Source organism: Verrucomicrobiia bacterium, assembly GCA_035946615.1.
Classification (GTDB): Bacteria; Verrucomicrobiota; Verrucomicrobiia; order Limisphaerales; family UBA8199; genus DASYZB01.
Window position 1 is genome coordinate 1 of sequence record DASYZB010000046.1, and the last position, 91,093, is coordinate 91,093.

General features: G+C 57.5%; 67 protein-coding genes. 54 read left to right on the plus strand and 13 right to left on the minus strand.

The window, feature by feature from the left end; all coding sequences use genetic code 11:
- Window positions 1-353: 353 nt before the first annotated feature.
- On the minus strand, window positions 354-647 hold the full coding sequence (locus tag VG146_07025; GenBank protein HEV2392100.1) for a hypothetical protein: 294 nt from the start codon (window positions 645-647) through the stop codon (window positions 354-356).
- 147 nt (window positions 648-794) lie between these two features.
- Between VG146_07025 and VG146_07030 the strand changes: the two genes are divergently transcribed.
- The 10 genes from VG146_07030 (at window position 795) to VG146_07075 (ending at window position 14,766) form a co-directional block, all read left to right on the plus strand.
- A complete protein-coding gene (locus VG146_07030) occupies window positions 795-3,872 on the plus strand; it encodes a hypothetical protein (GenBank protein HEV2392101.1) in 3,078 nt (1,025 codons plus the stop codon).
- 626 nt (window positions 3,873-4,498) lie between these two features.
- Entirely contained in the window at window positions 4,499-5,164 is a 666-nt protein-coding gene (locus VG146_07035; GenBank protein ID HEV2392102.1) for a PEP-CTERM sorting domain-containing protein, read from the plus strand.
- A 277-nt stretch (window positions 5,165-5,441) separates the two neighbouring features.
- Window positions 5,442-5,876, plus strand: coding sequence for a response regulator (locus VG146_07040; GenBank protein ID HEV2392103.1), 435 nt, complete (start codon window positions 5,442-5,444; stop codon window positions 5,874-5,876).
- A 197-nt stretch (window positions 5,877-6,073) separates the two neighbouring features.
- Window positions 6,074-6,562 (plus strand): prepilin-type N-terminal cleavage/methylation domain-containing protein, encoded by a 489-nt coding sequence (locus VG146_07045; GenBank protein ID HEV2392104.1) that lies wholly within the window; start codon window positions 6,074-6,076, stop codon window positions 6,560-6,562.
- Window positions 6,559-7,149 (plus strand): prepilin-type N-terminal cleavage/methylation domain-containing protein, encoded by a 591-nt coding sequence (locus VG146_07050; GenBank protein ID HEV2392105.1) that lies wholly within the window; start codon window positions 6,559-6,561, stop codon window positions 7,147-7,149. Before VG146_07045 ends, VG146_07050 begins: the two co-directional genes overlap by 4 nt.
- Before the next feature lie 24 nt (window positions 7,150-7,173).
- The gene (locus tag VG146_07055) at window positions 7,174-8,559 is read left to right on the plus strand and encodes a hypothetical protein (protein HEV2392106.1); all 1,386 of its coding nucleotides are present in this window, start codon (window positions 7,174-7,176) and stop codon (window positions 8,557-8,559) included.
- Between the two features lie 711 nt (window positions 8,560-9,270).
- Window positions 9,271-9,726, plus strand: coding sequence for a type II secretion system protein (locus tag VG146_07060; GenBank protein ID HEV2392107.1), 456 nt, complete (start codon window positions 9,271-9,273; stop codon window positions 9,724-9,726).
- The gene (locus VG146_07065) at window positions 9,716-10,309 is read left to right on the plus strand and encodes a hypothetical protein (GenBank protein ID HEV2392108.1); all 594 of its coding nucleotides are present in this window, start codon (window positions 9,716-9,718) and stop codon (window positions 10,307-10,309) included. Before VG146_07060 ends, VG146_07065 begins: the two co-directional genes overlap by 11 nt.
- Before the next feature lie 3 nt (window positions 10,310-10,312).
- Window positions 10,313-11,914, plus strand: a complete 1,602-nt coding sequence (locus VG146_07070) for a hypothetical protein (protein HEV2392109.1) — start codon at window positions 10,313-10,315, stop codon at window positions 11,912-11,914.
- 590 nt (window positions 11,915-12,504) lie between these two features.
- Window positions 12,505-14,766 (plus strand): hypothetical protein, encoded by a 2,262-nt coding sequence (locus VG146_07075; protein ID HEV2392110.1) that lies wholly within the window; start codon window positions 12,505-12,507, stop codon window positions 14,764-14,766.
- A gap of 324 nt (window positions 14,767-15,090) precedes the next feature.
- Here the strand turns inward: VG146_07075 and tnpA are convergent, their stop codons facing one another.
- A complete protein-coding gene (gene tnpA / locus VG146_07080; GenBank protein HEV2392111.1) occupies window positions 15,091-15,543 on the minus strand; it encodes an IS200/IS605 family transposase in 453 nt (150 codons plus the stop codon).
- Window positions 15,544-15,897: 354 nt separating this feature from the next.
- On the opposite strand from tnpA, the gene VG146_07085 reads away from it, so the two are divergent.
- From VG146_07085 to VG146_07140, 12 genes are all read left to right on the plus strand, one after another.
- Window positions 15,898-18,225, plus strand: a complete 2,328-nt coding sequence (locus VG146_07085) for a hypothetical protein (GenBank protein ID HEV2392112.1) — start codon at window positions 15,898-15,900, stop codon at window positions 18,223-18,225.
- 329 nt (window positions 18,226-18,554) lie between these two features.
- Window positions 18,555-18,830, plus strand: a complete 276-nt coding sequence (locus VG146_07090) for a hypothetical protein (protein HEV2392113.1) — start codon at window positions 18,555-18,557, stop codon at window positions 18,828-18,830.
- A 322-nt stretch (window positions 18,831-19,152) separates the two neighbouring features.
- Window positions 19,153-20,130, plus strand: coding sequence for a hypothetical protein (locus tag VG146_07095; protein HEV2392114.1), 978 nt, complete (start codon window positions 19,153-19,155; stop codon window positions 20,128-20,130).
- Window positions 20,131-20,210: 80 nt separating this feature from the next.
- Window positions 20,211-21,170 carry a hypothetical protein gene (locus VG146_07100; GenBank protein ID HEV2392115.1) on the plus strand — a complete coding sequence of 320 codons (960 nt, stop codon included), beginning with the start codon at window positions 20,211-20,213 and terminating at the stop codon, window positions 21,168-21,170.
- A gap of 119 nt (window positions 21,171-21,289) precedes the next feature.
- A complete protein-coding gene (locus VG146_07105) occupies window positions 21,290-22,267 on the plus strand; it encodes a substrate-binding domain-containing protein (protein HEV2392116.1) in 978 nt (325 codons plus the stop codon).
- A gap of 8 nt (window positions 22,268-22,275) precedes the next feature.
- On the plus strand, window positions 22,276-24,339 hold the full coding sequence (locus VG146_07110; GenBank protein HEV2392117.1) for a DUF2961 domain-containing protein: 2,064 nt from the start codon (window positions 22,276-22,278) through the stop codon (window positions 24,337-24,339).
- 410 nt (window positions 24,340-24,749) lie between these two features.
- A complete protein-coding gene (locus VG146_07115) occupies window positions 24,750-25,853 on the plus strand; it encodes a hypothetical protein (protein HEV2392118.1) in 1,104 nt (367 codons plus the stop codon).
- Between the two features lies 1 nt (window position 25,854).
- Entirely contained in the window at window positions 25,855-27,264 is a 1,410-nt protein-coding gene (locus tag VG146_07120; GenBank protein HEV2392119.1) for a cytochrome c biogenesis protein ResB, read from the plus strand.
- Between the two features lie 8 nt (window positions 27,265-27,272).
- Window positions 27,273-29,348 carry a cytochrome c biogenesis protein CcsA gene (ccsA, locus tag VG146_07125; protein HEV2392120.1) on the plus strand — a complete coding sequence of 692 codons (2,076 nt, stop codon included), beginning with the start codon at window positions 27,273-27,275 and terminating at the stop codon, window positions 29,346-29,348.
- Window positions 29,349-29,557: 209 nt separating this feature from the next.
- Window positions 29,558-31,369 (plus strand): hypothetical protein, encoded by a 1,812-nt coding sequence (locus VG146_07130; protein HEV2392121.1) that lies wholly within the window; start codon window positions 29,558-29,560, stop codon window positions 31,367-31,369.
- Window positions 31,370-31,436: 67 nt separating this feature from the next.
- On the plus strand, window positions 31,437-31,661 hold the full coding sequence (locus VG146_07135) for a hypothetical protein (GenBank protein HEV2392122.1): 225 nt from the start codon (window positions 31,437-31,439) through the stop codon (window positions 31,659-31,661).
- 289 nt (window positions 31,662-31,950) lie between these two features.
- Window positions 31,951-33,120 carry a pyridoxal phosphate-dependent aminotransferase family protein gene (locus VG146_07140; GenBank protein HEV2392123.1) on the plus strand — a complete coding sequence of 390 codons (1,170 nt, stop codon included), beginning with the start codon at window positions 31,951-31,953 and terminating at the stop codon, window positions 33,118-33,120.
- Here the strand turns inward: VG146_07140 and VG146_07145 are convergent.
- Window positions 33,101-34,126 (minus strand): hypothetical protein, encoded by a 1,026-nt coding sequence (locus VG146_07145; protein HEV2392124.1) that lies wholly within the window; start codon window positions 34,124-34,126, stop codon window positions 33,101-33,103. The genes VG146_07140 and VG146_07145 overlap by 20 nt on opposite strands.
- Window positions 34,127-34,475: 349 nt before the next feature.
- Between VG146_07145 and sppA the strand changes: the two genes are divergently transcribed.
- The 5 genes from sppA to VG146_07170 all read left to right on the plus strand — a co-directional run bounded on the left by sppA (window position 34,476) and on the right by VG146_07170 (window position 39,398).
- Window positions 34,476-35,624, plus strand: a complete 1,149-nt coding sequence (gene sppA / locus VG146_07150; protein HEV2392125.1) for a signal peptide peptidase SppA — start codon at window positions 34,476-34,478, stop codon at window positions 35,622-35,624.
- A gap of 180 nt (window positions 35,625-35,804) precedes the next feature.
- The gene (gene kaiC, locus VG146_07155; protein ID HEV2392126.1) at window positions 35,805-37,370 is read left to right on the plus strand and encodes a circadian clock protein KaiC; all 1,566 of its coding nucleotides are present in this window, start codon (window positions 35,805-35,807) and stop codon (window positions 37,368-37,370) included.
- Window positions 37,367-37,690, plus strand: a complete 324-nt coding sequence (locus tag VG146_07160) for a circadian clock KaiB family protein (GenBank protein ID HEV2392127.1) — start codon at window positions 37,367-37,369, stop codon at window positions 37,688-37,690. Before kaiC ends, VG146_07160 begins: the two co-directional genes overlap by 4 nt.
- A gap of 83 nt (window positions 37,691-37,773) precedes the next feature.
- Window positions 37,774-38,118, plus strand: coding sequence for a circadian clock KaiB family protein (locus VG146_07165; protein HEV2392128.1), 345 nt, complete (start codon window positions 37,774-37,776; stop codon window positions 38,116-38,118).
- On the plus strand, window positions 38,115-39,398 hold the full coding sequence (locus VG146_07170) for an ATP-binding protein (GenBank protein ID HEV2392129.1): 1,284 nt from the start codon (window positions 38,115-38,117) through the stop codon (window positions 39,396-39,398). The genes VG146_07165 and VG146_07170 overlap by 4 nt, the downstream gene beginning before the upstream one ends.
- A gap of 33 nt (window positions 39,399-39,431) precedes the next feature.
- On the opposite strand, the gene VG146_07175 is transcribed toward VG146_07170, so the two are convergent.
- Window positions 39,432-42,347 carry a glycosyl hydrolase family 28-related protein gene (locus VG146_07175; protein HEV2392130.1) on the minus strand — a complete coding sequence of 972 codons (2,916 nt, stop codon included), beginning with the start codon at window positions 42,345-42,347 and terminating at the stop codon, window positions 39,432-39,434.
- 287 nt (window positions 42,348-42,634) lie between these two features.
- Here VG146_07175 and VG146_07180 point away from each other — a divergent pair, with 287 nt between their 5' ends.
- From VG146_07180 to VG146_07200, 5 genes are all read left to right on the plus strand, one after another.
- The gene (locus VG146_07180) at window positions 42,635-43,495 is read left to right on the plus strand and encodes a CbiX/SirB N-terminal domain-containing protein (protein HEV2392131.1); all 861 of its coding nucleotides are present in this window, start codon (window positions 42,635-42,637) and stop codon (window positions 43,493-43,495) included.
- A gap of 10 nt (window positions 43,496-43,505) precedes the next feature.
- Complete coding sequence (locus tag VG146_07185) at window positions 43,506-44,411, plus strand: prephenate dehydrogenase/arogenate dehydrogenase family protein (protein HEV2392132.1); 906 nt, start codon at window positions 43,506-43,508, stop codon at window positions 44,409-44,411.
- Between the two features lie 175 nt (window positions 44,412-44,586).
- Window positions 44,587-46,056 carry a 3-phosphoshikimate 1-carboxyvinyltransferase gene (locus VG146_07190; GenBank protein ID HEV2392133.1) on the plus strand — a complete coding sequence of 490 codons (1,470 nt, stop codon included), beginning with the start codon at window positions 44,587-44,589 and terminating at the stop codon, window positions 46,054-46,056.
- On the plus strand, window positions 46,053-46,715 hold the full coding sequence (gene cmk, locus VG146_07195) for a (d)CMP kinase (protein ID HEV2392134.1): 663 nt from the start codon (window positions 46,053-46,055) through the stop codon (window positions 46,713-46,715). The genes VG146_07190 and cmk overlap by 4 nt, the downstream gene beginning before the upstream one ends.
- Before the next feature lie 7 nt (window positions 46,716-46,722).
- Window positions 46,723-47,376 carry a lysophospholipid acyltransferase family protein gene (locus VG146_07200; GenBank protein HEV2392135.1) on the plus strand — a complete coding sequence of 218 codons (654 nt, stop codon included), beginning with the start codon at window positions 46,723-46,725 and terminating at the stop codon, window positions 47,374-47,376.
- A 73-nt stretch (window positions 47,377-47,449) separates the two neighbouring features.
- Here the strand turns inward: VG146_07200 and VG146_07205 are convergent, their stop codons facing one another.
- Complete coding sequence (locus VG146_07205; protein HEV2392136.1) at window positions 47,450-48,409, minus strand: hypothetical protein; 960 nt, start codon at window positions 48,407-48,409, stop codon at window positions 47,450-47,452.
- A 245-nt stretch (window positions 48,410-48,654) separates the two neighbouring features.
- Between VG146_07205 and VG146_07210 the strand changes: the two genes are divergently transcribed.
- Window positions 48,655-49,836, plus strand: a complete 1,182-nt coding sequence (locus VG146_07210) for an ATP-binding protein (protein ID HEV2392137.1) — start codon at window positions 48,655-48,657, stop codon at window positions 49,834-49,836.
- Here VG146_07210 and VG146_07215 read toward each other — a convergent pair.
- Both VG146_07215 and VG146_07220 read right to left on the minus strand, forming a co-directional pair.
- Window positions 49,793-51,094: an O-acetylhomoserine aminocarboxypropyltransferase/cysteine synthase gene (locus VG146_07215; protein ID HEV2392138.1), complete on the minus strand. Its 1,302-nt coding sequence runs from the start codon at window positions 51,092-51,094 to the stop codon at window positions 49,793-49,795. The genes VG146_07210 and VG146_07215 overlap by 44 nt on opposite strands.
- Window positions 51,091-53,148: a family 16 glycoside hydrolase gene (locus VG146_07220; protein ID HEV2392139.1), complete on the minus strand. Its 2,058-nt coding sequence runs from the start codon at window positions 53,146-53,148 to the stop codon at window positions 51,091-51,093. The genes VG146_07215 and VG146_07220 overlap by 4 nt, the downstream gene beginning before the upstream one ends.
- Before the next feature lie 128 nt (window positions 53,149-53,276).
- On the opposite strand from VG146_07220, the gene rplM reads away from it, so the two are divergent.
- The 3 genes from rplM to argC are packed head-to-tail and all read left to right on the plus strand — an operon-like array spanning window position 53,277 to window position 55,270.
- Window positions 53,277-53,711: a 50S ribosomal protein L13 gene (gene rplM, locus VG146_07225; GenBank protein ID HEV2392140.1), complete on the plus strand. Its 435-nt coding sequence runs from the start codon at window positions 53,277-53,279 to the stop codon at window positions 53,709-53,711.
- A 30-nt stretch (window positions 53,712-53,741) separates the two neighbouring features.
- Window positions 53,742-54,158, plus strand: a complete 417-nt coding sequence (gene rpsI / locus VG146_07230) for a 30S ribosomal protein S9 (protein ID HEV2392141.1) — start codon at window positions 53,742-53,744, stop codon at window positions 54,156-54,158.
- A 53-nt stretch (window positions 54,159-54,211) separates the two neighbouring features.
- On the plus strand, window positions 54,212-55,270 hold the full coding sequence (gene argC, locus VG146_07235) for an N-acetyl-gamma-glutamyl-phosphate reductase (protein ID HEV2392142.1): 1,059 nt from the start codon (window positions 54,212-54,214) through the stop codon (window positions 55,268-55,270).
- Window positions 55,271-55,341: 71 nt separating this feature from the next.
- Here argC and VG146_07240 read toward each other — a convergent pair whose 3' ends face one another.
- A complete protein-coding gene (locus VG146_07240; GenBank protein HEV2392143.1) occupies window positions 55,342-55,845 on the minus strand; it encodes a hypothetical protein in 504 nt (167 codons plus the stop codon).
- Between the two features lie 992 nt (window positions 55,846-56,837).
- On the opposite strand from VG146_07240, the gene VG146_07245 reads away from it, so the two are divergent.
- The 12 genes from VG146_07245 (at window position 56,838) to VG146_07300 (ending at window position 76,336) form a co-directional block, all read left to right on the plus strand.
- Window positions 56,838-62,003: a right-handed parallel beta-helix repeat-containing protein gene (locus VG146_07245; protein ID HEV2392144.1), complete on the plus strand. Its 5,166-nt coding sequence runs from the start codon at window positions 56,838-56,840 to the stop codon at window positions 62,001-62,003.
- Between the two features lie 784 nt (window positions 62,004-62,787).
- Window positions 62,788-63,984, plus strand: coding sequence for a serpin family protein (locus tag VG146_07250; GenBank protein HEV2392145.1), 1,197 nt, complete (start codon window positions 62,788-62,790; stop codon window positions 63,982-63,984).
- Window positions 63,985-64,071: 87 nt separating this feature from the next.
- Window positions 64,072-65,784 (plus strand): glycosyltransferase family 39 protein, encoded by a 1,713-nt coding sequence (locus VG146_07255; GenBank protein HEV2392146.1) that lies wholly within the window; start codon window positions 64,072-64,074, stop codon window positions 65,782-65,784.
- 12 nt (window positions 65,785-65,796) lie between these two features.
- The gene (locus VG146_07260; GenBank protein ID HEV2392147.1) at window positions 65,797-67,080 is read left to right on the plus strand and encodes a hypothetical protein; all 1,284 of its coding nucleotides are present in this window, start codon (window positions 65,797-65,799) and stop codon (window positions 67,078-67,080) included.
- A 10-nt stretch (window positions 67,081-67,090) separates the two neighbouring features.
- Window positions 67,091-69,061 (plus strand): sulfatase-like hydrolase/transferase, encoded by a 1,971-nt coding sequence (locus VG146_07265; GenBank protein HEV2392148.1) that lies wholly within the window; start codon window positions 67,091-67,093, stop codon window positions 69,059-69,061.
- Between the two features lie 19 nt (window positions 69,062-69,080).
- On the plus strand, window positions 69,081-69,944 hold the full coding sequence (locus VG146_07270; protein HEV2392149.1) for a DUF1559 domain-containing protein: 864 nt from the start codon (window positions 69,081-69,083) through the stop codon (window positions 69,942-69,944).
- 36 nt (window positions 69,945-69,980) lie between these two features.
- Window positions 69,981-70,445 (plus strand): GtrA family protein, encoded by a 465-nt coding sequence (locus VG146_07275; GenBank protein HEV2392150.1) that lies wholly within the window; start codon window positions 69,981-69,983, stop codon window positions 70,443-70,445.
- Window positions 70,446-70,671: 226 nt separating this feature from the next.
- Window positions 70,672-72,618: a glycoside hydrolase family 127 protein gene (locus VG146_07280; protein ID HEV2392151.1), complete on the plus strand. Its 1,947-nt coding sequence runs from the start codon at window positions 70,672-70,674 to the stop codon at window positions 72,616-72,618.
- 461 nt (window positions 72,619-73,079) lie between these two features.
- Window positions 73,080-73,391, plus strand: a complete 312-nt coding sequence (locus VG146_07285) for a glycoside hydrolase family 13 (GenBank protein HEV2392152.1) — start codon at window positions 73,080-73,082, stop codon at window positions 73,389-73,391.
- 128 nt (window positions 73,392-73,519) lie between these two features.
- Window positions 73,520-74,323, plus strand: a complete 804-nt coding sequence (locus tag VG146_07290; protein ID HEV2392153.1) for a DedA family protein — start codon at window positions 73,520-73,522, stop codon at window positions 74,321-74,323.
- Between the two features lie 9 nt (window positions 74,324-74,332).
- On the plus strand, window positions 74,333-75,250 hold the full coding sequence (locus tag VG146_07295; GenBank protein HEV2392154.1) for a VOC family protein: 918 nt from the start codon (window positions 74,333-74,335) through the stop codon (window positions 75,248-75,250).
- Between the two features lie 15 nt (window positions 75,251-75,265).
- Window positions 75,266-76,336, plus strand: a complete 1,071-nt coding sequence (locus VG146_07300) for a trypsin-like peptidase domain-containing protein (protein HEV2392155.1) — start codon at window positions 75,266-75,268, stop codon at window positions 76,334-76,336.
- Between the two features lie 7 nt (window positions 76,337-76,343).
- On the opposite strand, the gene VG146_07305 is transcribed toward VG146_07300, so the two are convergent.
- The 4 genes from VG146_07305 to VG146_07320 all read right to left on the minus strand — a co-directional run bounded on the left by VG146_07305 (window position 76,344) and on the right by VG146_07320 (window position 82,076).
- The gene (locus VG146_07305; protein ID HEV2392156.1) at window positions 76,344-77,195 is read right to left on the minus strand and encodes a prepilin-type N-terminal cleavage/methylation domain-containing protein; all 852 of its coding nucleotides are present in this window, start codon (window positions 77,193-77,195) and stop codon (window positions 76,344-76,346) included.
- A 44-nt stretch (window positions 77,196-77,239) separates the two neighbouring features.
- Window positions 77,240-79,351 carry a response regulator gene (locus VG146_07310; protein HEV2392157.1) on the minus strand — a complete coding sequence of 704 codons (2,112 nt, stop codon included), beginning with the start codon at window positions 79,349-79,351 and terminating at the stop codon, window positions 77,240-77,242.
- Window positions 79,348-81,333 carry an ATP-binding protein gene (locus VG146_07315; GenBank protein HEV2392158.1) on the minus strand — a complete coding sequence of 662 codons (1,986 nt, stop codon included), beginning with the start codon at window positions 81,331-81,333 and terminating at the stop codon, window positions 79,348-79,350. Before VG146_07315 ends, VG146_07310 begins: the two co-directional genes overlap by 4 nt.
- A 194-nt stretch (window positions 81,334-81,527) precedes the next feature.
- Window positions 81,528-82,076 carry a YfiR family protein gene (locus VG146_07320; GenBank protein ID HEV2392159.1) on the minus strand — a complete coding sequence of 183 codons (549 nt, stop codon included), beginning with the start codon at window positions 82,074-82,076 and terminating at the stop codon, window positions 81,528-81,530.
- A 294-nt stretch (window positions 82,077-82,370) separates the two neighbouring features.
- Here VG146_07320 and VG146_07325 point away from each other — a divergent pair, with 294 nt between their 5' ends.
- Both VG146_07325 and VG146_07330 read left to right on the plus strand, forming a co-directional pair.
- The gene (locus VG146_07325) at window positions 82,371-84,365 is read left to right on the plus strand and encodes a TonB-dependent receptor (protein HEV2392160.1); all 1,995 of its coding nucleotides are present in this window, start codon (window positions 82,371-82,373) and stop codon (window positions 84,363-84,365) included.
- Window positions 84,366-84,514: 149 nt separating this feature from the next.
- Complete coding sequence (locus VG146_07330) at window positions 84,515-85,501, plus strand: immunoglobulin domain-containing protein (protein ID HEV2392161.1); 987 nt, start codon at window positions 84,515-84,517, stop codon at window positions 85,499-85,501.
- Between the two features lie 4 nt (window positions 85,502-85,505).
- Here the strand turns inward: VG146_07330 and lpxD are convergent, their stop codons facing one another.
- On the minus strand, window positions 85,506-86,543 hold the full coding sequence (gene lpxD / locus VG146_07335; protein HEV2392162.1) for a UDP-3-O-(3-hydroxymyristoyl)glucosamine N-acyltransferase: 1,038 nt from the start codon (window positions 86,541-86,543) through the stop codon (window positions 85,506-85,508).
- 113 nt (window positions 86,544-86,656) lie between these two features.
- Here lpxD and VG146_07340 point away from each other — a divergent pair, with 113 nt between their 5' ends.
- From VG146_07340 to lon, 4 genes are read left to right on the plus strand one after another with little or no spacing between them, the layout of a single operon-like run.
- Window positions 86,657-87,844: a Gfo/Idh/MocA family oxidoreductase gene (locus VG146_07340; protein HEV2392163.1), complete on the plus strand. Its 1,188-nt coding sequence runs from the start codon at window positions 86,657-86,659 to the stop codon at window positions 87,842-87,844.
- The gene (locus VG146_07345; GenBank protein HEV2392164.1) at window positions 87,820-88,107 is read left to right on the plus strand and encodes a hypothetical protein; all 288 of its coding nucleotides are present in this window, start codon (window positions 87,820-87,822) and stop codon (window positions 88,105-88,107) included. Before VG146_07340 ends, VG146_07345 begins: the two co-directional genes overlap by 25 nt.
- A gap of 47 nt (window positions 88,108-88,154) precedes the next feature.
- Window positions 88,155-88,580, plus strand: coding sequence for an Hsp20/alpha crystallin family protein (locus VG146_07350; protein HEV2392165.1), 426 nt, complete (start codon window positions 88,155-88,157; stop codon window positions 88,578-88,580).
- 44 nt (window positions 88,581-88,624) lie between these two features.
- Complete coding sequence (gene lon / locus VG146_07355) at window positions 88,625-91,021, plus strand: endopeptidase La (GenBank protein HEV2392166.1); 2,397 nt, start codon at window positions 88,625-88,627, stop codon at window positions 91,019-91,021.
- The last annotated feature ends 72 nt before the right edge of the window (window positions 91,022-91,093 follow it).

Sequence of the window (91,093 nt, forward strand, 5' to 3'; positions counted from 1 at the left end):
CGAAGGTATTTTAAAGTCACCCAGAGGACCGCTCCTGTGAGTTGGAAAGCTCTTGAAAGCAGCAAAACCGCGCAACACTGCGGAAAACTAAGGTCTGAACCTCCAATAACCTCCCATAAATTAGCGCCAAAATGTCAGTTAGGTATATAGTACAAAAGCAGTCTCTGTGCCGCAGCGGAGACCCGGGGCAGTTTACGGAGTGCGCCCGTCCCGGGCGCAGCAAGCCCCAAAGCACGTCGCGCCCAAGGCCGTTCCCACCCGCTCATCTGCCAACATTGCTGCGCCCGAGGACGGCGCGCACTCCGCTCCCTTAACCAGAATCTGACCGGATTTCTACGGACCACGGTCTGTAATTAAAACGTAGCTCGACGGAGCCAGTCCTGCACTTCTTCGAGACAGTTTTGTCTAATTTGTGGAATCGAAGTAATCCGCAATATTAATCCATAGTCTGGCGGGTCAACGACGCCCCGCGACGGCGCCTCTACCTTCATCGTTGCGAAGAATTCCTGGCCTGTTTCTGTTATTCCTTGATTCTCAAAGGCTTTGAGATGGGCTGGCACCATCACCGGAGCACCCCAGCGGCTCGCAAAAATATCATGCACTGATAGACCAGCAATGCGGTCAGGCTGGATTCCTTCATCCTTCATCCCTCGTCCTTCATCCTTTCCCCTGGGATTTTCCCCGGGACCCAACTCAGATTCCCCCCGGGACCACAACCATGGGTTGCCCCGATTGTTCATAGCCAAAATGAACCTAGCGTGTTCGCAGTAGCAAAACAGTTAGGCAATGACTTTATGAAAAAGCAACTATTGACGGTTCTAGCAAGCGCTGGGCTGCTGTTGGCTTTAAGTAGCGAAGCCACGGGCAGAACAACGATCAAAACCAAGAGCACGGCTCACAAGACCATCCCTTCAAGGGCGGCCAGGACACTTCAGAAACCCGCACCGACCATGTCGCTTCAGAATGTCACCAGTTCTTCCGGCCCTTTCAGCCGGGCGATAACGGCGCGAGGAGGCATCTCTTTGAGCGGCGGAGGCCAGTTGGTCATCGACGCCTACAACTCCACTGTGGGGTCTTATGACCCGGTGACCAATCGCCTCGCCGGCGGCAACATTGCGACCACCTCGACAGCCGCTAAAGCCATCAGCCTCAATAATGGCAGCATCTGCGGCACGGCTGCTACCGGCCCTGGCGGCACGATTTTCGTTAAGAACGGCGCTATCGGTGACCTGAACTGGTGCGCAACCAGAAGCGGCATCGAGCCGGGCTGGACCAATGCCAATGTGAATATAGCCTGGACGACTAACTCGCCACCCTCGGGAGTTCCAACTATTCCCACTACTCCCACTTCGATGTCAGGCTCAAATATCACCTTCCTGACCGTTGATAGCTCAGTAGCGACTTACAAGGCCTCGAGCTTCACCAGCGGCGGCAGTGCCCAGCCGCTCGTTGTCCTCGGACACTCAACATTCTATGTAACCGGCGATTTCAGCATTCAGGGGTCCGGTTACGTTTATATCGCGCCGGGCGCGAGCCTGACACTCTACGTTGGGGGCCAAACGACCATTTCCGGCGGGGGTGTGATCAATGACCAGGGCACACCCGCGAGTTTCAATTACATCGGGCTTGCAGGCAACCAGAGCCTCACTTACAGCGGTGGCGCGGCCTTTTACGGAACCATCAACGCCCCCCAGGCCGACGTCACCCTGAGCGGCTCCTCCGGGACTTGCGGGGCCGTCATTTGCAATACCTACACAGGCTCCGGCAGTTCGAGCTTGCATTACGACATCACTCTGGCGCTGCCAACCATCACTGCCCCGCCTAATCTGGTGCTGCAATGCCCCGCCGATACCAGCACCAATGCGACCGGCATCGCTACCGCCCAGGGTGGCTGCAGCCTTCTGACAATCACCTCCACTGACGCGACCAACAACACCTGCGGAGGAGCCAAAGTGATTACCCGCACCTGGACCGTTACCGATGCCTGTGGCGACAGTGCCAGCGCCGTTCAAACTATCACCGTGCAGGACACAACCCCCCCGGTTGTCTCAGCCCCGCCCAATCTGGTGCTGCCATTCACGGCGGACACCAGCACCAACAATACCGGCGTTGCCACCGCCCATGATGGCTGCAGCTCCGTTACCCTCGGCTACTCGGACGCTTTTGCCCCTCAACTCAATGGCTCGGAAATCATCACCCGGACCTGGACCGCCACTGACGCCTGCGGCAACAGCGCCAGCGCCGCTCAGACTATCACCCTAACCCCCTTATTGGCCTTGGTTCTGCCAACCCAGAATAACCTGGCTGCCGTCGATCTCCGGCCCTTGATCGTAACCAATACCGCCGCCAATCCAAACGGGAACACCGGAACGCTCACCTATCAGCTCCTCAATGCCCCCGGCGGCTCCGCCATTGATGCCAATGGCCTGATTACCTGGACACCCACCGTGGCGCAGAGTCCCAGTACGAACGTCTTTACCACCGTCGTCGCCACCATAATCCAAACCGCCTTTGGCAGCACCACCTTGAGCGCCACCAACAGCTTTGTCGTGGTGGTCAGCGGGCCTTACGACGGCCTCAACATGCTGGTCGATTCCGATGGCGACGGGCTGACCAACCTCATCGAGTATGCCGTCGGCAGCGACCCGCTTAATTCCGCCGACGCCAATCAAGACCTGGTCGTTTTCATCACCCAGTCGGGCGGCAACCATTACCTGGCAATGCAGTATAAAAGCCGGGGCAACGCGGCGCAGTTGCAGTTACAGTACTTGCCTGAAGTTTCGGCGGATAAAACCTCCTGGTTCTCGGATGCTGCCCACGCGTTTGGGGTCAGCGTGACCCCGGCTGACAGTGAGTTTAATTGGGTAACCGTGCGGGATACGACACCCATCACGGCGGCCGCCGCCCGGTTCATCCGACTGCACGTGCTCTCAGGCGCTATCGAGAGCTTCTCCCCGGTTTGGGTCGGGAGCGACGCGCTGCTGCGCGCCAATAACCTCACTCTCTTTTCCCAACGCATGGTCCGGCCAATCCTCTCAGCCGGCACCGTGGCGAACGTGACCTTGAATACCCTGACAGTGACCAACTCATTAACGAACAATCAGTTCGGAACAAACGGCCTGCCCGCTTATGTCGAGTTCGACCAGGGAACGATGATCGACATCGCCAACACATCGAGCAAAACCGTCGCCCTCGCTGCCAACGCCGCTGGGCTCTGCTCGACGGGCACTCCCTACCGCATCCGGGGCCATTTCACCATCGCGAGCCTCTTTGGGACCAACAACGAGACCGGCTTGGTAGCCAGCCCCAATCCGTCCAAAGCCGACAATATCATGCTGATGCTCCCCGAGACCCAAAGCACACTGACGGTGTTCTGGTATTCAAATCCCTCCTTTACGACTTGGCAGGGATGGGTCCGGGCGGACACCTTCCAACCGGCAGCCGACCTCGTGGTCTTTCCTGAAGAAGGCGTCATGGTGGGCCGGATAGCGCCGACCGACGCCAACCTGTATCTGTGCGGACCGGTCAAGACCGGTGTGGCCCTGGCCCCCATCCAGCCCGGATACAACCTCCTCGGCACCCTCAAGAGCTTGTCCAGCGTCACGCTCTCGGCCCTCAATCTCTACACCGGCGACCCGGCCACTGGCTTTGCCCCCGGACTCAACCCCAGCCAGGGCGACAACCTCCTGGTAGTCAACCCGGACGGCTCCGTGACCACTTACTTTTATTATTTCCAACAGGGGGTTTATTCGGGGTGGGTGAATGCCAATGGCTTCACTCTGGCCAACGATGTCTTGATCCCTCCCGGTAGCGCTTTCTTCATCAACCGCCAAGCCCCGGGTGCGTTTAACTGGACCATCCCGGCTGAATAGAGCAGCGCCCATGCCCCTCAGCGCAGGCCTCTTTACCGGGGCCTGCCTTTTTTCTCTTTCACGGCCATTGACCTCCAATGGGTGCGCACGACGAAATCGGAAAACCGTCAGGGCTGTGGACCATATGCGTGCGTCCCAGCCCGCGGTTCGTCAGGAGCGGTGGAAAACTCGGAACGGGTTTTAAGGGCAGTGAGACAGAGTTCTTTGCGGGTCTCATTAACACTCCCATTCATGGCTTGTCATTACCCACATTTTTCCATGTCCGCATTAAAGTGGACTTGCGGCGCCTTGTCCCAAAACCCCCGCCAGGGGGTGGCCTGTTTATAGCAACGCCCCTGACCTGAAGAATACCAAACCCCGTAGGGGTGACCTGCCGAAAGCTGTCGCGTCTCTGATGCTTGGATACCGAGCAGCCCCCAAGCTGCGACCCGTTGCCAAACGCTTTGAGCTTGCCCAATCCCCGGAGAGGCGGCCCATAATCACGGACCTATGGCCTGCTGGGAGGCGGATGGCGCCGCTCAACTGTTTCAATTTTCAACGGTTTCTCCCACCCGGTTTTAATTTAATTTTGTAATTTAAAATAACGGCTTGACACTAACGCCGCAGTGAGGGAAAACTCTCCCCACATGATCAGGCGTGTCATTGCCTTGGCCGCAGTCGCGGGGTTCGTGCAGACAATCTGTCTCGCGCAGAGCTCGGTGAATATCAATTACAGCGGAGGCTCGGGCTCGCCAAATATGGTCGGTCTCAATCAGCAGCCGCTTGCCAGCGGGAACGACGTCGAAATCGGCTATTTCGATTCGAGCTTTAATATCTCGCTAAATGCCGGCAACCCTTCCGCTTTGCAGAGCGCCCGGCTTTCGGGCGGCGCATGGCACGTGTTCGGCTCGACGAACATCTCCAGCAACTTCCTATTGCCGCCGGGCTCATTTTCCTCGACCGCAACCCAGCCCGGGGCCACAGCGGCAAACTTTGCCACCCAACCCATCGACCTCTGGGTCTTCCAAACCACCGATAACGCAGCCCCGGCTTCCAATTTCAGCAATGTCGAATCCTACGGCATTTACTCCAGCTCCTCGGCTAAATGGATATTTCCAACACCGGGAGCAACTCCGATTACCGAGAATATCACCACATCAGACGTGAACGATTTCTACGCTGGCAGCCTCATTCCAGGCAGCCCCGGCAGTTTAGAACTGCAGGCCGTTCCCGAACCCGGCGCTCTGGCGCTGGCTGGATTGGGTCTCGCCGCGGTTCTGTCTCGGATCACCCGCCGCTACCCGCTCGCCTAGCGCTGCCGAGCGCTACCGCACCCTCCCACGGCCATTGCCGGACGGCTCCAGTCCGCGCGAAGCGTTGTGGACTGCGCCAGTCCTCTGGCGCTTTAGGGACTAACCCTGGGCTCAAGTGGGCTCAAGGTTCTACTCCCGTTTCAACTGGCATTTGCCCTTGGCTATCGCCTTTCAGTGCCCTAATCTTAGACACCCTTTCCCCGCAAGGTTCCGCCCGAAGCTTCGATTTGTCACGAAACCTGCTTGCTTTCCAAGGAAGACGCGAAGAGCGATCGCAATGAACCGCAAGCGCATCCTCATTGTTGACGACGACCCCGTAGTACTTAAGGCGCTGTCAATGAGGCTCTCTGGCGCGGGCTATGACGTCCTCCTGGCCGACGATGGGGCAGCGGCCGTGAGTGTTGTGCGTCAAAACAGGCCGGACTTGATTCTCCTGGATATCAGCTTCCCGCCCGATGTCTTCGCGGGGAGCGTTGCATGGGACGGCTTTCTGATCCTGGAATGGTTGCGCCGCATCGATGAGGCGAAAAACACGCCTGTCATTATGATCAGTCACATTATTTCGGCTGAAATTGTTGAGATTGCCGAAAGGGCGCGCGCGGCAGGGGCAATCGAATTCTTTGCCAAACCTGTCGATACCAACCGGCTCATCGAGCTGGTGGGAAGATTGTTGGACCCTGCGACCGTCCCGGAGGCCTCTGGGATTACCTGAGAGCCTTGCCCTGCGGTTCAAGATGCCCTGCCTTAAGTCGAGACACCCCTCTCCGCACACATACGGAGCCTTAAAATCAGCCCTTTGTCACGAAAACTGCTTTATGAACGCCAAGTATTGGTTGCTGAAGAAAACGAAGTGAAAGTACGGATTGGCCTTTTGGCCCGGAATTGACGCGACCTCGAGACAGGCGAACGATGAGAATTGAATGGCGAGATGAAAGCAAACACCCCTGCGCGGCGGCCTACACCCTGGCGGAAGTGATGGTGGCGGTGCTCGTTCTGGCAGTGATTAGTACTGCCTTTTACGGAGGCCTCTCTTTTGGATTCAGCGTTGTAGAGTCCAGCCGCGAAGAACTCCGGGCCACACAGATTCTGATGCAAAAAGTCGAGGGGTTGCGCCTCATTTCCTGGGATAATTTGCAGAACATTACCTTCCAGGAAGTTTATGATCCTCTCGGCCTCTCCAACAACAGCGGCGGGCTTGTTTATACCGGAACCATTGTAACCAACGCAGACAGCTCGATCCCCAATTCTTCCTCATACCTGCCCAACATGCGGCTGGTGACGGTCACGGTGAACTGGACCAATTACAACGGCAGCAAACGCATCGTCCAGACTCGCCAGATGCAGACCCAGGTGGCCCGCTACGGCCTGCAGAACTACGTCTATGGCGTCAAACCATGAACCTGCGAACCCCTCAATCCCGCCGCCGGCTCTTTCGCGCGTTCACCCTGGTTGAAATCCTGGTTGCCACCACCCTCGGCATGCTGGTTCTGGCTGTCGTCGCCATGCTCAGCCTTTATGGCGCGCGCAGCTTGGCCGCCTTGGTCAACTACACCGACCTCGACACAAAGAGCCGCTACGCCCTGGATGTCATTAGCCGCGAAATACGCCAGGCCAAGGCCGTCATTGCCGTTCAAACCAATCTCCCCGTCATGTCCCTCACCCTGACCAATACCGACCAATCCGCCATCGTGAAGCTCACCTATGATTCCAATGCCCGCACCCTGGTCTTGAGCAAAACAGGCCAGCCCGACCTGACAGCCCTCACCGAGTGCGACAATTGGAACTTTAGCTTGTACCAGGAAGCCCCCACCGTGACGGCCACAAACATCATTTTTTATCCTGCCACCAACAACGCCGGAAACCTCGACCCCACTCTCTGCAAGCTCATCAATATGTCATGGAAATGTTCACGCCAAATCCTGGCCCAAAAGGTCAATACCGAAAGCGTGCAAACCGCCCAAATCGTTTTGCGCAACCAACATTAGGTCTGTTACTGAGGAGTCCCTAACATGAACTACATCTTCAATCTGCCGATGCTCTCCCTCTCCCCTTCCGAAGGGGAGAGGGGTCCCTCCATTAATCTATGCCACCGCCTCACGTATATGAGTAACCCAAGGCAAAAGTGGTCCAGCCAATCCGGCAGCGTCCTCGTGATGACGCTCTTTATCGCATTCATTTTCGGCTTTTTTCTGTTCTATTATTTGAATCTGGCCAGTACCCAGCGGAACCTTATGGCCCGCTCTCAGGCCTGGAATTCCTCCCTCACGCTAGCTGAGGCGGGCGCCGAAGAGGCCCTCGCCCAACTCAATCCGGCCGTCCCCCTGCCGGTTGTGGACCGCACAGCCAATGGCTGGGGCGCCCCTTCCGCGGGCATCTACGGGCCCATGAACCGCACGATGGGCGCCGGCACTTACGGCGTTATTTATAATACAAATAAATACCCAATTATCTATTCCACGGGGTATGTGGCGGTGGCTTCCTCCTCCGCTATCCTGTCGCGTACCATCCGGGTCGCCACCACCAATATCCCTTTATTCACCTTTGCCATGGCCGCGGAAAACAACCTGAACTTCAACGGCAATAACGTCACCACCGATAGTTTTAATTCAGCTCCCGGCTCCCCCTTCAACACGAACGGCTATTACAACGCCAGCCATGCCAGCACTAACGGGGATATCGGCAGCGTTTCAGGTGTGGTCAACGTCGGCAACGCCAACGTCAATGGCAGCGTCTTTTTAAGTCCAACCGGCACCGACAGCATCAAGAACAACGGCACCGTCACCGGCAACACTTACTATAACTTCAATCCCACCTTCCCGAATGTGACGCTGCCGGCTGGCTATACCACGTGGGTGAGTCCACCATTGTGGGTAGGTCCATTGTTCACCCCAACCAACATTCTTGGCACAACATATAATTTTGCCTTCTACGGCACTAACGATTACAAGATCTCAGGCCTGGGCGGTAGCGTTTACGTCGGCCCTAATGCTTCAATCCGATTGTACTTGATTAATAACGCGAGTCCGAGCGTTATTCGCGTTTCGGGTACCAGCACCAATGCGGGCCATCTGACAATCTACATGGACGGCCCAAGCTTCACACTGAGCGGTAACGATACCATTGATGGCGGAAACGCAGCGAATCTGGCCTATTTCGGTACAACTAACAACACGTCGATCACGTTCAGCGGCAACGCCGCGTTCACCGGAACGATCTATGCACCGGAGGCTGCCTTCACCTTGGGCGGTGGCGGCCCCAACACCTATGATTTCGTCGGCTCCAGCGTTACAAGCAGCGTGACCATCAACGGCCACTTTAATTTCCACTACGACGAAAACCTAATCAACGCCGGCCCTCTTCGCGGATACGCCGCCAATTCCTGGCGCGAGCTCTAGCGCGGCGAACCGGGCTCTTGTCGCATCGAAGCCTCTGCAAATCCTCAATAGTCCTGGTCCGTAGCAGCCGACACCAGGAGGCTCTGATCTCTGAGGAGCATCTCTAATGTGCCAATGCTTCTCCCTCTCTCCTTCCGACTCGTCGCGCTGTCGCGCAGTCGCAGCGGGAGGGGAGAGGGCCGGAGGAGAGGGGGTCCCTCCCTATGAGCGCTAACTTAACTTCATGCGCCCCGCTGGTCGCCGCGGACCTTCGGAGGCGGAGGGGTCGCCCGAGAATCCCGAAGGGATTCCGCCCTCCAGCCCAGGGTCGCGAGCCTGCGAGCTACCCTGGGATAATTGTCGCAGAGCCGAGCCAACCTCAAAGAGGTTGTGCCCCTTCGACGCTTCCATTAATCCCACGCGTACCGCTCGTCCCACTGCATGTCGTGCTTGCGAAACAACGCACGAGTTATGCCATGGCCCCACAACCCAAATTTGCCTTGTATGGATCCTGGACACCTGTGTCCCGATCTCCACCATCGGCATACCTTCGTACATCTACGGATGCCGCCCAGGGGCTTCCCGGGACGTTGGCAAGCCACATGCTACCTGGTGCTCGAACAGAAAGCAGTTGTTTGGATCGATGTTGTAAAAAGTTGTGCGTTAGTGACTGAGATGAAACCCGGGTTAAGAGTTGTGTCAGGTTAGGGAGGAGGACCAAGGACCCATTTTATGCAAATTCGTCTAGCCCAAAAGCCCCAGAAAGCGAACACGCTCATTGAGGTGGTGCTGGCGACGGCTATCCTTGCTATCATGGGCGCCGGGGTGGTGGGCTCGATCAATTACGGCCTGTTTATCGTGCGCGTGGCCCGCGAAAACCAGCGCGCCACTCAGATTCTCCTCGAACGCCTCGAAAGCATCCGCCTCTATAACTGGACCCAGGTCACCACAAGCGGCTTTATCCCAACCAGTTTCACCGAATCTTACGACCCCCAATCGCCGACCACGCCGGGCATCACCTATTACGGCTCCCTGGGCATCAGCAACGTCAACCTCGGCAGTTCTTATAGCACCAATTTGCGGCAGTTTACCGTCTCCTTGCTGTGGACCAATATGGGCGGCGTTTCCCATCAACGCAGCGTCAGCACCTATGTCGCCCGCGATGGGATGCAGAATTATGTCTATTAAAGCCCCATCCCATCTGCGCTCCGCCTGGACCCTCGTCGAAATGATGATCGCGGTGGGCATTTTTTCCATCAGCGGCCTCGCCCTGGCCACCATGTTTCTGTTCTGCGCCCGCAGTTTCGTCACCATGAGCAATTACGCCGTTCTGGACCAGAAAAACCGGCAGGCAATGGACCTGGTCACCCGCGAAATCCGCCAGGCGACATCCTTTGTCAATTATACCAGCAACAGCACTTCCCGCACTTTGACGCTGGTCAATGGCGATACCCCGCCGAGCACGGTTGTCTATAGCTTCGACGCCAACAAGCAGGAGATGATTCGCAGCAACGCCACCGCCGGCACCGCCCAGGTCCTCCTGACCAACTGCAACCTGCTCAATTTCAGCCTTTACCTGCGCCCCCCGGCCAGCAACTCGTTCGATTATTATTACCCGGTGGACACCACGATGCCCAATTGGACCCAAGAGGTCAAAATCGTCCAGTTGACCTGGAAGACCTCGATGCAGATTTGCCCGACCCCAAACGTTAACAGCGAGGATGTTCAGACGGCTCGAATCATTATCCGTAAACAACAAGTCTTGAATTAATTTATGAAAACTAAAGTCTCACGGAAAGCGAAACAACTGGCCAGCGCGCTTCTGACCACCCTGGTCATCTGCTCGATCTTCAGCCTGTTCGTCATGTATTACCTCTCGCTCATCGAGCAGCAGAATTTCCTGAGCTACCGCTCGCAGGCCTGGAACATGGCCATCGCTGTCACCGAGGCCGGCATCGAGGATGGCCTCGAACAGCTAAACTTGAACTCGACCAATCTCGTCGCCGACGGCTGGACCGCCCAGGGTATCGGGACGTACATGCGCAGCAACACACTGCCTGACGGCAATAGTTATACCGTCACTATCATCGCCACCAATATCTTCCAGCCTTACGTCATCTCCCGGTCCTATGTGCAGACCTCGACTATGGTGCCCCAAGGCGTGGCCACAATCCTCTTCGCCACCGTCAATGGCTCGCCAGGATCGAGTCCCTCCGTCACCACCCGCGCCGTCCAAGTCACCTGCGGCAAGGACAACATGTTCAATGGGGCCTTGATCGCCAAGCATTCCATTAACTTGAACGGCAACGGCATCATGACCGACAGCTTTGATTCATCCGACCCGACCAAGAGCACCAATGGGCAGTACGACCCGGCCAAGTACAAAGGTGACAAAGGTGACATCGCCAGCAACGGCGGACTGGTGGATACCCTGAACGTCGGCAACGCCAATATTTACGGCCATGCCCACACAGGCAGCACGAACTCCGATACGATCTATGTCGGCCCGAATGGCGCAGTCGGCTCCCACACCTGGCAATCCTCCAATAAAGGCATCGAAGCAGGTTGGTGGCTGCCGGACGCTAATTTCACATTCCCGGACACGACTTATCCGAGCACCGCAGGGTACCTGACCCCAACTGGTGGCGTGTGGGTCAGTACCTCTACGAGTAACTACACCACCACTGCAGTCTCCCTTACGTGGCCCGGGCCGAGCACGACGAAAACGAATTATAATACGATGTCGAGCACTACCCCTCCTCTACCCGGTACCTACCTTTGGGTGACAAAAAGTGGGACCACTTATACTTGGGCGGTTGGCATTGTCAGTTATGACTATCCTGTAAGCAATACCGCGACCGTCTATTCAACCAATTCCTACGACCACATCCTCGTTGGCGCTGACGGCCCTTATACCAATTACTATACCGCCAGTGACCTCTCTGGAACAACCTATGTGACCGGTTCCAATGTCGTCCTGGCGCTGCCGAATGGCCTCAATATGAGTGGCGGCGACACCTTTACAGTCGGTCAGGGCGGCAATATCGTCGTTTACTCGGGGGGAACCAGTTGCACGATCGGCGGCAACGGGGTCCTCAATGAAGCCGGTCAGGCCGCTGATTTCTCTCTCTACGCCGCGCCTTCCGTCACCTCGTTCAGCCTCGGCGGTAACAGTGGCTTTACCGGTGTGCTGGTAGCTCCTAACGCCAACCTTTCGTTAAATGGTGGTGGCAGCACCCTCACTGATTTTTACGGATCCCTCATGGTGAACTCGGTGACGATGAACGGTCATTTGAATTTCCATTATGACGAGGCCCTCTCCAAGGGCCCCGCCAATGGCCGCTATCTCATCACCGCGTGGAACGAGGTGCCCTAAGTTTTTGGATGGGGCTTGCTGGTCCTCCGTGAGGGCGCTCCGTGTTGGAGCGCCCTTTTTTTGTAGCAGCCGACACCAGGAGGCCCCATCCCGCAATGCCCATGTCACCCATACCAGTCAAGATTAGCCGGGGACAAGACCTGTCAACTAAAGTCAAAGCTAGTCAAGCCTGGTCAAGGTGAATCAAGGTAAAAAATCCCCCGCGACCGTAAACATTAGCCTTTCACTTGTCTTTAATGTCCTATAACTTGGATAGCCGTGGCGACGCCCTTGTCCCGGAGGGACAACATGAGAATAGCTCAACGCTTTAGCGTTGGGTTCCAAATCCGACAACTCCAAAGTCCCGCAGGGACGGCTGAAAACCTACCGCCCAGGATTACCATTTAGCCGCCGGCGCAAGGAGGCTCTCATCAATCCGAAACCGCCTTTTGAGCCTCCTCACGTCGGCTCCTACAATGTGAAAACCGTACACTTCTGCCCTCTTATGTCCACAAATCGCCCTTTCTCATTTCTGAGTTGGCCCGCCCCATGCTCTCCCCCACTGGACACGCGATCGAGAAATGCAAATCAGAACAATGAAGAAAGGGCGTATGAGAAAAAACCTGGGTATCACCGGTGCGTGCGGTTTAATCTTACTCTCAATGGTGCTCGATTGCTTCGCTTGTGGCAACGACTCCGTTTCCATAACCAATTTGCCGCCCATGGCGGGAGCGGGTGTGCAGGTCAACGCCCTCAATCCCGCGGGCTTGATCACCGGCTTGTTCTACTTCCCTGACGGCAGCACCCATGGCTATCTTTATACTGCCGGGGCGGTCGTCGATTTAGGGACCTTTGGCGGCGCGTCAAGCGTCGGCAGCGCCATCAATAGCTCGGGACAGGTCGCCGGCCAGGCTGACCTGACCAACGGCCAAACTCATGCCTTCATTTATTCCGGGGGGGCCCTGACGGACCTCGGCACCCTGGGCGGCTCCTCGAGCGGCTCCTCGGCCATCAACAACGCCGGCCTGGTCGCTGGAAGCTCGTTGACCGCTGGAGATGCCTCAACGATTGGTTTTCTGTATTCCAATGGCGTCATGATCGCTCTAGGCGACCTCGGCGGCGGCTACAGCTCTGCCTTTGCTATTAATAATAGTAACGTCCTGGCGGGAGAATCTTCCCTGGCCAGCGGTGACATTCATGCTGTCTCGTATTCCGGTGGAGCGCCAACCGACCTGGGAACGCTCGGAGGCAATTTTAGCACGGCCGTTACGCTCAATGATGCCGGAACGGTTGTAGGCCAATCCCTGAACGCCAACGGCGAGTACCATGGCTTCGTCTATTCCGGTGGAGCAATGACGGATATCGGCACTCTGGGCGGCTCTTATTCGGTTGCCTTCGCTATCAATCGCGCCGGCCAGGCACTCGGTTTGTCCAGCACAACCGGCGACCAGGAATATCACGGGTTCCTCTACGACGCCGGAACCATGACGGACCTAACGGGCCTGGGCGGGAATTTTACATATCCTAGCGCGCTCAATAATCTTGGGCAGGTCGTCGGCACCTCAGGGACTTCCAATGGAGTTGCACACGCGTTTCTCTGGCAGAGCGGAACGATGACGGACCTCAATAGCCTCGTGGATACCAATTCAGGCTGGGAGCTGGATGGCGCCGTTGCGGTCAATGACGCCGGTCGCATTGTGGGCTACGGCACATTGAACGGTAACTCGGAATGGTTCGTGATGGATGTCACCTCCGGCGGCTCGGCCCCGGTCGCCGTTGCCGGCCCGGACCAAACTGTCGATTGCCAATCGCAGGCCACCTTGGATGGCTCGCAATCGCAAGGCTCGAATCTCTCATTCCAATGGAGCGTTGGTGGCAATGTCCTCGGCACCACAGCCACCCTCTCGGTCTCGCTTCCGATGGGGAACAATTTGGTCACCCTCAAGGTGACCGATTCCTGCGGCGCTTCCGCAGAAACCAATGTAAACGTAATCGTTCAAGATACCGCTCCCCCAATCGGCACCTGCCCCGGACCGATCACCGCTTCCACCGACGCCCATTGCCAGGCCGCTGTTCCCAATGTCGTGGCCCTGGTCGTTGCCACTGATAATTGTACCCCAACCGGCTCTCTGGTCATCACCCAGGACCCCGCCGCCGGCACGCTCGTGGGCTCTGGCCAGTATCCCATCACTGTTACGGTTAAAGATTCCTCCGGCAATGCCTCCACCTGCAGCGTCTTGTTCACAGTCGTCGATACCACACCCCCAGTCATCGTCAGCACTCCCGCCCCCATCACGCTCTCAGCCGACGCCAACTGCCAGGCCGTCGTCCCAAATGTGCTGCCCAATGTCCTCGCTACTGATAATTGCACGCCGGCCAACCAGCTAAAGATCACCCAGAATCCCGCCGCTGGCACCGTTCTCTCGGATGGACAGTACACCATCACCGTCACGGTGACTGACGCCGCAGGCAACAGCACGACCGCCAACGTTCCCCTCACCATCGCGGACACCACCCCCCCGGTCTTTCAATCCTTGAGTGTCAATCCGAGCGTGCTCTCGCCACCCAACCACCAAATCGTGCCCGTAACCGTTTCGGCCGCTGTCTCTGATAATTGCGACGCCACCCCCGTGGCGCAGATCACCTCCATCACCTGCAGTGAGGCCACCGCCCCGGGCGACATTCAGATTACCGGCCCTCTGACCGCCAACCTCGCGGCCAGCAAGGGAGCATCTGGTAATGCGAGAACTTATACGATCAACGTCCAATCGACCGATGCCTCCGGCAACAGTTCAATAAGCTCGGTAATTGTGACTGTCCCCAAGAGCAACAGCAGCACGGGAACTATTGGGGCGAATAAGAAAGTACTTTAAGGCGGGTTGTTCTGCTCCTTCATAGTGAACCGCCTCTGGGGCGTTCCTCCGCTGGAACGCCCCGCTTGTTTTACTGGGCGTCCGTAACATAAAGTATCTACATCTCTAATCTGGGCAACGCTTCTCCCCCTCATCTTCCGACTCGCCGCGCTGTCCCGCCGTCGCAGCGGGAGGGGAGAGGCCCCACCGCGTAGCCCTGCCCGCACCGCGCAGCCCTGCCCCCACCGCGTAGCGGTGCCGTGCCGGTAGCCGTGGGCCTCGGCCCACGGAATCGAGACCATCACGCGCCGCGTCGCGTAGCGACGCTTGCAAGCCGTCATACGTTCAATCCAACAAATACCGTTCGTCGTATGAAATCCCATGACGATTCAACAATTGGCGATATTCCTCCTGGAAGGTTTGCTTTCGGTGATGTTCCCGCTGGTTTTGAATATAGCGCTTGATATGCGGCTCTTGCGACTTGCTCACAGTGAATGCCCCGTAACCATCCTGCCACCCAAACCCGCGGCAGTACGGGATATTCTGCTTTAACCATCGAGAAGAGCCACCTTTGAGCCGTTGGAGCGCCTCACTCAGGGCAATGGTCGGCGGGATTTCGACCAGCATGTGGACATGGTCTTCCACTCCCCCAACGATCAGAGGCTTCAAATCGTTTTCGCGCGCAATTCCTCCCAGATAATCCCAAACGCGCTCTTGCGCATCTTGGCGAATCCAGGTCTCCCGATTCTTAGTGCTGAATACGATGTGGTAATGGAGTGAGGTGAAGGTGTTGGCCATCAGGCTTTAGGTGTTTCTGATTCCCGTTGCGTGGGCAGGCTTATCAAGCGTCGCTACGCGACGCAACCTCGATTTATCGCCTCTTCCGTGGGCCTAGGCCCACGGCTACCGGCACAGCACCGCTACGCGGTGCGCCCGTCGCGTAGCGACGCTTGCAAGCCCCGCCTGGCTCCCCCTTCGTTTCCTTCGTTATCTTTTGTTTAAAACCCTTCTGTAAATCTTCGCTCCCCCCTGGGAACTCCCCCGGGTGATCAACGGGCACTTTCACCGAGCTTACAACGCTGTGCTGCCCCGATTGTAAAGAATTCACGAAATCCTACCCTGATCACTGTGAGCACAACAATCCGATCAGCAATGAAAACGCAACTTTTATCAATTCTCGCAGGCGCCGCCCTGCTGTTTGCGCCCAACAGCCATGCCACAGCCGGCACGGTGGCCAAATCCAAAACCCCGGCCCACAAAAGCACGCCATCCATCCTGGCTAAATCTATCGCCAAACGCTCGCAAGCCGTCTCAGTTCACAAAGCCACCGCGACTCTTCCCTCGGCGCTGTTTAGCCGGGCCATAACCGCCCGCGCTTCGATCACATTAAACGGCGCCTTTGTTGTGGACGCCTACAATTCCGTTCTCGGTCCCTACGACCCGGTCACAAATCGCACCGCAGCCGGAGACGTTGCAACCAGCTCAAGCGGGAAAGGGGCCATCACCGTCAATGCAGCAACTGTCTGCGGAACGGCTGCCACCGCGCCCGGCGGAACCATTGTTATCCACAGCGGCGCGATTGGGGACCTCGCCTGGTGCGCGACCCAAACCGGCATCGAGCCGGGCTGGTCCAATGACAATGTGAATATCACCTGGACCACCAATCTCCCCCCGTCAGGTGTCCCCACCATTCCTGCCACCGTTACTTCGGTTTCGGGGTCCAATATCACCTGGCTGACCGCCGATAGTTCGGTCGCGATTTATAAAGTTTCCAGTTTCACCACAAGGAACAGCGCCGAACCCCTGGTCGTCAATGGCCATTGCACCCTGTATGTGACCGGCGACTTTACCATCGAGGGGAGCGGCTATGTTGAAATTCTGCCCGGCGCGAGTTTGACGTTGTACGTTGGGGGCCGGACAGCCATTTCGGGCAGCGGCGTTGTCAATGACGGTGGCAACCCATCAGATTTCACCTACATTGGACTCGAGAGCAACCAAACAGTCGCTTACAGCGGCCACACCGCTTTTTACGGCACAATTAACGCCCCTCAGGCCGACGTCAAGATGACCGGCTCAGACGGGACCTACGGCGCAATCATTTGCAATACCTACACCGGCTCGGGGGCCGCGAACCTCCACTACGACACCTCGCTGGCGACGCCAGACAACGGCCCTTTTGAAGGGTTGGACATGTTGGTGGACTCCGACGGCGACGGGCTGACCAACCTCGTCGAATATGCGGTCGGCTCCAACCCGTTCAATTCGTCGGACGGCAATGATGGCCTGATCATTTTTATTACCCAGGACGGCGCCAATCATTACCTGGCGATGCAATATAAACGCCGTACCGACGCGGCGGACCTCGCGTTGCAATATCTGCCTGAGGTCTCGGCGGATAAGCTCACCTGGTATTCGGATAATGCCCACGTGCTCGCGCTCAGCGTGACCCCGCTGAACAACAGCTTTGATTGGGTGACCGTGCGGGACACAACGCCCATTACGGCGGCGGCAGCCCGGTTCATCCGGCTCCACGTGCTCCTCGGCCCTATCGAGAGCTTCTCACCGGTCTGGATTGGCAGCGACACCGTGATTCACGCCAACAACCTCACCCTGTTTTCGCAGCGCATGGTGCGTCCTATCTTATCAGCCGGCGTCGTTGCCACCTTGAGCGCCAACAGCCTGACGGTGACCAATTCATTAACCAACAATGAGTTTGGCACAAACGGCCTGCCGGCCTATGTCGAGTTTGATAACGGTGCCATGATCGACATCGCCAATACCTCTGCCAAAACCGTTGCGCTGGCTGGCAATGCCGCCGGATTCTCTTCCGTGGGCAGTCCTTACCGCATTCGCAGTCATTTCACCGTGGCCACCCTCTTTGGGACCAACAACGAGGCCGGCCTGGTGGCTGGACCGAATCCAGCCAAGGCAGACAATATTATGCTCATGATTCCGGAAACCCAAAACACACTGACAATTTTCTGGTATTCAAATCCCTCATTCACGACCTGGCAGGGGTGGGTCCGGGCGGACACCTTCACGCCCGCTGCCGACGAGGTCGTTTATCCCGAGGAAGGTGTTATGGTGGGCCGCATCGCCCCTACCGACGCCAACCTTTATCTTTGCGGCCCGGTTAAGACCGGTGTGGCCCTGGCCCCCATCCTGCCGGGCTACAATCTCCTGGGAACCTTGAAGAGTTTGTCCGGTGTCACCCTCTCCGCCCTCAACCTCTACACAGGCGACCCGGCTACCGGCGTCGCTTCCGGGCTCAATCCCAGCCAAGGTGACAATCTGCTGGTGGTCAACCCGGACGGCTCGGTGACCACTTACTTCTATTATTTCAAAGCCAACCTCTATTCGGGCTGGGTCGATGCCAATGGCTTCACACTGGCCGGCAACACCCTCATCCCACCCGGCAGCGCCTTCTTCCTCAACCGCCAGGCCCCTGGCGCGTTCAACTGGACAATTCCAGCGGAATGAAGTCCCACTGCGGCTTTGCCAGATTCGAAACCGCGCCAGTTGTTGTCCCGGAGGGACACCCGCCAATAGCCCAACGCTTCAGCGTTGGGAACCGGGGCCAGCCATCATCTTAGTCCCGAAGGGACGACTGAACGGCCCCGCGGTTTCACCCGGTCTTTCGACTGATGTTGCGGTGAAGTGCTCTCTCAGCCACTTTGAGGGAATCGTGAGGCAACTCGGTCACAATGAGACCTCAGGCGTTTTGCTCAGGCGGACCGACAGTCGGCCCGTTGCTACTTGAGATGGGCGTCTGTAGCCCTTAAAATGGCCGCCAGGTACAACTCGTGAGCTTGGCAAGGCTGCTTACCTACTACAATCTTTTGCTGGCAACCTTGGTCGTCATTGGACTTGTATCCCTGCCGCCCGGCACCAACGTGCCCGGTTTTGTGTTCCTCGCGTTGTGCGTAGGCATATTTGCGAGCTTTTTTGCGCTTTCAGTGGCGGCCAAAACAAAGCTCCGCGAAGCTCTTTTACGGGCGCTGGTTTGGGCGTTTGTGACTATCATGATTGGGGGATGGAGTGCAATGGCCATCCATGGCATTGGACCGTGCGGGTTTACTCTTTAAGACCCAACTTCAAAACAACGAGGGCGGCTGCTCGACGAGCCGTTTCGCCGATTCCACTTCGTAGGTCGCCCCACGCCTCAAATCTCCAGCCTCCGCCCTCCATGCGCTGCAATTTCGCGAAGTTTTCTTGTGCGTGCGCAACATCCACTTTTCCGCATTCAGCCTTTCCGTTTCTGCTTGCTGCGTTCCCTCTCCGCAATATCACAATCCTTAAACAAAATGGCACCAGAAATTCTACTCCTTAATCCGGCCATGCATACGGCCTGTAACGCCAAACCAGAACCCGCGCCTCTTCGCGACCGGGTTCCCCAACCTAATCCCTATGAACCTGCCATATCTCCCAACCATCAACTCCAGCGAGCAAGCCTTCGCCCTTGCCCGGAAACACCGCGACATCTTCTACCTCGCTGCCTTTAGACTCCAACTCTGGATAGGTGACCTCCTCACCGAGGCCATGAACCAATACACCAGGTATCCAAACCCCGCCGACCGCTCCATGCAAACCGGTCAGGCCTGGCGCGCCTTCCAATCCCTGTTCGACCGTATCCAGGATCAGGACTTTCATGATCTCCTCTATTTCCTCCTCCGCCTCTCCGAGTGCGATAATCCGGTTTCCACCCCACTCCTGGCCGCCTGGGTACCCGTTTACCGCGAACATGAACTTTCCGGGAACTATTTTAGTCGCAGCCCTCTCGATCCCTACGATGAAATCAGTCTGGATCTCCCCCTCATGCGCCGCTCCGTTCAGCGCATGTGCGATTGGCTCGATGCCATTGTTCACGTCGATACCCATATCCTCTGGGTTCTTGAACCCGCTTGCTTTGATCCCGACCCCGAAATACGCCGCCTCGCTACCCTCGCAACTACTCAGCCCTGCGTCGCCCAGTTGGACGACCCCCAACTCGTCGCTCCCTATGTCCACAAGCCAGCGGCAGCTCGGCCCCAGCACCCATCCCCTTCGCCCTCTCCGTCCGCTGCCGTGGCCACTCCTGGCCCTCACCGGCCCTTCGAGCCACTCGATGAGTCCATCATGACCATCTGGCCTCTGGTCAAATTCCATAACTGGTCCTATGCCGACCTTTGGAATGTCCTCGCCCAGTCCGCCGTCCGCTTCAACCTCGCCCCCTGCTCCAACCACCGCGACCTCGCCCGCTACTGCTCCCGCACTCTGGGCCTCCGTAAATCCGGTTGCGGCCAAACCACCCGCGATTCACTTCCCCCAGGCCACCCCATCGCTCACCGCCTCTTGGGCCATTTTACCCGCCGTTCCCGCCGACTGGGCCGCGGACCATGGTCCTGACCCACCGATATGCCGCGCTGTTCATAACGCTAAATAACGGTAAATAACGGCAAATAACGCCTATTTTTTTTAAAACTCACATGAACTCTCAAAATCAAAACCCCACCCCACCCGAACCGCAACTCCAGCCTCCGGCTCACCACCCTGAATTCCCGCAATTCGCCGCTCCACAACCCGCGCCCAACCCGGGTCAGCCCGGTCAAAATACCTCCACTCACGACACTTCCCTCTCCACTTGGCGTCATAACGGCAAAATTGCCCGGCTACCCAAAGCCCTCCGCCATAAAATTAATACCATGATCCAGGACGGCCTCAGCTACCCCCACATCATCGAAAGCCTGGGCGAGGAGGGCGAAGGGCTCAATGTCATGAACCTCTCCCGTTGGAAAGACGGCGGCTACAAGGATTGGGTCCTGGAACAAGCCTGGCTCGACCACACCCGCGCCCGGCAGGAGCCGGCGTCCGCTCTCTCCGCCGATTTCGACGCCACCGAGCTCAACCACGCTGCACTCCAGCTCGGCGCCCTTCACATCTTCGAAGCCCTCCGCGATCTCCACCCCGCTCCCGAAACCAACGGCACTGCACTCTCGCCCGCGGCTGATAAAGCCCAGCAGCCGGACGTCATCTCCGCAATCGAAAATCGAAAATCAAAATTCAAAAATCCCCGAGGTCAGCTCGACCTCAGGCTCGGCGGCGATTCCTTCGCCTTCGTCCGCCTCATCAACGCCCTCGCCCGCGCTAGCCGCGAAACCATGCTCGTCCAAAAATATCGCGATGTCTGCGCCCGCGCTCACGCCGCCATGCAGCCACTCAAAGACCCTAACCGCAAGCTCTCTGAAAAGGAAACCCTCGCCGTTGTCCGCAGGCTGGATGAAATCCTCGGCTTTTGCTCCCCGGAAGACAGAGACGATTCTACTCCCAAACCCAAGGCGCCCCCCAAATGTGGCGACAGCTTCGTCAGCTCTGCCGACGATCCCATCGGTGCCCAACCCAGAGCCCAAGGGGACCTGGTCCCAGTGCGTCACTCCAGCGGGCTTTGAAAAATCGCCGCCCCCTCTCCTCCTTTGGAGGAGAGGGCCGGGGAGAGGAGGCCTTTACCTGCCTGCCCTACAGGTTTCTCTTTCTTTTAAGCCCCTCACCCGCTAATGATTCCTTCCGTATGCGCCGTGCTAATTCCCTTCTCCTGCTCCCTTTCACCCTGTCTTTTGCTGTTCTCCTGTGGACCAGTTGCAGCAAATCCGGGTCAAGCGCCCAGTCCACCCCCGGCGCCGCCAAACCCGCAAAGTCCTCCTACACCATCGGCATGAGCCAATGCAACCTGGGCGAGCCCTGGCGTGTCGAGATGAACGCCCAAATCAAAGCCGCCGCCGATAAACATCCCAACCTCTCGGTTGTCTTCAAAGACGCCGGAAACGATACGCTCGTGCAACGGTCCCATGTCGAGGAATTCGTCAGCATGGGGGTCGATTTAATCATCATCAGCCCCAAAGAAGCCCAGCCCCTGACCGAGCCGGTGGCACGGGCAATGGCAGCGGGCATCCCTGTCATTGTCCTCGATCGCAGCCTTATCGGAACCAACTTTTCCTGCTTCATCGGCGCCGATAACAAAAAAATCGGCCACGCCGCCGGCGAGTGGATTGTCAAAAAGCTCGGCGGCAAAGGCAAGCTGGTCGAACTCAAGGGCCTCATGACCTCCACCCCCGGCCAGGACCGCGACAGCGGCTTTCGCGATGCCATCGCCGGCACTGGTATTGATGTCATCTTCGAGGCCGACATGAAATGGCTCGAACCCGAGGCGCGCCAGGAAATGGAATCGGCCTTGTCGCGTTTCCCCAAAATCGATTGCGTGTATGCTCATAATGACCCCGGGGCGCATGGGGCTTACAGGGCTGCTAAAGCCGCTGGGCGTGAAAAGGAAATGCTTTTCGTCGGCATCGACGCCTTGCCCCAGGAAGGAGTGCAGTATGTGAAGCAGGGCATCCTGGACGCCACATTCCAATATCCGACCGGCGGCGCCGAGGCAATCGAGACCGCTTTGAAAATCCTCGCAGGCCAAACCGTGCCCAAGCATATCACCCTGGGGTCGCGCCTGTTTGATAAAGAAAACATTGCCCAAGGCGGCCAGGAGTTGAAATGAGAACAATTATGAAAACCCCATCGCTGTTTTCCGCAACAATCCTCGGTTGCCTGCTGCTCTGTTCACCCGGTCCCGGGCAAGCCCGCGCAGCCCAACCCGCGCTGACCTATGTCGATCTGGTTGACCATCTCACAGACCTCCAGCGCCTCGCCACTCTCCCGCCCGAGGGGGACCTTTGCAGCCAATGGTCCAGTTACGATCGCAAAAGCCGCTATGATGCTGTCACCGATAAATACGTGAACTGGGACGCCAACGGCGACGGCAACGGATTCATCCGCAAGGAAGACGGCAAATTCGTCCTGGCAGAGATGCAAGGGCCGGGCTGCATCTGGCGGATATGGTCTGCCACACCCGCCCAAGGCCACGTGCGCATTTACCTCGACGGCGCTGCCGAGCCCGCCGTCGATCTGCCTTTCAAAGGCTATTTCGATGGCAACAACGCGCCCTTTACCCGCTCCGCCATCGTCCACACCGTCTCACGCGGCTGGAATAATTACACACCTATCCCATACCAAACCTCGTGCAAAATCGTCGCCGACCCCGGCTGGGGCCAGTATTACCATTTTACCTACGAAACCTTTCCCCCGCACACTCAGGTCCCGACGTTCAAGCGTGATTTGGCGCCCGACGAATCGGCAGCCCTGGACCGGGCAAACGACATCCTGACTCAATGCGGGTCCGCCGCCTCGGCGCCCGCCCCCGGCCAAAAAACTATCGAGAAATCGTTGCGCCTGTCCCCAGGCGGCACCGCCACCCTGGCCCGTCTCAAAGGCCCCGAGGCAATCACCCGCCTCCGCATGAAATTGGATTTGCCCCCAGCCCCTGCAGACCGCGACATCCTCCGCAGCCTCGTCCTGCAAATCCGGTGGGACGGCGAAAAGGAACCGAGCGTCTGGGCGCCCTTGGGCGATTTCTTTGGGACTGCGCCAGGCGCCAACCCGTACCGGTCGCTGCCCCTCGGGTTGACCACCGATGGCTGGTGGTACTGCAACTGGTACATGCCATTCGCCAAAAACGCTGTCATCCAATTGGTCAACGAGGGCGCAAAACCGCAGCGCATCGCTTTTCAACTCCAGCATGCCCCGCTCTCACTCCCCGTCCGCCAACTGGCCCGTTTTCATGCCAAGTGGCACCGCGATGCCTTTCTTCCAACAGAAAAAGAACGGGCCATCGATTGGCCGCTTCTGAAAACCACAGGCCAGGGCCGCTTTGTGGGCGTCATGCTCCACATCTGGAACCCGCGCGGAGGGTGGTGGGGGGAAGGCGATGAGAAGTTTTTTGTCGATGGCGAGAAATTCCCCTCGACCTTCGGCACCGGCTCGGAGGATTACTTCGGCTATGCCTGGAGCAACCCCAGCCCTTTCCAGCACGCTTATCACAATCAAACCCACAACGACGGCAACAGCAAAGGCCACATCTCCGTCAATCGCTGGGAGATACCCGAAAGTGTGCCTTTCCAGAAATCGTTCGAGGGTTGCATCGAGAAATACTACTCCAATCAACGCCCCACGCTCTATGCTACCATGGCTTATTGGTACCTGGCGCCTGGTGGGAGCGACCCCTATCGCCCCGTGCCCCTCAATCAACGCATCGGGTATGACATCCCCATCCAGACCCAGGCCTCCAAAATCCCCGGCGCACTCGAAGGCGAAACCCTCAAGGTCCTGTCCAAAACCGGCGGCGACCCCCAACCTCAGGATATGACTGGCTTTGGCGGCCAATGGAGTAATGACTCTCACCTGTGGTGGATTCACGCAAAACCAGGCGACCACCTCGAATTGGCTTTGCCCGTCAGCAAGCCCGGCAAGTACAACCTCGCCATGCAGTTCACCAAAGCCCCCGACTACGCTGTCGTCCAGCTTTACCTCGACGACCAAAAGCTCGGCGACCCCATCGATCTCTATAACCCAGGCGTTGTCCCAAGCGGAGTGCTCCCAATGGGAACGCGCGAGCTGAGCGCCGGACAGCATCGGCTCAAGGTCGAGATCCTCGGCGCCAATGAAAAAGCCATTAAGAATTTTATGTTCGGCCTTGATTACGTGAAACTTGAGAAGCTTTCAAACCCTTACTGAGGAGTCCCTGGCATGAGCTACATCTTTAATCTGCCGATGCTTCTCCCTCTTCCCTTCCCGTAGGGGAGAGGGTTGGGGAAAGGGGTCCCTCTGTGTGTAGTTTATCCCACGGTTCCCCCAGTAACCCTGAGGCGGCGCACTCCGGGCACCAGCCCGCAATTTTTGGCGAACACTAACCATTCCTTGTCATTGCCGGAACAACACTTGCTTCCCCTACCTAAACAAAGTAGAAAATGACTGTGAATTCTTTGTTCGGGAGCCAAGTGCAAATACCGGAATTTGACGCCAAAGACAGCAGACATTCAGTGGAGTCTGCCACATGCGCTACAACCGTAAGCTGGGGATTCTCCCGCTCCCCTTCCGAAGGGGAGAGGGCCGGGGAGAGGGGTCCGTGTCTGTTTTCCTCATCTTTGCGTTCTTTGCGTTCTTTTGCGGCAAGTTTCCTTTTAGCGGCTGTAGTCGCCGGCTGCGGTCGCAACGACATCCAGGTCTATCGCGTCTCGAAGGACTCGCAGAAGCCCGATGATCAGGCCGCCCAACAGGCCGCCATGCCCGCTGCTTCGCAGGCTGCGCCTCGGTTGCAGTGGAAAACACCCTCCGGCTGGCAGGAAATGCCCCCCGGCGAGATGCGCGTGGCCTCCTTCCGCGTCACGGGCGAAAGCGGCAAACAGGCCGAGGTGAGTGTGATTCCCTTGCCGGGATTCGCCGGGAGCGACGTGGATAATGTCAACCGCTGGCGCGGTCAGGTGGGCCAGCCACCCGTTTCGCAGGAAGAAGTCGCCAAGCTGGCGCAGTCGGTTCAAATCGGCGACCAGACCGGTAAGCTATACGACCAGGCCGGGGACACCCCGGGTTCGGGGGACAAGGCGCGAATTCTCGCCGCGATGCTCCCGCGGGATGGCATCGAGTGGTTTTTCAAAATGATCGGTGACGACAAACTGGTCGAGCAACAAAAGCCGGCCTTTCTCGAGTTTCTTAAATCCGTGGCCTTTCCGGCGGCCACGGCCCAGGAGAGCCTGCCCGCCTCTCATCCGCCTATCGACGCGGGTCTGCTCTCGGGCCAGGCGAGCCCTTCTCCCGATTCAACCCAGGCCAAACCGGCGTGGCAAGTTCCTGCCGGTTGGCACGAGGCGCCGGCCAGCCAGTTCCTCGTGGCGAAGTTTACTATAGCAGGCGACAACAACGCGGCCGCCGCAGTGAACGTAAGCGAATCTGCCGGCGAAGGCGGGGGCCTGTTGCTCAATGTCAACCGATGGCGTGGCCAGCTCGGCCTGGCCCCTCTCGGTGAATCCGAAATCAACCAACTCGCAACTCCCGTTGACACTACCGGCGGCAAAGCCATCTTAATTGATATGACCGGCACCGATGCCAGAACAGGTCAAAAGGCGCGCCTGGTTGCGGCTATCGTTCCGCAAGGCGGTCAGACCTGGTTCTACAAGCTCATGGGCGATGAGCAGCTCGTTCAGCAGCAAAAGGACGCCTTCACCAAGTTGGTCCAAACCGCCAAATACTGATATGGCTGCGCGCGATAGGTCATCCTCGCCTGCGATTGTTGCCTCCTCAACAGGCGCCGTTCCCGCTCGCAACCGAAAGAATGGAGCGCCAAACCGGGTTGCCCGCTCCCAAGCGCTGGCCGTCGATGTGCCCCCACCCAGCAAGGACCACGAATCGACCGGGGCCGCCTGGCTGAAGGTTTTGGACCCATTTTTAAATCCGCTCATCACCTTCTTCACGTCGCTGCGTCTCACGGTGGTCTGCCTGGCCTTGGGCATGATCCTGATTTTCCTGGGCACCATGGCCCAGGACCCGCTGGGCCTGTACCTTGTTCAGGATAGGTTTTTCCGCTCCTTTTTCGTCACGGGCCCCGCCATGGCGGCGGCTATCAAAAAGACCCTCGAAATGGGCCACATCTTTTTGACCCCTTCGACCCCCACCGATATTTATTACGGCTCGCAGTGGCCGGTCTTCCCCGGCGGCTACCTGGTAGGCGGCGTGTTGCTCATTAACTTGGTCGCCTCGCATTTCAAACGCTTCACCCTGCGCCGCGACAAAGCCGGGATTTGGATGGTCCATTTCGGGATCATCCTTCTCTTACTCGGCCAGCTTGGGACCGACATCCTTTCCCGCGAAAGCATGTTGCATCTGCGCGAAGGCCAGGCAAAAAACTATTCTGAATCCACCCGCTTCGTGGAACTGGCCGTCATCGATACTACCGACCCGGACACCGATAAAGTCGTGGCCATCCCGCAACCCCTCCTTGCGAAGAAGAAGACCATCCGCGACCCGGAACTGCCTTTTGTCATTCGCACGCGGGATTTCTTCGCTAATTCAACCATCGAACGCCGCAATCCGGGCGATACAACTCCGCCTCTGGCCACCCAGGGCGTCGCTTCTGAGGTCGTTGTGAAGGAGTTGCCCCACGTAACCGAAATGGACCGCCGCGACGTGCGCAGCGCGGTCGTCGAGGTCCTCACCCCGCAAGGCGCTTCCCTGGGCTCCTGGGTTGTCTCTGAGTTTCTTGAGAACCCGCAAACCTTTACCTATAACAATCGCACCTACGAACTGCTGCTGCGCTTGCAGCGCTTTTACAGGCCCTTCACTCTGAAGTTGTTGAAGTTCCGTCATGATATTTATCCCGGCACCGATATCCCGAAGAATTTCTCCAGCCTGCTCCTGTTGCAACGACCCGATACCGGCGAGAGCCGCGAGGTGCTCATTAAAATGAACAGCCCCCTGCGCTACGACGGCGAGACTTATTACCAGGCCGATTGGGACCACGAGGATAACAAGGGCACCAAACTGCAGGTGGTGCATAACCCGAGCTGGCTCACACCCTATCTGGCTTGCGTCCTGGTCGGGATGGGACTCGTCATTCAGTTTATGACTCACCTGTTGGGCTTCACTTTCAAACGCAAGACTGCGTGAGTTCGATTATGAAATTCCCTTTCAAAATCATTCCCTGGTGCTTCGTCGCGCTCTTTGCCTGTGAGATCGTCGCCGTCGTGCTCCCTAAAAAAGACGGCGAGTTCCATGTCCGCGAGTTTGGCCGGCTGCCTGTCCTGCTCAATGGCCGCGTGCAACCGTTGGATTCCGTGGCGCGCAATTCCCTTCTCCAAATCCGCAGCACGGGTGACGTGCCCCTCGAAGAAGTGCCCTCCTGGAAATTCTGGCATCACCCAAAGAAGCTTAAGGCCTCTGCCTGGCTCCTCGAAGTCATTGCCCGTCCCGAAACCGCCGATACGCGCTCCATCTTCCTCATTCACAACCCCGATTTGCTCGGCGACCTCAAGCTCCAGGACAAAGGCCTCGAAAAATCCGGCCTGCGCTATTACACCTTCAACGATTTAAAACCGCTTCTGAGTGAAATCGAGGACCAAAGCGCTAAAGCCGCCGAGGTCAAAAATGACGAGCAACGGACGCCGTTCCAAAAGCAGGTCCTAAAGCTGGCCAATGCCATCACTCTTTACCAAAGACTCAAGGTCACCATCGAGCCCGAAGGGGTGGACGATTTTTCCAAGGAACTCGCCCAGTTCAGCCAGGACCTTCCACAGGCCCAGGCGGCGGTTCGGGCCAGCGAGACCAACACCAATTTCGATAAAGACATCCTGCTGCGGGTGGCTCAGCCCTTGCAGGATTTCCGCTTGATGGCACGCTTTGGCTACCCGCTCATCGTGCCGCCTCTCCAGCGGACCACCGCCCCCGATAATTGGCAGAATGCCGGCACTGCCCTCTTGGGCTCCGTCACCAATAACGGCGTGCATCCGGCCATGACCTACTACGCGGCCATGGCAACCGCATACGGACAGAATGATGCCCCGGCGTTCAACAGCGCGGTGGACGGTTACAAAGATTGGCTCCAGAAAAAGGGATTTGCGCATGAGCTGACAAAAGGCAGGGCAGAGTTCTATTTTAATGATGTCCAGGCATTCCTTCATGCGATCATTATTTACATCTGCGCCTTCCTCCTGGCTTTGGCCTCCATCCTCTCGATGAGCGTCGCTCCAAATCTATCAGAGTCTTTTCGCCGTTCGGCATTTTACCTGGTTATTCTCGCTGGAATCGTTCACACGTTTGGTTTGGTGTTCCGGATGGTCCTCGAAGGGCGCCCGCCGGTCACCAATCTCTATTCCTCGGCCATTTTCATCGGCTGGGCCACCTTGGTTCTGGGAATCATTATCGAGCGCATCTACAGGGTCGGCATCGGCAGCCTGGTGGCTTCTTTGGCCGGGTTCGTTACTTTGTTAATCGCCCAGAACCTCGCCCTTGGGGGGGATACGATGGAGATGCTCCGGGCTGTGCTCGATACCAATTTCTGGCTGGCAACGCATGTGGTCGTCATCACCCTGGGCTATGCCTCCACTTTCTTCGCTGGTTTGCTGGCAGTCCTCTATATTTTGCTCGGCGTATTTACCCCCGCCTTGCGCAATAAAATCGCGCCCAAAAACTCCGGGGCTTTAGCGGTTGCGCAGAATCGACCCGGCAACGCCCGGGCTGCCGCATCAGCAGGCGCAGTCGCCCTTTCAGCGGCCAAACGGCCCAAGGAGATGGAACTAGGCAAGGCCCTCAGTAAAATGGTCTATGGCGTTGTCTGCTTCGCCACGCTTTTTAGCTTTGTGGGCACGGTCCTGGGCGGCATCTGGGCCGACCAATCCTGGGGCCGGTTCTGGGGCTGGGACCCGAAAGAAAACGGAGCGCTTCTCATTGTCCTCTGGAACGCCATCATCCTCCATGCACGCTGGGGCGGCCTCGTGCGCGACCGCGGCATTATGAACCTGGCCATTTTTGGCAACATCGTCACGAGCTTCTCCTGGTTTGGCGTCAATATGCTCGGCGTGGGGCTGCACTCGTATGGATTTATGGACGCCGCCTTCAAATGGCTGATGATTTTCATGGGCACCCAATTGGCCCTCATCGCCCTCGGCTCTTTACCGCTTCACCTCTGGCGCAGCTTTCGCTCCAAACCCACCCCCACTCCAACCATCGGCTCCCGCGCCCCTCAAGCAGCGTAACATTTAGCAACAGCCAGGTTCCAGGCAATGCCCTGGTTCCTGATGGGTCCCTAACATGAACTACATCCTTAATTAGCTGATGCGTTCCCTCCCTCTCCCCTTCCGAAGGGGAGAGGGCACGGGGAGAGGGGCCCCTCACTTAGTCTGTGCCACGGCTCCATGTATATGAGTTTCGAAAATGACTGCGCCGAGGCTTCACCGAGTCTCCCATGAGTTGCCTTCCAATTGCCGGCAGGGAACTGCGGGTCGCGGCGCGCAAGCGCAGCACCTTCTGGCTGCGTGTTATGGCAGCCGTGACGGGCTTGGTCATCAGTGGCGGCTGTCTTATCCTGGGCAACGTGGCGCGTGCCGGCACTGCTCAAATGGGCCGCATCCTATTCGCAATTCTCAGTTGGCTTGGCTTGTTTGCCGGGCTCTCAGCGGGCCTCTTTCTCACCTCCGATGCCCTCAGTGAGGAAAAGCGCGACGGAACACTGGGATTGTTGTTTCTAACGGACCTGCGTGGTTATGATGTGGCGGCCGGCAAGTTGATGGCGACCTCTTTGCGGGCATTCTATGCCCTTTTGGCCGTGCTGCCGATTCTCGCCCTGACGTTGCTCATGGGTGGAATTACGGGCGCTCAGTATTGGAAAAGTTCACTGGCCCTGGTTAATGCCCTGTTCATCTCGCTCGCTGCAGGAATGCTCATCTCGGCCCTCAGCCGGGATTCGCAGAAAGCCATGGCAGCCACCTTGTTGGTGCTGCTGGTGCTCTCGATTGCAGGCCCGATGGCGGACGGAATTGCCGCCGGGGTCCGAAAGCAGACGTTTGCGCCGCTCTGGAGCCTGTCCAGCCCGTGCTATCTTTTGCAGATTGCGGGCGCCTGGGGACGCTCGGCTTATTGGGACACGCTGCTCATCAGCCAGCTTCTGGCCTGGGGCATGTTTGCCGCAACTTGCATTGTGGTCCCATACACCTGGCAGGAGCGAAAGCGGGCCGGTGCGGGCATTGCCGGCGGATTGGCTTACGCCTGGAAGTACGGGGGCAGAAAACGCCGCGAGAAACGCTCCCGGACTATAATGGAATCTGATCCGATGGCCTGGCTCGCTGGCCGGGAACGCTGGCAATCGCTCGGTTTATGGGGCATCGCGCTGTTGGTTGTCGGCAGTCTTGCTTTCATCCTTTTCAAGCATCCGAAGATGGAATCCTGGATTCTATGGAACTATACAGGCGGGTTCTTCACGCTGCTGCTGTATCTATGCGCGGCCTCGCTGGCCTGCCGCTTCCTGGTGGAAGCGCGGCGAAGCGGGTTGCTCGAGTTACTGCTGGTCTCGCCTCTCGACGAACGACAGATCGTGCGTGGACAATGGCGCGCGCTGCTTCGGATGTTTGGTTTGCCCGTCCTGCTCCTGGTTGGAGTGTATGTAACCGGCGCCACGTTGGCCCAGCTTTCCATGCTGCGGCTCACCACCCAAGCCGGCTCCGCCATAAGCACTGCGACAACGAACCAAGCCCGCGTGTCCACGAACCAGACCGGCAGGGTTACCACGACGTTTACCTTTAGTGTTGGGGCGCCAACCAACGCCATTTCGTCAACTTTTCCTCGAATGAAAACGGGTGCGCAGAAAATAGCCCTCGTGGTGGCCCCCGCAGCAGCCGCGCTGCGGACCGCAGCCAATGTGTGGGCGCTGGTCTGGTGCGGCTTGTGGATGGGCCTGACTTCAAAGAGCGCCAATCTGGCCACATTAAAAACGATACTTTTTGTTCAGGTCATCCCGTGGTTTATCATCGCCTTTGCGACTTCGATGTTAATCGGGATTCTGTTGACCTCCTTATTCAGGGGATTCTCCGGTCCGCCAGGCTGGTGGTTTGCCTGGTGGCCCCTCATTAGCGCGGTCGCAGGCACTGTCTTGGCCACAGCCAAAGATGTGGGCTTCGTCTTATGGTCCCGAAAAAGGCTCCATACTTCGTTTCGCGAACAAGCCTCCAGAAACCCAGGCCAAGCCCCGCCGGTTTTGATGCCTGCTTGTTCGTCGGATTAATTCCATCGCGGCCGATTTGTGCGCGCCATTTCACAGGGAAGCAAAAGCACTGGAAAGCGAGTTGTTGATGATGCACAAAATGACCGTCCGGAGAGAAGAGAATCTCGAACGCGTGGCCGCGCGTTGGGGATATATGGTGGGGCTTTGCGACCAAGCCCTTTCCCGGCTGGAAACATTAGCCGAAGAACACCCCGCCTGCGGGGCAGTGATTTATTACGACCGCGTATTTCAGCTCAAGGGCAAATGCCAGAGACTTCAAGAGATGCACACAAAGCGTTATCCATCGGTTTAATTCCCTCTTGTCTGCATACCCTGGTAAAACCCCGCTCCCGGCTGTCACCAGAACTGGTGACTGGCGGGAAACGGAGAGGTGGCTAAAGTAGGGGTGTGTTGACGGTGGTCCTTGGCGGGGCTGCTGAAAAGAATTTAAGTTCTCTTTGTAGAGTGTGTCGGAAAGGCCGGAGCTAACCCTCCGGCCTTTCTGTTTGCGCTGGGGTTCAAGGGGTGGCGAAATCCAGTCGTAAAATGCTGGCAGGCTCCGGCACTCGTGCATCCGCGTCCAAAGCGGGCGTCGCGCTCGCTTGCCACCGCACTCCAAATCCCGCGACCGGCTCAAGAAATTTCTTCGTGCGATCCTGTCGCGGGCGCTTTATAACCTCGCCGTGTTCGAGCCTGAACCGCTGCAGCAGGTCCAGCGTACGTGGGCGCGCGTGGGCCGCCGCACGCTTTCTTATTTTGCCGGTTGCGATTATTTCAGGCTGGCAAGCCATCCCAGGATAGCCGCCGCCTTGCTGACCGGCCTCAAGAGGTACGGGTTAAACGTTGCCGCGTCGCGCCTGACCACAGGCAACCATCGGCTCTACGGGCAGCTCGAAAACCGGCTAGCTCAATTCTTTCATGTCGAAACCGCCCTGCTGGCATCAAGCGGTTACCTGACGAATCTGGTGGTGGCGCAGGCCCTGGCGCGCCATTTTTCCCACGCCCTCATTGATCGCGCGGCGCACCCTTCCCTTCAGGACGCTGCCCGGTCTCTGGATTGTCCCGTGGTCCAGTTCCAGCATCGGGACCCGGCTGACTTGGCGGCTTGCCTCCGCCGCTGCGGGCCGCAGTCCAGGGTGATCGTGCTGACCGACGGGATGTTTGCGCGAGACGGCTCGGTGGCGCCCTTGCGGCAGTATTTGGAAGGTCTCCCGCAGGACGCAACCGTGCTGCTGGACGATGCGCACGGGGCCGGAGTTTTAGGCGCGTGTGGAAGGGGCACACCGGAACATGAGGGCGCGCGGGATAAACGGATTATTCAAACCATCACCTTGAGCAAGGCTTTTGGGGTTTACGGCGGTGCAATCCTGGGAACATCAAAGCTGCGTCGGCAATGCGTGACTGGGAGCCATCTGTTTGCCGGGAGCACGCCCCTGCCGTTGCCGTTGGTTTATGCGGCCCTCGAGGCGGTCCGCATCCTGGGCAGCGACAAGCGGATTAGGCATCGGCTTAAAGAAAACGCTTCTTATGTGAGAGGGGCATTGCGCGCCGCGGGGCTCGATGTGCCGGAAACCCCAGGACCCATTTTCGCCCTGTATCCACGAACCGCTAAGGCAGTGGCAAAATTGAAGCAGGAGCTTTTAGCGCAGGGAATTTTCCCGCCGTTCATTCGCTATCCAGGAGGTCCGGCCAGTGGTTATTTCCGGTTCGTAATTTCGAGTGAACACAGCAAGGAGCAGCTTGACCGGCTGATTAAGGCTTTGACAATGTAGGGAAACCTAAATCTTCGCCTTGATGGAAAACCAGGCCAATTTGTTCGGCGCCGCCATGGCGGCCATTGTACCAGAGGAGCCATTTTTGGCCGTCAAAGATGGCGTACGGCTTGTAGCAAGCATCGGCGTCCCATTGGCCGGGTCCGGGGCGAATGATGGGATTGGCCGGATGTCGTTGCCAATGGGTGATGCCATCTTTGGAACGAGCCAGGCCGATTTGGGCGTGGTCCACATCACGAAACCCGATGTAGAACATCAAGAACCAGCCGCCCTCCTTCACGACTTGAACGGCGGTTACTTTGTGTTGCTCCCAGGGGTAAAGCGGGTCGGGGGTGAAGATGGGATGATCGCCAAGCCTGCTCCAAGTTAAGCCATCGGTGCTGGTGGCGTAACCGATCGCGTCGGGCTCATATTGATCGCCCGCTGAATACCACATCCGGTATTTGCTAATCTGGGCATCCCAAAGGACATCCGGGCACATGACGGCGACTTTCTCCCACGGCTGCTGCGGTGAAAGGACCGGCTTTGGGCTGGTGCGCCGCCAAGTAATCCCATCAGGGCTGGTAGCATAGCCGATGGCCGAGTGGCCCCTGGCCTGGCCGGTGTACCATAGATGGTAGCCGTCCGCCCGTTTGAGGACCACGGGCCGATTAATGTCGTCCTCCCAGCCGGTTTGCTCATTTGGGCTGAGCACAATTTGAGGAGGCTGGCTCCAGTGAATGCCGTCCGGGCTTTCCACAAGCGCGATGCTGTGCTTTGGGCGCCATGAAAACCACATGCGGTATCCGGCGCCATCTTTGAGAACGGCGATATCGAAACAGGTCCCATTTGTCCCGCCCAGGACCGGATTGGCTTGGTACTTCAGCCAGCCCGCTGCGGTGTCGATGGTGGGTGTGGCAATTGATTCAGCTTGCAAGGCCGCCGCCCAGACGTATGGCGCGAAAAATACGAGCAAAGAAGGAACAACCCTGTAAATCCGAAAACGGATGCGGCTGGGCGAGGGCATCAGCGTGAATCTAAACACACCAGGCTGATTACCGAGTTGCGGGCCACAAGACAAGGCCGGAAAATCCTTGCCCCATCGAAGATTCTGTCATGCACCACGGCTGTCAGGGCCAATGATAAGGTCAGTTCCAAACCTTTGTAGGAGACGACGTAAGGAGTTTCTGATCGAGATTGTCGGCTGACCGCCTTTCGTTCACTCGGAAGTTGCTGATCAGAGACTCCTTACGTCGTCTCCTACGCTCAGGAATGGCGGCTCGTTGCTTCGACTCTGTCATTAGCCCCGCCTGGTTGTCGCCGCCCAATTCTAATCCACTTGCCGGTGGGCTTGGGGTAGGCTAATTTCCGCCAATATGGAAGCCAACGCGCCACCACCGGCCGGTCCGCCCCCGCCACCCATTGCGCCCCCGCCAGTCGTGTTTCCGCCCGCCACGCAACCGCCCCGACGCGGGCGCGGCTGGATGATTACCGCTTTGGTCCTGCTGGTGCTGCTCGTGTCGAGCGTTTTATTCAACGTCGTGAGTTTTGCCAGCAACCTGCTGGGAGGCAAATCCGCCCGTTACGGCGCCCGCACTGCCGGGCCACGCCTGGACGAGGTTGTGATGGAAGACAACGATGCCTTGAACAAAATAGCGGTTATCCATGTCGAGGGCATCATTACCGGCCAGGTCATCGATCAGGGCGGCCATAGCATGGTCGAGCTGATTCGTGCCCAGTTAAAGAACGCCCAAGAGGATGACCAGGTAAAAGCAGTCATTCTGAAGGTCGATTCGCCCGGAGGCGAGGTGCTCGCCTCGGATGAGATTTACCGGGCCATCTCGGAATTTGAGTCCAAACCTTCACACAAACCGGTGGTGGCCTCGATGGGCAGCCTGGCGGCGTCTGGCGGCTATTATGTATCGGCCCCGTGCCGTTGGATTGTGGCAAATGACATGACGATTACCGGAAGCATTGGAGTCATCATGAGTTCATGGAATTACCGGGGACTGATGGATAAAATCGGGCTCCTGCCCCAAACCTATAAAAGCGGCAAATACAAGGATATGCTCAGCGGCTCGCGCGAGCCGGACTCCGTCACTCCCGAGGAAAAGGCAATGCTTCAGGGCTTGATCGACGAGACGTTTGGCAAATTCAAGAGCGTGGTGCAGGAAGGCAGGGATGCGGCTTACGAAAAAAACAAAGATGCAAATGATAAAGGACGCCCCTTAAGCGATCATTGGCAGGATTACGCCGATGGGCGCGTGCTCTCCGGCACAGAGGCCTTTAAGCTTGGGTTTGTGGATGAATTGGGCGGTTTTAAGGATGCCGTAGCCCGGGCCAAAAAGCTCGCCGGCATTGGGAATGCGAACCTAATCGAGTACCAGCAACGCTACGATATTTCGGACCTGTTCCGGCTGTTCGGCAAGAGCGAAGCGCGGGTAATCAAAGTCGATGTCGGCCTGGATACGCCCAAGTTGCAGGCCGGGCAGATGTATTTCCTCTCACCGACATTCGTTCATTGATCGGTGGAGGGAGGCATTGGGAGCGTTTTTGCGCGCTCTCATTTACAAAAACCCTTAAGGGATGAGGGGATGAGGTCTTGGTGTTGCAATACAACCGGACTCGGTGTACACAGATGAGGCAGGAGCAGAATCCGATCACGCGTACTTTAGATATGTAATAATAAGTAGGAAATTGTTGTCATGTCTCCCCGAGCCTCGAATCCCAAAGCCTCTGGCCATGGAATCGCAAAAGCCCCCACGGGAGTAACCGGCCTTGACGAAATCACCGGCGGCGGATTGCCCAAAGGCCGGCCAACCCTGGTATGCGGCGGCGCCGGTTGCGGCAAAACCCTCCTGGCAATAGAGTTTCTTGTGCGCGGCGCCACGCGATTCCATGAGCCCGGGGTTTTTGTTGCCTTTGAAGAGACTGAGGAAGAATTGACGAAGAATGTGGCGTCTCTGGGATTCGATTTGGCGGGCCTGGTTCGGCAGAGAAAAATCGCCCTGGACCACGTGTACATCGAACGCAGCGAGATTGAAGAGACGGGGCAATTCGATCTCGAGGGTTTGTTCGTTCGCCTTGGGCATGCCATCGCTTCGATTGGGGCCAAGCGCGTGGTGCTCGATACCATCGAGGCGCTCTTTGCCAGTCTGCCCAACGAAGCTATCTTGAGGGCGGAACTGCGGCGACTCTTCCGCTGGTTGAAGGAAAAAGGGGTGACGGCCATGATCACGGGAGAACGCGGAGAGGGAACACTCACCCGTTATGGGTTGGAAGAATACGTGGCCGACTGTGTCATCGTCCTTGACCACCGTATCGCCGATCAAATTTCAACCCGCCGGTTGCGGATCATAAAGTACCGAGGTTCTTTCCACGGGACAAACGAGTATCCATTCCTGATTGAGGCCAATGGCATTTCTGTCCTGCCGATCACTTCCATTGGCCTGGAGCACCCGGCGCCTACCGAGCGAGTTGCCACCGGGGTGGCGGACCTGGATGCAATGCTCGGGGCCAAAGGTTACTTCCGCGGGAGTAACGTGCTGGTTTCCGGCGCGGCGGGGACCGGCAAATCGAGCCTGGCGGCGGCATTCGTGGAGGCGGCCTGCAAGCGGGGAGAACGCGCTGTTTATTTCGCGTTTGAAGAATCGCCTGAACAAATCCTGCGCAACATGCGGTCAATTGGCATCCATCTCGCCCCGTGGGTCAGTCGTGGGCTGCTCCGGTTCCACGCCGTGCGTCCGAGCCTCTACGGCTTAGAAATGCATCTCCTCTCGATGCACCAGGTTATCGCCGAGACCAAGCCAAACGTAGTAGTCCTCGACCCCATATCCAACCTCATTTCCATAGGGGAACGGCCAGATGTGCGCTCAATGTTGACTCGGCTGATTGATTTCCTCAAAACCGAGCGGATTACAAGCCTCTTCACAAGCCTCACCGAAAGCGATGCGCCTGGTACTTCCCAAGCGGCGGTTTCTTCACTAATGGATACCTGGGTGTTGGTCGGCAATGTCGAACAGAACGGCGAGAGGCGCCGCGCCCTCTACCTGTTGAAATCGCGCGGCATGGCCCATTCCAACCGGGTCCGTGAATTCTGTTTGTCGAGCAAAGGGATGAAACTAACAGATAGCCGCTCTGATGAAGGCTCTGTCATGGCAACGGAGGCGCAGGAGCCGCCAGAAGCCGCCGCCGCCGGGAACGCCGCGGCTGACAACGGGCAGCGGGGCGGGACAAGGAATCGCGCGGTCAAAAGAGCAAGACCTCAATGAAAACCAAAAGCAAGCGCCAATCACCTGGAAAAACCAAGCCCAATGGCAAATTCTGGGACTTGCGGCTATATGTTGCGGGCCAGACCCCCAAATCGATCACAGCCTTTTCAAATCTCAAGAAGCTGTGCGAGGAACATCTGTCGGGCAAATACCGCATCGAGATCGTTGATTTAATTCAAGACCCAACCCTCGCGCGCGGCGACCAGATTCTGGCCCTCCCCACGCTGGTGCGCAAACTCCCGCAACCGGTCCGAAAGATCATCGGGGATTTGTCCAACACGGAGCGCGTGCTGGTCGGCTTGGACCTGAGACCAGGATGAGCGTGATGTGAACCAACTCGCAGAACGGCCGCGGCGGGCCGGAATCCGGTATGGCGAAAACAGGCAGGATTGGAGGAGAATTGATGAAGCGGGAGACCAAAGGCAACGAGAGCGCGGCGCGTCGCTCGAACAAAGAGAAGACACCCCCCGGGAAATACGTCCTGAGACTCTATGTCACGGGAGCAACGCCGCGCTCGACGCGGGCGATTCTGAACATCAAGAATATTTGTGAGGAACACTTGGCTGGCCGTTACAATCTCGAGGTTATCGATATTTACCAGCAACCTGTTTTGGCCAAAGGAGACCAGATCGTCGCGGCCCCAACCCTCATCCGGCTTTTACCCCTGCCGCTGCGGCGCTTTATCGGGGACATGTCGCGCACGAAGAAAATCCTCGTCGGCCTCAATGTGCGGATTCTATCCACATGAGCACACGAACTCTCCGAGCGCCTCACAGAGACCTGGCAGCCGAGCTTGAAGAAACCAGAGCCCGGCTGGCGCAAGCGGAAGAAACGCTCGAAGCCATCCGAAACGGCGAAGTGGATGCCCTGGTGGTCTCCGCGTCCGGTGGCGAGCAAATCTTCTCCCTGCAAGGGGCAGAAACTCCATACCGGTGCTTGATCGAGCGGATGCACGAAGGAGCCCTGCTTTTGAATCCGCAGGCAACCATCCTCTACGCTAATGCGCATTTCGCCCAACTCGCGCGCAGACCGCTCGAGCAATTAATCGGCTCAAGCTGGAGCGTTCTGCTGGCGCCGGGCCAATACGAGCGACTTGAAGGTCTATTGCGCGGCGCCAAAGGCGGCGGTATTCGGGGGGAATTCCAATTGCGACTGCCGGAAGGGGGGTATCTGCCAGTCGAGGTCTCCTTGTCCTCGATTCCCATCGAGCCGGCCGGAGCGCTGGCGGCGATTGTAACCGATCTCTCCGAACGCAAGGCCGCCGAAACGCGGCTGGTGGCGGCAAACAAGGAGCTGAAGGAAATGGTCGGCGAACTCCAGCATGTCTCCTACGCCGTCGTTCATGACATCCGCGCCCCGCTCCGCGCAATGGAGGGCTTTGCCGCTTTGCTCGAGGGCGACCTGGGACTTACGCCCGCGGAACGGAAAGATTATTGTCGCCGGATTGCCGCTGCCGCGAGCCGTTTGGATAAGTTTATCCAGGACATACTGACCTATAACAAAGCCGTCCTTGAGCTGCCCCCGCTAGCCCGCGTCGCTCTATCGAGAGTTGTTCAGGGCGTGCTGGAAAGCTATCCTCATCTCTCGAGAGAAAATGCCGACATTGAGGTTGCGGAACAACTGCCCGTGGTGCTTGGCAACGAAACCCTCTTGATTCAATGCTTCTCAAACCTCCTGGGTAATGCCGTCAAATTCGTCCGCCGCAACACCCGGCCACGGGTGCGCATTTGGGCGGAACCCTCGGGGCGCATGGCTCCGGAGGATAAAAGCGAATCTTCCGAGGTGCATCTTGTAAGGCCAGCCCGCCCGGTCCGCATCTGGATCGAGGACAATGGCATCGGCATTTCCAAATCCGCTCGCCACCGCCTCTTCGGCATGTTCCAACGCCTCCATCCCGGCTATGAAGGCACCGGCATTGGCCTGGCCATCGTGCGGAAGGTGGTCAACCGCATGGGTGGGAGAGTTGGAGTTAAATCCGTGGAAGGCGAAGGAAGCCGTTTTTGGGTTGAGTTGCAAGAGGCCTCTTGAAGCAGGCTCCGTTACGATCTCCCCACCCTCTGGCTAATGTGTGCGTATTGCATAGAGGGAGGTCCGGGCAGGAATAAAAAGGGTATGACGATCACCCCCGCCGAAGACGAGTTGCAGAGGACGCTCCGGCACTTCAATTGTATCGATAAGGCTGCCTTTGGGGTCATAAACATAGACCTGACCGGCGGCGATAAAAACGGTGCCCCTCAAGTCTGCCGCCACACCTTCACCCCCCTGCTCGGCGAACAGGCGCAAGCCAGAGAGACTGCCGTCGGGTTTTACGACGCCAGACCAGGTCGTCAGCTCGGCTTCATCGGTAACATAAAAGGGTTTCCCCGCCTCGGCTGGCGCGAGGCCAAAGGAGCGGATTTGAGGGCTCGATTTAACACCCCAACTGGTGGCTCCGCTCAGAAAGTCCGCGCCAACGGGCAGAATTGTGGCGCCGTCTGGTGAGATAAAGTGCGCCACAGGATGCGAGAGCGATTCGCGATTCAATCGCCAGTCGCTGACCGGGAGGAAGAAGGTCTTTGCCACCCGGGCGGCGACGGGTTCAGGCGCCAAGGGCTCGATGTCCCCTTGCGCGTTGAGCCTGTAAACGTTGCCTTTGCCCGCGTAGGACACCACCAGCAGGTTACCGTCGTTGCCGATCGCCAGGTTCACCGGTTCGAGCGGGAAGTCGCTGATGGTGGAGAGTTGGCGCGACTCCGGGTCCCAGCGATAAATGCGCTGCCAGTGCGCGTCCACGAAGTAGAAATCGCCCAAGGGTCCGCAGACCCCGCCCGAAATATTAAAAAAGCCACCAGCGAGCTTTTCCACGGTAGCGCCCGGCGCGAGAACAGGCGAATGGCCGGCCCGTTTGGGTTGGGGCGGCCTGCCGGAGAGGTCAAGCCAGGCGAACTCGCGGTGGCGGACCTCGACGTTGTGGGTCTGGTCGAAAAGGGCGCAATCATAGCTGACTTTGCTATTGCTGAAGCAGTGCACGTTGCGGAAGTGGATGTCTCTGGAGTGGGACACCTTGACGGCCCAAGGAAACGGTTGGAATGAGCTGATGACTCTGTACATGTGCAAGTTGGCGATGCTGATGTCGTCTGAAGAATCGATTTCCAGCGGCAGGTCAAACCCGCTTTCGCCGCGCTCGGCTTCGGTCTGCAGGGCGTAGAACCGCCAGTGGGCGGCCTTATGAACCTGGACCTCGTAGCGGACATGATGCTCGCTGGACATCTGGTAAACGCGGCCTTCGGTTTCTGTATCCGAGACAAGCATCCCTGCAGTAGCAAAAGTCGAGGGGGTCCAAATATCGAGGAAAGTGCCACCGCCTCCATCAGTGACCCAAAGGCTTGGGTATTGGCTGTCCCAGCGGCGATTGGGGTCGGGATCCGACGTATGGTTGTTGTTGTAAGGATTCTCGCGTGAGCCGTCGGCCTGAGGGGTGCCGTGACCGCCCAAAAAACGGACATCGTTCATCATGGAACGGGCGCCGGCCTTCCAGAGAGCGGCGACGACGCGCGGATTTGCCCCGCTGGTATATAGGCCCAGGCCGACGACGATGTTACTTCCCCCTTTCGGGGTCTCGAGCAATGCCTTAGGCGGTCCTACCCCTTGATAACCCGGCGTGCTGTCGCGCAGAATTATCTGTGTGGCGCCAGGGTGGAGACCAATCAGAACGGTGTCCGAGCGGAGCCTCAGGGTATCGCGCACCACGTAAAAACCGGAAGGAAAGTAGATAGCGGGATGCGTGTCGATCGCCTTTTGTATGGCCTGGGTGTCATCGGTGACGCCGTCGCCCTTGGCGCCTAGGTCACTGAGGTTCACCCAGACGTCAGGCGCTGGCAGATCGGGCAGGTCTGAGGCTACGGGCGGCAGCAGGGTAGCCACTGGAAGGGCATCGAACAATGTTCTGATTTGGGGTACCGCCCCAATTTCCGAATAGTGCAGGCCGTGGGAGAAGATTTGGACCTTGTAGATATTTGCGGGTGCGACGAAGCGCTTGCCACTATCAAGCAGCCTGGCAAAGACCGGCACTGCGCGGCAGGTGATCCCTTCCATGTTGATTTCGTTTCGAGGATTGTTCTCGACACCGAAAACAAAAGCCGGGCCGGTCACGTCTTCCAGGCGAGCGTCCTTAATCCAAAGCTCGTCGGCCTTGCCGGGCTCGATCGCGACAACGGTTGGCACGCGTAGAAAATGAGGGCGAATGAGAGTGAGCCCCGCTTCACGTTCGAGGATGGCGGATTCGAGCTGGCCTTCGAAGGAACAGTCAATCACCGTGAACTGCCATCCAGGCGAGGGTTTCGAGGTCCAGATGGCGTACCGTCCACCCGAGAAGCGGACATCCTGGACGACATTTCCCCCTTCGTGAATGCCCGCCAGCGCCGAGCCCAGAAACATCTCGATGTGGGCGAGAAAGCAGTGCTGGGCGTAGCGCGCGCGGATGGCCACCGCCCCGGGATTCCCATCCTCAATCTCGATATTAACATTCGAGAGCGCGGAATAAAAGGTTCCGGGACTGGCATCGGGCACACGTTCAGGAGTCGAACCCGTATTGCGTGGACGCATGCGGCCAAAACCAGGACGCCCTCCCGCGAAGAAAAACAGCACCTTTTCTTGCGCGGGTTCTTGAAAACCCCGAGTGTTTTTTGGCAGGACGATGACCGGGCGGACGGCGCCATATCCGATCACGCGAATGCCGGGCCAAATAAAAAGAGTATCGCTCAGAAGGTAGCGTCCTGGACCGAGCAGGACGATGCCCTGGCCGGTTTCCTGGACCCGATTGATGGCTTGCTGAAGCGCCTTGGTGTCGTCACCACCAGACGGGCCGGCGGCATAGACCGCCCTGGAATCCTCGAGTCGCTGTTTGTAATAGGAACCTGCGCCGACAGGCAGGGCCGCAGTGAGGGAGAGCAGGACCAACCCGAGATGCCTCAGAAGATGTTGTGAAAATCGTTTCATTATAGGCGCCGACGTGAGGAGGCTCAAATCTCAACTGCTTCTTCCTATTTATCAGAGCCTCCTCACGTCAGCTCCTACATTTTCAGAACATCGCTTGAGAGCCCGTTTTAAAGAATGCACCCGCGGCCATCGTCTTCAGCAGACTGCTTTGCCCGGGATCAAAGTCAATTCTTAAAACTCCATTTTGCATTGAAAACCAGGGGCCCCCGCCGTCTCCGCCCCGTCGCGCTTGGCGAATGGTGAACCAATACCTTGCACCTGGGTTTTTAGTGGGCTAAGGGTTGTCCGTGAGTCAGCCAGAATTTCCGGACGCGGCGCTGGTGCTGGTCGGACACGGGACCACGCTCAACGAGGATTCCGCTACGCCGGTTTATCAGCATGCCGCCGAGTTGCGCCGCCGCAACTGCTTCGCCGAGGTCCGCGAAGGATTCTGGAAACAACAGCCTCTTGTGAGCGAACTTTTTCCGGCCCTCGACACGCCCAGGGTTTTTATTGCTCCTCTGTTCATCAGCGAGGGATACTTTTGCGAACAAGTCATTCCCCGAGCATTGGGTTTCGAGCGCGAAGGGCACGGGGGCATCAGGCGGGTGCAGCGGCGCAGTGCGCAAATCCTGAAGTATTGCAGGCCGGTCGGCACGCATCCCAGCATGACCTCCGCTCTGCTGGCGCGCGCCCGGGGGGTGGTGCAACAATATCCATTCCCTCGCGCTCCCTTGCCCAACGAGACCACGCTCATCGTAGCGGGCCATGGCACGGAGCAAAACGAAAATTCACGGGTAGTGGTCGAGCGCCAGGCTGAGGTCATCAGCAGCCAGAGGAGTTATGCGGCGGTCCACGCCGTTTTTCTCGAGGAACAACCCCTTATCCCCACCTGCTACTCTTTGGCTCAGACAAAAAATATGGTGGTAGTTCCCTTTTTCATCAGCGACGGTTTGCATGTGCGGGAGGATATTCCCATTTTGTTGGGTGAATCCGAGCGTATCGTGAAGCAGCGGCTTCAGCAGGGACAAGCCACCTGGCGCAACCCGACTGAAAAACAAGGCAAGCTGGTATGGTATGCCGGCAGCGTCGGCACGGAGCCCTCTTTGGCTGATGTGATCCTCGAACGGGTGCGCGAAGCCGATAGCTGGGGTTCTTTTTCAGGTTGAAAGCCATTCGGTGAAGCCCGAAACTTGCCCGGTGCGATGGAAGAAAGTCACTGTAGTAGGCGTAGGCTTGTTGGGCGGTTCGCTGGGATTGGCGCTCAGGCAACGCCGGCTGGCCGATTGCGTGGCCGGTTACGTCCGGCGCGCCTCGAGCGTTCGAGAGTGCGAGCATCTCGGCGCGGTGGATTTTGCCACGCGCGACCTGGGGCGTGCTGTTTCAGGCGCTGACTTGGTAGTGCTCTGCACGCCGATCGCTCAAATGCGCCCGCTGGCCTTGGAGATGGCCGGCCACCTAACGCGCGGGGCGATTGTTACCGATGTCGGCAGTGTGAAGGAGACCCTCGTTCGAGACCTGGAAGGCCTGCTGGCGCCGGTTGGGGCCTTTGTTGTGGGCAGTCATCCGATGGCCGGCGCAGAAAAAATGGGTGTCGCTGCGGCGCGGGCGGATTTGTTCGCCAACGCCATTTGCGTCGTTACCCCAACACGCAATTCCGACCCGCGCGGAGTGAGGCAAGTGGAACACTTGTGGAAATCTGTGGGCGCGCGCGTGGTCCGGCTAAGCCCGACAACCCATGACCGGCTGGTCAGCCGCTCGAGTCATCTGCCGCATGTCGTAGCGGCGCAATTGGCCAATTTCGTTCTTACTTCCAAAGGACCAAAGGAACCATCCTTGCTTTGCGCTAACGGCTTCCGCGATACCACGCGCATCGCCTCCGGCTCGCCCGAGATGTGGCGTGATATTGCCCTGGCCAATCGCGAAAATATCCTGCGCGCTGTCGAGGCATTTGGCGCTGAACTCGACAATTTTCAGCGGGCGCTTAAACGCAGTGACGGGCGGCGCCTCTTAAAATTATTTCAACAGGCCAAAGCCCGACGGGACGCGTGGTCGCACCGGGCCGGCTCGCCATCACCGGAATGAACAAGCGAGTTCATGGGTTTTTCGGCCTTCGCCGTCGAGGGTTTGGGGTGCGCTCTATCACGGCCTTTTCGCCAGGCTGCCGGCGCGTGTCCCCAAAGGGCGCCGGGAAGCGGCGCACTCCAAGCGCTTCGCGAGGCGCTGGGAACGCGGGCGGGTCGTAATGTTGGCAAATCCTATGCCTTTGCCAGACCTCATCGAAATCATTCCGCTCTCAGGACCGGTTCGCGCGCAAATCAGCGTGCCGGGTTCCAAGAGCATCACCAATCGCGCCTTGATCCTGGCGGGATTGGCTGAAGGCGAAACTTCTCTCGAAGGCGCGCTATGGAGCGAAGACACGCAAGTTTTGGTCGAATGCCTGCAGGAACTCGGGTTCATGATCAATGTGCGTCCCGACCCCAACGAGGCCTGCAACCGCACCATTACAATTTATGGCAAGGGCGGAGCGGTTCCGCGGGGCGGCACGATGGAACAGCCGCTGGAGTTGTTCGTAGGAAATGCGGGCACAACCGCCCGCTTTCTGGCAGCTTTTCTTTGTTTGGGCAACGGCTTTTATCGCTTGCACGGCGTGGAACGGATGCACGAGCGCCCGCAAAGAGCCTTGTTCTGCGCCCTCCGCGAATTGGGCTATGCCATCCATTCAGAAAACGACCGGTTGCCAGTCATTATCGAAGGTTCGGGACCTCGCGCCAGCAAGTGCACGGTCAGCATTGAAGACAGTTCGCAATTTGCTTCGGCCCTTCTTTTATGTTCGGGTCGCGGGTGTTGGGAAATCCAGGTCGTTGGTGAGAACGCCGAGGAATCGCCGTATGTGGCGATGACATCCAAGTTGATCGAGGCCTTCCCCAGCCGGGGTGGAGTTTTTCAAATCGAACCGGATGCCTCCAGCGGCAGCTATTTCGTCGCAGCCGGTTTTCTGGAAAGCGAGTGGGGCGATTGGCAGAAGCAGGAATTCCCAAGCGCGGGCACCCACGGTTTCGCCTTGAGTACGCGCCTCCGCCCGGTTGTTGAAGTGCGAAACTGGCCCCGCTCCGGCTGGCAGATTGACAGCCGGTTTCCCAATTTTTGCGGTTTGCTGGCATTGACGAGGATTCCAGCCCCTCCTGACCCGGCTTTGCCTGTGGTTGTGAAATCGCCTGACCCAGCCTGGCTCAAACAAGCGGAGGCGCTTCAGCAAATGCGGCAATCTTCATTGGGAGAGTCTCGAGTGAGAATCTCCCGCAGGCATGATTTAGGCGACAGCATTATGACGCTCATCGTTCTAACCCCGCTGTTGTATTTCCCTATTCAATTTACCGACCTGGGGCGGCTGCGCAGCCAGGAATGCGAACGGGTGCTTGCTTTGAAAACTGAACTCACCCGGTGCGGCGTCAAGGCCCTCGAGAGCGATGATACGCTCGAAGTGTTTCCCTCCAAACCGCACGGTGCGGAAATCGAAACGTACAATGATCATCGCATAGCCATGTGTTTTGCGATTCTGGGTTTGAAAATCCCGGGAATAAAAATTAAGAATCCGGGCTGCGTGAAAAAGACGTTTCCCAACTTTTTCCAAAAACTCGCCGCGCAGCCCCCCAACGGCCTTGGAGCGACCCTTCGAGATGGCCGCAGCGGGCGGGCCCTGGAGATGGAGAGGTTATTTGCCGAATGACAGCGACTCCCCTCAAGAGCACTCGGCCGATTGTCGTTGCCATCGACGGGACCAGCGCCAGCGGCAAGAGCACCAATGCCAGGTTGGTGGCCAAGGCGCTGGATTTGATTTATGTCGATACCGGCGCCATGTACCGCGCGCTGGCCTGGTATTGTTTGAGACAGAAGTCCGATGTCCACAATGAACGAGCCGTTGCCGCCGCCTGCCGGAAATGGAAGACCTCCCTGGAATGCGTGGCAGGCCAGGTGCATTTGAAAGTGGATGGCTATTATCCAGCCGCTGAAATCCGCACGGCGGAGGTCAGCGCCGCGGTGTCGCATGTGGCGGCGGTGCCTAAGGTGCGCGAGTGGATGAAAAAAAAGCAGCGGGAATGCCTCAAATTCGGCAGCCTCGTGATGGAAGGGCGCGATATCGGCACAAACGTGTTTCCCGAGAGCGAGTTCAAGTATTACCTGGATGCTCACCTCGAAGAGCGTTCGCGCCGGCGGGCCTCCGAAGGTGTGCAGGAGAATCTGGCGGCGCGGGATTTGCGTGACAGCCAGCGGGCGGCGGCGCCGCTGATGATCGCGCTGGGGGCCAAGGTCATCAACAACTCCCAAATGACGGCCGAACAAACCAGCGCCTTGATTATTGAAGATGTGAAGCGGCGTCTCTCCTAAAGAGTTCATGAACCCGGTTTACTTCGCGGGCTGGATTGCCTTTCGCGCCATTTTCAGAATTTATTTTCGGTATCGGGTTTATAACCCCGAGCGGGTACCCCTGCGCGGGCCTGTCATTCTCGCCTCAAACCACGCGAGTTTTATCGACCCGCCTTTGGTCGGTTCCGGCGTCAAACGCGCTATTCATTACCTGGCCCGAGAGAGCCTGTTTCGATTTCCGGTGATGGGCTGGGTTTTGAAACAGTGGCAGGTCGTCCCGGTGGACCGCGAAGGCGGCGGCGCCAAAGGGCTCAAAGCCATTCTGGACCGGCTGCTGGCCGGAGGGGCGATCATTCTTTTCCCGGAAGGAACACGAACGCGCGACGGCAGACTGCAACCGGCTCGTTCGGGCATTGGCCTGACGGTCATTAAATCGGCCGCGCCGGTCATACCGGTCCGCGTATTTGGAACCTTCGAAGCTTACGGGCGTCACATGCCCCTTCCGCGTCCGCGGCAGGTTGCAGTGAAGTATGGGCGGCCAATGTTTTTCGAGCAACTCAGGGCTGAGGCGCGCTTCTGTTCGAAGCAGCGGTTGAAGGAGCTTTACCAGCAGGTGGCTGAGGAGATCATGGCCACCATCGCAAAGCTGGAATCTTACGAAGATAAGGATCAATTTCCATGACGCGACACGTGCAGGAATGGCGGCCCGTTGCTTCGACACTGTCATTACCCCGCAGGCTGCGCGCCTTTTACATTCAATTCTTTGTTCGCGGCAAGTATTGACGGGTGAACAGTGCCGGCTTGCGCGCTTCGAGGTCCAACTCGGCGGTCAGATAGCCGCCATCCTTCAACAACTCGATGCCCGCCAGTGAGGGGCAGAGCCGAACCCGAAAGGGCCGCCATTGGCGCGCCTGGCGCAAGGCGCTGCTCAAGCGCGTTGCCGTGTGTCCCAGGAACGTCAACCTCGGCATCCCCGCCAGCAGCCGGCTCTTCCACAAAATCAGATTGGAATGCAGATGGCCGATAATCGTCTCTTCTATCTGTGGCAACCTCGCCGCCACCTCCGGCTCGCCCGCCAGAAAGGGCAATGCGCTCGGGTCATGGCAAAAGAGCAAGACTCGGCCTCGGGCAGGGATGGCCGCAAAGGCCTTTCGGATGAGGTTCATGTGCTCGGCGCGGAGCCGTTCCCATTCGCTGCGCTCCGAGGCCAAGGTGTCGGGTTCAAAGACGGGCAAAGCCACCAGCGAAGAGGTCACCCCAATCAGGACATAGGCGCCCACCGTCCTCTGCCAAAAAGGAGAGAGGTTCAGCTCCTCGCGCGCTCGCCGCCAGCTCTCCAGCCGCATCCCGCCTCGCCCTCCAAATAAACTCACTTTCCCCAACTCGTGATCGCCAAAATTGACTTCCAACCGGTTGCCGAATCTTTGGCGCAGTTTTCCCAGGCACTCGCGCGCGCTTTGGCAGGTGGCGTCGTCGCTCAGGCCAAGGGAGGCCGAGTCGCACGAGTAATCTCCGTTCGCAACAATGAGATCGAAAGACTCAGGTCGGTTGAGGAAAGCCTCCAGGAGATGGTTTTGGCACAAAGGCTCGCGCAGCCAGAAGTAGTGCCGATACAGCCGGACCACCAGGCGCAGCAAGGGATTGTGAATGCCGGCCAGCTCATAATCGCTCCCACGCGCCTGCTCCGCCGCGCTGGCATAATGGATGTCGCTCACAATTCCCAACCTGCATAAGCCCATGAATAGCCATGTTGGGGGCCAGCGCCCCAATCGTCAACCAGCCGAAATTAAAACTCGTCCGGGCACAGCGAAAAACATTGCTGCATTTTCTCAACGGCGTTACCGTGAAGCATTCCTTGGCGTTGGCTTGCATTGGGGTTGCGTGGAAGAATTGGCCGCATGGGCAACGGCTTGAGGGGTCTCTCCTCGCAACCGGCGACGCCATTTCCGTGGCCGCTGTTATGCCAATCGAAAACTCAGCCAAATCGGGCCCAAAACCGCAGGATGGGTTGTGTTTTCACGATTCATTGCGGGACTCTTTCGTAAGCGGGCTGGTCGTCCTCCAAGGCGCAGAGCAGGCCGCCACCCTCACCCCAAGGGCCGAACAAATCCTTGGATTACCCCCCAGCCAAGGCGCTGCGATGCAAATCGCCCAATTACCAAAGCAGTTGGTCGCTCTGGCCCGCGAGGTGAGCGCTTCCGGGCAGCCCGTCCTGTCTCGCGCTCTCGAACTGGAACCCTCTTCACCCGGAGCGGCCGTTGCCGTCGGGGTCAGCGCCCTGCCGGTGCAGTCTGGAGGCAAACACTGCGCCGTGGCGGTCATTCTCAGCGACCTGAGCCCTGGGCGTGAATTCGAGCACCATCTCGAAATGCTGGATCGTCTGGCTAATGTCGGCACGCTGGCGGCCAGCATGGCGCATGAGATCAAGAACGCCCTCGTGGCCGGCAGAACCTTTATCGATCTGTTGCTGGAAAAGCACCAGGACACCGAACTGGTGGAGGTCGTAAGGCGGGAGATAGGCCGGATTGACTCCATCGTTAGCCGGATGCTCAAGTGCTCGGCCAGCACGGGCGCCCCGTTCGGCCCCGTGCCTCTGCATGTCGTGCTCGAGCACGCCTTGCGCCTTGTCCAGCCGCAGCTTGATAGCAAGGGCATCTATCTGAACCGGACATTTCAAACAACCGACGATACCGTTCATGGGGACGAATACCAGTTGCAACAGGCGATTTTGAACCTGCTCCTTAACGCCCTCGAAGCCATGGACCATGGCGGAACACTTTCCTTGAGCAGTGAATTGGTTGCCGGCAAGCCGGAGCTTGGGCGGTTGCGGGACTCGGCGGACCCTCTCGTTGTGCGCATTACAATCAAGGATACCGGGGTGGGGATTGCGCAGGAAAACATTGGGCGGCTTTTCGAGCCGTTCTTCACTACCAAGCCAACCGGCACAGGTTTGGGCTTGGCTGTGACGCGGCGCATCCTGCAACAACATCAAGGCGAGATAACCGTCGAGAGCCAGCCCGGCGCAGGGGCGGCGTTCTGTATTACGCTGCCGCTCTGGAACAAGGACCTGTCCAACAAACCGCTGCCACCCCTGGTTCCTACTTGTGGGATGCCTTCAATGCCTGATCAATGTCGGCCTTGATGTCCGCCATCTCTTCCAACCCAATCGACAGCCGCACATAATCGGGCGTGACCCCGGTCGCCGCCTGCTCTTGCTCGGTGAGCTGCTGGTGGGTGGTTGATGCTGGATGAATCACCAGGCTTTTCGCGTCTCCAATATTTGCCAGGTGCGACAGCAGTTTCGCCGAATTGATGAATTTCTTGCCTGCCTCGAGGCCGCCTTTGATGCCAAAACCGACAATGCCGCCAAACCCCTTTTTGAGGTACTTGGCCGCCAGTGAATGATTCGGATCATCCGGCAAGCCCGGATAGGTCACCCAAGCGACCAGCGGGTGTTGTTTGAGGAAGCGGGCGATTTCGAGCGCGCTTTCAGAGTGGCGGCCCTGGCGCAGAGGCAGCGTCTCGAGCCCTTGCAGAAAGAGAAACGAATTGAACGGGCTGAGCGCGGCGCCCATATCCCGCAGCAACTGCACTCGGGCCTTGATGATGAATGCCACGTTGCCCAGCCCGGGGAAATTCCCAAACACATCCCAATACTTGAGCCCGTGATAGCTCGGGTCCGGCTCTGTGAACTCAGGAAACTTCCCATTGTTCCATTGAAATTTTCCCCCGTCCACGATAACGCCCCCAATCGAGGTGCCGTGTCCGCCAATGTACTTTGTGGCCGAGGCCACAATCACATCCACCCCGTGCTCGATGGGACGGACCAGGCCGACCCCGATGGTATTATCCACGATGAGCGGCACGCCCGCTTCGCGTGCGATGGATGAAAGGGCCGCAAAATCCGGCACATCGAGCTTGGGATTGCCGATGGTTTCGGCAAACAAGGCGCGCGTTTTCGGGGTGATCGCCCGGCGGAACGCCTCCGGACTGCCTGAATCCACGAACCTCACGATGCGGCCCAGCTTGGGCATGGTGTAATGGAAGAGCTGGTAAGTGCCGCCGTAGAGGTTGTTAGCCGATACGACCTCATCTCCTACCTGCGTGATGTTCAGCAGGGCAAACGTAGTCGCTGCTTGCCCGGACGAAACCGCCAATGCCCCGGACCCACCCTCGATGGCAGCGATGCGCTGCTCAAATACATCAGTGGTGGGATTCATGATCCGGGTGTAAATGTTCCCAAATTCCTTCAAAGCAAACAGGTTCGCCGCGTGTTCGGTATCCTTGAACACGAACGAAGTGGTCTGGAAAATGGGAACCGCCCGGGCGCCGGTGCCCGGGTCAGGGACCTGGCCGGCGTGCAACGCCAGTGTGCTGAGACGCTCTGCTGAAGCGCTCATTGGGCTTGAATAGTGCGGATTTTAATGTTGCGGAACGACACGCGCCCGTGGTCGCCTTGCAGTCCAATATAGCCGGTAGTGGATTTGGCAAAGTGGGGCATGCTGGCGAACTTGCTCTTGGCGACACGCTGATTGAAATCTTCGCTACCCAGCACATAGTCAAAATACTTCACGCCGTTGATGTCGTGCTCGCACTTTTGGGGGGTAACCAGCAGACGCACATGGTTCCATTGTCCGACCGGCTTGGTCGCATCCAGCGGTTTGCCGGTATTAGGGTCATCGGGCGGCTGGTAGAGGGCATAGAGCCAGCCGCAGCGCACCGGGTCGGCGGCTTTAACATTATCTTCGAGCTGGAATTCCGGGCCGGTTGCCCAGATCGCGTTGCCCTGGTCGGTGACATGATACATGATGCCGCTATTGCCGGCCTCGGAGATGTTGTAGTCCAATTGCAGTTCGAACCAGTCGAACTGACCGGTCGTCACGATGTCGCCGGCATTGTGCGGGTCGGCGCAAACCAGGGCGCCATCCTCGACGGTCCAACCGGGTCGGACCCCTTCGTGTTTAAAATTGTGCCAGCCAGTAAAGTCGTGTCCATTGAACAGGAGCTGCCAGTCTGCGGCCTTCTCCGCATCCGTCAGGGTATTAATGTCGGATGGCGGGTCGGCACTGGCCTGCTGAACTGCGCCAAGCTGGGCCTGCACATCCTTCTTCCATTCTGCACCCAGGTCCTCGACGCTATGACCGGTTTGCGCGTTCCAGAGTTCTTGATTGTACTTGCCGGTCCTTAAGGCGGTATTGAGTTGCTGGACGATTTGCTTGTCATATTTCTCCGTCACCCAATTCAGGAAATTGGCGCTGATGCGGTAACTGGCCTTATAGCTTAACGAGAGGTTCCGCCGGGTCTTCATCCAGGTGATATCCGCCCCATGGCTCTGCGGCTCATAAATAAACCAGCGCATGTAATCGGGAATGCCCTCGACCAGCCAGCCTGGGGGCCGTGGCGCATCCGGGTTCTCCCGGCGTGCCCGGCCATATTGTTGGACCACATGCACCAATTCGTGAATGACGGCCCCTTTGGCCTCGCCTTCGAGGTTTTTCCGGAACCACTGGGCATTGCAACTGACCCTGCTGCCGCCCGTAGCCGCCGGGGCGCGCATGCTCTCCCGAAAGGTGATGCTGACCCGGGTAGGGGCTTCAAAGCCCTCGCTGGGGAGTGCCTGGACCAGCTTGGGATACCATTCCAGCACAACTGGCATGAGCCGGTTGTGTGCCCATTCTTTAAGGTCGGGCGCGGCAGTCGTATCAATGGTTATCTCATCAGCGCCCTCAGCGGTTTTGCCCGTTTCCTTGGACGCCTCCGCCACTTGGCTCCCAGAGGCGCCGCTTGAGTCAGGCCCGACAACGTCGATCTCGCTGTAGAACGTGTTGCCGAACGTGTCGGCTTCTTCGGTGGGGACCATATCGAACAGCAGATACCGATACTGACCCAGCGGCCCGCTCGGGTCGGAGACGCTCACCCCGTACTGGCCGCCGCCCTCGCCTGATTTGGGCCGGCTATCCACCTTCGCAACCAGTTTCCAACCGCATTGTTCGGGGTCTGTGCCGCGTTTGGGTTTTGCATTGAACCCGTCGGCCTTTCCGTCGCTGGCATAGAGGGAATAGACCTGCGGCCCGCGCGTGCCGGGGTGCCATGAATAGGAGTTGACCTGTCGCACCTCAACTGCCTCGCCCAGGTCGAACTCGACGCGCCCACCCTGGCCCCCTGCGTTGAAAAAGAAATTCTCAGCCGGCTGGTCCTCCTCAGTGGGGAGTTTCCCATCATTGAGTTTTCCGATCTCGCCTCCGTTCTCATCGCGTTCGCCGTCAACAATCGTGATGGCGGCCTTGCTTCCAATGTCTTTGCTCGATGGGGCTGGGACGCGTTTGAACTTAAAGGACGCTGTAGCATCCTGGCTTTCGTTGTGGTCGATGGTGCTCGTGACTTGGCCCGGGCTTGCTATCGTGGATAGCCACAGAGCCGAAGCGGTCATCATCAGGAATGAGAGAGGTTTCATGGTATGAAATCAGTTTTCTGCGAACCGGCCCAAATCCTACGATGCGGGCTGGGGTTGGAAAGTCAAAAACGCTGTTGACTTGGGCGGTTTGTTTGTTAGCTTCACCCTTCCTTTGAATGGGATTCGAGATGAAAACACATTTGCCGAAAGTGAATTTGGATGACCGGAAGTGGCACGTAATCGATGCCAATGGCGCCATCCTGGGCCGGTTGGCGGCGCAAGTGGCCGATATTTTGCGCGGGAAAAACAAGCCGGTTTTTACACCGCACCTGGATGCCGGCGATTTTGTGATCGTCATCAACGCCGAAAAGGTGGTTGTGACCGGCAAAAAAGAGACCGGCAAGAAGTTCATGACCTATTCGGGGTGGAAAGGTGGCGAAAGGTACCGTTCGGTGGCGCAAATCCGGGAGCGGCACCCGGAGAAACTGATCACGCACGCGGTTCGCGGCATGGTGCCCAAGAACCGGCTGGGCCGGGTGCTTATGACAAAACTCAAAGTCTATAAAGGCGACCAGCACCCGCACGCGGCCCAAAGGCCTCAAGCGCTCTCTCCGTCCAAATAATGGCGCAGGCCATTAGCGACAAATTACATTATGTCCGAAATTAAAATGCCTGAAACCAAAGCGGCGCAGCACTTGGGCACAGGCCGGCGCAAAACCGCCGTAGCGCGGGTCCGCCTGGCCACCGGGACCGGCAAGATTCTGATTAATGGCCGGCCAATCGAGAATTATTTTCCAGTCGAAGCCCAGCGAGCGATGGCATCGCAGCCGCTGGCGGTGACCGGGACAGCGAACAAATTTGACGCGCAGATTAGCGTGAGCGGTGGCGGCCCCAACGGACAGGCCGGAGCGGTTCGCCACGGGATAGCCCGCGCGTTGCTGACGGTCGATGCCAACCTGCGGCCCATTTTAAAGTCGGAGGGTTTTCTGACACGCGACCCGCGCATGCGCGAGCGCAAGAAGTATGGCCAGCCGGGGGCGCGCAAACGTTTCCAATACAGCAAACGTTAATCGCTCTGGAAATTTCCAAGCCCCGCTGGTTGAATCCGGCGGGGCTTTTTTATATGAACACCAAACAAGTGGCGGTGGTAGGCGCTTCGGGGTACTCGGGCGAAGAACTGGTGCGGCTGCTCCTGGGACATCCCCGGGCAGAATTGGCAGCGGTAACCTCGCGCCAATATGCCGGGCAAACCATAGCGCAGGTTTTTCCCAGATTCGGCCATCACGCGCGGGCGCGGGAGCTGCGCTTCAGCGAGCCGAAAGCGGAGTCGCTGGCCAAAAGCGCGCGTGTCGTCTTTTTAGCGCTGCCGCATGGCGTGGCGGCGGAGTTTGCCGCGCCTTTGCTCCAAGCCGGCTGCCAGGTCATTGACCTGAGCGCTGATTTTCGCCTTAGAAGCCCGGAGGTTTACAAGGAATTCTACGCGCACGACCATCCGGCGCCCGGTTTGCTGTCACAGGCCCTTTATGGTTTGCCCGAGCTTTATCGCGAACAAATCCGAAATGCGCGTTTGGTTGCCGCGCCGGGGTGCTATCCCACAAGTGTTCTGGTACCGGTGATACCGTTGTTGAAAGCGGGTCTGATTCGGCCTGAGTCGATCATTGCCGACTCGCTGAGTGGTGTCAGCGGGGCTGGACGGAAAGCCGAACCGGACTACCTGTTTGTCGAGTGCAACGAAAGCCTCCGGGCCTATGGTTTGCCCAAACACCGGCATCTCTCGGAAATCGAGCAGGAGTTGGCGTTGGCTGCCGGGGAGCCGGTAATCATTCAGTTCACACCCCACCTGGTGCCGGTCAACCGGGGGATTTTGACGACGCTGTACCTGGCCCCGCAACAGCGGTTCGCCGACGCCAAGTCGACGGAGGGGGCGGCTCGGCAAATCGAGGCCTGCTATCAAGAGTCTTATGGTCACGAACCCTTCGTGCGGCTGCTCGAAGGCAAGTCCTTGCCCGACACCAAGAATGTGGTGGGGACCAACGTCATCGAAATCGCCTGGCGTCTGGACCCGCGTACAGGCCGGCTCATCGTCTTGAGCGCCGAAGACAACCTGGTCAAAGGGGCCAGTGGCCAGGCGGTGCAGTGCCTGAATTTGATGTGCGGGTGGCCCGAGACGGAGGGACTGTGAGGAAAGGATGAGGGATGAAGGATAAAAAATTCCTTGGAGTTTGAATGTTGAGGCTTGGATTTTTTTATCTCTTATCCTTTCCCAGGTGGCGCGGTTTTAAGAGCAACGGTGCCGGTAATGTCGGTTAAGAGAATCTGTGCGATATTTGTTGGCAACAGGCCCTGGGGCAGTCCGAGCCGGCTGACACTATCGAGAATACTCGATTGGTGAGTTGAACTGTCTTGTTTGAAATTTTCATAGGTATCTCGATCGGGTTGTGTTGTTGGATTGCCAATAGCTATCGTGCCTAAGAAAACGGGTAATCCATTCGTTTTGTTGATGGCGCTAACCTGGTAAAGGCCAGAGGTCAAGCGCCGGATTCGGAGAACCAACACCGGCGGGGTTCCATTCTCGAATTGGGCGGTGCCGCTGGCATCGACCGGGGCGGCGGGTGTAGGCGCCAAAAGGATGCCGCAGCGATGCGCCGTTGATGGAAGCGCCGGGTCGTTGGTTCCATTCCCTGGCGCCCCTCGGGCCTGAAACCCCGTTTGCAGAGCCACCCCCAAAACCGTCAGTATCATCATCCCGTGCTTCATTTAGGACCTCTCTTTCTCTCCTGAAAATACCTCCACCTGGGATGAGTTCAATGGGGCGAAGTAGGCGGCCAAACCCCAACCGCTCCCCAAACAAAGTTTCAACCTCCCTGCTTTGGATAATTCCGCTTAACCTGTTGTGGGTGGTAATTATGCAACATTTTTTCTGGTATCCGTGATCTGCCAACGCACTCAGCCCAGAGCCGTCGTTGAATCCAAGCTTCCTGAGGAGCCGCATTGGGCAAAGGGCACGTATCGCGAAGATTTTTGTCGCTGCTAGTTACTTGCGATGAGGTACTTGCAAAACATCGCAAAAGTTTTTTGAAAATTTGTGAAAGATCTGGCCCACCTCCTCCGTATTAGAGATAGGGGGAAAGATGTCCTTTCCCCGGGTTTCAACCGCCGTTTTTGAAAATCTGTATGACACGCTCTGAAACAAAGGCAAATTATTGGAGACTGTGGGCCAAAGGTGCGAATTGGGATGCTAAAAAGCTGGCAATAATGTGCCAGATTTCGCGTCGCCAATTGCGCCGCCAATTTCGAAATGCACTGAATTGCTCGCCCCAGGAGTGGCTCGACGACTTGAGAATGCGTGAGGCGGAATTGATGCTCGCGTGCAATAAGCAGGTCAAGGAGGTGGCCGTTGACCTGAAGTTTAAGAATTTGCCGCATTTTTGCCGCGCCTTCAAAGCCGATCACCGATTGACGCCCTCAACTTTTCGAGCGCTGGGCGAGTCCGACGGGTCGGGGATTTGAATGTTGATCGTGCTGGGTAGCTGATTTTGAGTCGAGAAACTGAAATCAGAAGTCGGAAATGACCGCGACAGATAATAAGTGTCCGCGAGAGATCACTCAAAGTTATTGATAATATGAAGGGGTTCTCCTAAAAACGATCCCATGGTTCGACTGGTTCAACCGGCGCCTCGGCAAAATCTTAACCTGCCGCTTCGTTATCTCAATGCCGGCGCGTCTGCGAATCCTGAATAAGGTGCCATATGAAAAAACTCCTCAGAGCTCCCATAGTCCTTATTATCCTGGCCCAGATAGGCCTCGCGGCGATCTTTGTCTCACTCACGACCAGCGCACCGCCGGAGCAGGGCGCCGCCCCCATCCCGCCAGTGCCGATGAAGCAGTGCCCGGTCGTCCCGACTGCCTCTCCCAAGACGCCTTGGCAGGGTGCTTCGACGGGAATTACGGCAACCAATCTGACCTATTCCAAGCTTTTGGCGCGCTCGGCGATGGCTCTGACGAATGCGGCAGCCATTAAGCAAATTCAGAATTCGTGGGGCAAACCTTCTGACTCCACTCCCACTCCGGCAGCCGTGGCCGGGATTGGGGCCAACGAGCGCACCTGGGTAACGACCTCGGCCACCGGGCAGCACCAGAAGGTGGTCGAGTGGGCCACGGGTATGAACTACTGGGAGGGCCAGCAGTGGGCGCCCAGCGTACCGCAATTCCAGGCTGTCGGCGACGGCTTTGCTGCCACCAGGATGCAGCATTCCGTACATATTAGCGCGAACCTTAATACAGTTGCAGCGGTGACCATGACGCTCATGGACGGCACGACCTTGCGTTTGACGCCAGTTGCGATTGGTCTCTACGACGCCGCCAGCGGCAAATCGGGGATCATTACCTCGATACAGGATTGCTTTGGAGTCCTTGTTGATACGAACCAACTGGTCTTTCGAAACGCGTTCCAGGGAAACGGTTTATCCGCAGACATTGTTTACACCATCCAACGCGGCTCATTTTCGCAAGATGTCGTGGTGACCAGCCGGTTAAATCCGGCCGACTACGGGTTCGCGCCGGCGACTACCCGGGTTCAAATCATCAGCGAGTTTTACGACCCGCCCCAGCCCGACCGGATGCTCAGACCCCTTTACATCGAGAATTCGCCTGCCGTTCGTGGCCGCATGGCCACGCCAGACTTTGTTGATGAGTTGCTTGGGTTCGGCCAGGCCGTGATTGGCACGGGAACGGCCTATACCAGGACGCAGTTGGCCGCAGGCCAGCGTGGCGCGGCTGTGGCAAAGCAGTTCATCACCGACACTAACCAGAGCCCGGCCCGGTCTTTCCTGCTTGAATCCGTGCGGTATCCCGCCATGTCGGCGGCCCTTAAGGCGCTTCCCGCCTTCAGCGGTCCGAAAACGGCGCTGCTTGTGCCAAGGCGAAACAAGGCCCCGGCCGATGCCACCGCCTACGCGGCGGTCCTTCCGCCGCGCTGCTTTAAACCGGCGGCTCGGGTTGCAAGGCGAGTGGAACGTATGGCAGCCGCGGCAGGCGGGGACTCCGGTGTAAGGATCGATTTTGAGCTGACCCTTTCGGGCGGGCTATACGGGAACCTGACACTGCAGGGCGACAACACCTACTTCATCTCAGGGCCGGTCTATACTAGCACTCTCACGATAGAAGGAGGAAGTGTAGTCAAGTATCCCACCGATTATGGCGCAATTTTATGCGCAAATATCGCCGTGTTGTGCCAGAGCCAAACCTATCGCCCTGCGATATTTACAGCCGGCGACGACAATAGCATTGGCACAGACCTGGCTGGTATCTGGAGTGGTCATAACCCTTTTGGTTTTATCCAATCGACCGGTTATGGAAATCCCGCGCTCGCTCTCTACAATGGCGACCTGAACAACGTCCGCTTCTACTACATGCAGCTTGCGGTGCTGTACCAGGGGGACAGCGGGCGGACCATCTCGAACTCGCAATTTGTGAATTGCATCCGTGGCATCAGCATCGTGGGTTACGGGGGTGGAAGCGGCGACAGCGGCGGCACCGGCTGGCCGTTGATCGTCAATAACACCCTCATGTCCTCGTCGCAGTATCCGCTGGACATCCAGAATGAGACCTACGGCGGCTTTAACAACTGCACCTTGGACAATTGTGGTCAGATCGTTTCAGCCTCCTCGGACGTTGCCAACATTTCCTTTGTAAACTGCGTCCTGGCCAATATAACCAGCATTGCCAGTGGCGCCAACATCAGCGGAATGAACAACGGGTTCTATAACTGCGCCGCTTTTGGCACGTCCCCAATTTCGACCTCCACGTCTCCATTCCAGACCAGCGGCTACGGAACGTACTACCTTGCGGACAACTGCCCATTTCATGCGGCAGGGACGACTCTCGACTCCAGTCTCGTTTTAGGCAAGACCACCCATCCGCCCCTGGCGCTGCCGACGTGCGCCGTTTGGTCGGGTGAGCTTGAGCTCCTTCCGCAGGCGCCTCGTTACTCCGGCGGGCAGCCAGACTTGGGTTACCACTATGATCCAGTGGATTACACCGTGGCCTGGGTCACGTCTGAGGCGGCTTCCATTACGGTCGCCCCCGGAACGGCCATCGCTTTCTCCAATCTTGAGGACCCCAACATCGGGTACACATGGGTTGGCTTTGACCTGCTGGCCGGCTCCTCCTTCCTGAGCCACGGAACAGCCAGCAATCCCGTCACCTACACCCTCGCGAACTACGTCCAGGAGGGGCCATTTGTCAATTATCAATTTGGGATGGTCTCATTCGTACCCGATTTCTGGCCCGGGACTACGGGGTTTGAGAATGTTTACGACTACGCAGCTTACTACTACCATGTCCCCAATCTCAACCTCCCCGAGACGCTTGATGGGATGGAGCCGCCGCCTATAATGGATTTCAGATTTTGCAATTTTTACCTCCCGACCGAGGACACCCACATCTGGAGCGGATACGACCTGTTCCCTGACTCAATCGGTTCCTCAATCGGTTCGCCCGACTCCGCGATGACCCTCACGCTGCGAGACTGCAACGTTTACGGCGGATGGATCAATCTGGGCAGGTCTGATAATGGGACTGTTAGCACGTACAACGAAAAGACGATTTACGGCGCCGGCGCTGTGTCTTTGCAGAATTGTCTTTTGGATCGCGTCGTGATCAATATCAACCCGACCTGGCTTTCCGAGCAGTACGAAGGCGGGGTTGTGAACGTGGATATGTCGTTATCCGCCTACAATAACCTGTTCCGCGGCGGATTGTTCGTCCTTGGACCGACCACCAGCTCCGGCGGGAATTGGATATTCAGGGACAATCTTTTTGATCAACCGGCAATCATCCAGGATTCCGCCGAGCCTCTTGACTACGACCATAACGCTTACTGGCCATGTGCCTCCTCCATCCTCAACTTATGGAACTCGTTTCTTTCGGATTGTGGATACTTGCCGCCACCAAGCGCAGGCACTTCTTGGCCGGTCGCTACCTTAACATCCACGACTACTGGCGACGGAACGACCGATGGCGTCGGCGACGTGCCCCTGCCCTCCGCCCCGCCATACCAGACCGGTCCGCTGGGCCTCTATTACCTGCCCAACACGTCCCCGCTTTATAATGCAGGGAGCCGCCTTGTCGCTGATGCGGGCCTTTATCATTACACCACCCGCATTGATCAGGTAAAGGAAGGCCAGGAGCCATCGGGTCATAACGTCAATATCGGCCTGCATTACGTGGCCACGACAAATTATTGGGGCGTATTACCTTATGACAGCGATGGGGACGGTATTGCAGATTATATTGAAGATTCAAACGGCAACGGCGTCTGGGACCAAGGTTCTGAAACAGACTGGCTGCATGACTACTCGACGATTGGATCAGATGGCGTGAATTATGTGGCCGACAAAGACAGTCCAATCTATGATGACACTGATCTCGACGGTGATGGGATGGTGGGAAGAATTGAGAGAGCACTGGGCACGAAGCCACTTATCCCTGACAATCCCTTTATAGGGGCACAGGTCATGACAGGAGATGAGCCGGACATCATAACGTTTAGGGAGCCGATTACTTACAGTACAATAAGCACCCTGGGCCGCCTCAGAGTCTGTATAAACGGGCATGAGGCTTATTTGCAATCGAACCATGCAGCTAACGACGGCAGTTCTCTTCTGCTTTGGAATGCCGCTTACGAACTCCCTGGCGCACAGATTGTCCAACTTCGGTTCGACTTAAAGGGGACTGGGTTTCCTGGGACCAGGAACTTCGCCGTCGGCGCTCCATGCTTGTTTAACTCTGGCACGATCTCGCAATTCTTCGTTAATTCAGCGGAATTTGACAATGAAAATGGGGCTTACCTGTTCGCAAGCCTACCTCAGAATTCCGCTGATTACACTATAAAACTTTATGATGCCGCAAATGCGGACCCGAACGCGCCTCCCATTAAGACGATACCAAGCTCAACAACTAGTGGCACAATCGAGGAGACTTGGGACCTTACGCTCAGCGACGGAATAACAAAGTTTGCAGGCACGAGCATCAGAGCCGTTTTCGACGTGAATCTACACAATCCCGACCGGTCGGGGCAGGACACTCAGGTAATCAATTACGCGACGATTCCAGTGACCGACGGGAACTTCGATGTTGCTTTCATGTTTCATGATGATGCGATGACAGAGCCCCATTATGGACCTCAATGGATCCATACCGAAAACGTTGTGGACATTTTGACCCAACCGCAGAACCCTGGCTGGTACGACTCAACTTTCAATCAATACGACTGCAACGGGTGCATTCCCTACCCGGGTTATATTCCTGATAGACAGACAGCTTTAGCGCTCCTTAATGATCTTGCTCAGCCGCTTACAAAAAATCTATATCTTACTGCCCATCAGGCCGGAGGTCAACTATCCGACGGAAAGATTTCGGCTTATTTGGATTTTGGGGAAGTAGCTTCCGCACTAGGCGTTACATGGGATCCTGTGGCCGGGATCAGCGTTAGTCATCCATTTCGTTTCGTTTTCATTAACGGTTGCGAGTCCGCCTCATGGACAGAGGCCTTCGGCATTTTCCCCGTGGCAGCCGCCAAATTCCTGCAAAAGATCCCAAGGGGACCCCAAGCGTTCGTTGGTTGGAGGGATCCTGTCGCATTCCCAGATGACGCGTCGATGTGGGATGACGACTTTCCTTATAAAGGATTCGGATCGATGATAGAAGGATTTTATGCCGAATGGATGTCGGGCGATCCACTCAAGGAGTGCATAGCTCACGCTTCAGATCGGTCGGAATACCTTTGGCCTCTGCCTGTGCCTTCAAACTCAGATATCTATCCTTGGCCGAATGAGATTGGAAGTCTGACTTCGCCTCTGGTCGTGGTTGGTAACCTGGGGATAACTAGGGGTGGTTTGGCTCCAGGTTTCTAACATCATCTGCGAGTATGTCGAATTCTAGCGCGTTCAGCATAACACCACAAGCGATTCGGCACCCCCGGGTAAATGTTCGCATAAGGCTTTCCTTACGAATTTGCAATATTATTCTTATTTTAGAATGGTCTATAACCAATTATTCACAGGTCCTTCCCCAGCCGCGGCAGACTCCACGGAAGTCAGCCCGTGAAGCTGGAATTCGCAGACTGATTCTTGACGAGGCAAACGCAGTTGCGCTCGCTCTCGCTTTGCCGGAAGATCTGCCCATCACCGAAAATAAGGTCACGCATGAGTACATCTGCCCTGAGTGGTTCTCACAACGGACAGGGGCTGTGGGTAATATAAGCACGCGAAAGTTTACGTATTACGTATCACATGACCGGAAGTTTTGCTATCTCGAAAGAATGCACTACCAAGCGACTGATGAAGGATGGCGAGGACTGCAATCCTTAACGCTTAGCGATTCTGAGACGAACACAGCGTACGAACTCGCGACCAATTGGATGAGGGCCGTCGGTATGGATGTCACCGGTCTAAATCGCGACTTCAAAACCATTATAGCCCCAGAGACATCTGACGGGCGAGGTGCAAGGCGCGAATTTGGACGAGTCTGGTGGGTTTATTGGGCGGTGGGTCAAGAAGGCGAAGGAAGTGTCGCTTCGATAAGGCTTTCGCTGCCGGAGAAAAGGCTTATGCAGTTGCGAGTTGAGAATCCGAAGTACATTCTTCGGGATCCCTTACCGCCCCTGGATGTCGCAAGCAACACAGGCAAAGTATGGAAATGAAGACAAGCGTTTACTTAATGATGTTCCTCGGCTCGTTGACCTCCGCCGGCGTTCTGGTGTTTGCCTCTCCAAACGAGACGAATCTCGCAGCGACAGCCAACAACGACCTGGCGTTTTCACTATATTCGCAAATTTCCAGGAAACCAGGCAATCTGGTCCTTTCGCCGATTTCAATAGCGACTACGCTGGCCATGATTCACAGCGGCGCCTGTGGAAGCACAGCGAGGGAGCTGAGGACTGCGCTTCATCTTCCTGATGGCCTGACGAACTCCGACGATTGGCTTGCCCCTTTCTTGCGACAAGTCCCTACGACCACTAAGCAGCAAGTGCTGTTCGTTGCTAATTCGGTTTGGGTTCAGCAGGGCTGGCCCCTGAGAACACAGTTTTCAGCCATCGTCCAACGCGACTATGACGCGCTCATGCAGCCGATTAATTTCGACGATCCAGATGCATCGGCACAAATAGATAGCTGGGTGAGCAAAGCCACTCGAGGAAAAATCCTTCACCTTGCCGGTGGATCCGGAATACGCTCGGATATGCGGTTGATAGTCGCGAACGCCATCTACTTCAAGGGCGCATGGCTCGACGGGTTCGACCCACATAGAACGGCAGAAGTTCCTTTCCATAGCGGCGCCCATGAGTCTCGTCCAATTCCTACGATGCGGAAAAGAGGCGTTTTCCTTTACGCAACCAACGAAACGATTCAGGCAATCCAGCTTCCGTACGAGGATACTCTATCGATGCTGATTCTGCTGCCGGTGCACGAGGCGTCCTTCCGTGAGGTCGAGAAATCGCTCACAAACAAGGAGCTTCGCCGTATTCTCGGCTCAATGAAGAGCCAGGAGGTGGAGGTATGGCTACCCAGGTTTGCTTGCAGTTCCGAAGAGTCATTGAGAGAAGTTCTGCGAAGCTTCGGCGTTCGCGACGTATTTTCTCCGACCCGTGCCGACCTGTGCGGCATCTCAGATAAGAGCGGCCTGTACTTACGCACCGTCCTGCATAGCGCCTTTTTGACGGTGGATGAGTGGGGGTCGGAGGCCGCCTCTGCAACAACGGGATTCCTCGCCCTCGGCGAGGTCCCTCCGCTCTTCAAAGCGGATCATCCTTTCGTGTTCTTCATTCTAGATAACGTCAGCCATGCTATTATTTTTATGGGTAGAATCAGCGACCCAAGTTCCGCGAAAGAGCCATAGTCGTCTCACCAGAATCCATCGCGCCCTCAACCACCTTCTGAACGCGACGCGGACGCCTAGATCTATAATAGCGGTGACGCCACCTTTATGAACGTAATCGCCAACAACCCCGCTGCGCAACTCCTCGCGTCTAGCAAGTCGGTAGCGCTCGGGGGCTGGATACGTCTCGCCCTTGTAGCCGTCTTTGCAGAGTTGTGCATTTTAATTCCCCTGGGAAGCGCCGTGCAGGTGGGTAGTGACGAAGGTTTTGAACTTGTCAAGGTTACCCTGTATATGCATGGTTATAGGTTATACACGGATATCTGGAACGACCAGCCGCCGCTTCACACGTTTCTTGTTGCTCAAGCGTTGAAGCACACTTCCGAGTCGGTTTTGGTTCCTCGGCTGATAACCGTGAGCTTCGCCGTGGTCCTTTTGGCATCCCTTTATGCCTTGGTTAACAGGATCACCGGACGGCCCATGCTCGCTTTTTTGACAATTCTGCTGCTAATCGCCTGTCCAGGTTTCCTCGAGCTCAGCTCTTCCTGCATGCTCGAGATGCCTTCGCTCGCAACAGCAGTAGCGGCGCTGTCGGTGCTTCTCATAATGCCTCGGGACCGGTGGCGCCTTCGCGAGGTGCTGGCAGGTATTCTTTTCGGCTCGGCGTTGCAAATGAAGCTCGTTCCGATGTATTTGCTGCCGCTGGTCGCGCTTTTGCTCCTAGCCCGTCGGTTGCCTAGTCCGGGCAGCGAATCTCAACAGGAGGAAACAGAGATAACGGAGAGGCACCCCGGTTGGGGCTCTTTCTGCCTAGGTCGGACCTGGGGCAGAGGAGAAGCTCCTGGGTTCCGAGGCGGCCTCTTTGCGGATCGACGCGCCCTGGCACTTTTCGCCGGCCGCCTGGTGGTTTTCGGGGTCGGACTGATGGGTTCCTACGTGCTTATAGATCTGCTGATTGATGGTGGGGCGTTTCTTCGGAATTTTGGACAAACCTGGTCCTCGCATTTCGCCAGGGCCAGGTCGTTCGAGTATGGTTCAGCAAGTGATTATCCATACGACTGGGGCGTGCTTCTCAGGAACTGGGATGTCACTTTACCAGCGCTCGCAGGGGCGTTGATGTTCGTTCGACGGGCCCGTGTGCAGCCGATGAATTTTTTGCCAGTCGCCTGGCTCGCGCTTTCAATTCTGGTCTTTGCCATTCACAGGCCGTGGTGGTCGTACTACTATATCCATAACGCCATCCCGCTGTGCTGGTGCGCCGGGGTGGGCATTGAGTGGGCGGCAACAGTGGCCTTCGTAAAATGGGGACTCGCGGGAGCTCGTCCCTCCGGATGGAGACTTATGGCCTCGCCGCGTCATGGTGAAGCGAAGGAGGGCGGCTCCCGGGCCATTGCATTGTTATTTGCGACATATTTGGCAGTATCGGTGCCGTGGATGGTCACGCGGGTGTACTTGGAGATTAGGGGCATCCGCAACTCACCGCAGCTTTACAACTCGCTGGTGCTGGACCAAATCAAGCGGCTGAAACCCTTTACGCAATGGATGTACGCCGATCGGCTCGTGTATTCTTTTCATGCCGGCATCCCGATTCCACCGCCGATAGCCGTCGTGCCGCTGAAACGACTCTGGGCGGGTGAGATGACCAGCGCCCGGATGGCCACCGAGATGCAGAAGTATAGGCCGGGAATCGTCCTTTTAAGGAATGATTCGCGTGAGGTGCCATTCCAGGCCCTCCTGACGGCGGAGTACCGGCTGGTCTATGAAGACCAGGACAACCGGCTGTATGCGCACGAGAGCATACGGAAAAAGGCGGGGTTCTGACGGCGGAGGAACGTGAGTACCGAACTTGCAAAACATCTCCTGAACCGCAGGGCCGAGTTCCCCCGCGGCCCTGTTCAGCAATATGAGGACTCGCAGGGCCTCGTCCCTTCGGCGGGAACCTCGCAGGCTTGCCGCGCCGTACCCGAGCCAACGCCGGGAGCCCAAGAGCAGGTGCGGCAACCCTGGCCCTGGCGGAAGGTGCTCGCCGCTTCGCTCGTCGTTAAAGCCGTCTGCCTTACCCTTATCATCGGCTCCGTGTGGCTGATCCCCGCCCTGAATCAAGGGGCCTACGATCGGTGCATTCATTGGCCGAGAGATGGCGGGCCGACCTTCGCCACACATCTGGCTACCTGGGATGCGGCGCACTACCTGTTTCTCAGCCAGAGCGGTTACCAGAAAGGCTCCCACTCGTGCGCGTTCTATCCACTTTGGCCTCTTTTGATCCGGGTCTGCTCGTATGCGACCGGGCATGACCCGTTCCTCGCCGGCCTTTTTTTGGCGAATTTGCTCTCGGTGGCGGGGTGGATGCTATTTCATTATTTGGTTTTCAGTTCTCATGGGCTGGACGTTGCCAATCGGGCATTGGTGCTGCTTTTGGCGTTTCCAGGCGCGCTGTTTTTCTCGTTCATCTACACCGAGTCGCTCTTTTTTCTCCTGATCGTCCTCTTTTTTCTCCTGCTCTTCCGCGAAAAATTTTTCTGGGCCGCCGTGGTTGGATTTTTCCTCCCGCTGACGAAAGCCGTCGGCGTTTTCGCGGTTGTCCCGCTTTTGTGGTATCTGGCGGCGCACCGGAAACCTCTGATGGCGTACCTGGCCTGCGATGGTCCGCTGCTGGGCTATCTGTGCTACTTCGTGTTTATGCGCATGGCAACCGGAAACGCGGTTGAAGGGTTCCAGGCGCAGCGATTTTTCCCAAATGCCCCGTCGGTAGCCCACATCCTGGACCCTGCCGGCTTCTGGTCCGCACTGACGGCTCCCACCCAGCTTCATGGCATGACGGATTCAGCCATCGATCGGGGCCTGTTCCTGCTGGTAGCCGCCTCTCTTCCTTTCGTCTGGCGCTTGGACAAGACCTATTTTTGGTACGCGCTGCTTGTAGGCGTTGTGCCCGCAATGGCCTCCGTATTCCTTTCCTACACCCGCAACATGATGATGTGTTTCCCGCTCTTTATCGTCCTGGCGCTCGCGTGGAGAGGGAGGGTAACGCACCTTTTGTTTTCGTGCGCGCTTCCGTTGCTGCTCCTGGCTCAAGCTTGGTTGCTGCTGCGCCACATCAACTTCGAGTGGGCTGGATAAAAAGTGGGCCATGAACTGCTTTGAAAAAGCATCCACTCTCTGGAAGGCGGCGCTTAAGCGGCTGAGGATGACGCTGGGCTATGAAATCGAGTTGGACCCCGCTCCTTGGGCGCCCGGTTTCCTGCTTTACTGCTGGATAGAGTACCTGGCGTCCCGGAGCGTTAGTTTCTTTCGCCCCGCCCAGGAGGCGGCAGCTTACCTCTTTCTCGTGGGGCAGGCCGTTTTGCTGTTTTTACCCATTGTGGCCTTGGACGGATTGATTATGAAGAAGGGGAGGGCCTGGCGGGTCGCGTTCGTGTTCTTCGTCTATGCCTTCGTTGGCGTGCTGTACCTCGATGCCCTTTTGTACCGGATGATGTCCATTCATTTGTTGCGTGGCCTGAATATTTTGCTGGAGGGCGGACTGCAGCACCTGGCCGAAAACTGGGAGCATATTGGAATCTCGACGGGCAGCCTGCACCGCTTCGCGGAGGGGGCCGGGCTGGTTTTAGCGCTGACCCTCGCTTATTCGCTTGCCGTCGTGTGGATGCGATCCGGGTGGAAAAAGCCGACTGTCGGTTCGCTGGCGGCGGTCCTCATTATTGCGGCCGGCTCGGGCTGGGTTTTGGAGCGATGGGATCATCACCTCGGCTGGGACTCGCGTTTTCATGACCTCGAGGCGGCAATGCCTGTCCGGATTGGCGTTGGCAGGAGGATGACCGGGCTGCTAAAGCTGGAACCGGCGAAGCTGCGCTCGCTGAGGCAGGGCCAGGATTTGGTGATGGCTCTCAGAACGCTTCATCGGGGCGCAACGAATCTGCCCGGCATTTTCGTATTCGTGTTGGAAAGCACCCGGGGAGATTTCGTTACCCAGGAGATTACGCCGAACCTAAAGCGGTTCAGCGCGGACTGCCTGTCCTTTCCCGATGCGCTCTCATCCGGCAACACCAGCCACATCTCCTGGTACGCGCTGTTGACCGGGAACTTTGCCATTTATTATGGGATCGAGAAACGGGCGCGCGCCCACCAGGGAAGTCTCCCGCTGGCGTATCTTCGCTACCTCGGCTATAAAGTGAACGTTTTCTGCAGCAGCACGCTGCATTATCATGATGTCGATGAAATCGCCTTCGGCGATCGAATAGCGCTGTGCGACTCGATGCGGGACGAAGAGCAGTCAGGAATCAAGGGGGCCCCTGCGCGGGACATCGCCGTAACAAAGGAAGTTTTAAAGGCCCTCGAAGAACCGGGGCGGCCCAGTCTGCTTTTGATTTTCTTTCACTCGACCCATCATGATTACAACTGGCCTTCGAGCGACAAGGCCACGTTCACACCTTTTTGCAAGACCTGGGATTATTCGAACTTCAGAATAGGCAGCAGGGAGCTTGAGCTCATCAAAAATCGGTACCGCAATGCGCTCCATTTCCAGGATAAACTAATCGGGCAGGTCCTGGACAAGCTCAGGAAAAGCGGCCGTTACAAGGATTCAATCATCTGTTGCGTGGGCGATCACGGCGAAGAGTTCCTCGAACATGGCCGCCTCCTCCATGCCAGCGATATTTTCCGGCCCCAAACCCACATCCCTTTCCTTTTGAAATTCCCTGAGGGCGCCAAGCTGCCGGGCGCTGCGAGTCACCGCTTGCCGGATGCGAGCCTGGTTGACTTGCTGCCCACCGTCTTGGATTATCTCGGAGTGGGGCTGGCTAATGCTGTGGACGGCGAATCTCTCTTCCGCAAAACACAAAATGACGTGGTGATAGCAGCCCAAAATGGGGACCGCGACCCGGTTCAGTTTTGCCTTCAGTCCGGCCGATTCAAGGCATTTTTCGAATATGGGAGCGATTCAGACCCAACCCCGCTGCAGAGCACTCTCTATCTGACGCAGGTGACAGACACCAACGATGTTCCTGTACGATTCGACCCCCGAAGTCCAACCGGCAAGGCCCTTTTGCGCGATAATTTCGGTGCGGCGCTCAAATCGTTGTACCCCGGGGCTCGGTTTTAAACACGCGCAGAAACAATCCATGAGACCCAAGTCCCATCCCATCAGATACCGCCAGGAAGCCATCACCCCGAAGCTCACAATTTCAAGCGGCAGCGCATTCACCTTGATCGAGCTATTAGTCGTGATTGCAATTATTGCGCTCTTGGCCGCCCTCTTGCTGCCGGTCCTTAACCGGGCCAAGGAGGCTTCGAAGCGCGCATTCTGCCAAAACAATCTCCACCAGGTTGGCTTGGCGCTCAGCCTTTATGCAGACGACAACAATCGCTACCCGCCTATGTTTGCGGTCCCGGGAAATTACGCAAATCGCATCCTCTGGAATTACTTCCTCGCTCATTACTTGGCCAACAACGGAGATGTGGTTTATTGCCCCTCATTCCCAGACTCATTTCACTGGTGGACCCGGCCGCAACCGCCGGGAATTGGCTGGACCAATTTCCCCGGTTCTCGCTTCGGTCCCCCGTTCTGTTATGCGATGAACTGGGCCGGGCTCGGCCCAGGGGTTAGTATCCAATCGTTGGGGTTGGACAGCGGGGCGCTGAGCGGTCCGTATCTGTTCGCCGGGATAAGCCGCCGGCCTGGCGAAATCATGGCGCCCGCGGACATGATCGCTTGCGGAGACAACAGCATTGAGGCGGCAAGGCACTTTTCGGCCCCACTCAACGCCAAACCCTGCTGGGGGCTCTTCATGCCCGGGTTGTATTCAAGTTCCGCCAGCGCCCGCTCCTCGGCTATAGGCGCGGTACACACTCAAGGAGCGGACATGGTTTTTGTGGACAGTCACGTCGAGTGGAAACGTTGGTGGCAGTGGATAGCGTTCAGCGATTCGGACGCAGCGCGGTGGAATTTCGACCACCTGCCGCACGAGGAATTATGGGTGCCCTAGCCCAAGTCCCCTTTAGCCTATCCAGGCTCATTTGATATGAGCCTGGAAGCCTCGAATTTGGGGAACTCGGTGCGCCTAAAGCAGTTCGTAAAATTCTGCATTGTTGGTGGAAGCGGGGTAGTTGTGGATATGGGTATGTTGCACTTGCTTGCCCGCCAAATGCAGTGGAATCTGAGCTTGAGCAAGTCTTGTTCGGCTGAAACCGCCATGTTGACCAATTTCGTGCTCAATGAAGTTTGGACGTTTCGCGGCTTCGCTATTAACTTGGGGAGACGCTCTGGCGTGCTGCTTCGTATGGTCAAATTCCAAACTATTTGCGGAGTGGGAATCGGTTTCGCCGTTGCGCTTCTGAATCTATTTTATAGCCGTTTGGGGCTAAACTTATCCGCGTCCAATCTCCTGGCAATTATGCTGGTGACCCTTTGGAACTTCTGGATGAACGCGCTTTTTAATTGGGGAGTAGCTGCCAAGCAGCAACCGGTAGCGGCGTCATCGAAATAATCTTTGAACGTCCAAAAAGGGATCGCCCGTAGAAGAGTTCGGTTTTAACGTTTTTAACCTTCGTTTGAGGGAGGAGCGAACCCCGTCCCGGGCGGCCCGGTGCGCAGTTGAAACTGCGGTTTTTGTGTTCAAATGGCCAAAATTCCGGCTTTCCCATCCGGGGAAGGCAGGGCGGGGGATTCGCTCTTGAGATGAGGGCCTGGGCCTGCTAGGCTGGTCGGCATAAATGAAGCTTCTTCCAGCCCTTCTTTTTCTTCCCGGCGCTCTGAGCATGGCTGCGGCGCAAAACGCACTGGAGATTAAGGATTATCCATTCAAGCCGGTCCCATTCACCAGTGTTCAGGTCGAGGACAGCTTTTGGACCCCTCGCTTGGAAACCAACCGTCTCACCACGGTTTGGTATGACTTCAAGAAATGCGAGGAGACGGGCCGGATTGATAACTTTGCCAAGGCCGGCAAACTCATCCCGGGGGATTTTGTTGGAACTCCCTTTGACGACTCAGATGTGTACAAGGTGATTGAAGGGGCCTCTTATACGCTGGCGCTGCATCCCGACCCAAAGTTGGACGAGTATCTTGACGGCGTGATCGCCAAGATTGCGGCGGCGCAGGAGCCTGATGGCTATCTTTATACGGCGCGCACGATCAACCCCAAGGGGCGCGTGGATTTCTTTGGGCCGACGCGCTGGTCGAGGCTGGCGGGCAGCCACGAGTTGTATAATCAGGGCCATTTGTATGAGGCGGCTGTGGCGCATTTCCAAGCCACAGGCAAGCGCTCACTGTTGAACGTGGCGCTCAAAAGCGCGGACTTGATCTGCAAGACGTTTGGGCCGGGTCCAGGCCAGCTCGAGGAACCTCCGGGACACGAAGAGATCGAGATCGGGCTGGTAAAGCTCTTCCGCACCACTGGGGAGCGAAAGTATCTCGACCAGGCGAGGTTCTTCTGCGGCCTGCGCGGGCGGCCCGAGACCCACAAGTTACGAGGGCCTTACCAGCAGGACGATAAACCCATCGTTGAACAAAGCGAGGCCGAGGGCCACGCGGTTCGTGCCGGCTATTTTTATTCGGGCGTCGCGGATGTGGCGGCACTGACTGGCGAGACTGCCTATGTTCAGGCCATAGATCGGATTTGGGGGAACGTGGTCAGCAAGAAACTTCACATCACCGCCGGGGTTGGGGCAAGACCGGGCGGAGAGGCCTTTGGCGCCGATTATGAACTGCCCAATGCCAACGCGTACCTGGAAACGTGCGCGGCCATTGCCAATGCTTTATGGAATGAGCGCATGTTCCTGCTCCATGGTGATGCCAAGTACCTCGATGTGCTCGAACGCGTCATCTACAATGGCTTCCTCTCCGGTGTGGGCATTTCAGGAGACCGTTTCTTTTATCCCAACCCGCTGGAAAGCGACGGCAAACGTAAATTCAATATGGGCGCCTGCGAGCGCGCACCCTGGTTCGGCTGTTCCTGCTGTCCGGTTAATGACGTGCGCTTTTTCCCCGAGATAGCCAATTTCATCTATGCAACTCGCGGTGATGAGTTGTTTGTGAATCTGTTCATCGGCGGCGCTGCTTGCCTCGAGATGGCCGGCAAACCTCTTCAGATCAAACAAACCACGCACTACCCGTGGGATGGCAATATCGTTTTGGAACTGGCATGCAGTTCCCCAGCGCGGTTTACGCTTAATGTACGCATCCCCGGCTGGGCTCTCAGCAAGCCTGTGCCCAGCGATCTCTATCGCTATGACGATGGCCTGATGCCGGGCGTGAAGCTCGCGGTCAATGGCAAGGCCCAGAAGGTTCATCTTGCAGACGGCTTCGCCCAAATCAAGCGCCGCTGGAAGAGTGGCGACACCGTGACGCTGGACCTCGAAATGCCAGTGCGGCGGGTTGTCGCCAATCCTGCCGTTAAGGCCGATGTGGGCCGCTTTGCGCTCGAACGCGGGCCACTGGTCTATTGCGCGGAAGGAGCGGACAATCACGGCGAGGTGCTCGACAAAGTTCTTCCCGGCCCTCTCTCATTCCAGACCCAGGACCAGCCAGACCTGCTCGGCGGCCTGCTGGCCGTGAAAGTTTCGTCGAACGAGAATCACGAAGCGTTGACCTGCATCCCCTATTACGCGTGGTGCAATCGGGGGCCAAATGAGATGCGGGTTTGGTTCCCAACGGGCCAGTAACTTCCCCTTCGTTATCTGGACTTTCGGCAGATTCACGCCGCCGGCGCCGGGCCGGCAGCCACCAACCTCAGGCGGAGCGCCACCAGCAGGTTTGCCAGCAAAAGGACACATACGGCTGAACAATGGCGCTGTTGCTGCATACGCAGGGAAGTTGAAGCAAATGAGGGCGCACAGCAACCCCTGGAGTTGGGTTCGAAAGGTCCTGGGCCGCTCTGCTGTCCGTCCTTGCTGCGCCCCTGACCTCAACGCTCAATCGTTGTTGGAGCAGCGAGCTTTAGCTAATCACGAAAAACCGTTGTGAGTATAAGCCCCTAAGAACCGGTAGGATTCCAAATATATCAAGCTGTTCTCAAACAGCTTACATCTGACAGACCCCAAATAAACCCCCTTTGGCACGCTTATGGCATGAAGCCTCTTGAATAGCTTCAGCAGTGAGGCTGAACTTAACCAGGAAACGACGTATGGATACAGTTTTAGATACACTTTCGGCTACCCACTATTCCGCCAAGGAGATGGTGAAGCCGATCAGTTTTTATTGCGCCGCCCCCGAGGGGAAGGCCGTTTTTCTCATGGGCGATTTTAATGATTGGAATCCAAGGTCCCACCCCATGCAACGACGCGAGGGCGGTTGGTGGTTTCTCCAGGTGCCCTTAAGCCATGGGCATCGCCAATATCTCTTTCTTGTGGACGGCGCCCCCACCCTCGATCCGCATGCAACCGGCGTCGCTGGGAATTCGCGCTATGCCAGGGTGTCTGTGACTGCCGTAAGCTGAAAGGAACCTTCTTATGTTCACAATTCTTGTTACTGTTGTGATTCTAACGCTTCTTTACGGGCTGGCGTGGCATGATAAACCCGCAAGCCAGCCTGAGCGCGTCCGGCACTCGGAAAAACCAGGAACTTATGAATGATGTTGCGCAATTTTTGCTGAGCCACGGCGGACCACTTCTATTTGCTCTGGTCTTTGTCGAGCAGGCTGGCTTGCCCATCCCAGCGGCGCCGTGGCTGTTAGCGGCTGGGGCTCTGGGTGCGGCAGGAAAGCTGAACCCGGCCTGGGCTGTCGGCCTGGTCATATTGGCCAGCGTCATGGCGGACTCAATCTGGTTTTATATAGGCCGCCGAGGTGGTCAGCGTGTGTTGGGTTTGTTTTGCCGCGTGTGCCTCGCTCCGAAGGGATGCGTAGGGCGCACCCACGGTTTGTTTGCCCGGCATGGTGTCCAAGCACTTGTTGCGGCAAAATTCCTTCCTGGTTTGGGCGCGGTTATGCCGCCGCTTGCAGGCGCGCTGGGCATGAGCACCCGTCGGTTTTTGGTATTCGACAGCCTGGGTTCCTTAATTTATGGCACCTGCTACGTAGCGGCCGGTTTTTTGTTCCACAACCAGGTCGAGGATATCCTGGCGCGCCTGAACAAACTTGGGTTGGGCGCGATGGTGCTGGCGCTGGGTCTGATCGCAGCTTACGTAGCTTTCAAATATGTCCAATGGCACAGCGGCCTAGATCGAGGGATTCACCGCGGAAATGCCAGCAGCAGAACAAGCCAGGTCGCTGAACCAGCTAGCATGGACCCAAAACCCGCCCCGCTCCTGCCTCATTACCCGGCGATTGCAGCTTTTCAGCCGGTTACGCTGACGCTGGCAAACCCGCTTGGGCAACCCACGCCGGAACTGCGTCCATCCTCGCTGGTCGAAACCACTCGATATGAGTGAACATTTGCTATGAAAGCGTTCCTTCCTGAACAAACCCGTGTCAGCCAGGTCCATCTGCGCACCGCCAGCCTCGAGCGCTCGTTGGGGTTCTATGCGGATGTGCTCGGGCTAAGCGCGCATCATCCAAACGGTTCCCAGGCCGTTCTGTCGGCCGGCGCAGGGCCGGAACTCCTTGTGCTGAGCGAAGACGCGAGCGCTCCGCAACGGCCCCCGCGCTCCATTGGACTCTATCATCTCGCCATTCGCTATCCTGAGCGGCGTGACCTTGCCCATGCGTTTCAGCGGCTGATAAATAACGGGTATCCGGTGGAGGGCGCGTCCGATCATGGAGTGAGTGAGGCAATTTATCTGAGCGATCCCGAGGGCAATGGCGTCGAGTTGTATGCCGATCGGCCACCCACACAGTGGCCGCGGCGCAGAGGCCACCTGGCGATGGTCACCCAACCACTCGATGTGCGGGACCTGCTGAAGAGCGTTCAAGACACCCCAGCCCCGCCTGAGCCGCCGGCAGAGACGGACATTGGCCATATCCATCTGCACGTCGCCAACCTGCCGGCAGCGGACCGGTTCTACCATGAGTTCCTGGGGTTGGCGGTCACCCAACGCTCGATTCCCGATGCCCTGTTCTTGGCGGCCGGCGAGTACCATCATCATATTGGCGTCAACACCTGGGCCGGCCACGCCGCTCCTCCGTCAAACAGCACGGGCCTGATTTCCTACCGTCTCGATGTGCCGGTCAAAGAGATTCTTTATTGCCTGAGCCATCGCGCTCCGCTCCTGGGCTATGAAACCCGAACGCTGCCCGACGCCCATGGCCCGATTCTTCAAATCCGCGATCCCAACGGAAGTTGGCTCGAAATCCAGCACAAGCAACAAACAAGCAATCCGCAACATGCCGAAGCAGCGATTGATTGTGAACATCATTGATGACGAATGCTTCAAATGAGAATTCCAAAGACAGTTAAGGACCACAAAAGAATTGAGCTGATTCGCTCGTTCGGCGAGGGCAATCCCGTCACCGCCACAACGCCCATCCGGCCCGAATCGGGCGATGAGGCATTGCTGGAAGGCTATTCCAATACCGTTACAGGCGTAGTCGAGAAGGTCAGTCCGGCGGTGGTAAATATTCGCGTGTCTCACGCCAACCGCGAAGGGCGCCGCGGTTCACAATCGGGCGGGACAGGCTCGGGTTTTGTCATTGCGCCGGACGGTTTTATTCTTACCAACAGCCACGTGGTCCATGGCGCGGACAAGCTGGAAGTACCACTGGCGGATGGGCGGGTGGTCGGAGCCAGGTTGATCGGGGAGGACCCGGAGACCGATCTGGCCGTTATCCGTGTCAATGTCTCGCAGCTTGTCCATGCGCGGCTTGGCGATTCGAATGCTATTCGCGTCGGGCAAATAGCCGTTGCCATCGGGAGCCCCTTTGGCTTTCACCAGACGGTGACAGCGGGGATTGTCAGCGCCCTGGGCCGCTCGATGCGCTCTCAATCCGGCAGGCTAATCGATAATGTGATTCAAACCGACGCGGCGCTCAACCCGGGCAACTCGGGCGGGCCGTTGGTCAATTCGCGCGGTGAAGTCATCGGCGTCAATACGGCCATCATTCTGCCGGCGCAAGGCATTTGCTTTGCCATTGCCAGCAACACAGCCGAATTCGTTGCGGGGTGGTTGATTAAAGAAGGCCGCATCCGGCGCAGTTGGATTGGTGTAGCTGGCCAGAATATCGCCATTCACCCGCGAGTGGTGAGATTCCATCGCCTGGCGGTGGACCATGGGGTGCTGGTGGCCGGGATTGAGCCAGGGAGTCCGGCCATGCGCGCCGGCCTGCACGAGGGCGACATCATGGTTGCTTTCGAAGGGGAGAAAGTTTCAGGAATTGACGAACTGCATCGCCACCTGGTAGCTGGCGCTATTGGGCAGCCATCGGTTCTCACGGTGCTCCGGCACACGGAAAAAATCGATCTGATCGTGACGCCCGAAGAATTGGTTGGGAACAACGAGCGAAACTGAGGAACAACTACTGCCGGCTGGTGGCATGCTGCTGGAGCCACGCCAAGTCCCGGTTGCCTGGGCATTGCACAAATTTATGAAAGACCGTCAAGAGGGGCGGCGTCGTGCGCCCATCGTGCCATTTGTGAATCTCAGCATGTCCATCGGCAAACGTAATCCCGCTGGCGCCGTTATGATAACCCGCCGGGAGATTGACGAGTTGCTGGGCCACTTCATCGACAGCGAAGTAGCCGTCATCAATGCTGTCTGACCGCTCATCGATAAACACCATGGCGTCGCTCGGTCCAGGCAAAGTGATGCTGGTGCTCTTGGCAAACGTGCGGAAGCCGGCATTCCACGGCTCTGCGTTAGCCCCCATCCAGCAGTTCATCGACATGCTCCGCACCCGGGCGTAGGCTCGGCCCATAATGGTGGTAATGCTTTGGTCCGCAACGCACTTGTAAACCCCCGCCGCACGGACATACGGGCCAATCTGAGAGTAATGCGGATCCAGGAGGTAGGTGATATTCGTATTGTGAGTTTTGTCGTAACCGGTTTCGCCGTCCGGGCTGAGCCAGCCGCTGACCCAGTTCCCCGCATCCTGCACCGGCGTAGCCTCTTTCTTCCAATCATCCCCGGGGAGCACGTCCCGGTTGTCAGTAGCGTACATCAGCCAACCCAGGTCCAGTTGGCGCAAATTATTGATGCAGTGGGCGCCTTGGCCCTTGGCCTTGGCTTTTGACAAACTGGGCAGCAGCATCGCGGCGAGGATCGCAATGATAGCGATGACAACCAGCAGTTCGATGAGAGTAAAGCCCGGTCGTCGCTGGCCAGCGGCTAGGCCACGGGCCTGTCGCTTTGCTGAGGATAATGTTTGCACGGGACAGAGCAAACATGCCCGGAAAGACGGTAACTGTCAAGCAGCTAAACCAGCTCAGGAGCTAATGTGGAACGACAGGCGCCGTTTCCATTGTGCTGGGCTGGGGCGTCCAGGCATTCGCGGACGAATTGGGCCAGTTTGCCGATGGAGTAGGGCTTGGGCAGGAAGTTGCGCCGCTCCAGCAGCGACAGGTCCTGGCCGGCCATGCCGGGGCTGTAGCCACTGGTGTAAATCACCTTGAGATGGGGACATTTCTTCGAGAGACGTTCTGCAAGCTCGCCGCCCATAATGCCACCGGGCATCACCATGTCGGTCAGGAGAAGATCGACCGGACGTTTTGCTTGTTGCCATACTTCGAGGGCCTCGCGGCCAGAGGCGGCTTCCAGAACTGTATAACCCTGAAGCTCGAGCACCTCGACAACCATCTGGCGCAAGGCTGTTTCGTCCTCGGCCACCAGAACGGTCTCGCAGCCCCGATGCAGAACGGTCTCGATGGTGCGGTCGATTTTCTCTGGCGTTTGGAGGCTGGGTGGGAAAAAGACGCGGAACTTGGTGCCTTCCTTCGGTTTGCTTTCCACTTCGAGCCAGCCATGGTGCTGGCGGACGATGCCGAAGACGGTGGACAAGCCCAGGCCAGTGCCTTTGCCGACGGGTTTGGTGGTGAAGAAGGGCTCAAAGATGCGACTGAGGACCTGGGTGTCCATGCCCGCGCCCGTGTCGCTAAACGACAGGCAAATGTATTGGCCGGTGCGTTGTTCAGGGTCCATGGGGGAGGGCGCGCGTTCAACGGCAGCCAGGGACGTGGCGATCAAGACGCGGCCACCGGTGGGCATCGCGTCGCGCGCGTTGACGGCCAGGTTCATGACGATTTGTTCAAGCATGCTGGGGTCTGCATGAATGGCAGGAAGCCATTCGTGCGGATGAAATTCAATGCGGACGTGTTCGCCCACGAGCCTTTGGAGCATCTTGAGGGCGTTGCGCAGGAGCTCGTTGAGGTCCAGATGCCGGAATTGCATGACCTGCTTGCGGCTGAACATGAGCAACTGCCGGATCAGAGTGGCGGCACTGGCAGCGGCGACGGAGATTTCCTGGGAAGATTTTGCTTGTGGACTGCCGGGGGCCGATTTGTGCTGCAGCAAACCGGCGTGGCCCTGGATGATGGTGAGGATATTATTGAAATCGTGCGCGACGCCTGCGGCGAGCTGGCCGATTGCTTCCATCTTTTGGGCCTGACGCAGTTGCCGTTCCAGCAAAACGCGCTCGGAGACATCCTGGGCAAGGAGCAGCACGTGCGGCTGCCCGCCCAGCATGACGCCGGAAAGGCAGACGCGCATTTCGCGCAAAGCCCCGTCCGGTTTGCGGATGGTGGCCTCGCGGTCCCGCACCACCCCCTGCTGTGCTAAATCTTTGTACCACGCATCGGCCACTTCAGGTTTTTCCCATAGGAACAACTCGGACGGGCTGCGCCCAATCATCTCGTCGCGTTTGTAGCCGGCGACCTCGGCGAAGCGCTGGTTGACATCCACGAAGCGGAGGTCGCCGACGCTCTGAATGCCGCTCGGAACAGGGCTTTCGTGAAAGGCCTTCGAGAAGCGCTCTTCGGACATCGCGAGCGATTCATTCGCGCTGGCCAGTTCTTTTATCTGCAAACGGGCCTGTAAATTGAGCAGCCACTTCTTGGTTAATGCATGAGCGAGTTGGCGCACTTCGATGTTATCGAACGGCTTCTTGAGCACCAAAAGGCTGTCGGGTTGGCCGACCCTGGCCCGCATTTCTTCCCAGGAATAATCGGCATAGGCGGTGCAGACGACGATTTGCAGTTCCGGATCGGCTTCCCAAATGCGCGCAATGGTTTCCACACCGTCCCAGCCGGGCGGCATTCGGACATCCACGAAAGCCAGCGCGTAAGGGCGCTGGCTGGCGAGGGCCTGCTTAACCAGTTCCAAGGCCTCCTGGCCCTGATAAGCGGAGTCGAGTTCAAAACAGGTCTCCGGCGGAGGCAGTTTGTCCTGCTCGAAGAGGACCTCTTCCATGCGGTTGACAGCGGCGTCGCCGGAGTGGTCCGGGCAGAGAATCTCGCGGAAGTCGCCGTGGATGCTGGTGTTGTCATCAACGATGAGGATGCGATGATTAAGCTTGAGGTCTTTGCTGTTCATATGCTGGTGCGCGTTGGTGAGGTTTCCTTTTGCCGGGCGCAGGCGGCAGTAGGTAAGTCCAGAGTGAACTCGGCGCCTTTGCCTGGGCCCTCGCTATGAGCGATCAGCGTGCCGCCCATTTCTTTGGCTGCGTTGGCGCCGCTATGGAGTCCGAAGCCGTGGCCATCTTTCTTGGTTGTAAAGCCGTGGTTGAAAATCCGGGTCAAATTTTCCGGGGCAATCCCGACACCATTGTCGGCGATGCGGATGCTGACGCGATCGGGCGAAGTCATTTCCACGCGAACGGTGAGGCGCTTGGAGGCATCGTCCTGGGATGCCATGGCATACTTTGCGTTTCGGACCAGGTTGATGAGGATTTGCAGTACTTTGTGCCGGTCCACGCAGACGGGCGGGATGTTTCCGGCGAAGTGGCGAACGATCTCGATGCCATGCCGATCGAACGCGGCGGCGTTCATTCGCAAGGCATCCTCGACCAAGGCAACTACTGCCAGGTTTTCATATACACCCGAAACCTTGGCGTAACTCTGCTGCATAGCCACGATCTCTTTGATGTGCTCGACGTGCTCGTTGACCGAATCCATCTTCGCAATCAGGTTCTTCTGTTCCCCGGCCAATTGGTCCGCCACGCTGGCGAGGTATTCGGGAAGAATTTTGCCTTTGGGATCCGTGGTGAGGAATTGGGCGAGCTGGCCATTTTGCTCGCGCAAGAGGGCTGTGGCGCGTTGGAGATTAGAGAGTTTGGACTGGCGCAGGCGCTCGGCGACAGCGGTGGCGGAGACGCTGACACTGTTGAGCACGTTGCCGACATTGTGGAGCACGCCGGTGGCGACCTCGGCCATGCCGGCTAGCCGGGAAGTGCTCATCAACTGCCGATTGAGCTTGTCAAGCTGCTCGGCATCCAGCTTTTCGCGGGTGACGTCGAGGAAAATGCCGCGCATGGCCACCGGCTTGCCTTGCTCGACCAGTACCGTGCCGCTCTCGCGAATCCAAACCGTCCGGCCGCCGGCGGCGATCATGCGATATTCATAAGTGTAGGATTGAGTGCGTGCGGCCATTTCGGCGCCGGTGTGGATGGCTTTGGCAGCATCCTGTGGATGGAGTTTTTGCTCCCAAAAATCAGGCTGGTCCAGCCAGGCCTGAGGTGGATAGCCCAGGATGTCTTCACTCTGGCGGCTTACGAAAGTGAACTGGAAGGTATCGGGTTTGCGTTCCCAGACGATGCCGACAATCGAGTTGATCAGTGCCTCCATTCTCTGCTGGGAGAGGCTGAGGGCGGCATCCTGACTCTGGATGCGGCTGAGCATTTCGTTGAAAGATTCTGCCAGCCGGCCCAACTCGTCGCCTCGTGCCCCTACCTTAACGCGCAACGAGTAATCCTTCTTTTCGCCTACGACCCGGGCAATTTGGGCCAGGTGCAGAATCGGATTTGTAATCGTGCGCCCCAATTGGCTCGAAAGGAACACTGCCAGGCTGATGGACAAGAACATGACCCCAAGAACCACCTTCCCGTAGAAGCCGAGCAGGTCGAGAAAGGTTCGGCGATAGTCCGAGCGCAGGTAAAGCATTCCCAATTGTTCTCGGTTCAACTTGACCGGTTGGGTGACAAGCAGGTCTCCATCGACAAAGCGCCATGCTCCCGGAGAGGGAAACTGAGACAGCGTTTGGGCGTCTTCGGTCTTTCCAAAGTGAGCGAAAGGCGAGCCATCTGGCAGGATCAGGGTGGCTGCTAGAACTTTGGGATCGGCCTGGAGCGCTCCGACGACCTCGGCTGCGGCCTGTTCATCTTTGAAGGCCATGGCAGCCGTGCTGTTGTTGGCGATGATGACGGCCAAGGTGGCGGAATCGCGCCGGAAATTGGACCGGAAATTCAGGAGTTGAAACGCGAAAAAGGAGGTGATGGCGACGCACAGGACGCCGCCGCAGATCAGCATTGTCATCCCCAACATCTTCTGTTGGATGGGCAGGTCCCGGATTAGTTTCACTCGGTCCGAATGCCAGACTGCCCCAAAAACGGACAAACCCGTTCCGCTGCCTTTTGCAAATGTAAGACGGTTTGAGCGCAAGCCAGCTAGAACCGCAACTGACGTGCCAAATCGGCAGTGCGAGAAGCCTGTGGCAGCAGCGTCCGGCCTCTGGCTCCGAGCCTGGACGCCGCCTCTGCCCGTCGGCAAAGGGGTCAGGCTCCCGGGCGCAAGGCAAGGCTCATCAGTTTGGAACTGATTTTCAGCCCGGCGATTGTGGCAGCGTTTTTATTGATTTGAAACCGGATTTTGGTCCCCTCAAGGACGAAATTGATCATACCCCCCTTCTCGGTGAAACGGTCGGTCTCACTCACCGTTAGCACGCTGGCGCCCTTGAGGGTGTTAAATATCTCTGGCAGATGCTTTCTCTCAGAGGCGCTAATGAAAAGAATGTGGCAATTCGTAGCGTCGCTGGCCGAATAAAACTGCTTAATCAGCACTGGATGGTCATCGACTGTCTTGTTGCGGATCGTCTGCGCAAGGTCGTCATGGAATGGGTTTTTCCCTAAAATGCCTATAATCAGGGGCGATTTCACCGAGGCAAAGGCGCGCGGCGGCCATTCGACGAATTTGGCGAAATTGAACAGAAAGGCGGCTTTGACATGGTACTCCGTCGGCATGAACTCCTGGGCAGGCCCATAACTGCCGGCCAGCGCCAGCAAAAGCAGGACCCAGCATCGCCATGAGGCCGCCCGACAACGCATAAAAGCTAAAAACCGCAGATAAACACAGATGGACGCCTGACAATGCTTCTATCCAATAGTGAAGCACGCGGCTTCGCCCTGCGGGTTGCTGGATTGCATTTCCCCCCAAGTGGAGCCAAAAAACAAGGCAAAGTTTCCGCAAACCTCAAGCACCCAAGGTTTTGGTTTGGAACCTGCTAAAGAAGAACCCCTACCGGCATGATTGTTTCAGCGCGGAAAGCATTGCCTTGCCATTGCTGCACCGCATCCACGGGCGCGGCGGGTAAGTCCATGCCCGGATGCCATGCTCTTGGAATGCTTGCACTTTCATTGGTAATTGGCGGGTTTCCAGCCGCGGCGGCCGCCCAAACGAACCAGGTGGACCTCGCTGCGCTTCCACTCGAAACGCTGATGAACATGGACGTGCAGGTCGTGTACGGCGCCTCGCGGTTGGAGCAAAAAACAACCGAGGCGCCCTCTTCCGTAACGATTATTAATTCTGATGAGATCAAGAAATACGGTTACCGAACGCTGGCGGACGTCCTGGCCAGCGTGCAGGGCTTCTACGTCTCTTATGACCGGAACTATTCCTTCCTGGGGACTCGAGGGATCAACCTTGGAGATTTTAATGACCGCGTCTTGTTGCTGGTGGACGGTCACCGGGTGAATAACAATTTCAACGACGGCGCTTCCATTGACACGGCATTCATCCTCGATGTTGACCTGATTGACCGGGTGGAAGTCATTAGGGGTCCTGGCTCAGCCATTTACGGCGACAACGCTTTTTTTGCCGTTATCAACGTGATTACCCGGCAAGGCAAACAATTGAAGGGTTTCGAGGCCTCAGGCGAATATGGCTCGCTCGACACCTACAAGACCCGGTTGAGCTATGGAAAGGTCTTTGGAAACGGCCTCCAGATGCTGCTCTCGGGCACTTATTATCAGAGTGCGGGGGAGGACCGGCTTTTTTACAAGGAATTTGATACCCCGGCACAGAATAATGGCATAGCGCAGGATATGGATGGCGGGTCCTTCGGCAGCGCCTTCGGCTCGCTGAGCTATGGGGACTTCACGTTGGAGGGGGCGTTCAATCGTCGCCAAAAGGTCAACCCAACCGCCCAATTCGACCTGACCACATTCGACGACCCGCGATTGCGCACCATCGACCAGCGCGATTATTCTGAGTTGAAATTCGCCCACAGTTTCCCGGATATCGTGGACGTGACGGCGCAGGTTTATTACGATAGTTACACGCACCAAATTGGCTATCCCCAATCGCTCCTGGCCGGAAACAACGTGGTTTTCAGCAGCTTTTCCTCCGAAAAGGACCTGGGCGAGTGGTGGGGCACCCAACTGCAACTGAACAAACGGTTATGGGACCGGCACGTCATCACCCTCGGGGCAGAGTATCGAGACGACTTTCTGCAGGATTCCCGGGTTGTCGTCGAGAACATGCCAGGTGCGGGTTCCCACAGCCGCACCAACCGCCTGAGCTACGGCGTCTATGCCCAAGGCGATTTCACCGTGCTCACCAATCTCCATTTTACCGCCGGGGTACGCTACGATCAATACGACAGTATTAGTCCTGCCATCGATCCCCGCCTGGCTCTTATCTATCATCCGGTCCAGACCTCGACCCTCAAAGCCATTTACGGCACCGCGTTCCGCGCACCCAGCTTTTATGAACTCACTACATCCGACCATCCACTTAACCCGGAGGAAATCACGGGTTACGAGTTGGTGTACGAGCAGGAAATGGGCGCACACTTGCGCTCTTCTCTTTCCGGTTTTTATAACCAGATGAACGATCTTTTGGTCTTTAGCAGCGGGAGTTTCACGAACTTTAACGCGCAGACCGCCGGCCTCGAGCTTGCGTTGGAGGGGACCTGGGCCAACGGCATACGGAGCCGGGCAAGCTATTCGTTCCAGAACACGAAGAGTTCGTCCGTCGGTTGGGCCATGCCGGATTCGCCAGACAATCTAATCAAATTGAATTTGAGTGTGCCCCTGTGGAAGGACAAAATCTTTGGCGGGCTGGAATTCGATTACACCAGCAATCGCAGAAGCCTGCACAATACAACCGACCCGAGCGGTCAACCGCTCACGGTGCAAGGCACAGAGGCAGGGGGCTTTGGGGTCATCAACCTGACCTTATTCACCCAAAAGGTTGTCAAAAACCTCGAATTCTCCGCCAGCATTTACAACCTGCTCGACCGCCATTACCTGGACCCGGCTTCGCAATTTCATGTGCAGGACCTTATCGCCCAGGACGGTCGGAGTTTTCGGGTAAAACTGACGTACCGTTTCTAGACAACTGGCACGAGGGTTGCTTCCATTTTTAGACAGTATCTATGGGAAATGAGCCGAATTTGCGACGCTTGCTGCAAAAAACAGCCAGGTGGCTCATTTTCATTGGGCTTCTTTGGCCGAAACTTTGCATGGCTGGCGGACCGCCCCCCGTGATTACTGTCCAACCTGTAAGCCAGACTGTCCTATTATTGGGCATTGTTACCTTTTCGGTGACTGCCTCGAGTGGAACGACAATGACTTACCAGTGGTTTAAGGACGGCACTGCAATCCCTGGGGCCACAGCGAGCAGTTACACGATTCTTACAGTCCTGGGGACCAGCGCTGGAAACTACTACGTACAGGTAAGCAATGCAGGCGGTTCGGTGGTGAGCAACAACGCCACGCTGAACGTCGTTGCTCCCCCAGGAATCATTACGCAACCGCAAAACCAGACGACCATCAAAGGACAAAATGCTTCATTCTCTGTGATTGCGAGTGGTACGGGACCGCTCAGCTATCAATGGTTTTTTAAGAACAAATCAATTGGTGCCACCGGCACAAATGCGACGCTCACCCTCCTAAGCGTCGGGCCCAATCAAGCCGGGGGTTACGTGGTTGTTTTGACCAATATGCTGGGATCGATTACGAGCGTAGTGGCGACCTTGACAGTGCTTGTGCCGCCGGGAATCTCAACACAACCCCAGAGTCAGTCGATCGTACAGGGTCAAAGTGCTTCATTTTCTGTGAAAGCAAGCGGCACGGCGCCCCTTGGCTATCAGTGGAATTTTAACGGTACGCCGATGTCGGGGGCGACCACGTCAGCGCTGGGACTAACCAATGCTCAGACTGCGCAGGCAGGAGGCTATACGGTACTGGTCACCAACAGCGCCGGGTCGGTTACAAGCGTGGTGGCGAGCCTGACCGTGGCGCTGCCAACCATTAGTCTATCCGTTGCCCATGGCACCGGAATGAGTCCCACAGGCTTTGCTTTTCAGGCCTCGGTTCCAGCGGGATACACTTACGTCGTCCTGGCTTCGAGTGACTTCCAGTCGTGGATTCCCATAGAGACGAATGTCGCCACAACCGGGAGCGTTGCTTTTACGGACCCTGCCGCCACAAACTATAGCCAGCGATATTACCGGGTGACGGCTCAGTAAACTCCTAGCTTGGGTTTGCAGGAGGTTGTTGGGTTGGCGCCTCGAGCTTTTTTTCCAACTCGTTAAAGCGGCGGAGCAGGTCAGGCAATTGCTGCAAGGCTATCATCTGGCGTTTGGCCTGGCGATCCGGTTGAGCGGGGGTCCAGAGCCATTTCTCCCCGTCGGGGATGTTGCTCATGACACCCGATTGGGCGCCGACGGAAGCCCGATTGCCGATCTTGAGGTGGCCCGCAAGGCCGGCCTGGCCGGCCAGGATAACATAATTACCCAGCCGTGTGCTGCCGGCGATGCCGGCCTGCGAGACGACCAGGCAGTGCTCTCCAACGGTCACATTGTGGGCGATTTGCACCAGGTTATCGATCTTAGTGCCCCGCCCTATAATCGTTGGACCAAGCGCTCCGCGATCGATGGTCACATTGGCCCCAATCTCCACGTCATCCCGTATGAGCACACTCCCGATCTGCGGCACCTTGCGATGCACCCCTCCGTCCTGCACATAACCGAAACCGTCGGAGCCGATGACGGTGCCGGAATGGACGCGGACGCGATTGCCAATCTCGGTGTTGGGATAAAGAACGACGTTGGGAAACAGGTTGACCTCCTCGCCAAGGATGCAGCCCGGGGCGATGTGGTTGCCCCCCTGAAGGACCGTGCGCGGCCCAATGCGAACCTTGTTGCCAACCACGCAATAGGGGCCGACATGGGCGGTTGGGTCCACCTGGGCCCCCGTGGCGATGAGGGCGGTCGGATGCAAGCCAGGCTGAAACACTGGTTCGGGGAAGAACAACGGAAGCACCTTGGCAAACGCTATCCGTGCGTTGGGGACGCGAATCAGCGTCTTGCCGCGACTCGAAGTGAACGAACCATCGACAATGACAGCCGAGGCCGCGCTCTGTTCGGCGCGGGCGAAATAGTTCTCGTTTTCCGCAAACGTCAAGTCCCCAGGTTGCGCCCGGTCGGCTGGAGCGAAGCCTGTCATGTCGAGAGAACCATTTCCGATGACCTCGCCTCCGAGGAGTTTTGCAATTTCAGCGGCAGTCATAATGGACAGCAAGTCACCGGTTGACTTGGTTAATCGCCGTCACTATAAAGGCGGCGGAACCTAATTCAATCCTTGAATCACCGAAGCACCAAATAAACCCAGGAGAATCAATTATGTCCAAGAAACCACTCAATGTCGGTCTGGTCGGCGGCGGCAAGGGAGCCTTTATTGTTCAGCCCCATCAGAAGGCGATTCATTTTGACGGCACCCGGCGGGTGACTGCCGCGGCTTTGTTTCCAGACCCTAAAATAGCCCTCGAAGAAGCGGCTCATTGGCCTTACCCGCTCAAAGGGTACGGTTCTTATGACGAGATGATCTCCGGCAACGCCAGCCTGCCGGAGAATGAGAAGTTGGATTACATTGTCATCGTGACCCCCAACCACGTGCACTTCGATCCCGCCATGAAAGCCCTCAAGGCAGGCATAGCCGTTTTTTGTGAAAAGCCGCTTTGCTTGAATCTCAAAGAAGCCAACGAACTCGTCAAAGCCGTCGCGAAATATAAGGCGCCCTTTGGCGTGGCGCACACCTATTTGGGGCACTGGACCACGCGTTTTTCCCGTTACATCGTCAGGGCGGGGCTCCTGGGCGAAGTGCGCTGGGTGGACTCGTGCTATCTGCAAGGCTGGCTGGCGACCAAACTCGAAGCCACCGGTCAAATGCAAGCGGCCTGGCGCACCAACCCGAAGCTGGCCGGAGGTTCGGGATGCGGCGGGGATATCGGGACCCATGCGTTAATGCAGCTCCGTTACGTCACCGGCTTGGAAGTCGAAGAACTCTCAGCTCAACTGGAAACTTTCGTGGAAGGGCGTCCGCTGGATGATCACTTCACGGTTTATTGCAAGCTGAGCAATGGCGGCAAGGCCTTGGTCCGCGCGTCGCAAATCTCCATCGGCCATAAGAACGACCTGAGCATCGAAGTAGCGGGGACGAAAGGGACTTTGCGCTGGCGCCAGGAAGAGCCGGAATCCATCACCATCCATCTGTCCAATCAACCCGACCGTGTCTATTGGCGCGGCGGGGTCACTGCAGGCGATGGATTCCTGCCCAAGGATGTGCCTGCAGACTTGTTGGCTGAGCCGACCATTCCCTCGGGGCATCCGGAGGCCTTCCACGATGCCTATGCCCGGCTGCATCGCTGCTTCGAAGCCGACGTGCGCAAATGGAAAGCGGGCGAACCCTTCCAAAGCGACGGCTCGAAGTACGCCAACGTGATGGACGGCTGGAAGGGAATTGCCTTCATCGAAACAGCAGTCAAGAGCAGCAAAATGAAAGGGGCGTGGACGTCGATGCCTGCTGCCTGATGGGCAGCGGTCAAATCATCTGTTGCAACGGACGATTTTGGGGTTATGTTGGCTGCATGGATTGGCAGCAGTTGGTGTCCTTAACGATTGTCGCGCTCGCAGCGGGGTTGCTGCTCGCGAGCAAGTTTCGGCGGCGGCGGTTTAACTTCCAAAAAGACACCCATTGTGGATGCTCTGCCGGCGGGCCGGCTGCCGCCCAGCAATCGATTGTGTTTCGTGCCCGCAAAGGCCAACGCCCCGAGGTGCTGGTCAAAATGGGTTGAGGCGCTTGCGACCATGCAAGAGCTGAGATAACGTTACTTTTCGCTGAATGGCCATGTGCAAAAGTTCATCGGTGCATTTCGTTACCCGCTCTGCGGGCAGTGTGCGTGAAGGGGCGGCTCGGGCGCATTGGGTGCCCAATACCGATGTCTATGTCACCGACAACGGCTTGGTCGTCAAAGTCGAATTGGCGGGGATGCGCAGCGAGCATCTGGAAATCACCGTCGAGGGCAACCGCCTGCGTATCAGTGGGAATCGCCCGGATGGGTGCCGTGCGGCTAAATGCAGTTTTCTTGTCATGGAAATCAACTACGGCCCGTTCGAGAGTGTTCTCGAGGTGCCTGCGGGCTACGACCTGTCCCAGGCCAAAGCCGCCTACCTCAATGGGTTCCTGCGGATTGATGTGCCAATGACCATGCGGCCAGCTAAAATGACCAAGGTGCCAATTGCCGAGGGGAATTCTTCTATCATCTGAACTTTTTCCGGGCGTCGGGCATCTAACTTGCAGAATGTCGCGATATGACCTCGCCCGACACAGAGTTTATTAGCATCCTGGGGGCCGCCGGCAGTCCTGAAGCCCCAGCCCGGGTTTCTTCCAGCTCATTGCCCGATGCCCTCCCTATTCTTGGGCTGTCGGACATTGTCATTTTTCCTGGGATGGTGGCGCCACTGCTGGTTGAGACGCCCCAGAGCACCAAACTCATCGATGATGTGGTCGCCGGCGACCGGCTCCTGGGTGTGGTTCTGCAGCGCAATGCCGAAGCCGAAAACCCTTTGCCGCACGAGATGCACGAAGTGGGCTGCGCCGCTCGCGTGCTCAAGATGCTTAAGTTTCCCGACAACACCGTTCGGGTGCTGGTCGAGGGCCTCTGGCGCATTCATATCAAGACCTATCCCACGACCGACCCTTACCTGAGCGCGAAGTTCGAGCTCATCAAGGACCTCATCGAGAACTCGGTCGAGTTGACCGCGATGATGCGCAACGCCCAAAGCCAGTTCCAGGAAATCATCAAGCTCTCTCCTGCGCTTTCCGAACAGATCAAGATCGCCGCCCTTAACACGGAAGACCCCGGCCATTTTGCCGACCTGGTCGCAGTCAATCTCAACCTGGGTTTGGAAGAACGCCAGCAACTCCTCGAAACCGCCTCGGTAAGGGAGCGGCTCACCCGCCTGCTGCCCATGCTCAATCGCGAGCACGAGGTCTTGACCCTCAGCTCGAAAATACAGACTGAGGTCGCCACTGCCATTTCCAAAACACAACGGGACTTTTTCCTCCGAGAACAGATGCGCGCTATCCAGCGCGAACTCGGAGAATCCGACCCCAATGCGAGCGAGATTCGGATGCTTCGGGAGAAGATTGAGCAAACCGCCCTTCCGCCCGAGGCCATGCAGGTTGCCACCCAGGAATTGGACCGGCTTCAACAGATGCCCCCGGCGGCCGCCGAATACGCCGTCACACGCCATTACCTGGATTGGATTCTGAGCTTGCCCTGGATGAAGGAGACCGAGGATAAGATCGATCTGGCCGAGGCCGAACGCATCCTGAACGAACAGCATTTTGGGCTGACGAAGGTCAAAGACAGGTTGCTGGAGTTCTTAGCGGTCATCAAGCGCCGCAAACAAATCAAAGGCCCCATCCTCTGCCTGGTTGGCCCGCCGGGAGTTGGCAAGACATCCCTGGGCCGGAGCGTGGCCGACGCGCTAGGGCGCAAATTCGCCCGCATTTCCCTGGGCGGCATGCGTGATGAGGCCGAAATCAGAGGGCACCGGCGCACTTACGTCGGCGCTCTGCCCGGGCGCATCATCCAAACCTTGCGCCGCGTCGAGAGCCGCAACCCGGTGATTCTTTTGGATGAGTTGGATAAAGTGGGGGCCGATTTCCGGGGCGACCCCGCCTCGGCATTGCTGGAAGTGCTGGACCCGGCCCAGAACAATACCTTTACGGACCATTACCTCGATTTGCCATTCGACCTCTCGCGGGTGCTGTTTATCACGACAGCCAACTGGCTCGAGCCGATTCACCCGGCCTTGCGCGACCGGCTCGAAGTCATCGAGCTGCCTAGCTACACCGAATCGGAGAAGCTCGAAATCGCCAAGCGCTACCTCGTGCCCCGCCAAATGGAGGAGCATGGTCTGGCCAAGCAGGAGGTGCGTATCCCGGAGAACACTTTGCGCCGGCTCATCCACGATTACACACGCGAGGCAGGAGTCCGCCAGCTCGAAAGGGAAATTGCCGCCCTGACCCGCAAGGCCACACGCAGGATTGTCAGCAACGGCCACTTCCCGCGCCCGCTGGTGCTTAAGCCCGATTCACTCAAGGAACTCCTGGGCGCCGCCCGGTTCGTCAATGAGACGGCGGAAACCATCAAAGAATATGGCATCGCCACCGGGTTGGGTTGGACCCCCGTGGGCGGGGAAATCCTCTTTATTGAGGCAACCCGGATGCCGGGCAAGGGGGGGTTGCTGCTGACCGGTTCGCTGGGGGAAGTAATGAAAGAAAGCGCCCAGACAGCCGTCAGCTATTTACGCAGCCAGTCCAAAGCCCTCGGTATCGACCTCAGCGATTATGCCAGGTTTGACATTCACATCCACGTGCCCGCCGGCGCTACCCCGAAGGATGGCCCCAGCGCCGGCGTCGCCCTGGTCGCTGCTCTGGCCTCCCTGCTGACCCGCCGCCGCGTGCGCTCCGATGTCGCGATGACCGGCGAGATCAGCCTGCGCGGGCGCGTCATGCGTGTCGGCGGCATCAAAGAGAAAGTGCTCGCCGCAGCCCGGTTTGGTATCAAGCAAGTGATCCTTCCCGACCAGAACAGTTCCGACTGGTCTGAAGTGCCCGCTGAGGTTCGGACAAAGCTGAAGGTGCATTTTATCAAGCACATCTCCGAGTTGCTGCCCATTGCGCTGCACACAAGATAAAGATGAAGGATGAGGGATTGACTAGCGAGGCAGAGCCTCAGACCGACGAGATGTAGTTAAAGTTCGAATGGT

Coding starts and splice junctions, on each gene's coding strand:
- VG146_07025 (HEV2392100.1), bottom strand. CDS start 647: ATGAAGGATGAAGGAATCCAGCCTGACCGCATTGCTGGTCTATCAGTG.
- VG146_07030 (HEV2392101.1), top strand. CDS start 795: ATGAAAAAGCAACTATTGACGGTTCTAGCAAGCGCTGGGCTGCTGTTG.
- VG146_07035 (HEV2392102.1), top strand. CDS start 4,499: ATGATCAGGCGTGTCATTGCCTTGGCCGCAGTCGCGGGGTTCGTGCAG.
- VG146_07040 (HEV2392103.1), top strand. CDS start 5,442: ATGAACCGCAAGCGCATCCTCATTGTTGACGACGACCCCGTAGTACTT.
- VG146_07045 (HEV2392104.1), top strand. CDS start 6,074: ATGAGAATTGAATGGCGAGATGAAAGCAAACACCCCTGCGCGGCGGCC.
- VG146_07050 (HEV2392105.1), top strand. CDS start 6,559: ATGAACCTGCGAACCCCTCAATCCCGCCGCCGGCTCTTTCGCGCGTTC.
- VG146_07055 (HEV2392106.1), top strand. CDS start 7,174: ATGAACTACATCTTCAATCTGCCGATGCTCTCCCTCTCCCCTTCCGAA.
- VG146_07060 (HEV2392107.1), top strand. CDS start 9,271: ATGCAAATTCGTCTAGCCCAAAAGCCCCAGAAAGCGAACACGCTCATT.
- VG146_07065 (HEV2392108.1), top strand. CDS start 9,716: ATGTCTATTAAAGCCCCATCCCATCTGCGCTCCGCCTGGACCCTCGTC.
- VG146_07070 (HEV2392109.1), top strand. CDS start 10,313: ATGAAAACTAAAGTCTCACGGAAAGCGAAACAACTGGCCAGCGCGCTT.
- VG146_07075 (HEV2392110.1), top strand. CDS start 12,505: ATGAGAAAAAACCTGGGTATCACCGGTGCGTGCGGTTTAATCTTACTC.
- tnpA (HEV2392111.1), bottom strand. CDS start 15,543: ATGGCCAACACCTTCACCTCACTCCATTACCACATCGTATTCAGCACT.
- VG146_07085 (HEV2392112.1), top strand. CDS start 15,898: ATGAAAACGCAACTTTTATCAATTCTCGCAGGCGCCGCCCTGCTGTTT.
- VG146_07095 (HEV2392114.1), top strand. CDS start 19,153: ATGAACCTGCCATATCTCCCAACCATCAACTCCAGCGAGCAAGCCTTC.
- VG146_07100 (HEV2392115.1), top strand. CDS start 20,211: ATGAACTCTCAAAATCAAAACCCCACCCCACCCGAACCGCAACTCCAG.
- VG146_07105 (HEV2392116.1), top strand. CDS start 21,290: ATGCGCCGTGCTAATTCCCTTCTCCTGCTCCCTTTCACCCTGTCTTTT.
- VG146_07110 (HEV2392117.1), top strand. CDS start 22,276: ATGAAAACCCCATCGCTGTTTTCCGCAACAATCCTCGGTTGCCTGCTG.
- VG146_07120 (HEV2392119.1), top strand. CDS start 25,855: ATGGCTGCGCGCGATAGGTCATCCTCGCCTGCGATTGTTGCCTCCTCA.
- ccsA (HEV2392120.1), top strand. CDS start 27,273: ATGAAATTCCCTTTCAAAATCATTCCCTGGTGCTTCGTCGCGCTCTTT.
- VG146_07130 (HEV2392121.1), top strand. CDS start 29,558: ATGAGTTGCCTTCCAATTGCCGGCAGGGAACTGCGGGTCGCGGCGCGC.
- VG146_07135 (HEV2392122.1), top strand. CDS start 31,437: ATGATGCACAAAATGACCGTCCGGAGAGAAGAGAATCTCGAACGCGTG.
- VG146_07145 (HEV2392124.1), bottom strand. CDS start 34,126: ATGCCCTCGCCCAGCCGCATCCGTTTTCGGATTTACAGGGTTGTTCCT.
- sppA (HEV2392125.1), top strand. CDS start 34,476: ATGGAAGCCAACGCGCCACCACCGGCCGGTCCGCCCCCGCCACCCATT.
- kaiC (HEV2392126.1), top strand. CDS start 35,805: ATGTCTCCCCGAGCCTCGAATCCCAAAGCCTCTGGCCATGGAATCGCA.
- VG146_07160 (HEV2392127.1), top strand. CDS start 37,367: ATGAAAACCAAAAGCAAGCGCCAATCACCTGGAAAAACCAAGCCCAAT.
- VG146_07165 (HEV2392128.1), top strand. CDS start 37,774: ATGAAGCGGGAGACCAAAGGCAACGAGAGCGCGGCGCGTCGCTCGAAC.
- VG146_07170 (HEV2392129.1), top strand. CDS start 38,115: ATGAGCACACGAACTCTCCGAGCGCCTCACAGAGACCTGGCAGCCGAG.
- VG146_07175 (HEV2392130.1), bottom strand. CDS start 42,347: ATGAAACGATTTTCACAACATCTTCTGAGGCATCTCGGGTTGGTCCTG.
- VG146_07190 (HEV2392133.1), top strand. CDS start 44,587: ATGCCTTTGCCAGACCTCATCGAAATCATTCCGCTCTCAGGACCGGTT.
- cmk (HEV2392134.1), top strand. CDS start 46,053: ATGACAGCGACTCCCCTCAAGAGCACTCGGCCGATTGTCGTTGCCATC.
- VG146_07200 (HEV2392135.1), top strand. CDS start 46,723: ATGAACCCGGTTTACTTCGCGGGCTGGATTGCCTTTCGCGCCATTTTC.
- VG146_07210 (HEV2392137.1), top strand. CDS start 48,655: ATGCCAATCGAAAACTCAGCCAAATCGGGCCCAAAACCGCAGGATGGG.
- VG146_07215 (HEV2392138.1), bottom strand. CDS start 51,094: ATGAGCGCTTCAGCAGAGCGTCTCAGCACACTGGCGTTGCACGCCGGC.
- VG146_07220 (HEV2392139.1), bottom strand. CDS start 53,148: ATGAAACCTCTCTCATTCCTGATGATGACCGCTTCGGCTCTGTGGCTA.
- rplM (HEV2392140.1), top strand. CDS start 53,277: ATGAAAACACATTTGCCGAAAGTGAATTTGGATGACCGGAAGTGGCAC.
- rpsI (HEV2392141.1), top strand. CDS start 53,742: ATGTCCGAAATTAAAATGCCTGAAACCAAAGCGGCGCAGCACTTGGGC.
- argC (HEV2392142.1), top strand. CDS start 54,212: ATGAACACCAAACAAGTGGCGGTGGTAGGCGCTTCGGGGTACTCGGGC.
- VG146_07240 (HEV2392143.1), bottom strand. CDS start 55,845: ATGAAGCACGGGATGATGATACTGACGGTTTTGGGGGTGGCTCTGCAA.
- VG146_07245 (HEV2392144.1), top strand. CDS start 56,838: ATGAAAAAACTCCTCAGAGCTCCCATAGTCCTTATTATCCTGGCCCAG.
- VG146_07250 (HEV2392145.1), top strand. CDS start 62,788: ATGAAGACAAGCGTTTACTTAATGATGTTCCTCGGCTCGTTGACCTCC.
- VG146_07255 (HEV2392146.1), top strand. CDS start 64,072: ATGAACGTAATCGCCAACAACCCCGCTGCGCAACTCCTCGCGTCTAGC.
- VG146_07265 (HEV2392148.1), top strand. CDS start 67,091: ATGAACTGCTTTGAAAAAGCATCCACTCTCTGGAAGGCGGCGCTTAAG.
- VG146_07270 (HEV2392149.1), top strand. CDS start 69,081: ATGAGACCCAAGTCCCATCCCATCAGATACCGCCAGGAAGCCATCACC.
- VG146_07275 (HEV2392150.1), top strand. CDS start 69,981: ATGAGCCTGGAAGCCTCGAATTTGGGGAACTCGGTGCGCCTAAAGCAG.
- VG146_07280 (HEV2392151.1), top strand. CDS start 70,672: ATGAAGCTTCTTCCAGCCCTTCTTTTTCTTCCCGGCGCTCTGAGCATG.
- VG146_07285 (HEV2392152.1), top strand. CDS start 73,080: ATGGATACAGTTTTAGATACACTTTCGGCTACCCACTATTCCGCCAAG.
- VG146_07290 (HEV2392153.1), top strand. CDS start 73,520: ATGAATGATGTTGCGCAATTTTTGCTGAGCCACGGCGGACCACTTCTA.
- VG146_07295 (HEV2392154.1), top strand. CDS start 74,333: ATGAAAGCGTTCCTTCCTGAACAAACCCGTGTCAGCCAGGTCCATCTG.
- VG146_07300 (HEV2392155.1), top strand. CDS start 75,266: ATGAGAATTCCAAAGACAGTTAAGGACCACAAAAGAATTGAGCTGATT.
- VG146_07310 (HEV2392157.1), bottom strand. CDS start 79,351: ATGAACAGCAAAGACCTCAAGCTTAATCATCGCATCCTCATCGTTGAT.
- VG146_07320 (HEV2392159.1), bottom strand. CDS start 82,076: ATGCGTTGTCGGGCGGCCTCATGGCGATGCTGGGTCCTGCTTTTGCTG.
- VG146_07325 (HEV2392160.1), top strand. CDS start 82,371: ATGCTTGCACTTTCATTGGTAATTGGCGGGTTTCCAGCCGCGGCGGCC.
- lpxD (HEV2392162.1), bottom strand. CDS start 86,543: ATGACTGCCGCTGAAATTGCAAAACTCCTCGGAGGCGAGGTCATCGGA.
- VG146_07340 (HEV2392163.1), top strand. CDS start 86,657: ATGTCCAAGAAACCACTCAATGTCGGTCTGGTCGGCGGCGGCAAGGGA.
- VG146_07350 (HEV2392165.1), top strand. CDS start 88,155: ATGGCCATGTGCAAAAGTTCATCGGTGCATTTCGTTACCCGCTCTGCG.
- lon (HEV2392166.1), top strand. CDS start 88,625: ATGACCTCGCCCGACACAGAGTTTATTAGCATCCTGGGGGCCGCCGGC.